Here is an 81,883-nt window from a genome sequence, read left to right as displayed (position 1 = left end):
GGGCTGCGCCACCAAGCCTGCGCCCATCCAGGACGAGTCGTTGCGCAGCATCGCCAAAGAGGCATACCTGTACGCCTACCCGATGCTCTACAACTACAAGACCATGTACGTTCAGGCGATCCATCCGGGCGGCAAGGAATACGTGGGCGGCTTCGGCAAGTTCCGCCACTATTCGCAACCCTATACGCCGGAAAACCGTGAGATCGTCACGCCGAACAACGACACCCCGTATTCCTGGGCGTGGCTGGACCTGCGCACGGAGCCGTGGGTGCTGAGCCTGCCCGCCACCCCGAAGGACCGCTACAACGTCTTCCAGATGGTGGACCTGTACACCTACAACTTCGCCTACGCCGGGGTGCGCGCCACAGGCTTTGGCGCCGGCAATTACCTGATTGCCGGGCCGCGCTGGGATGGGAGCAAACCGAAGGGCATCACCAAGGTGCTGCAGTCCGAGACGGACTTCATCGGGATCCTGGGGCGCACCAGTCTTAACGGACCCGCGGATGTGAAGAACGTGCAGGCCTTGCAGGCCAAGTACCGCTTGCGTCCGCTGAGCGAATTCCTGCGCCATCCGCCGCCTGCCGCCGCGCCCGGCGATGTGGACTGGCTGCCCTGGGACGAGCAGCGCGCAACCTCGGTGGATTTCATCGCCTACCTGAACCAGTTGCTGGCGTTCACGCAACCGCAGCCGGCGGCCGAACAGGACATGATGCGGCGTTTCGCGCTGATCGGCATCGAGCCGGGCAAGCCTTTCGATGCCGCCAAGCTGGACCCGACGACGCGCAACGCGATCGAGCAGGGCGTGGCCGACGGCAAGGCGGCGCTGCTGCAAGCCGAGAAGCAGACGCGCTCTTCCGTCGGGTTGTTCGGATCACGCGCGCAACTGGGCAACGACTATACGAAGCGGGCCGTGGCGGCCGCCATGGGCATCTATGGCAATTCTTCCGAAGAGGCGGTGTATCTCGGGTACGAGGAAGACTCGCAAGGGCGTCCGCTGGAGGGCAGCAAATCCTACGTGATCCGGTTTGAACCCGGGCAATTGCCTCCCGTCGATTTTTTCTGGTCGATGACCATGTATGACTTGCCTGGCCGCCACCTGGTCGATAATCCGATCAAGCGCTATGCGATTGGCGATCGCACCCGCGGGCTCAAGCGCGGCAAGGACGGTTCACTGACGCTGTACGTGCAGCACGCCAGCCCGGGCCAGGACAAGGAATCGAATTGGCTGCCGGCCCCGGAAGGGCGGTTCAACATCGTGGCGCGGTTCTATGGTCCGAAGCCCGCGATTCTGGACGGTACGTGGAAACTGCCCAAGGCCGATCTGGCTCCTTGAGGCACAAGGGAAGGGGAAGCGATGATGTCGAACTGCCCGCGCCGGACTGCTTGGCGCAATGCAATCACGCCATGGGTCACGCTGGCCGCGCTTGCCGCGCCGCCCGTGTCCATGGCCACCGAAGGCGCCCTGGGCCGCCAAGTCACGGGCACCAATGTGCAGCCCAACGCGGGCATCGTCTCGCCCGAACCGATCTGGGCCGTGAATTTCGCGCAGATTTATCTGGACGGCCAGATCGGCGGAAGCCGTGAAGTGCCGGTGGGCGGGCGCACGTCGCTGGGGCTGGACGGCAAGGTGGCGTTCACGCTGGCCACGGTGCTGAAAACCTGGGACACCGGGCCGGGGCGCTGGAACTTCGCGTCCAGCTTCACCTTGCCCTATGTCTGGACCAAGGTGGATTCCAAGTTGACCGGGCCGGGCGGTCGAACGGTTGGGCAAAGCGATACCGCATCGAACCTGTTCGACCTCTATTTTTCGCCCATCATCGCCGGCTACCACTTCTCCGAAACCTCGCACATGGCGCTTAGCCTGAACATCTGGGCGCCGACTGGCAAGTACAACGCGAACGACATGGCCAATCCCAGCCTGAACAACTGGACGTTCATTCCCCAGGCCGCCTACACCAAGATCTTTCCGGAATCGGGCTTCCAGTTCGATACGGTGGCCGCAGTGCAGTTCTATACCCGCAACAGCGCCACGGATTACCGCAACGCACCCGTCTTCAGCCTGGATGTGATGGGCCGCAAGACGTTCAGCAATGGCGTCAGCGCGGGCTTGATCCTGGGCACCCAGCAGCAACTGGGCAGCGACAAAGGGCCGACGGCCGACCGGCTCAACGGCTTCAAGGGGCGTGACTGGGCACTGGGTCCGATCGTGACTTACGACACGAAACTGGCGGACAAACGTTCGCTGTCGCTGAGCCTGCGGTGGGTGCCCACGATCAGCAGCACCAACCGGCTCGACAGCACCAGCACGGTCATGGGGACCGCCACGCTGGTGTTCTGATTCCGGAATCCGTTCGTCAGCGTGGGGCGGTGGGCGGCCGGGTGGTCAACTGCATACGCGGCGCCAGGGCGCTACGCCGCGCGGCGGGCAATAGCCCGCGCAGGGCGTGGCGATCGACACGCCGCTCTGGCAGCGCAACTCCGGGGCCTTGTCGCCATAAGGCACGGTGCCCTGGCAGTCGCAACTGGCCAATCCCGCGCCCGAGGGCAACTTCTTGATGAGGGGCGCAGGCGCTGCGGCAGAGGCAGCGGCATCCTCGTTGCCATCGTCGCTTTCGACGACCGCCCGCACTTTCGCCGCCGGCATGTTGCACGCCTTGGCGATGGCCTTCACCGATTTTCCTTCGTCCGACATCGCCAGTATCTTCTTGTCGCTGCAAGCGGCCTGCGCGCCGAGGGGCAACGCGCTGAACAACGCGATCAGCACAATGGCGGGAATCACTGCCCGATACAGGGTCATCGCGTCTCCAGCATCTTGATGCGGTGTTTGGGGGTACGCCGTTCGCCTGATGGCGCGGGCTTTTGCGGCCTAGCGTAGTGCCCCGATTTCCGCAGTGTCAATGCGACACGCTTAAATAATCCGGCCGACGGCGGATTAGTTTTCGCCGTCGCGCCGGATGTGCCCCAACGGCCCGGTAAGCCTGCAGGGAGCAGGAATTACCAGGGGGGCCGCCACTTATCCAGCCAATGACGGATGCGCGGCAATGGCGGCTTCGGCGCGGTGACGCGCCGCTTGCAGCGCGGCCTCGCCACGCGCAGTGCCTTCCACCGAGAAGAACGTCACGGTCTGCAGGCCGATCGTGCCCAGCACATGCTTCAGGTACGGCGTCAGGAAGTCGGGCTGGCGTGCGGCGCCATTGGAGAACTCGCCGCCGGACGAAATGGCGACATACACGGGCCGGTCCGGCAGGTTGCCGATCTTGCCTTCGGCGGTGATGCGGAAGGTGCTGCGCACGCGCACGACATGGTCGATCCAGACTTTCAGCGACGACGGCACGGTGAAGTTGTGCATCGGCGTGGCGATGACGATATGCGTTGCCGACTGCAAGGCCTGGATCAATTGGCCCGACTGCAGCAGCGCGCCGCGTCCCAGGATGTCGTCGGCCGGGTCCGCGGGCGCGCTGAGCGCCGCGGCGTAGTCCTGATCCACAGGGGGCAGGGCCGTGGCGTCGATCTCGACGACAGCGGGCGCCTGGGGGCCGGCGGCTGCGATCAGCCTGTCAATGATGCGTAGCGACAAGCGGTGGCTTTCGGAGCTGCGGCCGCGCGGGCTGCAGGTGATATGAAGAATGCTCATGCGGCAGGGGTGTCCAGAAGTTTGCTGAAACGGATGGCGCTGGTCAACAGGCCTTGGCGGAAGTAGAAGCGCTGGGCCAGGGCGTTGGACAAGCCCGTGTCCAATACGAATTTGGCGCAACCCGCGTCGCGGGCCATGCCGTCCAGCGCCTGCAGCAAGCGGGCGCCCCAGCGGCCGCCGCGTCGCGTGCTGTCCACCACCAGGTCATCCACGTACATGAAGCGGCCATAGATCAGATTCTCTTGATAGCGGTAGCCCGCCAGCGCCACGACCTGGCCGGCGTCGACCGCCGCCAGCAGCCGGTAGCTGTCGCCGCGCATGCGGGTGATGCGAGCAACGAAGTCGTCGGCATCGGAAAGATGCGGTCGCAGCTCGCGCATCAGCGGCAGGCAGGCGCGCAGCGCTTCGTCGGTATCGATGTGTTGTAGAGCGGAATCTGTCATGGGGAATCACGCGGGTTCAGAAAGGACAAGGCGTCATCGTAGAAAGACCATGACATAATTTGAAGGGCCATAAAATGAACTTTGGACTATGCCATGACTGACCGACGCCCCAAGGACGCATTGCCACCTCTCATCCCCAGCAGCGCGGATCCGCTCTACCGCCAGGTGTACGAGCGGTTCCGCAGCGCAATCGCGCAAGGCACGCTGGCGCCGGGTGACCGCATCCCGTCGGCCCGTGCCCTGGCCAAGGAAATGGGCGTGGCGCGTGGCACGATCGAAGTGGCGTATTCGCTGCTGGTGGCAGAAGGCTACATCCAGACGCGGGGGCAGGCCGGCACCATCGTCACCCCGGATCTCCAGCCTCAGGCGCCGCCCGCCGCCGTCGCGCCGCCGCCGGAAACACCCGACGACGAGCACGGCTGGCATCGCCCGTCCGTCATCCTGCCGTTTCAGATGGGGGTGCCGGCGCTGGACGAGTTTCCCCGCAAGCTGTGGGCCCGGTTGGGCGCCCGGCAATTGCGCAGCCTGCAAGCGCCTGAGCTGTCCTACCCGCCGTCCAACGGGCTGATGGCATTGCGCACCGCCGTGGCCGCCTACCTGCAAGTGGCGCGCGGCATTCATTGCCAGCCGTACCAGGTGTTCATTACCTCGGGCTACAACCATACGATGCAACTGGTCATGCAGGCGCTGCTGACGCCGGGCGACCGCGTCTGGGTGGAAGACCCGGGGTATCCGCCCACGCGCGCCTTGTTGGCGCAGGCCCGCCTGCAGGCGGAGCCCATCCCGGTGGACCAGGACGGCTTGATGGTCAGCGAGGGCATCGCGCGATGCCCCGAGGCAAGGGCGGCCGTGGTCACGCCGGCGCATCAAAGTCCGCTGTCCATGTCGCTGTCGCTGCCGCGCCGGCAAGCGCTGCTGGAATGGGCCGAACGCCAGCAAGCGTGGATCGTGGAAGATGATTACGACGGTGAATACCGCTATGTCAGCCGGCCCTTGCCCGCATTGAAGAGCCTGGATGCGCAGGGTCGGGTGCTGTATGCCGGGTCGTTCAGCAAGGTGCTGTTTCCCGGGATGCGCCTGGCGTATCTGGTCGTGCCGGCCGCGCAGGTGGCGGCTTTCGACCGCATCTGCCGGCTGCTGTCGGGCACGGCGCCGGGGCTGACGCAGTCCATCCTGACGGCGTTCATGGTCGAGGGGCATTTCGGCCGGCACATCCAGCGCATGCGGCGGCTGTACAGCGAACGGCGCAATGCCACGGCGGCGGGTTTAAGCGCCGCGTTGGGGGACCATATGCACATCGAACCGCAACCGGGCGGCATGCACCTGGTGGCGCGCATGCAAGGGCGGCGGACGGATCTGCCGCTGGCGGCGCGGATGCTCGACGAGGGCTTGTATGCGCATCCGTTGTCGCGCTGGTCGTCCCTGCCGGACCCGCAATCGGGCCTGTTGCTCAGTTTCACGAACATCCCGTCCGAGGCGCAAGCCCACGAACTGGGCCTGCGGATCAAGGCGTTGATGTAGGCCTTAGTTCAGTCCGGCCTTGTCCAGGCCGAAAGCGGCATCGGCCGAACCCGGCACCGTCCGGAACGCCACGTTCAGGCGGTTCCAGCCATTGATGGCCACCACGCGGAACGTCAGGTCCGAGATCTCAGCTTCCGAGAAGTGCTCGCGCGCCTGTTCGTATACGTCGTTCGGCACGCCGTGCGCGGGCAGGGTGGTCACCGCTTCGGTCCAGGCCAGCGCGGCGCGTTCGCGCGCCGAGAAGAGCGGCGATTCGCGCCAGATGGCGACGTGGTGCAGGCGCAATTCACGTTCACCGCGAAGCTTGGCCTGCTTGACGTGCATGTCCAGGCAAAAGCCGCAGCCATTGATCTGCGACGCCCGGATATCGATCAGGTCGCCGAATTCCTCGACTACCGGCACTTTTTTCATCGCCGCGCTGAAGTCCATGTACTTCTTGGACAGTTCCGCCGACACCTGGAAGTAATTCAATCGCTGGCTCATTTGCCTACCTTTCTGAAGCGGTGTTTTCGAATTGGGATAACGAAAACGCATCATGCGTCAGGTTGGACCAGGCAAAAAGTGCCATAACTGGAGTTTTGTTATGGGCCATCCTGGCGCACGGCTGATCCCGCGCGTGGCCAGCGCAGCACGAACCGCGCGCCGCCGAGCGGGCTGTCCTGGATCTCGACCGTGCCGCCATGGTTCGCCGCCACGCGCTTGACGATGGCCAGCCCCAGGCCGGCGCCGCCCGTGCCGCGGTCCCGGCTTTCGTCCAGCCGGATGAAGGGTTCGAACACGCGTTCCCGGTCCGCCTCAGCGATGCCGCCGCCGTCGTCGTCCACCCGCAGTTCGTAGCCGTCTGCCGTCTCTTTCAGTTCGATCTCGACGCGCTGGCTTGCGTAGCGCACCGCGTTCTGCACCAGGTTCAGCAAGGCGCGGCTCATGTAGCGTGGATGCAGATCGACATGCGCGGGATAGCCGGCGCGCACGTGGCACTGGATGCCCCGGGCATCTGCCTGGTGGGCGACCAGCGCCAGCGCTTCGCCCAGCCAATCGCACACATCCACGGTCTCCAACCGCAGCGCATCGTCGGTGGGGCGTTCCAGCCGCGCATAGACGAGCAACTCGGCCACCATGGCTTCCAGCTCCGAGATGTCGGTACGCATATCTTGCAGGATCTGGCCGCGGCGGGGCAGGTATTGGTCATGGCCCAGCATGTCGACCTCGAACGACAGGCGGGCCAACGGTGTGCGCAGCTCGTGCGAGACGGCATTGGTCAGGCTGCGCTGGTTGTCGATCAGCGCGGCGATGCGCTCGGCCATGTGGTTGAAGCTTTCCCCCACGTAGCGGATGCCCGAAATGCGGGACAGCCGCACGCGCACGCTCATGTCGCCCTGGCCCATCCGCAGCGTCGCCTTGCGCAAGGCGTCCAGGTCGCGCCAGATGGGCAGGGCCCACCCCAGCAGCAGGATTACGGCCAGCACCAGGCTCAGCGCCGCCCAGGCGGACCAGGTGATCCACCGCTCCATCGCCGGTTCCAGCGGCAGGCGCACATCCAGCCACTGCACGGGTTCGCCGGGCAAGCGGGTCAGGTAGGTGTTGTAGTCGTCCCGCATGATGAGGCCGGTACGGTCCAGCTGCTGTTGCTCTTCCGGGGTGAGGGTGACCCGGCTGTCGGGCAGCAGCGTCAGGGTCAGCCCGTAGTGCGGCAGCAGCTCGTCCAGGATGTAAGCGGCGCGGGCCTCAGGGGCGACGGGATCCAGGTCCTTGTGCAGCGCGTAGATCTGGCCGCGCACGGCGCGGTAGGACAGGTCGGCGCTAAGCGAGTCCAGCAGATATCCGAAGCTCAGGTTCACCAGCTGAGTCGCCACGCCGTAGCCGATCGTGGCAATGATGACGATGCGCAGCGCGAACTTAAGCATCAGCGGCCTTTCCTGGGGCGCCGCAGGCAAGTGCACGGCGCGCAGCGGGCAGTGGGAAGGAAGGCGGGAATCATGCGGCGACAGCTGGGTGATCGCGCATCCTAGCGGGGTGCAGGAACCGAATTCGTCGAGATTTGTGTGTCAATTGTGAAGATTCGTGCACTGATTCCCTGCGGGACGATGGATGCGGCGGCGAGGAGGCGGCCGTCAGACCCGATTGAAACTGGCGCGCGCCCCGGCTATAAGCATGAAGAAGGGGCGGAGATCTGGCGCCCCGCCCGCCATCGATCGCCCAGCACCATGCCGCACCCGCCCCCCCACGACGAGCACGTCGCCAGCAGGCCCGCCACGCACGAGCGCGTGGATACCGGCCGAAGTTCCTGTCTTGAGGTGTTCCTGGTTTTCTTGCGCCTGGGGCTGACCTCGTTTGGCGGCCCGGTCGCGCACCTGGCTTATTTCCGCACCGAATTCGTCGACAAGCGCCGTTGGCTGGACGATTACGCCTATTCGGATCTGGTGGCGCTGTGCCAATTCCTGCCGGGGCCGGCAAGCAGCCAGGTCGGCATGGCGATCGGCCTGCGGCGCGCGGGCTGGCCCGGCATGGCTGCGGCCTGGCTGGCGTTCACGCTGCCGACCGCGCTGGCGCTGATCGGGTTCGCGCTGGGGCTGGCGCATTTCGGCTGGCTGTCGCAGTCGGGCGCGATACACGGCTTGAAGGTGGCGGCAGTCGCGATCATCGCGCAGGCTGTCTGGGGCATGGGCCGCAGCCTTTGCCCGGACCGCCCGCGGGCCGGATTGGCGGTGACGGCCGCCTTGATTACCGCCGCGTTGCCGACCGCCTGGGGGCAGGTGGGCGCCGTCCTGCTGGGCGCCGTCGTGGGTGGCGCGATGCTGCAAGTGCCGCCCCGGCCCATTCTTGCCAATCGCGCGCAAGGCACGTCACGCCGCGCAGGCTATATCGCTTTGGCGCTGTTTGTCGTGTTGCTGGCGGGGCTGCCCGCGTGGGCGGCCGTGTCCGATTCCCCGTTGGCGGCCCAGGTCGCCGGCTTCTACCGGGCCGGCGCACTGGTGTTCGGCGGCGGCCACGTGGTGCTGCCCTTGCTGGAGGCCACGGCGGTATCCAGCGGCATGGTGTCCAGCGCCGACTTCCTGGCGGGCTATGGGGCCGCGCAAGCCATGCCCGGACCGGTGTTCGCATTCGCCGCCTTCCTGGGCGCGATGTCGTCGGGCCCCTTGTCGAGTTGGCTGGGCGGGCTGGCATTTTTGGCCGTCATCTTCCTGCCGGGCGCGTTGCTGGTAGCCGGCGCCTTGCCGTTCTGGGAAAGCCTGCGCCGGCGGCCAGGCGTGCGCAATATGGCCGCAGGCGTGAATGCCGCCGTGGTGGGCATTCTTCTGGCAGCGCTCTACGACCCGGTCTGGACAAGCGCGATCCTGAACAAGGCGGATTTCGCGCTGGCGCTATTGCTCTTCGCACTGCTGGTCTATGCGCGCTGGTCGCCGGTCTGGGTGGTGCTTGCAGCCGCCGCGGGCGGCTGGGCCCTGGCCTGGCTGGGCTAGGACTGCCAGCGGGGAGGCCGCTTCTGCAGGAAGGCGTCGATGCCTTCGCAGGCGTCCGCCTCCATCATGTTGCGTGCCATCACGTCGCCGGCATAGTCGTACGCGTCGGCCAGCGCCATCTGCCTCTGCTTGTAGAACATCCGCTTGCCATAGCGGACGGCGGTCGGGCTTTTCGCCAGGATGTCGCCGGCCAGCGCACGCACCCGCGCATCCAGTTCCGCCTCGGGCACGGCGTCGTTGATCAGGCCCCAATCCACGGCCTGGGCCGCGTCGATGAAGCGGGCGGTCATCAGCATTTCGAAGGCGCGCTTGGCCGACACGTTGCGGCTGAGCGCCACCGCGGGCGTTGCGCAGAACAGGCCGACGTTGATGCCCGATACGGCAAACCGCGCATTGTCGGCGGCGACCGCCAGATCGCAGCTGGCGACCAGTTGGCAGCCTGCCGCGGTGGCGATGCCCTGGACCTTTGCGATGACGGGAACGGGCAAGGCCTGAAGGCCTTGCATGACGTTGCCGCATTTGCGGAACAGCGCCCGGTAGTAATCCAGCGACGGCTGGCTGCGCATTTCGCGCAGGTCGTGGCCGGCGCAGAAGGCGCGGCCCGCGGACTCCAGCACCACGCAGCGCACGTCGGCATCGCGCGCCAGGGAATCGATCTCCTCCTGCAGCGCGCCTAGCAGTGCTTCGGACAAGGCGTTGAACTGCGAGGGCCGGTTCATGCGCAGCGTCACCACGCCGTTGTCCGTGCTGCGTTCAAGCAGGGGCGGTTGCGCCGATGTATCCAGTGCCATGTCGTCTCCAGGTCTCCAGGTGGAATATCGGAGACAGGATACCGCCAACCGTACCGCGCGTCGGGTTCAGGCCGCCAGGCGGCGGGCCATGCCCGGCGACAGGCACAGCAGCGGCACGACGATCACCGCGCCGATCAAGGCCATGGCGGCCTGCGGCGCCATGCCGCTGTCCAGCAGCAGGGTCGCGATGACGGCCGAGCCGCTCATCTGGAACAGGCCATACACAGCGGCCGCCGTGCCGGCGCGTTCGGCGAACGGCTCCAGCGCCAGGCTCAGTCCCGAGCCCAATGCCAGCGAAAAGCCCACCGTCAGCACGGCGACAGGCAGCATGAAGAGCCAGGCGGACAACGGCGCCCAGGCCCAGGCGGCGGCATGCATGGCCGAGGCCAGCAGCAGCGCCGCCATGCCGACCCGCACCATGGTGTGGCGGCCATAACGCGCGATGAACGTCGGAGCCAGGAAGAAGGCCGCGATGTTGATCGCGGCGTTGCCGCCGAACCAGGCGGAAAAGCCCAGCTCGGTATATCCCAGCTGCTGCACCAGCACCACCGGCGCCGCCGAGACGAACACGAGGATCATCGCCATGCCCGCCATGCCGAACGTCGCGAAGTACAGGAACCGGCCGCTGGCCACGATAGGCAAATAGCGGCGCAGGCTGTAGAGCGCGCCGCGGGGCAGCGTGGGCGCCGCGCGGGTCTCCTCGAAGCGCCTGGCCAGCAGCACGGCCAACGCCAGCGCGAACACCACCATGAACACGAAGGTGCTGCGCCAGCCGGCATGCACGGCCAGAGCGCCGCCCAGCATGGGCGCCAGGGCGGGCACGGAACACAGCGCGCCGTTCAGGTAGCTATAGACGCGTGCGCCTACCGCGGGGCTGAAGCGGTCGCGCACCGCGGCAAACGCCACCAACGACGCCGAGCACGCCCCCAGGCCCTGGATGATGCGGGCGGTATAGAACACCTCAAGCGATGTGGCCGCCGCGCCCAATGCCGAGCCGGCCAGGTAGGCCAGCGCGCCGCCCAGGGCGACAGGCCGGCGACCGTAGCGGTCGGCCAAGGGGCCGATCAGCATCTGACCCACCCCGACGGCAAAGATGAAGAGCGTGATGCTGGCTTGCAGCGCGCTGACCGGCTGGCCGAAACCGTCGGCCATGGCGGGCAGGGAAGGCAGGTAGATGTCGATGCCCATCGGCGTGAGCGTGACCAGTCCCATCAAGAGACCGATCAGCCAGCGTTGGCTTCGGGAAGATGCAGCAGACTTCATGGCAGGCTCTGGGCGCATTGCACGCCCGGGAAAACCCGACATTATCCATGAATGCGGGGCCCGGCCGAAGCCAGGACCCCGCAGGGCGGGCGCAGTAGAATAATCGCCATGAACACGCCCGCCTTTCGTCCCCGTATCGTCATCCTCTACTGCACGCAGTGCCAGTGGCTGCTGCGCGCCGGCTGGATGGCGCAAGAACTGCTGTCCACCTTTTCGACCGACTTGGGTGAAGTGGTCCTGCAACCCGGCACCGGCGGCATCTTCCAGATCACCTACAACGGCGATCTGATCTGGGACCGCAAGAGCGACGGCGGATTCCCGGAAGCGAAGGTGCTCAAGCAGCGCGTGCGCGACCGCCTGGATCCGGGACGCCCGCTAGGCCATATCGACGGTCATACCGCCGGCCCGCTGGCAGCGCCTCCGGACGCCTGACGGTTACGCGGCGGATTTCGATTCCTGCAGCGCCGCGCGACCCTTGTTGCGTTGGCGCACCGCCGATACGATCAGCAGCGCGATCAGCGCGACGCAAGCCAGGATGAAGCCCAGGCTGATCGGGCGCGTCACGAAGATCGACAGCTCACCGCGCGACAGCAGCAGGGCGCGGCGGAAGTTCTCTTCCACCATCGGCCCGAGCACGAAGCCCAGCAGCAACGGCGCGGGTTCAAACCGCAACCGGATCAACGCATAGCCCGCCGCGCCGAACACCGTCACCATGCCCACGTCGAACAGGTTGTTGTTCGTGCTGTAGACCCCCACGCACACGAAGAACAGCGCGGCCGGGAACAGGTAGCGGAACGGGACGGTCAGCAGCCGCACCCACATGCCGATCAGCGGCAGGTTCAGCAGCAACAGCAGCACGTTGCCGACCCAGAAGCTGGCGATCAGCCCCCAGAACATGTCGGCGTGTTCGATCATCATCTGCGGACCCGGCTGGATGCCATGGATGATCAGCGCGCCCAGCATCAGGGCCATCACCGGGTCGCCCGGGATGCCCAGGCTCATCGTCGGGATGAAGCTCGTCTGCGTCGACGCGCTGGTGGCGGCTTCCGGACCCGCGATCCCTTCAATAGCGCCGCGGCCGAATCGGCGCGGCTCGCGCGCCACTTTCTTTTCCACCGCGTAGGAGATGAACGACGCGATGGTCGGACCCGTGCCGGGCAGGATGCCGAACGCGGCGCCGATGGCCGTGCCGCGCACCAGGGCGCCACGCGACTGCTTGATGTCGCCGGCTTCGGGCCGCATCGACTTCATGCTGATCTTGCCGGTGGTGATCTTGCTGTCGCCGCCGATGCGGTTGATGTTCTTCAGGAAGTCCGCCACGCCGAACAGGCCCATGGCCAACGCCACGATCTGCAAACCGTCGGACAGCTCAAGGATGCCGAAGTGAAAGCGCATCGTGCCGGTGTTGACGTCGGTGCCGACCACGCCCAGCAACAGCCCCACGACCACCATCGCCACGCCTTTGATCGCTGAACCCTTCGCCAAGGTGGCGCCGGCCAGCAGGCCCAGCATCATCATGGAGAAATACTCGGCCGGGCCGAACTTGAAGGCGACGTCCACCAGCATCGGCGAGAACAGGATCATCGCCAGGATGCCGACCGACGCGCCGCAGAACGACGAGAACATCAGCATGAACAGCGCGGACCCGGCCTTGCCGTTGCGCGCCAGCGGATTGCCGTCAAGGCAGGCCACGGCATGCGAGGCGGTGCCCGGCAGGTTCAGCATGATGGAGGTGATGCCCCCGCCATACTGCGAACCGTAATAGATGCCGGACAGCATCACCAGCGCCGCCGTCGGCGTCATGGTGTAAGTCAACGGCAGCAGGATGGAAATGGCGGCCAGCACGCCCATGCCCGGCAGCACGCCGATCAGGTTGCCCATGAACACGCCGAACACGGCCCACATCAGGTTGTCCAGCGCGAAAGCGACCGAAAACCCGTGCATCAGATTATTGAAGATTTCCATCGATCAGCCCCAGCGGAACAACGGAAACTGCAACTGCAGCGCCCACGAGAACACGGCCACGCCCAGGATCGTCACGCCGAGCGCAAGCAGGGCGGCGGTGCGCCAGGTGTGCTGGCGGTCGCCCATCGCGGAAATGAAGACCAGGACGAAGGTAGCCGGCACCAGGCCGCCGAACTTGCCGACGAGGATGAAGGCCAGCAAACCGCCGATGATGCAGCCCCAGCCGCGCCATTCGGGCGGCGGGATCTCTTCGGCGTCTTCCTCGGCCGTGACAGGGGATGTGGCCATCTTGGCGATGATCAATCCCAGCATCACCAGCAAAGCGCCCAGGATCGCCGGGAACATGCCCGGCCCCATGCGCGCAAGGCTGCCAAGCGTATATGTGGATGCCTGCGCGATAGCGCCCAGGCCCAGCACGATCATCGTGCCGGCGGCCCACGCCTCGCGCCGGACGGCGCTGCGTTTCGATTGCATTTGGTCTAGTCCTCCCGTTTGTTGTGCTTTTGTCTGACTGACGTCTGAAAAAAAGCTGACATTGCAATGAATGCGGGAGTCTAAAAATCCAAACTTCCGTTCACCTTTCAGGCACGCGGAGAATCGGGGCGAGGACGATATTTATGCGGAAAATCGCGGGAAATCCCTAGGTTGCGCGCGCCGTGGACGGCGGACGGAAGCGCATTGCCATCCCGAACAGCACGAGGCAGATCAACGTCATCAGGATCCACGCGGGTGTCAGGTCGGCCAGGCGTTGCCGGATGAGGCCAGCGGCGAACGGAAAGAGCGCAGCGATCAGGTAGCCCACGCCTTGCACGAACGAGGCCAGCCGGCCTGCCTGCGCCGGTGTCGCGGCGTGATCCATGGCCACGATCAGCGACAGGGGAAAGAGCGCGCCGATGCCCAGCCCCGCCAACACGGCCGCAGGCCAAGCCAGCGCGGCGGGTGCCGCGATCAGGCCGATCAGACCGAGGAACAACGCGCCGATCGCGACGAACAGCGCCGGACGGCGGTCAGGCAAGCGGCCGATGCATAGCGACACCAGGAGGCCCGCGACGATTTCGGCGGCGGTCACGGCGCCCAGCAACTGGCCCGCCGACACCGGCGTCCAGCCCAGCGCGGTGTAGTAGGGCGGCAGCCAGGCCAGCACCAGCGTGTAGGCGCCCGTGCCCAGGCCAAAGAACACCGCCAGCAACCACGCGCGTCGACGCGGCGTGCGCAACGGGCCGGCCGCAGCCTGGGCAACTGGCGGGTTCGGCGATGCCCGGTTGACCAGCAGCCAGACGAGCAGCGCGATGGCGGCGGGTATTGCCCAGACCGCCAGCGCCTGCAGCCAGCCGGCGCGTTGCGCCAGCACGGGCGAGGCCACGCTGGCCACGGCCGCGCCGCCCATGATGGCGGTGGAATAGAAGCCCATGATCGCGCTGCTGCCTGCCGCGAAACGGGTCTTGATGTAGATGGGCAGCAAGGCCTGCGTCACGGCGATCCCCAGGCCGGCGACGATGCCGCTTGCCAGCATCAGGCTGGTATTGCCGGCCCACCAGCGGCCCGCGGTGGCGGCCGTGACCAGCGCCAGGCCCACGGCAACGCCGAACGGTTCGCCGACCAGGCGGCGCAGCGGCGCCACGCTCAAGGCGCCCAGGCCCATCACGAACACGGGCAGGGCAGTCAGCAGGCCGGCGACGGTGTCGGACATGCGGGTGGCGGCTTGCACCCAATCGAGCAAAGGGGGAACGGAAGCCAGGACGGGACGCAGGTTCAAGCCGACGAGAAGGATGGCGGCGATGCGCCAGGCGGTGAGGCGGGGGAAAGACACGGTTGCTCCAAACCCGGAACAGGCGGGCGCATGCGGCGCGTTCCGGTAAACTATCTTGGCATCAAGATATTTGTATTTTATCTTTACGTCAAGATAAATGGGAGGGGTGGCCGTGGATAGAGCAAGCCGGGCGGTAGAGCAATGGAACCGCGAACGTCCCGAGCTGGATGTGTCGACGATGCGCGTGCTGGGCCGGTTGGGCGAGTGCGCGCTGGTGATCACGCGCGACCGGATCAACCCGCTGTTTGCGCAGTTCGGCCTGCAGCCGGGCGAGTTCGACGTGCTGGCGACGCTGCGTCGCAGCGGCAAGCCTTACGCCTTGACCCCGACGGCGCTTTACGAAGATGCCATGATCTCGTCAGGCAGCATGACCCATCGCATCGACCGGCTGGAGAAGGCCGGGCTGGTGGTGCGCACGCCCAACCCGGACGATGGGCGGGCGACGTTGGTGATGTTGACCCAGCCGGGGCTGACACTGATCGACGAAGCCGTGGTGGCGCATCTGCGCAACCAGGCGGAAGTGCTGTCGCCGCTGAGCGCCACCGAGCAGGAGCAGTTGAGCCGCCTGCTCGGCAAGCTATTGAAGGCCTACGAATAAGCGGGCGCGCGCGTCAGCATTCCAGGCGGGCTACAAGCCGAGGTCGGACAGGCCCGGATGATCGTCAGGCCGGCGGCCCAGCGGCCACCGGAACTTGCGGTCGGCTTCCTTGATGGGCAGGTCGTTGATGCATGCGTAACGGTTCACCATCAGGCCGTCTTCGCCGAATTCCCAGTTCTCGTTGCCGTAGGACCGGAACCAATTGCCCGAATCGTCGTGCCATTCGTAGGCGTAGCGCACGGCGATGCGGTTGCCTGTATAGGCCCACAGTTCCTTGATCAGCCGGTAGTCCAGTTCTTTGGCCCACTTGCGCGCCAGGAAGGCGCGAGCCTCATCGCGGTTCTTCACGAATTCGGCGCGGTTGCGCCAATGCGTGTCCAGGCTATAGGCCAGCGCGACCTTGTCGGGGTCGCGGCTGTTCCAGCCGTCTTCGGCCAATCGGACCTTCTGCACGGCGCTTTGGTGCGTGAAGGGGGGCAGGGGCGGGCGGACTTCAGGGGTCGATGCCATGGGATGGGCCTCGTCGGTGGGGGGAAGGGATCAGGCGCCAGCGGGCAGCAGTGCCGCAGCGGCGCGTTCGGCGCTGCCGGTAATCGACAGGTCGCCCGTCACCAGCGCGACCGCGATCGCGCCGTCGATCAGCACCAGGAATTGGCGCGCGGTTTCGTCCGGGTCGGGCAGCCCTGCGGCTTGCGTCAGCGTCAGCACATGGGCCAGCAACCGGGCCTTGTGCAGGCGGGAGACTTCGCGGATGGGATTCGCCGGGTCGCCGATTTCGCCGGCGGCGTTGATGAACGCGCAACCGCGGAACCCTTCCGAGGCGAACCATTCGCGCAAGGCATCGAAGATGGAGAGCAAGCGCGCGCGGGGTGTGGCCGCTTGCGTCGTGGCCGCGATGAACCACTGCATCCAGCGCTCATCGCGCGCTTGCAGGGCCGCCGCCACCAGCGCGTCCTTGGTAGGGTAGTGCTTGTAAAGGCTTTTGCGCGCCACGCCGGAGGTCTTCACGATCAGATCCATCCCGGTGGCATGGATGCCGCCTTGATAGATAAGGCTTTCGGTGGCGCGCAGCAATCGTTCCTGCGTTTGGCCAAGCGTATCGGAAGGGGTGTCGGTTGTCGTCGATGTCATGAAAACGGGTCGGGAGAATGATCGTTCTGCATTGCGGTGGGTGAATGGTAGAACGATCATTCTCCACAGTCAACCGAATTATTCCCATACACCATAACTGGCCTTAGTGGCATGATTTGCTTGCTTTTTCTGTCAAAATTATGCTAATATCTTTTAATTCGCACGAACAATAACAACACTGCTGTGGCTGCAACGACAAAAGCAGCACATATATGCTGAAGCAATATGCCAAAGCAATACGCCGAAGCAGCACAGAACCACAGCAAAGAAGCGAACCCCGGCGCTGCCTATTTCCGAATGCCTCCCCCGCGTCCCGACACGGCATTCCTGGCACGCTTGAATCCGGCAGGTACTTGCTTACGCGGGGGAAGCCTGGCGCCTTGCACAGGAGAACGTTCATGTCGCATCAACTCATTGGTAAAAAGTGGCGCTTCGAGGTTCCGCCCTTGAACTGGAAGGCCCCTGACGCGAACACGGAATCGGAAATCGACGCGGCTCCCGCAGACACCGATGCCTCGGAAGACTCCGATAAACCCCGGCTGTCCGCCTGATCTTCTCCCTGACTCTCGTCGTTCGGCCCGCATTCGCGGGCTGATTCAATCCTGATCGACCAGCTCCGAACGGCGCGCCTCGTGTGCGCCGTTTGAGCTTGTCCGTTTGCCCGACGACTTATCCCGTATTTGCCGCGCGCGCCGCTTGCACTTTGCGTGCACGCGGCGCGTCGCCTGCGCGCAGATTGCTGGCGGGCGATGCGCAGTCAAGCGCGGCGTGTGCGGCGGGCTGTCACGTTCTGCAGATAGCGAGTATTTGGAATGCCTGAAAACACGTCGAGCCCTCAACCGGTCAGGCCCTTCATCTATGCCACGACGACGACGCGGTCGCTGATGTTCTCGCATGGTGAAGTGCAAAGCCGCATGTGGACCAAAGATCCTTCAGCGCTGAACCTGGAGTACACGCGCATCATGATGGGGTTCCTGCTGTTCGATCCGGCACCGCGCCGCATCGCCATGATCGGCCTGGGAGGAGGGTCGATGGCCAAGTTCTGCTACCGGCACCTGCCATCTACCCGCATCGATGTGTTCGAGATCAATCCGCACGTCATCGCGCTGCGGGATTCCTTCCTGGTGCCGCGGGACGACTCCCGGTTCACCGTGCTGCAGGGCGACGGCGCCAAGTTGATCGGCGAATACCGGGACGAATATGACGCGGTGCTGGTCGATGGCTACGACATCAACGGCCTGCCCACGCAATTGACGACGGACGAGTTCTATGAGGCGTGCTTGAACGCATTGGCGCCAGGCGGGATGATGGTGTGCAACTTCCATGCCTCGCACCCCCAATATGGCAGCTACGTTGGCCGCATCAAACAACGCTTTTCCGGCTCGGTGATCGAAGTCAATGACGCGGCTTGCGCGAACAGCATCGTGTTCGCATGCCGGGGCGACACGCTCAAGGGCGGCGCAGGCTTGCCCAAGCGCAGGCCTGACGCGATGAGCACCGAAATGTGGATGCGGCTGGCGCCGACGTACTGGCCCATGCTGGCGTAGGGCTGATCAACCCAGCATGCGGTGCAACACCTGGTTGCGGCCATTCAGTTTGGCTTGATAGAGCAGTTCGTCCGCCACGTGGAACAGCTTGCCGGCGTCCGCGGCGTGCTCCCATTGCGCGCAGGCGACGCCGAAACTGGCCGTCAACGTGAACACCGAGCCGTCTTCGGCGGTGACGGGTTCGGCCGACATGGCGCATCGCATGCGTTCGGCCAGCTCAACGGCTTCGGCGGCGTTGCCGGTATGGCACAGCACCGCGAACTCTTCGCCGCCTACGCGCGCGACCGTGTCGGATTGGCGCCAGATCTTGCGGCACAGCTCGGCCACCGACTTCAGCGCAATGTCACCGCTGGCGTGTCCGTAGGTGTCGTTGATGTTCTTGAAATTGTCGATATCGAACAGGATGAACGCCAGCACCGGACCTTCATCCTGCCATTGGGCGCGGGTAACTTCAAAGCGCGTCTCGAAGGCGCGCCGGTTCAACAGGCCGGTCAGATAGTCGGTTTCGGCCAGGTTGGCCAGGTCGACGATCAGCCTGTCGCGCTCGGCCTCGAGCCGTGTCTTGATCGCGGCGTTCTCTTTCAGCACCCGCAATGCGCTGAAAACCTCGTCGACCTCGCCGTGGTAGTTGCCGGCAGGGATCGCCGCGGGCGGCGTGCCGTTGGCGATGGCGCTGATGATGCGCGTGGCCAGGCCGAAGGGGCGGATCACCCGCCGCCGGAACTGCACCAGCACCAGGGCCAGCGCGGCGACCAGCAAGGCCGTGGCGGCCAACGTCAGCAGCAGCAGCCGCGAGGCTTGCGCCCCATGGGCTTCGATGCTTTGGCCGATGTCCTCCAGCAGGGCGTCGCGGAACTGGACGATGGAGCCCATCAACGGCACGTAGGTCGCGGCGAGTTCTCCGGTGGAAACCTGGAGGCCTTGGGAAGGGACGGTGGCGTTCTGCCGCACTTGATCCAGGTACTGCAGGCCTTCGCCGAAGTAGCGCTGTTGCAATTGCGCGTAGATCGGCAATGTCGCCAGCTCGGGACGAGTCGCGATGCGCGAGTTGATCAGGGTCCAGAGTTCGTCGATACGGCCCAGCACGCGCTCGATGCGGAACTGCTCCACCTGGGTCAAGGTCCGATGCCTGGCCAGCGCGGGCGTGTAGATCGACCCCAGCAGGCCCGCCTGCTCGCGCAGTTCGCTGGACAGCAAGGCCAGGGACAGCACGCTGGGCGCATCCGCTTCGTTGCGCATCGCCACGCCGACGCTAAGGCCCATGCTGGCCTGCCATTGCGGGATGAGCCTGACCATGGCGCTGACGACGGCCCACACGTCGTCGCCGGTCAGCCGATCGCGCGGGGTGGTGATCACCAGGTCGGCATGGATACGAGCCAGGGACAGCGCGTGGCGGATGCGCTGGATCTCGGCACGTGCGTCGAGTTTTTCAGGGTTGAGCGGCGCCGCATACAGCGCCAGCAGTTGATCTATCTGGGCGTTCGTCCTGCCACGGGCCGCGCGCAACGCGGCCAGATTGGATTCCGGTACGGGAAGATCGGCGCCCAGCGCCGCGTTCATCGGCCCGCGCTCGGCCGAAGCAAGCTCCATGACCTTGACGGTGGCACGGATCACGGCGAATGCGTCCCGTGCTTCAGACGAAGACGTATAGGTCTTCCAGTTCTGCCATAGCACCGTGCCGGTCAGGACGGTGACCAGCAACAACACGCCCACTGCCAGTAGCAAAAAATACCGTTCCAGGGACTTCGGAGCGAACGCGCGGCGCAGCATGCTGATGGACCAGGGAAACATAAAGCCGTTGCAGCGCAGAATACTGTAATTGCCTCTGCGCAGGGGCGGACTTTGGCCTGGACGCGCGTAAACCGCGCAAGCGAAGAAATACTATTTCACGTAAATACAAAGCATTGCACGACAATCGCAAATTTGGCGGCTTGTGCCGCGTGGCGCAAGCCGCGGTCAGGCCGCGTGGACGACAACGCGGTTGCGGCCTTGCTGCTTGGCGGCATACAGCGCTTCATCCGCGGCCTGGAACACCTGCCCGACATCCGGCCCAGAAGCTGGCCACTGTGCGACGCCGGCCGATACGGTAATGCCATTCACGCCGTGCAGTTGGCGCGCGGCAAGGTGCGTGCGCAACCGTTCGGCGATCTGGCTGGCCTCTTTGATGCCGACGTTGGGCAGCAGGATCAGGAATTCTTCGCCGCCGTTGCGGCACAGGATGTCCGACGGCCGCGAACAGTCGCGCATCAGTTGGGCCATGCCGCGGATCACCTCATCGCCCGCCGTGTGGCCGTAGGTGTCGTTCACGCGCTTGAAGTGGTCGATATCCAGCGCCACTACCGCGAACGGCGTGCCCGACGCCTGCAAGTGCTCCACCGCATCCTGCGTGCCGCGCCGGTTGCGCAAGCCCGTCAAGGGGTCGGTGATGCTGGCCAGGTTCAGCTTGCCGATCTTTTCCTGCAAGGCGGTAAAGCTCCAGATCACCGCGCGCTTGAGCCGCTCGGCTTCGAAGTACCAGGCCTTGACTGACTGCACGCGCTGCATCGCCACCGCCACGTCCTGGTGCTCGACGTTGGTGGCCAGTTCAGACAAGGGGCGCGAGATCAGGCGGGCGCACCACCAGATGGCCAGCAGGAACGCCAGCGCCAAGGGCGCCGCGTAGCCGATCAACGCCCAGATCAGGCCATGTATGGGCTGCAGCGTGACCTCGGCGGGCCGCTGCGCGATGACGCCCCAGCCGCTGATCGGTTCGGCCGCATACCCTGCGAGCATGTCCACGCCTTTGGTGTTGACGACGCGCTGCGCGCCCGCGTGGCCTTGGGTGACCGCCGCCACCACGGGGTTGCGCATGACGTTCTCGCCCACGCGGGTGGCATCGGCGTGATAGATCAGCTGGCCGTCGCTATCGACCACGAACAGATAAGAGCCGTCCTCATAATGGTGCTTGCCCAGCAGCTGTTGCAACGCGCTTTCGTTGCGCAGATAGATCGTGCCCGCGATATAGCCCTGGTAGCGGCCATCGTTGGAATAGATGGGATGCGACAGGTTGATGAGCATGTTGCCGGCCATCGACACATAGGGCTTGCTGATGACCGGCTGCCGGGCTTGCAGCGCCGCGCGGCTGCCCGGACTGTCGACGCGGGTGCCCAGGAAATTCCGGAAATTCTGCGTGGTGGCCAGGATGACGCCGTCTCGGCTGACGATGCCCACGGAGTTGAAGCTGTCGGTCTGCTCCTGCACGCGCGTCACTTCGGTGGCCAGGATGTCCGGCGCATCGACCTGCGCCGCCAGGTGGCGGGCGCTATAGGCCAGCTGCTGTTGCGCGGCCTTCAGGAAGTTGCCGGTGCTTTCGGCCAATTTGGCCGCGTACACGCGGTTTGACTCCAGCGTATTGATGATGAGCTGATCGCGTTGCACGCGATAGCTGGCGTAGAGGGCGTTGGCCGTGGCGGCGAGGGCGCTGAATACGGTCAGGGCAAGCACTAGCCCGCGTAAGTTGATTCGCATTGGGATCCAGGCGGACTAGGGGCCAGGGCAGGCGCGGCGTCGGGGTCGCAGGGGTAAGGGTGGGGCGCTGGGCCGGCGGGCAGAGCCCCGGGCAAGCACCGCTGATTGTAAACATGACAAGGATCATGCGGCGTCGCCACCCCAACTATTACGGCAGCGGCGGCAGGGATCTATAGGTCGCCGGCCTCGGGCTCGTCAAGCAGACGCGCCGCGGGCGACCGCGCAGCGGCACCGGCGCGGAAGTAGCCCATGACGGTCGCCACGCTGGCGTGGCCGGTCATGGCCATCGTGTCGCCCAACGGCACGTTGCGTCGGCCGGCCTCGGTGACAAAGCCCGAGCGCAGGCTGTGCGCCGAGAAGTCGCCTTCCAGGCCTGCCAGCCTGCAGCGTTCCTGCACGATATCCCGCACGGCGGCGGCGGCCAGGGGCTCGCCGATGACATCGCCTCGGCGAACGCGGCGAAAGATCGGGCCCTGGCGGATGCCGCTGGCGGCAAGCCATGCGTCCAACGCCTGCGCGGCGGAGCCCACGATGGGCTTCTGATCGTCCGCACGCTGTGCGCCCGATTGATTGGTCTTGGAATGCGCCAAGGTGTAGAGGAAGCCTTCGCTGGTACGCACCGTGTTCTCGATGGTCGCGCGTACCACTTCCGAACGGCGCCGGCCGCCGCTTGCCCACGCGAACAGCAGCAGGGCCCGGTCGCGCACGCCGCGCAGCGTGTCGTCGCACGTGTCCAGCATGGCCTGCAAGGGTTCACGGGTCAGCGCCTCTTTCTTGGCCGGCGTCATGCCGCGCCGGGCGTAGGCGCGGCGGGTCTTGGCCAGCAATTCCCGGACCGGAGCGGCGCGGCAAGGGTTGGGGTGGCCGAGCAGTTCATGCGCCTTGGAGAGCACGGACAGGCGTTGCAGCAAGGTGTTCAAGCTGGGCGCGCCCAATTTTCCTTTTGCCTTCAGGCGCACCAGTTCCTGGTCCAGCGCCAGCGGCAACTCCCATTTCAATCCGTGGTCGGTTGAGCGCTGGGCGTGGTCCACCACGAACTGGATGACGGCCGCCTCAGGCAAGGGCAGGGCGAAGGGTTGGCCGTAACGTAGCTCGAACCAGGCGGTCCAGTACCGGATGGCGGCGCGATAGCTGGCCGCGGTGTTGGCCGAGCTGCCCTCCCGCATCAGGCTGCGGACCGCGGCGTCGGCCTGGGTATCCAGCGCATGCGGGTCCAGCAACGGCAGCGAGGCAAGCAGGGTCAGCTGCATCGGGAAAGAGGTGGGGAGCGTGTCATCGGCGCCGTCATTTTAGGGCAAAGGGCCGGCGTCTGAACGGTGCCTCTGTTCCGCCTCGATCAACGCATCCAGGATCGGGCAGGAGGGATGCTGCGGGTCGGCATCGGCGTCCACCAAGCGGCGCAGGACGTGTTCCGGGCCTTGGCCGCCGCGCCACAGGGACAGCAATTGGGCAGTCTCGTTCATGCCGAAGCCCAGCACGTGTGTCCGCCTGACGAAGCGCAGCACGGCGATGTCGTCGTGCGTGTAGCGACACCGGGAGGTGCTCGCGCGAGCGGCGCCGGCAAGCAGGCCCCGCGCTTCGCAATGGCGTACCAGCCGTTGCGAAACGTCGGCGCGCGCCGACACGTCTTCGATATCCCATTGAGGTTCATTTACGTCGGGCGTTCGCCGGCGCCTCGGCGACGGCGCTTGCAGGGTGGGGGTGCGGTCGTTCATGTGGGCTCCTTGTCCGTAGAGATGAGCGGACAGCTTCCTGCCTTCCATCGGGTCAAGGTCAAGCGCGCGTCCGTTGCCTCGATACCCCGCTTTTTCGGGTTGCTTCTGATGGCTTTGTTATGTATTACATAAAACATATGTATGCTGTATGATATCTAACAGTTAATTAGAATAACTCACGATAAGGTTCCATTATCGGGAGTAATTAAACGTCTTCACCGCAGCAAATCACGGAGTAAGCGGAACATGGCCACAGGAATCACCGAAACCGACGTCTGGACCGCCGCCGATGCGCTGCTGCTGGAGGGCGCACGGCCCACCATCGAACGGGTGCGCCAGAAGATCGGCCGAGGGTCGCCCAACACGGTCAGCCCGCATCTGGAGACCTGGTTTCGGGCGTTGGGCGCGCGTATCAAGGATCCGGGCGCATTCGCCGCAGCGCCTGCCGTTCCGGACCCGATCGCGCAGGCGGCCGCCCATTTCTGGGAAACCGCGCTGGCCGAAGCCCGCGCCGAACAGGCCGAAACCTATCGGCGGCGATGGGCGGAGCTGGCGGAGGAAGGGGAGCGGCTGGCCGCCGATGCCGAGCAGCTGCAGCAACGCGAGATCCAACTGGCGAATCGCGAACTCGACTTGCAGGAGGGGCTGAAAGTCGCCACGGCCCAACTCGCGGCGACGGAAGACCGCTTGCAGGCGGCGGAGCGGCAGGTGCGCCAACGCGACGATCAGCTCAAGCAGAACCAGCAACAATTGGAAGACGCACGCAGCGCCGTGCAAACGCTGTTGACCGAGGCCGAAAAGATGCGCAGCCTGCACGCCCAAGCGCTGGAGGCGACGGAAACGCGCCATGCCGCGCATGAGCGGCGTTGGCTCAACGAGCTGGACGGCGAACGCAGCGCCGTGAAGAAGCTTCAGGCACGACTGGACGAGGCCCAGGTCGCCGGTCAGCGGCAGGCGGCCCAATTGCAAGCGGCCGTGGCCGAGGCGCAAGAGGGCAAGCGCGTGGCCGAGCAGGGTGCCCAGGCGTTGCGCAGCGAGGTCTCGGTCGTGCAGCAACGGCTGCTTGCCGCGGACCGGGCGGCCAGCGATGCGCTGGCGGCGGCGCGCCAACGCGAGGCGGCGTTGGCGTCGCGCCTGGATGCCGCGGACGCGCAATCGGCGTCGCTGCTGACGCAACTGAGTCAGAAGGACGGGCAACTGGCTGATCTGACCCGCCACCTGATGGCGTTGGCCAGCGAGAAAGCCGCCGCCCTTGCGTCCGAAGGGCCTGCCGTGGCGGCTGCCCCGGAGGATTCGCGATCAGACTAGGCGAAAGGGTTGCCGGCCGGCGAAGCGCCGGCAACGGGGTGCCACTGCGCACTGCGCTTTAACGCCCGGGGTAAACGCCCTGGAAAGGCGTATTGTCCGGCTCCCCGAAATTGTCCGCGTGATAGTTGGCCTGGTCTTTCATGGTGCTGTTAGCGCGCGGCGGGCTGGAGCTGTATGAGCTGGGCGCGGTGCAGCCGGCTAAGGCAAGGGCCAGCAATACGCCCGCTGTGGTCAATAGCTTCATGGCATACCTCCTTAAGAGATAGACGCCGTCCGAAAGGTGGCAACCGGAGAGTCCGGCGCCATCGCCATCCGAATCCGGCGGCATCGGCCAGCGGAGCAAGCGGCGTGCCCGGTCGGCATGACGGCAAGATACAAGTCCACGCGGATTTCGGATAAATTCCAGACAATCGCATCTACGCGCTTCCGTGGGCAGCCGCCCCTGGGCCGCGATGCGTCATTGCGCAAGGCGTCCGGCCTTGCCAGGAGCAGCGGGTGAATACACGTCCTACAGTCGATCTTGCCCGAGTCCTGCTTGTCATCGTGATCCTGTCAGCCTTGATGGTGGGCAGCCTTTACATCCTGCGGCCGTTCCTGCCCGGGTTGATCTGGGCGACGACGATCGTGGTGGCGACCTGGCCGGTGCTGCTGGCCATCCAGCAGCGTTTGGGCGGCCGCCGCTGGGCGGCGACGGCGATGATGCTGCTGATCCTGCTGTTCGTGATCGTGCTGCCGCTCTACCAGGTGATCTCCACCTTGGCCGAACATGGCGGGGCGATCACGGCGGCCGTCAAGAGCCTGCCCGAGTACGCGCTGCTGGCACCGCCGGGATGGGTACGCGCCATTCCGCTGGCGGGCCCGCGCATCGCGCAGGAATGGCAGACGCTGTCGGACGCCGGCGCGGGCGGACTGCTGGCCCGGCTGGAACCGTATCTGACCATTGCGGCGCACTGGCTGCTCAGCCACGCGGCGATCGTCGGCGTGTTCGTCATGCACATGCTGATCACCATCGTCATCGCGGGGATCCTGTATAGCCAGGGCGAGATGGCGTCGGACTTCGTCAAGCGCTTCGCGAACCGGCTGGCCGGCGCGCGCGGCGTGGCGGCAGTGCGCCTGGCGGGCGCCGCGGTCCGCGCGGTTGCCCTGGGCATCGTGGTGACGGCCGTGGTGCAGTCCGTGTTGGGTGGCGTCGGATTGTGGATCGCGGGCGTGCCGGCTGCCGGCATCCTGACTGCCTTGATGGTGATGCTGTGCCTGGCGCAGCTGGGGCCGTTCTTGCCGATGCTGGGCGGCGTGATCTGGCTGTTCCAGAACGATATGAAAGTGGCCGCCATCCTGTTGCTGGTCTGGGCGGTCCTGGTGGCCATGCTGGACAACCTGTTGCGTCCGATGCTGATCAAGCGCGGCGTGAATCTGTCATTGCTGCTGATTCTGTCCGGCGTGCTGGGCGGCATGTTCGCCTTCGGCATCGTTGGCCTGTTCATCGGTCCGGTGATCCTGGCGGTGACGTCGACCTTGGTGAAGGCCTGGATCGAAGAGGTGCCGCCGCCCGCCGAACCTCTGGAGATTCCGGATGCGGCGGGCGCCTCGCTGCCCGGAGCGCCTGCCGAAAAGGCGTAACATCTGCCTGACGCCGCGGGCCACCGCCCGCTTTTTTGCAACACCCCGGCAATACTTAATGACGATGCACCCGCTTGTGCTGGCTGACAGCACGCCCGAATCCCTTTCCACCCAGGCCACGCCCGCATCCAAGGCGGTGGCGCGATGAGCGAAAGCGTAAGGCTGGCCAAGCGCTTGGCCACGGAACAATCCTGCTCGCGCGGCGATGCCGAACGTTATATAGAAGGCGGCTGGGTTGCGGTGGACGGCAAAACGGTGGAAGAACCCGGATTCCGTGTCGCCCCCGGCCAGACGGTCAGCCTATTGCCTGGCGCGAAGCTGGAAGACATGCGGCCCGTGACCGTGCTGGTGCACAAGCCCGAGGGGCTGTACGCCGACAATGAACCGGGTTCGGCGCTGGACCTGATCGTGCCCAAGAACCTGATGCCGGGCGACCGTTCCGGCCAGCGCTACTTGAAGCGCATGTTCAACGGCCTGAAACTCGTCACGCCGCTGGAACGCGCGGCCAGCGGTCTTGTCGTCTACACGCAGGAATACGCGATCTCGCGCAAACTGGTGGAAGAGGGCAAGCTGGTGGAGCAGGAATACGTGGCGCAGGTCAGCGGCCAGCTCAGCGAGGGCGACCTGGCCCGGTTGCAACGCGGCCTGGCGTATGAAGGGCGCGCGGCTACCCCCATGAAGGTCAGCTGGCAGAACGAAACCCATCTGCGCTTTGCACTGAAGACGCCTTTGCCTGGCTTCATCGAATTCGTTTGCGATACCGCCGGCTTGCAGCTGCAAGCCTTGCGCCGCATCCGCATCGGCCGTTTGCCGATGGCGGGGCTGGCCGTGGGCCAATGGCGCTACCGCCTGGACTACGAACGGTTTTGACGACGCATCGATGCCACTGACGAAGACCATGAACCTGCCTGGCGAGCCTGCGCCGCACCAGAATCCGGGCCGCCGCGGCTTCCTGAAGCAGACCGGGGCGCTGTGCTTGACGGCACTGGCGCTGAGCGGCTGCGCAAGTCGGACCCCCAGCGGCCGGACATCGGGCGCCAGTCAGGCTACAGCGTCCAGCACGCCGCCGGCCGCGCACGGCAAGGGCGCGGCACCGGTTCCCGCATTGCGCCCCGGCGCGCGGGTCGCCATCGTGGCGCCGGCCTCCGCAGCGCCAGGCGCCAGCGACGATGCGGCGCAATGGCTGGAGGCTCGCGGCTTTACCGCCCAAGTCATGCCAGCCAGCCGCAGCCGCCTGGACACGCCGTATGACTACCTGGCCGGCAGCGATGCCGACCGGCTGGCGGATCTGCACGACGCTTTTGCCGCACCGGATGTCGGCGCGGTGTGGTGCCTGCAAGGAGGCTTCGGGTCGTGGCGCCTGCTGGACCAGCTGGATTACGCGCTGCTGCGCAAGCATGCCAAGCCTTTCATCGGCTACAGCGACATCACCGCGCTGCACCTGGCCTTGCAGCGTCATGCCGGTTTTGTCACGTTCCACGGGCCGATGCTGGGGCAGGATTTGCTGGCCGGCAAACGCGAGCCCACGGAATCCAGCCTGCTGGCGATGGTCACCGGTCAGATCGGCAACGGCGCATGGATCGCGCCCCCGCAGGACGCGTTGGCCACTGAACTGGTGCCGGGCGTGGCCAGCGGGCGGCTGATCGGCGGCAACCTGGCGCTGATCGCCGCGCTGACCGGCACGCGCAATGAAATCGATACGCGCGACGCGATCCTGTTCATCGAAGACGTCAACGAAGCCGTGCCGCGCGTCGACCGGCTGCTGGGCCAGTTGGCGGCCGCCGGCAAGTTCGATGGCGTAAAGGGCTTGCTGGTGGGCAATTTCACCCGTCTGGGCGTGCAGATGGATGACGCGCAGGCCCAAGGCCTGTTGTATCCGTTGATCCTGGACCAGTTCCGGTCGCGCGGGATTCCGATATTGGCGGGTTGGCCCAGCGGGCACGGCGACCCGAACCTGACGCTGCCGCTGGGCGCGCGGGTCACGCTGGACACGGGGCGGGGCGCGCTGCGGCTGGATCAAGCCGTGGTGGTTTAATTGCGTGGCTCTGCTCTATTAATAGCCCATAATTGGTATTAATGCTCTATTAATAGAGCATATCAGAAACACGTTGTGCCTCATTAATCATGCAATAGCGCGATTTCCGCACTATTATCAAGGCATGAAAAAGAAGATCGAACCCAGTTTCGATGCCGCCGATGCGCTCGCCCGGCTGGGGGCAAACCTGCGTACGGCGCGCCTGCGACGCGCCGAGTCGGAAAGCGCGCTGGCCGCCCGCCTGGGCGTATCGCGCGCGACCGTCGCCCGGCTGGAACGCGGCGACGGCGGGGTATCCCTGGCGCTGGCGGTGGAAGCGCTGCTGCAATACGGCTTTGGCGACCAGCTGTTCTCGCTTGCCGATCCCGACCAGGACGGCGTGGGCAAGCGATTGGACGCGTTGCGACGGCCCAGCCGGGGCGGCGGGGCGCTGTCCGCGCACCGCGTCGATCCCACCAAACTCTAGGCGGCGAGGCCGGGCATGGCGCGCACCCGCAAGCACAAGTCCGTGGAAAGCCAGCTTTTTGTCTATGTGGACATCCGCGGCGAAGCGGTCCTGGCCGGCCTGCTGACGCTGGACGACTCGGACGAAAACCACTTTTTCGCCGAATTCACCTATGTGCAGTCCTATGTGAATGATCCGCGCGCCTTCGCGCTGGACCCGCTGAATCTGCCCCTGATCGATGCCAGAACGGCCTTCCGCACGGAAAGCCGCTACGAGACGCTGGGCGCGATCTTCGACGCGGCGCCTGACGCCTGGGGCCGCAACGTGATGCGCGTGGACAAGGCCGGCGCCCGGGTGACGGAAGACGAAGTCCTGCTGCGCGGGCGCGGCATGGGCGTGGGGGCGCTGTTCTTCAGCGCCCGCCAGCTGACGCCCAATATGCGCAAGACCTATCGCTTGCCCGAGATCAGCCAGTTGGACTCGTTGGCGGGCTTGTTGACGGATATCGACCAAGGCGTGAAGCCGAAAGGCCTGTACCGCGACATCCTGGGCAGTTCGTGGGATATCGGCGGGGCGCGCCCCAAGACCATCGTGCGCGACGAGCAGGGGGAAATGTGGATCGCCAAGTTTCCGCGCCGGGGCGATTCCTATGACCGGCAACGCGTCGAGTTCGCCAATCTGGAGATGGCGCGCGCAATCGGGCTGACCGTGCCCGAGGTCCATCTGACGCAAACCCATCTGGGCGCCGTGCTGCTGACCCGCCGCTTCGACCGGGAGCGGCTGCCGGCCGAGCGCGGGGGGGAACCCGTGGTGGCCCGCCGGCATTTCCTGAGCGGCGCCTCGCTGATCAGCCCGTCGGCGCAGATCGGCAAGCGCGAACTGGACGGCGCGCGCGGCAAGGCCACGTATTCATACGCCCGCTTGGCGGACGTGGTGCGCCGCGTCTCGTCGAACCCGGTGCAGGACCTGAAGGAACTGTACGCCCGCATGATCCTGAACGTCGCCGTGCACAACACCGACGACCATCTGAAGAACGTCGGCTTCCTGAAGGACGAGGGCGCGGGGACGTACCGGCTCTCACCCTTGTTCGATGTGGTCACGCAGGAAGGGTCAGCCAAGCATTACCTGCACATCGGCGCGGCGGGGCGCGACAGCACGTTCGAGAACTGCCTGACCGAATACCGGCGCTTTGGCCTGCGTTCTGAAGCCGCGGCGCAATCCATCCTGGACCGGGTGCGGGAAGTCGTGGCCGAACGCGCCGGCTTCTACGGCCGCGCCGGCATGACCCGCGCGGAAATCACGCAGGTGGAAGCGACGTTGACGGCGTGGCGGCACGGTATATTGCCGGTATGAAAAAGCTGGATATTCCTGCCCTGGAAATCTTCGTCGCGGCCGTCGAAGAAAAGAGCCTGTCGAAAGCGGCCGAACGGGAAAACCTGGTGACATCCGCCGCCAGCAAACGGGTGGCGGAATTGGAGCGTCACCTGGACCGCACGCTATTGCATCGCCATGGTCGCGGGGTCGAGCCTACGCCCGCCGGCGCCTTGCTCTACCAGCGCGCCAAGGCCATTTTGCGCAGCGTGCAGCTGACCGAGCAGGCGATCAACGGTTATTCCGTCAATGGCCAGGCCAAGATCCGGCTGGCCAGCAACCCGTCGACCATCCTGCAATTCCTGCCGGGTGTGATGGGCAGGTTCCTGGCGGGCCGCAGCGACGTCAGCGTGGACCTGCTGGAAGGCCACAGCTACGACATTCCGCGTCTGGTCGCCGAAGCGTCGGTGGATATCGGCATCTACCACGCCGATCATCCCGTGCCGGGCGTCGCATCGTTCCCGTTCCGCCGCGATCGCGTGGGGCTGGTCGTGCCGGTCGGCCATCCCTTGGCAGACCGGACGGAACTATTCCTGGAAGACGCGCTGGACTATGACCTGCTGGGCTATTTTCCCCGGCATTCGCTGGACCAGTTCCTGGCGTATGCGGGGCAGACGCTGTCGCGGCCGCCCAACGTCAAGCTGCAGGTGTCCAACTTCGAGACGCGGTGCCGGATGATCCGCGAAGGCCTGGGCATTGGCGTGGTGCCGGAAGGCATCGCGCGCCACTATCTCGCGTCGATGGGCCTGGTGTTGCTGCGGCTGCGGGATGAATGGGCGGAACGCCAGTTCTATGTCTGCGTGCGCGATACGGCGCAACTGGCGCGCCCGGTCGATGAACTGCTGAAGGCGTTGACGGCACCCGACACGCCGGCGTCGTGACGGCGCGAGCGTGTCGAGGCGGCTAGCCGGCCAGGCGCGCTTCGGCCGCCTGGGCCAGCACCGGCCGCAGATAGGCAAGGAAGCGGTCGGGATCTTCGCTCATGGGAAAGTGGCCCATGCCTTGCATGATCTGCCAATGCGCGCCGGCGATCCGCCCGGCCAGGAACTCGGTGTCTTGCGGCGTGCACGAATAGTCGTATTCGCCGGTCAGCAGCCACAAGGGGCAACGGCGCGTATCGATTTGGGCCACGCGGTCCCGGATATCGCCATCGGCCGTATAGAAATGCAGGTCGCCCTTGAACACGCCTGGGCCGCTTTGCATGTAGTGCCACAGCGTTTCCCACCGATGTTCATCGGGGCTGCCGGGGCCCACCAGGCCGGACACGATGCCGGCGCAGACTTCGCCGCCGTGCACGTCGGGCCGGTTCAGCCATTCCAGGTCGTAATAGGGATCCACGTGGGCGCCCGACTGCAGTCCGATGGCGCCGCCGAAGCGGTGCGCGTGTTCCAGCGCAAGATGCAGCACGATGCGTCCACCGATCGAGCACCCCATCACCAGCGGCTGGTCCAGCGCCAGCGCGTCGGCCACGGCGATGATCGCTTGCGCATAATCCTCGGACGTCAGCCGGTAGGTTTCCTGCTGCCAGCCTTCGGGCGGTGACGATTTGCCGTGCCAGGGCAGGTCGAATGCGATCACCCGGAAGGACTCGAGGATCCGCGGGTCGTTCATCACGGCCCGGTACTGCCGGGTATCGGCGCCGGCGGTGTGCAGGCACAGCAGCGGGATGCCGCTGCCGGCCTCCTCGACATAGACGCGGTGCGCGCGGCCGCCCAACGTCAACTGCAGGTAGCGCCCGATGATGGGTTCGAAGACGGCGGTTTGCGGATTCACGAGGACGCTCCTTCGGCGCGCGGGCAGGCCAGCACGTCCTTGAAATACAGCAGGTTGGACATCAGGGGATACAGGTCGCCTTCGGCGCGCAGGCGTCGGAATTTCACCAGCGCCATCAGATCGTGGAACCCTGGCGGGGGCAGGGGACGCCAGAACTGCGCCCAATCTTCGGCCGAGGCGCGCAAGGCGAATTGCCAGCGCGGCATCACGAAAGGGCCTTTCCGCACGGACTGGATCCGGCCCGCAGCCACCGTGACCAGGTAGGCGTCGGCGCCGCGCTCCAGCAGGAACACCGTGTTCAGATGGCGGCCCCGCCAGACCAGGCGCTCTTGACGGTTCACGGCGTCGGCCAGCCGGTTCAGGATGAAATCGTCTTCTTGCATCGGGTTTTCCTCGTCACAAAGGGGGCATATCCAGCCGGTAGATGCCTGCCTCGCCATCGGCGGGCGGATACTGCCGGGCGACGGCCGGATCGTGGCCCGGCACGATATGCGCGTCGGATTCCACCAGCGCGCGAATGCGCCGATAGCCTTCCAGCATGTCGCCCAGGTGAAAGATAGCGGGAAACGGGTTGTCGTCGGTGAGGTTGCGGGCATAGTGCAGGGCGTCCGAGGCCAGCACGATCCAGCCGCGCGCGGTATGCACCCGCACCACCTGCAGGCCCTGTGTATGGCCGCCTATGTGATGCAGTTCCAGCCCGGGCGCGAGCTCGGCGTCGCCGTCGTGGAAACGGACGCGGCCCGCGTAGACCTGCCGCAGCACCGACTGCACGTCGTCCACCGAAAAGAAATGCCGCATGGCCGCAAAGCACATGTAGCGGCCGGTGGCGTACTGCATTTCGGTGTCTTGAAGATGGACCTGCGCCCGCGGATAGGCCTCGACGTTGCCGGCATGGTCATAATGCAGATGCGTCAGGATCACGTGGTCGATATCGGCCGGCGCCAGGCCCAGCCGGGCCAGCGCGGCCTCGGGATGCAGCGTGAAGGCCCGGTCGCGGGCGCGCGCCGAGCACGCGCTGAAACCGGTGTCGACCAGTACATTGCCGGCAGGGCCCCGCAGCAGCCAGCAGTAGAAATCCAGCGGCATGGGGCCGTCGTGCACGTCGGCGCGGGACAGGAAGTTATCGACGGCGCGCCGGGTCACGCTGGCGTAGCGGATGGCGTACGCCTCGTAGACCGGCAGCGCGGCGCCGTCTGCGGACGCGGTGGTCATTGCTTGACCAGCTTGCATTGGCTTTCGGCCAAGGGCATGAAGGCCTGGTCGCCCGGCACCGTCTTGACGATCTTGTAATAGTCCCACGCCGCCTGGGAATCCTTGGGCGCCTTCACCTCGACTACATAGGTGTCGTGGATCAGCTTGCCGTCTTCGCGCAGGCGCGCGTTGCGCGCAAAGGCGTCATGGATCGGCATGCTGCGCAGCGTCTTCATCACGGTATCCACATTGTCCGTCCCCGACTTTTCCACGGCCCGCAGGTAGTTCAGTACGGCGGAGTACTGGCCGGCCTGCAGGGCGGTGGGCATCTTGTTGGCGGCTTTGAAGAAGCGCTGCGAGAAGGCGCGCGTCTCGTCGTCCATGTTCCAGTAGAAGGTTTCGGCGAACGTCATGCCCTGGGCGGCCTCCAGGCCCACGCCGTGCACGTCCGTGATGCTCATCAGCATGGCGACCAGCTTCTGGCGGTCGGCCAGGCCGAACTCGCGCGCCTGCTTGATCTCGTTCTGCAAGTCGGCGCCCGCGCTGGCGAAGCCCACCGCATCCGCTTTGCTGGCTTGCGCCGACAGCAGGAAGGACGCGAAGTCCGTTCCCGGGAAGGGATAGCGGACCGAGCCGGCCACCGTGCCGCCGCCTTCCTTCACGAAACGCATGCCGTCGCTTTCCAGCGAATGGCCGAACGCATAGTCGGCCGTGACGAAATACCACTTCTTCGCGCCGGCTTCGACGAGCGGCAGCGTGCCCACCTTGGCCAGCGCATACGTGTCATAGACCCACTGGACGTTGTTGGGCGAGCAGTCTTCACCCGTGATGCGGGTGGCGCCGGCTCCGGTCACCATCGTCATTCGGCCCTTCTCGCGGGCGATGTTCATCACGGCCAGGGCGACGGCGCTGTTGCCCAGCTCGGTCACCACGTCGACCTTTTCGCGGTCCATCCATTCCCGGGCCCGGCCGGCGGCCACGTCGGTCTTGTTCAGATGGTCGGCCGACAGCATCTCGATCGGCTTGCCCAGTACCTGGCCGCCGAAATCTTCGATGGCCAGTTTGGTGGCCAGCACCGAACCCGGCCCCACGTTGCCGGAATAGGCGCCCGACATGTCCGTGAGCACACCGATGCGCACGACGCCGTCCGAAATGCCTGCCGGCACCTGGGCTTGCGCGGGCGCCTGCGCCAGTCCGGCGCCCGCAGCCAGGACGAGCAGGGTGGTGATCTTCTTATTCATGGTCTTCTCCTTTGGATGGGGTGGCTACATCTGGCTGACGTACTTGACCTGCATGAACTCCTGCAGGCCTTCGACGCCGCCTTCCTTGCCCAGTCCGCTGTCCTTGAAACCGCCGAAGGGGGTCTCGGGCAGGGAAGCCTGGCAGTGGTTGATGCAGACGACGCCGCTTTCGATGCGTTCGGACGCCAGCCGCGCCGTCGCGGCGTCTCGCGTGAACACATACGAGGCCAGGCCGAACGGCAGGCGGTTGGCCAGCGCCAGCGCTTCGTCCGTCTCTTTGAACGGCTGGACCAGCGCCAATGGGCCGAACGGTTCGGTGTTGGCGGCCAGGCAGTCGGGGCCGGCGTCGCGCAGCACGGTCGGCGCCCAGAACCAGCCCGCCAGGTCCAGACGGGTGCCGCCGGCGGCAAGCTGCGCGCCATGCTTGACCGCGTCGGCCACCATGGTTTCCATGGCGGCCAGGCGCCGGGGGTTCGCCAAAGGCCCCATCTGCACGCCGGCCTCCAGCCCGTTGCCGACGCGCCAGCCGCGGGCCCGTTCGGCCAGGCGGTGCACGAACCGTTCGTAGACGCCTTGCTGCACGAACATGCGGGTGGGCGACGTGCAGATCTGGCCAGAATTGCGCAACTTGGCGGCCAGCAAGGCGTCGGCGGCAGCTTCCGGATCGGCGTCGTCAAACACCAGCACCGGCGCGTGTCCGCCCAGCTCCAGCGTGGCCCGCTTCAAGCCCGCGGCGGCCATCACCGCCAGTTCGCGGCCGATGGACGTCGACCCGGTGAAGGTCACCATGCGGATCACGGGCGAAGCGATCAGCCGCTTGGAGATCTCGCCGGGGTCGCCAAACAGCATGTTCAACACGCCGGCGGGCAGGCCGGCATCGGCCAGCGCGCGGCCGATCTCCAGCGCGATCGCAGGTGTTTCCTCGGACGGCTTGATCACGATGGAGCAGCCGGCCGCCAATGCGCCCGCGATCTTGCGCGATGGCGTGATGGCCGGCGCATTCCAGCCCGAGAAGGCGGCGACCGGGCCAACCGGCTCCGGGACAGCCATCTGGCGGATGCCGCTGACACGCCCGGGGATCAGCCGGCCATACGTGCGCCGGGCTTCTTCGGCCGCCCATTCGAACATTTCAGCCGCGGTCGCCACTTCCTTTTCGGTTTCGGCCAGCGGCTTGCCAAGCTCCCGCGTGATCAGCCACGCCAGCAGCGGCGTACGTTCCCGCATCAGGCTGGCAGCGCGGCGCAGGATGGCGGCGCGTTCCAGCGCCGGCGTATCGCGCCAGCCGGGAAAGCTGCGGCGGGCAGCCTCCAGCGCCTCGTCGATGTCTTCGGGCGTCGCGACCGGCACGCGCCCCAGCACGGCCAGGGTGGCGGGGTCGATCACGTCCAGGCCCGGGCGGTTGCCGGCGGGCACGGCGCGGCCGCCGATCAGCAGGTTCAGTTCGGGATAGTCCATTTAGTCCGCCTTTGCGATGTGGCTGGTCTGCATGACTTGCGCCCAGCGGTCGGTTTGCGTGCTGATGTGCCGCGCGAAGTCTTCAGGACTGCCCGTCATGGGGTATTGGCCCAGTTTCAGCAACGCGTCGCGCGCGGCTTCCGTGCCCATTACCTTGTTGATGGCGGCATTCAGGCGCTGCGTCACGGCGGGCGGCACGCCGGCGGGCGCCAGCACGCCGTTCCAAGGCTCGGCGGTGAATCCGGGGATGCCGGCCGATTCCGCCACCGTCGGCACTCCCGGCGCCACGGACGACGGCTGGGCGGCCGCGATGCCCAGCGCGCGCATCTTGCCCGCCTGCACCTGCGGCATGGCGGCGATTGCGCTCAGGAATGCCATATCCACCCGGCCGGCCACCAGGTCGGCGATGGCTGCCGAATCGCCCTTGTACGGGATGTGGGTGATGTCCACCTGGGAGGCGCTCTTGAACCATTCGCCGGCCAGGTGGTTGACGGCGCCGCTGCCGGCGGACGCGAAGGTCAATGCGCCGGGCTTCTGGCGCGCGCCGGCGATCAGCTCCTGGACGGTCTTGAACGGCGAATCGGCCGGCACGACCAGCAGGTACGGGTAGCTGGCCACCAGCCCGACGGGCTGGAAGTCCTTGAGCACCTGATAGTCGACCTTCTGTTTGTAGACGGGTTCGATGGACAGCGTGCCGCTGCTGCCGAGCATCAGCGTGTAGCCGTCGGCGGCGGCGCGCTTGACGGCTTGCACCGCCACGACGCCGTTGGCGCCCGGGCGGTTTTCCACCACGATGGTCTGGCCGAGTTCGGTTTCCAGCCCGCGGGCCAGATAGCGTCCGACGGCGTCGGTCGGGCCGCCGGCGGTGAACCCGATCACCAGCGTGATCGGCTTGACGGGGTAATCCGCGGCGGTGGCATTCAAGCTGAAGGCGGCGGCGAGCACGGGCAGCGCCCACCTGGAGAGCATGGAGGTCATGGTTGTCTCGAATAGGGAAAGGTGCGGCGCTGGAAGCGCCGCCGGCAGGAGGACAGGATTCAGGCGTAGCCGCGTTCGATCAGCTTGACCATCACCGGGTAGTACTCCTTGACGTAGCCCGCGGCGCGCGTGCGCTCCAGCAGGTCGTGCGTCAGCTTGGCGGCGCGGGCGTCGACATCGCCCTGGTTCGCCAGTTCAAGCGCCAGCAGGATGTCCTTGATCGCGTACTCGGTGGGAAAGGTCTTTTCCGGGAACGATTCCGCGGCAAGCGCCTTTTGGCCCGGATTGCGCAGCACGAAGCTGTCGGCCGATCCCTTGCTTAGCGCATCCAGCAGCAGCGTGCCGTCCACGCCCGCGCTGCGGCCGATCGTGATGGCTTCGGCCAGCGCATGCACCGTCATGAACACCACCATGTTGTTCATGATCTTCACGACCTGGCCATTGCCGACGCCGCCGCACAGCAGCACGTCCGTGCCCATGCACGACAGGTAGGGCAGGACCGTCTCGTAGTCCTCGCGGGTGGCGCCTACCGTGATCATCAGCGTGCCCAGCCGGGCGGCTTCGCGCATGCGCGCCACCGGCGCGTCGATCAGCAGGATGCCGTGGCCGCGCAGCACTTCGGCCAGGCGGCGGGTGCGGCCGACGTCGCTGGTGCTCATGTCGACCACGATGCGCACGCGGCCGGCAGCCTCCACCAGGCCGCCCGGTCCGGTGCACACCTGTTCGACCTGCACGATGCTGGGTAGCGACAGGAACACGATTTCGGCGGTCTGCGCCACTTCGATGATCGACGCGCAGGCGTGGCCGCCCAATACGCCGATGCGGGCCACCGGCTCGGGACTGATATCGGCCACATACACCGGGTGCCCGGATTTGCGGACCAGATTGGCGCACATGGGTTCGCCCATCACGCCCAGACCGATGAAACCCAGCGGGGTCTTTGTCTCACTCATTACTTCCTCCTTGGAATGGCGACTGTTTTTCTTGCTATTGCCATGCAGCTTACGGAAGGCCCCCGCCGGGCGGTATGAAAAATTGGCAAAGCAACTATCTCCAAATCCGTCCCCCCTGGAACAAGAACGCTCGTTTTCCTTTTTATCAATCCTGGCCGGGGGCAGGCCGCCTAGAGTGGACGGCAGATATCAGCGACGCGGCCGCCGCGCCGCAATAACAAGAGGAGAGACAAGCATGCTGCTGGAGACGATCGCCGCGTATGGCGCGCAGGACACGCTGGCCCGGCTGCCGGACGAGGTCATCCACCACGCCAAGCGCGCGTTCCTGGATTGGCTGTCGGCGCTGTATCCCGGCACGCGCACGGCGCCTTGCCTGCAACTGCTGGGCGCGCACGGCGCCGAACTGGGCTCTGGCGCTTCCAGCTTGCCCGGCTGCGCCACGACCGCCTTCGCCGCCACGGCGGCGTGGATCAACGGCAGCGTGTCGCATGCCGTGGAATTCGACGACATCTTCCGCGACGCGATCTATCACCCCGGCTGCCCGACCATCGCCGCCGCCCTGGCGCTGGCCGAAGAGGGCGACGCCAGCGGCCAGGCCTTGCTGAACGCCATCGTGGTGGGTTACGAGATCTCGACCCGCATCGGCGCCGCGGTGCAACCCTCCCATTACCGCTACTTCCATACCACCGGCACCGTGGGCTGCTTCGGCAGCGCTGCCGCAGCGGCGGCCTTGTGCGCCCCGGGCGACGCGCAGACGATGCTGCATGCGCTGGCCACCGCCGGCACCCTGGCCAGCGGCCTGCAGCAGGCCTTCCGGTCCGACGCGATGAGCAAGGCCTTGCACGCCGGCCATGCCGCCGAAGTCGGCGTGCGGGCCGGGCAGGGCGCCGCGCACGGCATTACCGGCGTGCCCGACATCCTGGAAGGCAAGGTCGGCTTCGGCGCGGCCTTGGCGCAGGATCCGGACTGGGCCGTGGCCGTAGACGACCTGGGCCAGCGCTACAACATCCTGTCCATCACCCAGAAAAATCACGGCTGCTGCGGCCATACCTTCGCCGCCATCGACGCCGCGCTGGCGCTGCGCCAGCAAGGGCTGCGTGCGGACGACGTCGCCGCGCTGCGGGTGGACGCCTATCAGACGGCCCTGGACGTGACGGGCAACTTTTCGCCCGCCACCGCTTTCGAGGCCAAGTTCAGCCTGCCGTACGTGGTGGCGCACGCACTTGTCCATGGTTCGGTCCGCCTGGACGCCTTCGGCCCCGGCCGGCTGCGCGACCCGCAGGTGCGCCAGTTGATGCAACGGCTTGAGCTGCGGGCAGATCCCACCTTCACCGCGGGCTTTCCCCGCATGCGCGCCGCGCGGCTGACGGTCACGACCACCGACGGCCAAGTGCTTGAACACCATTCCCCGTTCCGCAAGGGCGACCCCGAGTCGCCGCTATCGGATGCGGACCTGGCCGACAAGTTCGACGAGCTGGCGGGGCCCGTCCTGGGCCGCGAACGCGCCCGCGCATTGCGCGAGGACGTCTGGCGCCTGGACACGATGCCGGTGCGCGCGCTGCGCCTGGCCGCCGACATGCCCCGACTTTGATCCCCCATCCCATCCGGAACCCATGACATCCGCCGCATCCATGTCCTCTTTTTCTTCCTCGTCTTCGTTCGCCGACGCATTGCTGTCCCCCCGCTCGGTCGCCCTGGTGGGCGCCTCGGGCGACGTACGCAAGAACACCGCGCGTCCTTTGCGGTTCATGCGCAAGCATGGCTACAGCGGGACCGTCTATCCCATCAATGCCGCCCGAGCCGAGATCCTGGGCGAACGGGCGTATCCGTCGCTGCGGGACCTGCCCGGGCCCGTCGACCACGTTTTCGTGATGATTCCCGGCAACGAAGTGGCCGCGCTACTGCCCGCTTGTGCCGAGGCCGGCGCCCGGGTCGTGACCGTCTATTCCGACGGGTTCGGTGAAACCGGGCCGGACGGCCAGGCGCGCCAGGCCGCCCTGGTGGCGCAGGCGCGCGGGTTGGGCCTGCGCCTGCTGGGGCCGAACAGCATCGGCCTGGCCGACCTGCACACCGGCGGCATCCTGTCCGTGAACGCCGCCTTCGAGGCCGACACCTTGCTGCCGGGCGACATCAGCATGGTGTCGCAAAGCGGATCGATGATGGGATCCTTGCTGTCGCGCGCCGCGGCGCGCGGGTTCGGTTTCGCCAAGTCGGTATCGGTGGGCAACGAAAGCGATATTTCCGTGGGCGAAGTGGTCGAGGCGCTGGTCGACGACCCGCACACCAAAGTCATCCTGCTGTTCCTGGAGACCTTGCGTGACGCGCCGACGCTGGCCCGGGCGCTGACGCGCGCCCGGGTCCAGGGCAAGCCAGTCGTCGCCTACAAGCTGGGCCGTTCCGAGCAAGGCGACGCGCTGGCGCAGTCGCATACGGGCGCCATGGCCGGCAACGACGTGGCGGTCGACGCCTTCCTGAGCGCGCATGGAGTCATGCGGGTCAGGCATCTGGAAACCTTGTTCGAGATTGCGCCGCTGGCGTCACGCTATCGCCGGCCATGCCGCGCTTCGACCCGCGTGCCGGATGGGCCGGCCGCCCGGGTGGCGGTGATCACCACCACCGGCGGCGGCGCCGCCACCGTGGTCGACAACCTGGGGCTGCATGGCCTGGCCGCCGTGGCGCCGCCCGCTGAGTTCGTCCGGATGATCGCGCAATCCGGCCTGAACATCCGCGAAACCCCCGTCATCGACCTGACCCTGGCGGCCAGCAGCGCGCAATACAAGATGCTGCTTGAACACCTGCTGCGCGCCGATTGGTGCGATGCCGTCCTGAGCGTGGTGGGGTCTTCGGCGCAGTTCCATCCCGGCCTGGCGGTCAAGCCGCTGCTGGAGGCCGACAAGCCGGACGGCAAACCCCTGGCGGTCTTCCTGGCGCCCGAGGCCCCGGAATCGCTGGCCTTGCTGCGCGCGGGCGGGATTGCCGCCTTTCGCACGCCGGAGGCCTGCGCCGATGCGCTGTCCGTGTTCTTCACCGACGCCGGCCAGCCGCCTGAGGCGGGCTCGCCCGTGGCATGGCCTGACGGCCTGCCGCGACGGGGCATGCTCAGTGAATACGCGTCCGGAACGCTGTTCCGCAGCCTGGGCGTACCGGTGGCAACCGGCCAATTGCTGGCGCCGGACGCGCTGCATCACACCGTGCCGTATCCGCTGGTGGCCAAGGTCTGCTCGCCGGACCTGGCCCACAAAACCGAATTGGGCGCGGTCCGTGTCGGCGTCGCGGACGGACAGGCGCTGGCGCTTGCCGCGGACCAGATGCTGGATGCGGTGCGCCGCCGGGCGCCGCAGGCGCAAATCGACGGCATCCTGGTCCAACCTATGGAAAGCCGGCTGATCGAGCTGATCCTGGGCTATCGGCACGACCCGCTGGTGGGCCCCACCGTGTTGCTGGGCGCAGGCGGCATCGCCGCCGAGCTGTCGCCGGACTTCGCGCTGCGCCTGGCGCCGGTGTCCCTGGAGGAAGCCCGCCGGATGATCGTCCAAGTGCGCCAGACCCGGCTGATCCGGGGGTTCCGTGGCTTGCCCGAAGGCGATTGCGAGGGCTTGGCCCGCACCATCGCGGCGTTCTCGACGCTGGCCTGCCTGGCGGGTGTGCAGGTGGAGGAAGCCGAAATCAACCCCTTGTTCGTCCGCGCCGACGGCGTGGTCGCCGTCGACGGCCTGGTCCGCCTGGCCTGACCCCTACCCATTTTTCCACTCTTGCATCGGGAACTACCTAGATGGACTTCAAGCTGACACCGGAACAACAGGATTTCCAAACCGCGGTGCGGCGTTTCGCCGACCGCGAACTGCGCGACGGCGCCGTCGAACGCGCCCATTCCGACGACTACCCCTGGGACGTCGCCCGCAGCATGGCCGGACAGGGCCTGCTGGGCATCACCGTGGCTGAACAGGACGGCGGCGTTGGCGGTTCGCTGATGGACGCCGTCATCGCCATCGAGACCGTGGCATCCGTCTGCCCCCGTAGCGCCGACGTGGTGCAGGCGGGCAACTTCGGCGCCATCCGCGTGCTGGCCGAATACGGCAGCGCGCGGCAAAAGCAGAAGTACCTGACCGCATTGCTCGCCGGCGAAGGCCTGATTTCGGTTGGCATGACCGAGCCCGATGCCGGCTCGGCGGTGACTGAACTGAAAACCAGCGCCACCCGGGCCGATGGCGGCTGGCGCATCAACGGCACCAAGATCTTCACGACCCACGGCCCGCACGCCAGCGTGATCCTGACCTATGTGCGCTTCGGTCCGGGAACGGGCGGCATCGGGTCGGTGCTGATCGACACCAAGGCCGACGGCGTGAAACTGGGCAAACGGTCCGCGTTCATGTCCGGCGAGGAATGGGTCGAGATCTTCTTCGACAACGTGTTCGTGGCCGACGACATGGTCGTCCTGGGCGAGGGCGGCTTCAAGAAGCAGATTGCCGGTTTCAACGTGGAACGCATCGGGAACACGGCGCGGTCGCTCGCACTGGGCCGCTATGCCTACGAAGAAGCGCGCAACTGGGCGATGCAGCGCAAGCAGTTCGGCCGGCTGTTGTGTGAATTCCAGGGGCTGCAATGGAAATTCGCGGATATGCGGATCAAGCTGGATGCCGCCCAGTTGCTGCTGTACCGGGCGGCGATCGGCGCGGACACCGGATTCCCGTCGGCGACCGACACGGCGATAGCCAAGGCCTACTGCAATCAGGTGGGTTTCGACGTGGCCAATGACGCCTTGCAGGTGCTGGGAGGGCTGGGCTACAGCCGGGAATCGCTGGTCGAGTACTGCGTGCGCCGGTGCCGCGGGTGGATGATCGCGGGGGGATCCATCGAGATCCTGAAGAACCGCATCGCCGAAGGCATCTTCGAACGCAGCTTTTCGCAGCGTCCGCCGCGCTGAAGGTCACTGCGCGTGGGCCTTCGCCAGGTCGAAAGCCCGGCCATGGCGCACCATGCCGGCGTGGAAGTCCTTGCTGAGCGCGGCCAGGGTGACGGCGCCGAACCGCTCCATCAGCAAGGCTTCGGCGTCTTCGAAGGCGCCGGTCAGCGCCTTGTTCACGGCCGCCTCGACCAGGCAGCCTGGCGAATCGCTGCGGTTGCCCATGGCGAAGATCTCGGGCGACCCGAGCGCTTCGTAGATGTCGCGCAGCGTCACCCGATTGAAATCGCACGAGATCGTCCAGCCGCCGCCATGGCCTTTCTCGGAATGCACCAGCCCCTGGTCGCGCAGCCCGCCCATGATGCGGCGGATGACGACGGGGTTGGTCTGCATGACGTGGCCCAGGTCTTCCGAGGTCATGGGGCCGGGCGCCTCGGCCATATGCAGCAGGACATGCAGCACGCCGGAAAGTTTGCTGTCTCTTCTCATGCAACGCATGCTATTGCATGAGACGCGCCGGGGTCAAACGGCGTCACCCCGCGGGGACGGTCAACTGCGCCTGGCCGACCAGCTGCCTTTGCCGGCCGCCGTGCCGCTCATCGTCTTGCCGTTGACTTCGCCGGTATAGCGCACGCCGTTGGCGCTGAACGAAATCGCGTTGCCATTCAGGCGGGCGTCCGATATGTCGGCCGATCCCAGCTTGCCCGACAGCATCTGGTACTGCTGCGTCAAGTGCAGCGTCTGGCCGTCGACCTCCCATTTTCCCTCCACCTTGGCGGGCACGATCCAGAGCAGCGCGGTGCAGTAGGTGGAGCAGTCCTTGGTGACGGTTTCGGCCGCGTCGGGTTCCCAGTCGCCCATGCGGAACGTGTTGGACACCACCCGGGTGCCAGGCGGCAACTGCAGCAGGGTGGGCCGCAGTTTTTCGTTGATGGTCGACAGCAGGAACATGGTGATCACGTCTGCCTTGGACAGGTCGGTCTGGAACAGGTCGGCCGCCACAAAGGTGGCGCGGTCCGCGACCCCGGCCCGTTGCGCGTTGCGGCGCGACAGTTCCACCAGGTCGGGGTTGTATTCGATGCCTTGCGCGGTCAGGCCGCGCTGCGCGGCGGTGATCACGGTGCGGCCATCGCCGGAACCCAGGTCCATCAGCCGGTCTTTCGGCGTGACCTTGGCCATGTCCAGCATCTTGTCCACCAGCGTCTGCGGCGTGGGCACCCAGATCACGTCCTTGCCGTCCTGGCCGACGTCCGGCACGTATTCCTCTTGGGTCGCAGGCGTTGCAGCGGGCTGGGCGGTGGCGATGGACGCATAGGCCACGGACAGAGCCATGGCGGTAGCCACCAGGATGGCCCGGCGCCGGGGCAGGCGCGGAAGGCGGCTGGCGACAGGGGGGTGAGTCGAGGGTTGCATAGTGGGCTCTCCTTGTAGGTCAACAACTGCAAACGAACCGCGGGCGTGGCGTGCGCCCGCCAGGAAAAACACGCGCTAGCCCGGCAACCGGGCAGGTTTGAGCAAGCGCAGCATGGGGATGCCGGCCGCCAGGACGGCCAATCCGATCAAGGCGCCGGCGCCCGCATAGACCGCGCTCGAATAGACCAGGCCGGCGCAGGTCAGGCCCAGCAGCAGCGGGGGCAGGGGATAGAGCGGTACGCGGAACGGCCGGGGCTGCTCGGGATCCAGCTGGCGCAGGCGCCACACCGATGCCGCCACCAGCAGCATGAAGATCCAGAAGACCGGCGCGGTATACGCCACCAGCGTCTGCACGCTGTTCTGGCTGAAGGCGCCCAAGGCCACCAGCACCAGGGTGATCGCGCCTTGGGCCAGCAGGGCGGCGACCGGCGTTTCTTTGCGGGCGCTCCAGCCCGCCAGCGCGTGCAGCCGCGGCACGTCGCGGCCCAAGGCGTAATAGACGCGGGCGCCGGTGATGATGGTGCCGTTGATGGTGCTGAGCGCGGTCGCGCAAATAGTCAGGCTGAGCAGCGCGGCGGCGTAGGGGCCGGCCGCCAGCTGCATGACATCGGCGCCCAGCGCGGGGGTGTCGCGCAGGCCTTGCAGGCCGAAGATCTCCAGCAGCGCCAGGTTCGTCAGCACGTAGGCGCCCGTCACGATGGCCGTGCCGATCAGCAGCACCCGGCTCATGTTGCGGCCGGGATTGCGCAGTTCGCCGCTGAGGTAAGCGGCTTCGTTCCATCCGCCATAGGTCAGCAGCACGAACACCATGCCCATGCCCATCAGGCCCGCCGGGCTGCCGGCAAGGGGCGAGGGCGTGGCGGCCGCGGCAGCGTCGCCCGACGCGGTCAGGCTGGCGAGCAGTACCGCCCCCAACGCGGCGAGGGTCAGTACGGTGAACACCCATTGCAGCCGTTTGGAATAGCGCGTGCCCACGATATTCAGCGCGGTCAGGGCCGCTACCGAGATCGCGGCGTGCGCCGCCGGACCGTAGGCGCCCAGCGGCATCAGGCGCTGGGCGTAGTCGCCGTAGATGTAGGCGACGACCGCGATCGCGCCGGTCTGGATCACCGTACAGCGGGCCCAGGCAAACATCAGGCCCACGCGCGGGCCCCAGGCCCGGGTCAGGTACAGGTATTCGCCGCCGGCGCCGGGATAGGCCGAGCCCAGTTCCGCATAGCACAGCGCGCCGACCAGCATCACCAGGCCGCCCGCGCACCACAGTGCGATGTACATGGCCTCGGAGCCCGCATGTTGCGCGACCAGCGGCGGAAACCCGAAGATGCCGATGCCGATCACCACGCCGACCAGCACGACGATGGCGTCCATGACCGATAACCCCGGTTTCGCCTCGTCAAGCATACGGGGCGAAATCGCGGCGGCGCGCGGACGGATCAGTGTCATGGGAGCTCTCGGAGGGGCGGCGGGAGACAGGTACGGCGCGTGCCGGAGAAGGCGCCTGACGATAACCTGAACAATTAGCGACCGTTACGAGTGCAATAAAGTTTCTGCGGGTTTTCCCCGAAAAGACGATGTATTCGTGCAAAAGCGCCGAATAGCATCGTCTATTTGACTTTAATTTAGCTATGTATCATGTTGAATTAATTGAATTAAACGGCTTTATTAAAGTGAATTAGTTAAAGTAACTTCTTAATATTGGAGCGCTGTCATTTTCTAACGTTGACCGTCATGGACCGCGACGGCGTCCTTCGTCAGCCCCCCTAATCGGGAATGCACTCGGCCACCCGTGCCCATCACCAGCGCGAACAGGATTTCGCCGGCACGCGGCGCATCCTGGATGCCGATTTCGATGCTGTTGAAGTGGCTGCGCACGTAAGACGCATGGATGTAATGCACGGGCACCATGACGCGGTATCCGGCAACCGCCACGGCCTTCACCGCGGGCACCATCGCCTTGGGTTCGCCCAGCACCGTTCGCATCGCCCAGCCGCCGGCCTCGTGCCAGACGGCGCCATGCTCCATCTCGCCATCCAGGCCGACGATCGCGGCCTTGCTGTAGACCTCGATGTTGTCCTTGCCCAGCGTGTCGACCAGTTCGGTGGCCAGCAACGTGCCCAGCGTGCGCAACTCGGCCATGAACGGCATCAGGTCCGGTTCGTACCGGCCTGCGTAGGGGTTCTTGATGACGGCGCACGAGGCGGCCAGTTTCAGCGGCCGGGCGGGGGCCGGGCCGTTTTCGTGGAAGGTGGTTTCAACGATCAGGCAACGCTTGCGGATTTCAATCAACGACATGGGAAGTTCCGTTAGGTAGAGGGAATGAAAGGCGTCATTGCGGCGGAATGCCGGTTTCCTTGACGATCGCGGCCCATTTGTCGATCTCGGCCACCACGAAGGCGCCGAACTCGGCGGGGCTTTGCGTCTTTACGGTCAGCCCCTGGCGGGCGTAGGTTTCCTGCAGTTCCTGGTTGGCCAGAGCGATATCCAGGGAGCGGGCCAGCCGGTCGGCCACGGGCTGGGGCAAGCCTGCGGGCCCCATCAGTCCGAACCAGACCGTCAGGTTGAAGCCCGGGGCGCCGGATTCGTTCAAGGTAGGGATGTCGGGCGCCAGCGGGAAACGGTCGGGCGTGCTGACGCCGTACGTCTTGACCTTGCCGGCACGGGCTTGCTGCAAGCCGTTGGCCAGGTCGGTGAACGTCAGGTCGACGGTGCCGCCGATGACGTCGGTCAGCGCTTGCGGGCCGCCGCGGTACGGGACGGCGGTGACGGTGATGTCGCCCATGGCGGCGAGCTTGGCGCCGAACACCTGCGCGCTGCCCGATCCGTAGGCGTAGGTGAGCTTGCCGGGGTGCTGGCGGCCATAGGCGAACAGTTCGCCCACGTTGGCGCCTGCCGTCTTGGGCGCGCCCACCAGCAGATACGGCGTTTCCGCGACGGCGCCAATGGGCGCAAGGTCTTTCGCCGGGTTGTACGGCAGGTCCTTGAACAAGCTGACGCCGCTGGCGGCGGTAGAGACGCCCACCACCACCAGCGTATAGCCGTCGGGCTTGGCGCGCGCCACGTCGTGGGTGCCGATGATGCCGTTGGCACCGGGCTTGTTTTCCACGACGACGGGCTGGCCCAGGTCGGTGGCCATGTGCTTGCCCAGGCTGCGCGCCACCACGTCGGTGATGCTGCCGGGCGGGAAGGGCACGACCATCCGGATCGGGTGGTCGGGAAAAGCGGGGGCCGCCGGCGCTGGGGCGGCGGCAGTCAGCCCCAGCGCCAGGGCGATGGAGGTGGCGGTTCTGTGCATGGTGTTGTCTCCCTGATGGCGGATAGGCCTTTGTTATCGGTGTCGTGCCGCGCGCTTAACCGGCGCCGTGCCGCGTTTCCAGATAGCGGTAGATCTCCGTGTTGTCCGCGGCAGCGGGCAGGGCTTGCAGCGCCTGTTGCCACAGACCGGTGCATAGCGACAGTTGCGGCGCCGGCACGCCCGACAGTTGCTGCAGGCTGTCCGCGGTGCGCAGGTCCTTGGCCATCAGCGCCAGGGCGAAACCGCCATTGAACGTGCGCGGCACGATGAACTGGGCCAGCTTGGTTTCAGTGGCGACGTTGCGCCCGCTGGACGCGTTCAGCACTTGGGTGAAGATCGCCGGGTCCAGATCCATCCCCTGGGCGATCAGCATCGCTTCACTGGCCGCCAGCAGGCCCGCGGCGTAGACATAGTTGTTCAGCGCTTTCATGGCGTGCGCCGAGCCCACCGCACCGGTGTGGATCAGGGTCGCCCCCATGCGGGACAGAATCGGCCGCACCCGTTCCAGGTCGTCGGCCAGTCCGCCCGCCATGATCGCCAGCGTGCCGTTGGCGGCTTTGGCGACCGCGCCGGATACCGGGGCATCGATCAGCGTGATGTCCGCCTCATGCAGTAGCGGCGCCAGCCGCAGGGTGTCGGCCGGGTTGGACGAGCCCATGTCGATCAACGTCGCCCCGCGCGGCAGCAATGCTGCCAGGCCGGGCGAATCGGGCCCGCCTTCAATGACCGCGTTGGTGACCGCGCTATTGGGCAACATCGTAATGACCACCTCGCAGTCCGCCAGGTCGGCCAGACCGGCAGCCGGCCGCAGCGTGAGGTTCCAGGCGGGATGGGCCTTCAGGCGATCGAACCGCTGCGGGTCTCGGTCGTAGGCGCGGATGCAGAAGGCTTCCGCGCCGGCCAGGTTCTCAAGCATCGGCAGGCCCATCATGCCCAGGCCGATGAATCCCAGTTTCAACGTCATGCAATCCCTTTATCGAAACGGCCGGATCGGCGTCCGGCGACGACTCTGGATGCTACCGATGGGGCAGAATTTCCTCTTATGCTAAGTTGACCGGGGGATATAACAATTGATTATCGGAACAGAGCAATGCGGTTCAAGCTGAGGCAGATGGAGGTGTTCCGGGCGGTGATGCTGACCGGGTCGATGAACGGGGCGGCCAAGCTGCTGTTCGTGTCGCAACCGGCGGTCAGCCGGCTGATCGCGCATACCGAGCAAAGCCTGGGCCTGCAATTGTTCGCCCGTGACAAGGGCAAGCTCACCCCCACGCCCGAGGCGCACCGGCTGTTCGAGGAAGTGGGGCCGCTGTTTGAAGAGGCGCTGCGTATCGATGAATTCGCGCGGGATCTGGCCGCAAGGCCGGAAGGGGCGCTGACCTTGTGCTCCAGCCCCAGCCTGGGACTGAACTTCCTGCCGCCGGTCATGGCGCGGTATCTGGAACGCTATCCGAACGTCCGGCTGAAATACCACACCACGCTGCTTGCGGACATGGGGCACGAGCTCTTGGGGCGCAAGGCCGAGCTGGCCGTGTCGGTACTGCCCATCGACCACCCCAATCTGATCGTCGAACCGTTCGCCACCGGGCAGATGGTCTGCATCCTGCCGACGGGGCATCCGCTGGCGGCCCAAGCGGAAGTGGGGCTGGCCGAACTGGCCGCGTACCGGCTGGTCCTGTACAGCCGCAACATCCCTTTCGGCCAATTGGTGGCGGCGGCGTTCCAGCGGGCAGGCGTCGCCTGGACCGCGTCGGTCGACATCGTGCGGGCCGAACTGGCTTGCGCACTGGTGCGGGCGGGCGCAGGGGTGGCGATCGTGGACCAGTTCTCGGTGGGGCAGGACGGGTGGCCGGGGCTCGTCGTGCGGCCGCTGCGCGAATCGATCCCGTTGGCGTTGAGCCTGGTGCGGTCCCGCTTCGATGCGCCCAGCCGCCACGCGCAGCGGTTCGTGCGGGTGTTAAAGGAATATGCCGGAACCCGGGCGGGGCTCGGCCCCGACCCCGGAGGGTCGGGCGGCGTTGACCCGGGGATTGCCTAGCCGGCCAGTTGCCTGCAGAGTTCGGCCGCGTATTCCTGGCCGCCGCGCATCCGCAGGTACTCGGCATGGCGCTGCCGATACACGGGGTTGAACGTGTCCAGGCGCTGGCGTCCGCGGAACAGGTCTTCCATGCCGGCGCGCTTCCAGATCATCGTGTCCGCGCGGACTTCCGCGCGGGTCTTCATGCCTTTGCTCTGCATGCTGCGGTAGCTGGCCAGCTTTTCGGGCGGGGCGTCGCAGGTCGCCAGCACGGCCGCGGGTGGCACGGCGGGCGCCAGGGGTTGCGCCTGGGCGGTCGCACCGGTAGCGGCAAGCGCCAACGCAAGGAACAGCGGGCGAGAGATCGTCGTCATGGCATTCACCGGTTGGCGTTGGCAAGGCCGCGCTCAAGCTCAAGCGCCTGTTGATACTCGGGGCCCGTGCGCATGCGCACGTAGTCGGCATAACGTGTGCGGTAGTCCAGCCCGAAAACATCGGGCTCCAGTTCGCCGCGGTGCAGGTCGGCCAGGCCAGCCTGGGTCCAGAGCCTGAGGTCGGCGCGGACTTCTGCGCGGGTCTTGGACGACGGCTGGTAGACCTGGGCCGGATAATCCTGTTCGCCGTAAGTGACGAGGCCGGCGGCTTTGGCCTGCTGCAATTCGGTGGCGACCTGTGCCCGGGTCTTGGGCTCGGCCAGCGCGGCGGGGGCCGCGGCAGCGAAAGACACGGCAAGGGCCAGCAGCATCGATAGGCGTTGAGTCGGACGGTTCATTGTTTCTCCATGGAACGGGTTGGGCGTACCAACAAGTCTAGGGAGAGGCCTCCGACAGGAAGCGGACCGCCAGATTAGTTTTCTGTAATGTCGCGCGCGGCGTCGTTGACGCGCGGCTTCGACACGCTGAAGCCGATGACCGTCGACCGTCCTTCTGACCGCACGAAGCTGCTTCCGCCGTGCATGCGGGCGATGGCTGCCACGATGGCCAAGCCCAGTCCGTGATGGTCGCCGTCGAACCCGCGGGCCTCATCCGTCCGGTAGAAGCGATGGAACAGGCGCGGCAGATGCTCCGCCGGTATGGGTTCACCGGCATTGCGCACGGCGATCTGCACCTCGTGCGCGCCGCGTTCGGATACGCTGATGTCGATCACGCTGCCCTGGTCGGCATAGCGGACCGCATTCGACACCAGATTCGACACCGCCCGCTGGAACAGCCGGCGGTCGATGGCGGCGGTGGCCCCGCCGAACACGCGAATCAGCAGCCCGGCCTCCAGGGCTTCCGCCTCGTGGTATTGACCGACTTCCTCGACCACGCCGGCCAGATCGCCCTCCCAGGTGGCGCGAGCCTGCGCGCCGCGGTCGGCTTGGGACAGGAACAGCATGTCGTTGACGATGCTGGACAGCCGGTGCAGCTCCTCCAGATTGGAGCCCAGGATCTCGCGCAGGGCGTCCTGTGATGGCCGGGTCTTCAGCGCCAGTTCCGTTTCGCCGATCAGGGTCGCAAGCGGCGTGCGCATCTCGTGCGCCACGTCGGCGTTGAAGCCCTCCATCTGCACATAGGCGCGCTCAAGCCGTTGCAGCACGGCGTTGAACTGGCGCACCAGCGGTCGGACTTCGTCGGCCTGGCCGCTTTCGTCCAGCCGTTCGCCGATGCGATCTGGCGACAACTGGGCGGCTTGGGTAGCCAGGGCGTCCAGTGGCGCCAGGCCCCGGCGTACCAGCATCGTGGCGACCATGGCGGCCACGATGGCGCCGACCAGCGCGCAGCCGAACAGCGTCCAGGCCAGGGCGCGGCGCAACCGGATGTCGGGCGTGATGTCCAGCACCAGTTCGGCGCTCATGGAATCTCCCGGCGTGCTGGGGTGGGGCAGCGAAAAGGTGATGCGACGGTCGTGGTCGACGTCGTTGTCGCCGCTGATCGGGCTGCCGTAGGCGACCTTCTCGCCGTCGATCTCCAGTTCCAGCGAGAAATCCGGACGTCCGTAGAAGAAATCATCAAGCTTGTGGCGCAGCCGCGCCGAGTCGCCGCTGCCGCGGTTCTCTTCGACCAAGTGGCGGATCACCTCGACTTTCTGCTGAAGCAACGCGTCCTGGCGGTAGCTGAGGTTGAGATTGGTGGCGTAATAGACCGCCATGCACACCAGGCCGAGCGCAATGAAAGTCTGGATAGCGAGCCAGCGCGACAGCCAGCGGCGCAGCGATCGGGGGCGGCGGACGGCGGGCATCAGTCTTCGCGGATCTCAAGCACGTAGCCCATGCCGCGCACGGTATGCACAAGCTTCTTCTCGAACGGGTCGTCGATCTTGCCGCGCAGCCGTCGCACCGCGACTTCGACCACATTGGTGTTGCTGTTGAAATTGATGTCCCACACCTGTTCAGCCAGTTCCAGGCGGGACAGGACTTCGCCCTGTTTGCGCATCAGCAGCGCCAGCAGGGTGAATTCCTTGGCGGTCAGGTCCAGGCGCACGCCATCGCGGCTGGCGCGGCGGCGCAGCAGATCCAGCTCCAGCCCGTCGACCCGCAACAGGTTCTGGCTGCGGATCTCCGTAAGCTGGTGCCCGCTGCGCCGGCCCAGCGCCAGCACCCGGGCCAGCAACTCAGACAGCGCGAAGGGCTTGACCAGGTAGTCGTCGGCGCCGTCGCGCAGCCCCTTGACCCGGTCTTCGATCTTGTCGCGCGCGGTCAGCATCAGCACCGGCGTGCGAGAGAAGGCCCGGATGTCGCGCAGCACGGAGAACCCGTCCATGCCGGGCAGCATCACATCCAGCAAGATCAAGTCGTACAGGCCTTCGCGGGCCAGATGCAGGCCGTTGACGCCGTCGTGCGCGACGTCGACGACATAGTTGTGTTCGGTCAGTGCCCGCCGCAGATATTCGGCCAGCTTTTTCTCGTCTTCGATTACCAGGACTTTCATGGGGGCCAGGAAGAAGGGGGCAAAGGCGGCAGCGCCATGCCGCAATGGCCCGTCGGTACGGGCCGGCGGGGCGAGCCGCCCCGCAAGGGGCGTCCGTGGCGATTTTACGGCGCAATCGCATTGGAAGAGCGGGCGGCCGCCGCCGGGGCAGCGGCCGCGCCGGATGGGCGGCCTTGGAGGCCGGCCCGGGAATCAACCCGGAATCACCTCGGAATCAACCCGGCGTATAGATGTCGGCCAGGCGGGCGCGCTCGGCCGGCGTGACGGCTTCGACTTCGGCCAAAGCGTCGGCGCGGGTGCGGGACGTGCCCTGCTTGGCCCAGGCGGGCTTGGGCAGGTTGCGGTAGGTCAGGAACCATTGGCGTTTGTCGGCTTTTGCCTCGGCCAGTTCGGCCTCGACCTGATCACGGGATTTGCCGCCGGCCGCGTGTTCGGGGGCGATGGTGTAGCCGATCTCGGTGTCCGTCTGGTGCCAGACGCTGTTCGCACTGGCCAGGGCAGGCACGCTGATCAGGGCGGTCAAAGCGAGGGTGGCGGCGATACGGGTCTTCATCAGGAATCTCCTCGGTGCGTGCGTCGGACTGGCGGCGGTTGCCTGGCCAGCGCCTACACGCTGTTTGTGAAACGGTGGAGACACTTTACGAATTCAAGTTCGTCAATTCGCATACACCCTGATTACGAATTCGTAATGCCGCGAACCTTACGGAAATGTCATGTCGCGGTCGAGATTTTGACGAGGGCGCCTGGATACAGTGCCGGCACACCCATCCTCTTGATCCCCGCCTGGCATCGCCGCAGGCTGTCTTCGTTGGTTGACCCATGCGTTTATCCGTCTTACCGCTTGCCGTCGCGGCCTTGGCCGCAGCGTTCGCCTTGCCTGCCCGCACCGCGGCGCAGCCCCTGACCCTGGAACGCGCCATGTCCGCCGCGTTCGACAACAACCCGGGTTTTGCCGCCGCGCGCAACGAGGCCGCGGCCAGCGAGGGCCAGCTGACGCAGGCCGGCCTGCTGCCCAATCCGTCATTGGAGGTCAGCGTGGACGACACCCAGAAAGCCACGCGCACCACGACCACGATGCTGAGCGTGCCGATCGAAACCGGCGGCAAGCGCGGCGCGCGCATCACGGCAGCCGGCCTGTCGCGGGATATCGCGCAGCGCGACCTGTCGGCGGCGCGCGCCAGTCTGCGGTCCGCGGTGATCGCCGCCTTTTTCGAGGCGGCCGTGGCGCAGGAGGCCGTGCGCGTCGCTCGCGGCAATACGGATATCGCCAATAGCGCATTGCGCCTGGCCGAGCGGCGCGTGGCTGCGGGCAAGGCGCCGCCGCTGGAAAGCAGCAAGGCCCAGGTGGAGCTGGCCAATGCGCGCATCGAGGCCCGCGCGGCAGACGCGGCGCTGGAAGCCGCCCGCCGCAAGCTGGGCTTGCTATGGGGCAACGCCCAGCCCGACTTCGACCGCGTCGACGGCAAACTGGACGCCTTGCCCCAGCGGGGTTCGCTGGACGATCTGAGCGCGGCGCTGAGTGATGCGCCCTTGATGCAAGGCGGCCGGCTGGCCGTGGACCTCGGCCGGGCGCAGCTGGAAGTCGAGAAGAGCAAGCGCTATCCGGACATCACGCTCAGCGCCGGCGTGGCCCGCGACAACGAGGCCGGCCGCAACAAGGCCCAACTGGGCGTATCGATCCCGCTACCGCTGTTCGACCGGAACCAGGGCAACGTCTATGCGGCCACGATGCAGGCCTACAAGGCGCAAGACACCTATCGCGAACTGGCGGCGCGCCTGACGGGCGACTTGCTGCAGGCCGTGTCCCAGTTCGACCTGGCGGTGGGGGCCGCCCGCGAATACCGGGGCGCCGTGCTGCCTGGGGCCGCCCAGGCCTATGACGCCGCCCGCAAAGGTTTCGAAGCCGGCAAGTTCGGCTTCCTGGAAGTGCTGGACGCCCAGCGCACGCTGTCCCAGGGAAATATCGCCTACCTGACGGCGCTGGCCTCGGCCTACCAGGCCTCCGCGGAAATCGACCGCATTCTTGGACGTTGAAAAGAACCCCAAACATGGCAAAGCATCGAACTGAATCCGTCCGCGCACGCAACGCGCTGGCCATCGCCGTCTTGTCCGGCTTGTTGTTTGGCCCGGCGGGTGCCGCGTGGGCGGATGCGCCGGCCAAACCGGGCCAGTCTGCGCCACCCGCCACAGGCGCGGGCCACGGGCACGCCGAAGGGGAGGCCGACCACGACGAAACCGGGAACGAAGAAGAAGGGAAGGTGACGCTGTCTGCCGAACAGATCGCCGTAGCGGGCATCAAGGTCGCCGTCGCCGCGCCGGCCTCGGTGGCCCGCTCCGCGGCGTTCCCGGGCGAAATCAAGTTCAACGCCGACCGCACCGCCCACGTCGTGCCCCGCATGGCGGGCGTGGTCGAAAGCGTGTCGGCCGACCTCGGCCAGCAAGTCCGCAAGGGCGATCTGCTGGCCACGGTTTCCAGCGCGGCCTTGTCGGAACTGCGCAGCGAATGGCTGGCGGCCGTGAAGCGGCGCGACCTGGCGGCGCAGAACCATCAACGCGAACGCCGGCTCTGGCAAGAGAAGGTGTCGGCCGAGCAGGACTACCAACAGGCCCGCACCGCGCTCGAAGAAGCGCGGATCGCCGTCCAGAACGCCGAGCAGAAATTGCGCACGGCGGGCGCATCGCCTCAGTCCAGGGACCTGGGCATTCTGGAAATCCGGGCGCCGTTCGACGGCGTCATCGTGGAAAAACACATCGCGCTGGGCGAGGCGCTGGCGGACACCGCCAGCATCTTCACGCTGTCGGACATGCGCACGGTCTGGGCGGAATTCGTGATTGCGCCGAAGGACCTGCAGGACGTGCGCGTGGGCGAGCGGGCCCGCGTCGCCTCGGCGGCATTCGCCGACACCGCGGACGGCAAAGTGTCGTACATCGGCTCGCTGCTGGGACAGCAGACACGCACTGCGACCGCCCGCGTCACGCTGGACAACCCGGACATGGCCTGGCGCCCGGGCCTGTTCGTGTCCGTCAACGTCGTGGTCCAGACCTCCGACGCGGCGGTGGCCGTCGCCGCCGAGGCCGTGCAGACGATCGAAGACCGGCCGGCGGTGTTCGTCGAGGTGCCCGGCGGCTTCCAGGCTCAGCCGGTAACGCTCGGCAAGCAGTCTGAGGATCAGGTCGAGGTGCTGGCCGGCCTGGAGGCCGGCACCCGCTACGTCACCCGCAACGCCTTCGTCCTGAAGTCCGAGCTGGGCAAAGCCAGCGCCGATCACGCGCACTGAGCCGGAGCCAAGCATGTTTGAACGCCTTATCCGTTTCGCCATCGAACAGCGCTGGCTGGTGCTGTTCGTCACCCTGGGCATGGCCGCCATCGGCGTCTACAACTATTCCAAGCTGGCCATCGACGCCGTGCCCGACATCACGAACGTGCAGGTGCAGGTCAACGTGGGCGCGCCGGGCTATTCACCGCTTGAGACCGAGCAGCGCATCACCTATCCGATCGAAACGGTCATGGCAGGCCTGCCCGGCCTGCAGCAGACCCGCTCGACCTCGCGCTACGGCCTGTCGCAGGTCACCGTCATTTTCAAGGACGGCACCGACATCTATTTTGCCCGGCAACTGGTCAACCAGCGGCTGCAGGAAGCCCGGGAAAGCCTGCCGGAGGGCGTGACGCCGACCATGGGGCCGATTTCGTCCGGACTGGGCGAGATCTATCTATGGACCGTGGAAGCCGACCCGTCCGCGCGCAAGGAGGACGGCACGCCCTATACGCCGACCGACCTGCGCGAAATCCAGGATTGGGTCATCAAGCCGCAATTGCGCAACCTGGCCGGCGTGACCGAAATCAACTCCATCGGCGGCTACGCCAAGGAATACCAGGTGGCGCCCAGCACGGAGCGGCTGGCGTCCTACGGCTTGACGCTGACGGATGTGATGACGGCGCTGGACCGCAACAACGCCAACGTGGGCGCGGGCTACATCGAGCGCAATGGCGAGCAATACCTGATCCGCGCGCCGGGTCAGGTCCGTTCAATCGACGACATCAAGGACATCGTCCTGACCTCGGTGCAGGGCCAGGCCATCCGCATCCGTGACATCGCCGACGTCGGGATCGGGCGCGAACTGCGCACGGGCGCGGCCACCGACAACGGCGAAGAGGTGGTGCTGGGCACGGTGTTCATGCTGATCGGCGAAAACAGCCGCAGCGTTTCGCAAGCCGTGTCCGCGCGGCTGGACACCATCAACAAGTCGCTGCCGCAGGGCGTGAAGGCGGTGACCGTCTACGACCGCACGAACCTGATCGACAAGGCCATCGCCACGGTCAAGAAGAACCTGCTGGAGGGCGCGGCGCTGGTCATCGTCATCCTGTTCGTCTTCCTGGGCAATATCCGGGCGGCGCTGATCACGGCGATGATCATCCCCTTGTCGATGCTGTTCACCTTCACCGGCATGGTTGCCTACAAGGTCAGCGCCAACCTGATGAGCCTGGGCGCGCTGGACTTCGGCATCATCGTGGACGGGGCGGTGGTGATCGTGGAGAACTGCGTGCGGCGCCTCGCCCACGCCCAGGAGCACCACCGGCGGCCGCTGACGCGCGCCGAACGCTTCCACGAGGTGTTCGCGGCGGCGCGCGAGGCCCGCAGGCCCCTGTTGTTCGGCCAACTGATCATCATGGTGGTCTATTTGCCGATCTTCGCGCTGAGCGGGGTGGAAGGGCGGATGTTCCACCCGATGGCGCTGACGGTGGTGCTGGCCTTGCTGGGCGCGATGATCCTGTCGGTGACCTTCGTGCCAGCGGCGGTGGCGCTGTTCATGGGCAACAAGGTGTCCGAAAAGGAAAACCGGCTGATGCGGTGGGCCAAGCGCCGGTACGAGCCGCTGCTGGAAGGGGCGCTGCGCCGCACGCCGCTGGTGCTGGCCGGCGCCACGCTGTTCGTGGTGTTGTGCGGCGTGCTGGCCTCGCGCCTGGGCAGCGAATTCATCCCGAACCTGAACGAAGGCGACATGGCGATCCAGGCGCTGCGCATTCCCGGCACCAGCCTAACGCAGTCGGTCGAGATGCAAAAGCAGATCGAAAAGCGCCTGAAGGACAAGTTCCCGGAGATCGAACGCGTGTTCGCCCGCACCGGCACGGCGGAAATCGCCTCCGACGCCATGCCGCCCAGCATCTCAGACGGCTACATCATGTTGAAACCCGTGGACCAGTGGCCCACGCCGCGCAAGACGCACGCCGAGCTGCTGGCGGGCATCCAGGCGGAAGCCGCCCAGGTGCCGGGCAACAACTACGAGTTCTCGCAACCCATCCAGCTGCGCTTCAATGAGCTGATCTCGGGGGTACGCAGCGACGTGGCGGTGAAGGTCTTCGGCGATGACAACGCCGTGCTGAACAAGACGGCGGCGGAAATCGCGGCGGTGTTGCAGAAGGTGCCCGGGGCGTCCGAGGTCAAGGTCGAGCAGACCACGGGCTTGCCCATGCTTACCGTCAACATCGACCGGGCGCGCGCGGCCCGCTACGGACTGAGCCTGGGCGACGTGCAAGACACCATCGCCATCGCCGTCGGCGGGCGCGAGGCGGGCACCTTCTTCCAGGGCGACCGGCGCTTCGACATCGTGGTGCGCCTGCCCGAATCCGTGCGCGAGAACCTGGAGGCGCTACGCAAGCTGCCGGTCGCGCTGCCGCGGGCCGAGGGGCAGGCGCAGACCGCGTACATCCCCTTGAGCGAGGTGGCGTCGTTCGACCTGGCGCCGGGCCCGAACCAGATCTCGCGCGAAGACGGCAAGCGCCGCATCGTGGTCAGCGCCAACGTGCGCGGCCGGGACCTGGGGTCCTTCGTGGCGGACGCCTCCGCGGCCATCGGCGAACAGGTCAAGGTGCCTTCGGGATACTGGACCTCATGGGGCGGCACGTTCGAACAGTTGCAGTCGGCGGCCAAGCGGCTGCAGATTGTGGTGCCCGCGGCGCTGCTGCTGGTGTTTGCGCTGCTGTTCGCCATGTTCGGCAACGTCAGAGACGGGCTGGTGGTATTCACCGGCATTCCGTTCGCGTTGACAGGCGGCGTGCTGGCGTTATGGATGCGGGGCATTCCGCTGTCCATCACGGCGGCTGTCGGCTTCATCGCGCTATGCGGCGTGGCCGTGCTGAACGGGCTGGTGATGCTGTCGTTCATCAGTTCGCTGCGCGATGAAGGCAAGAGCCTCGACCAGGCGGTGCGCCTCGGCGCGCTGACCCGCTTGCGGCCGGTGCTGATGACCGCGCTGGTCGCCTCGCTGGGTTTCGTGCCCATGGCGATCGCGACCGGCACCGGGGCCGAGGTCCAGCGGCCGCTGGCGACCGTCGTGATCGGCGGCATCATTTCGTCCACCATTCTGACGCTGCTGGTGTTGCCCGCCCTTTATCGGCTGGTGCACCGGCGTGACCCCGAGGAAGAGGAGCTCGCCCATGCGAAAACTTGATCCCGCGGCGCGTCTGCCGTCGCTATCGGTCGTCATTCCCTTTCTGAACGAACGCGAGGTGTTGCCCCTGTGCCTGGCGCGCGTGCGCCGCGTGCTGGACGGCTTGGGCCTGCCGTACCAGATCGTCTTCGTCGACGACGGCAGCCGCGACGGCAGCGCCGAATACCTGCAAGGCATGCTGGCGACCGAAACGTCCTTGAAGCTGGTCCGGCTGAGCCGCAATTTCGGCAAGGAAGCAGCCATGACGGCCGGCATCGTCCATGCCGAGGGCGAGGCGGTCATCCTGCTGGACGCCGACCTCCAGGACCCGCCCGAACTGATACCCGAAATGGTGCAGGCCTGGCAGCAAGGCGCGGACGTCGTCTGCATGCGCCGGCGCAGCCGGGCAGGGGAGAGCTGGCTGAAACGCGCCTCTGCCTACGCGTTCTATCGCCTCTTGAACCGCCTTAGCCGCGCCGCGATTCCTGCCGACACGGGCGATTTCCGGCTGATGAGCCGTCGCGCGGTGCGGGCGCTGCTGAAGCTGCCGGAACGCTGCCGCTATATGAAAGGCCTGTATGCGTGGATAGGCATGCCGACCCGCATCATCGACTACGACCGCGCCCCGCGCGCGGCCGGCACGACCAAATGGAACTACTTCGCCTTGTTCCGCCTGGCGATGGAGGGCATCACGTCGTTTTCGACGGCGCCCTTGCGCTGGGCGACCGGCGTGGGCGCGGTTGCCGCGCTGCTGGGCGGCCTGCTGGGCGTGGCCGTCATCTTCAAGACCTTGATGTATGGCGACGACGTCGCGGGCTATCCGTCGCTGATGGCGACGATCACGTTCATGAGCGGCGTGCAGCTTCTGACCATCGGCCTGTTGGGCGAATACGTGGGCAAGACCTACCTGGAAGCCAAGCAACGGCCGGTGTACCTGGTGCGCGACGTGCGCAGCAGCCGCGCAACGCCGGTGACCGAGCTGCAGTCCAGTTCCCCGCTAGACGTGCGCGACTATGCGATCGACCGCTAAAGCCGCTTTTGCCGGCCTGTCCGTCATCCTGGTCATCCGGTTGGCGGCCATGGCGGTAATGCCCTTCGCAGACACGTCGGAACCTCGCTATGCCGAGATCGCCCGGATCATGGCCGCATCCGGAGACTGGATCACGCCCTGGTTCGCGCCGGGCGAACCCTTTTGGGGCAAACCGCCATTGGCCTTCTGGGCCCAGGCCGCCTCCGGCGCCTGGTTCGGCATGACCGAAATGAGCCTGCGCCTGCCGTCGTGGCTGGCGATGCTGGGCATGCTGGCCATCCTGCATGAACTGGGCCGCCGGCTGTATTCGCTGGGGGCCGCGAGGTGGGCGGTGCTGGTGTTCAGCACCATGCTGCTACCGTTGGTCGCGGCGGGCGCGGTGCTGACCGACCCGTTCCTGGCGCTGGGCATCACGCTGGGCATGGCGTCGTTCCGCCTGGCGCCCGACGCCTCGTCATGGTTTTGGCGTTATGGGCTATTCATCGGGCTGACCATCGGATTCCTGTCCAAAGGACCGCTGGCGCTTGTCTTGATGACGGGCGCGATCCTGCCGTGGCTGATCTGGCACGGCAATGGGCGGCGGTATCTGGGCGCCTTGCCGTGGGCCCGCGGAATCGCCTTGACCCTGGCGCTGACGCTGCCGTGGTATCTGCTTGCGGAGTGGAAGACGCCGGGTTTCCTGGAATACTTCATCGTGGGCGAACACGTGTTGCGTTTCATCGACCCGGGCTGGGCCGGCGACCGTTACGGGTCCGCGCACAGCCGGCCTTATGGCGCGATCTGGCTGGATTGGGTGTTGGCGACGCTGCCCTGGAGTCCGCTGGGCTTGTGGCTGCTGCTACGGGAGCGACGCGGCGAATTCGCCGCGCGGATCCGGATGTTCGGCCGTTCGCCGACCGCGTCCTATCTGTTCGCATGGGCGGTCGCGACCCCCGCGTTCTTTACCCTGTCGGGCAACATCCTCTGGACGTATGTGCTGCCCGCGCTGCCGCCGGTGGCGCTGGGCATCGGCGTCGGCCTGAGCCGGCTCGACGCGGTTCGGCTGCGCCGCGTCGCGCTCGGGTGCCTGATCCTGGTGCCCACGGCGGCGGTGGTGCTGGGCGCCTTGTCTATCGCGCAGCCCAACCGCTTCAAGACGGAGAAACAGTTGATCGCCCGCGCGGCGGCCGAGATGCAGCCGGGCGAACGGCTCTATTTCGTCGACAGCCGGCCGTTTTCGGCCCGCTTCTATTCGGGTGGCAGTGTCGGCATCGTGTCCCGGAAACGGCTGGGCGACATATTGCCGGGACGAGGCGGCCGGGTATTGCTGGCGGTCGAGAAGGGCGACCTGGCGGACATCCGCGACCGTATCACGGGTGTGATTGCTCCGCTCTACACCAGCCGACGATACGTCCTGCTAAGCGTTTCCATCGTGGAAAAACGTTAACGTGACAACGGCTTGCGTTAGATTGACAACTATTTTGGCGCCTATTTACTTGCAAATGGATCCTATTTATACTCCCGCCCGGAGTCGCCCCCCGATGGGTCGGCTTTCGCGTCATTGACTCTTGCTGCTCCTAGGTCGCACTGAGGATGACCGCCAATCATGGTGACGCCTCAACAGGGCGCTTGGAGAAGAGCAAGATGGCTAAGGCCAGAATTCAGAACGCGCGGGCAGGGTTCCCGCTGAACCGCCGTGCCGCGGCGATCGCCGCCGCGCTGGCCGGCTTGTCCAGCATGGCGCACGCCCAGACGGCGCCTTCCGCGCCCGCCGCGGCCACCGGACAAGCCGGGGAACTGGCTGCCGTGACCGTGACCGGCGACTGGTTGGGCACCCCGACCGAAGAAAAAGTGCTGTCCCACCCGGGCGCCCGCACCGTCGTCGAACAACAGCAGATCCAGGAAAGCGGGTCCAGCAGCGTGCGCGACGTGCTGCGGCAGATTCCCGGCGTCCAGGTGCAGGACAGCAACGGCACCGGCGGCAGCGACGTGTCGCTGAACGTCGGCGTGCGCGGCCTGACCTCGCGCCTGTCGCCCCGGTCCACGATCCTGATGGACGGCGTGCCGATGGCCTACGCGCCTTACGGCCAGCCGCAGCTGTCGCTGGCGCCCGTGTCGCTGGGCAACCTGGAATCGGTCGACGTGGTGCGCGGTGCGGGCTCGGTCCGCTATGGCCCGCAGAACGTGGGCGGCATCATCAACTTCGTGACGCGCGCGATCCCGCAGGACTTCACGACCAGCCTGAACGTCGGCAGCGAAATCTACAGCCACGGCGGCAACGTCAAGACCACGCCCAGCCTGTTCGTGGGCGGCACCACTGACAAGGGGCTGGGCGGCGCGCTGCTGTATTCGGGCACGCATGGCGACGGCTATCGGTCCAGCAACGATTCGACCGACATCGACGACGTGATCCTGAAGGGCGCCTACCGCTTTTCGGCGACCGACGACGTGGCCGTGTCGCTGCACCATTTCGAAGGCAAGGGCCGGATGCCCGGCGGCCTGACCACCGCGCAGTACTCGGAAGACCCGTTCCAGTCGACCCGCCAGTACGACCAGTTCACGGGCCGCCGCACGGACGGTTCGCTGAAGTACACGCACAATGACGGCGTCAACAACTTCGAAGTGCTGACGTACTACGTGGATTCGTACCGCGGCAGCTATATCGAGCAGGGCGGCACCGGCGCCACCGCCAACCAGTTCCGCCTGACCAGCGCGCCGCGCAGCTATCACTATTTCGGCTTCGAACCGCGTTATTCGCGCCTGTTCGATTCGGGTTCGTTCGTGCAGGAAGTCACCGTCGGCTACCGCTACCTGAAGGAAAGCAGCTCGGAAGTGGCCGGGCGCACCGCCTACTACAACCCGGCCGCCGGCGGCGATGCGTTCGACCTGAACATGCCCACCTACCAGACGAGCGACGGCGGCACCACCGCCCACGCCTTCTACATCGACGACCGCATCGACATCGGCAAGTGGACGATCACGCCCGGCGTGCGCTTCGAAAGCATCAGCACCTACAACAACGTCACCAACTTCAACACGGCGACCGGCGCCGTCACCAGCGCCTTGTCGCCGTCGATCGATTCGCGCGTGACCTTGCCGACGATGTCGGTGCTGTACCGCGTGGACGACAAGTGGTCGCTGTTCGCCAACGCCGGCAAGTCATTCGGCCCGCAGCAATACAGCCAGCTGGCGTCCACCACCGAAGGCCTGCACCCGGAAACCGCCAAGACCTATGAGATCGGCACGCACTTCGCGGGCCAGGCCTGGAGCGGCGAACTGACCCTGTTCAACATCGATTTCGACAAGGAATTGCAGCTGACGCGGTCGATCGTGGGCGAGGGCATGTGGACCGACTTGGGCGCCACCCGCCATCGCGGCGTGGAATCCGCCTTGCGCTACGACATGGGCGACCTCAGCGACGCCTTGCGCGGCCTGTCCGTCTACGCCACCTATACGTATACGCAAGCCATCGCCAAGGCTGGCGCCTTCGAAGGCCGCGACCTGCCGCTGTACTCGCGCCAGGTGGCGTCCGTCGGCGCCCGGTATGCCGTGCAGCGCTGGACCTTCAATGCCGACGTCTTCGCGCAATCCAAGCAGCGTTCGCCGGGTTCGCCGGACGCCGGCGCGGGCTATGTCACCGAGGAAGACGCCAGCGGACGTCTGGGCGACATCCCCGGCTTCGCCACGGTGGCGTTGCGGGCAGGCTATGATTTCGGCCGCGACATGAACAACCTGAAACTCGCCGTGGGCGTAAAAAACCTGTTCGACCGCCGCTACTTCACGCGCTCCACCGACAACAACGGCGGCAAGTTCGTGGGCCAGCCGCGCACGATCTACATGCAGGCCTCGATGGCCTTCTAAGCACCGTGAGCAATGCATTGACCGGATCGTTCTTGTGAAAGGCCTGCGCGGCGTGTGGCTGCGGGTGCACCGCTGGCTGGCGCTCAGCGCCGGCTGGGTCCTGATCTTTTCAGGCCTGTCCGGCGCGGCGCTCGTCGTCACGCCGGCCCTGGACCGCTGGGCGAATCCGCAGCTGTTCCAGGCCCGTTCGGAGTTGGCGCCCGGCCAGGCGGGCGTCACGCTGGAATCCGTGCTGCGGTCGGCCAGGCAGGAATTCGGCGACGGCGCGAACCTGGTGTTCCGGCCCGCCCGCGCCCCGGGCGAAACGCTGGAAGTGCGGGTGCGCGGCGGATGGCGCGGCACGCTCTACCTGGACCCGGCCACCGGGGCCGAACAGGGCCGGCGCGGTGAAACCGAGGGCGCGGCCAATGTGCTGTTCAAGCTGCACAGCGCGCTGTACCTGGACAGCACCGGCAAGGCCATCCTGGCCTGGGTGGCGCTGGCCTACCTGCTCCTGCTGATCACCGGGCTGATCCTGTGGTGGCCGCGCCATTGGGCGAAAGGCTGGAACATCGCGCTGGACCGTGGCCTGTTGCGGTCGCTGTTCGACCTGCACCGGGTGGGCGGCGCGACGCTGGGCCTGCTGATCGCGGTATCGGTCGCCACCGGCGCCTACATGGCGTGGCGTCCGCTGGGCGCCGCCGTAACGTGGCTAAGCGGCGCGACCCCGGTCAAAGCGCCGAAATTGCCGGCCATGGCCGCCAACGCCATTGCCGGACAGCCGCTGACGCTGGATCAATTGGCGGCGAAAGCCGTCGCGCAATTCCCGGAACCAGCGCCCATCGGCTACATCGTCGTGCCGCCGCACGCCGGCGCCCCGACGCGTTTCCGCATGATGCTGGACGATGATCCGCATCCCAACGGCATGACTTCGGTCTGGATCGACCCGCGCACGGCCGACGTCCTGGCGGTGCAGCGCTGGAACACGCTGGACCCGGGCGCGCGGGCGACAGCCGTGGTCTACCCGCTGCACACGGGCGAACTGGGCGGCGTGGCGCTGGAAACCGCAGTCGCCATCGGCGGGCTGACGTTGGGCGGCCTGGGCATCAGCGGCGTGTGGCTCTGGTGGCGCCGCCGCGCCGTCAAGCTGGCGACGGCCAAGGCGCGCAACCGCTGACGTGGCGCCCGGCGGGGCGCGGGAATACTATTTGCTGATCACTTCCCGGTCTAGAGGAGTCGATCATGGCAACAAGAACCATCTGGAAAGGGGCCATCTCCTTCGGCCTCGTGCACATCCCCGTCGGGCTGCATACCGCCACCACGGAGTCCGGCGTGGACTTCGACTGGCTGGACAAGCGCTCCATGGACCCGGTCGGGTACAAGCGCATCAACAAGCGCACCGGCAAGGAAATCGACAAGGACAATATCGTCAAGGGCGTGGAGTATGAAGACGGCCAGTACGTCATCATTTCTCCGGAGGAGATCGCCGACGCCTATCCGCGCACGACGCAAACCATTGAAATACAACAGTTCGTCGACGCGGCGGACGTGTCCTTCGTCTACCTTGAGCGGCCTTACTACGTCGCGCCGATCAACAAGGGCCAGAAGGTGTATGCCTTGCTGCGCGACACCTTGGCCAAGACCGGCAAGATCGGCATCGCCAAGGTAGTCATCCAGACCAAGCAGCATCTGGCCGCGCTGATCCCGTCCGGGGACGCGCTGGTATTGAACCTGATGCGATGGGGCGACGACGTCAAGCCGCAAGACGAGCTGGACCTGCCCAAGTCCGGCGCCCGCGGCATGACGCCGAGCGCCAGCGAATTGAAGATGGCCAAGATGCTGGTCGAAGACATGTCCGGCAAGTGGGACCCCGAGCAATACAAGGACGAATTCAAGGCGGCGGTCATGGGGCTGGTGGCCAAGAAGGTCAAGGCCGGCAAGACCGAGACCGTCCTTGAACGGCAAGAGGAAACGCCCGCCTATGCGGACAACGTGATCGATCTGACCGAATTGCTGCAGCGCAGCCTGAAGGGCGGCAAGAAGACGGCGCCCGCCGCCGCGAAGAAGGCGGCGGCCCGCAAGACGCCGGCCAAGAAGGCGTCCGCCAAAGCGGTGAAGGGGGCCAAGGCCACCAAGGCGGCGCGGCCCCGCAAGGCGGCGTGACATGGCCGACAGCCTGAAGACGTATCGCAAGAAGCGCGACTTCAAGGTCACCCCCGAACCCGCCGAGGGCGGCGAGGCAAACGAAGCGGCCCGCGCCTTCGTCATCCAGAAGCATTGGGCCAGCCGGCTGCATTATGACTTCCGGCTGGAACTGGATGGCGCGATGAAGAGCTGGGCGGTGCCCAAGGGCCCCAGCTACGATCCCGCCGTCAAGCGCATGGCCGTGCAGGTCGAAGACCATCCCATTGCCTACAACCAGTTCGAAGGCCAGATTCCCGAAGGCCAGTACGGCGCCGGAAAGGTCATCATCTGGGACGAGGGCCGCTGGATGCCGGTCGGCGACGCGCGCAAGGGCTACCGCGACGGCCACCTGAAGTTCGACCTGCAGGGTGTGAAAATGCAAGGCCGCTGGGCGCTGGTGCGCATGAAGGGCAAGGAGTCCGACAAACAACCGGCCTGGCTGCTCATCAAGGACCGCGACGACTTTGCGCGTCGCGAACGCGAGTTCAGCGTCGTCGACGAAATGCCCGACAGCGTGGTGCCCTTGCGCAAGAAGAGGCCGGCGAAGACCGCGGCACGGTCGGCGCCAAGACGGCACGACGGAGCGTCCGCAGGGGACGAGGCGGCGTTGCCCGGCCGGGCGGCCGACCTGCCGGCGTCGCTGAAGCCCCAGCTGGCCACACTGGCGGACGGCACGCCGCCGGGCTCGGAAGACTGGCTCTATGAATTGAAGTTCGACGGCTACCGGCTGCTGGCGCGCCTGGACGGCGACACCGTCACGCTGCATACGCGCAACGGGCACGATTGGAGCGCGAAGCTGCCGCATCTGGTCGACGCCTTCGGACGGCTGCCTGCGAAATGCGCCTGGGTGGACGGCGAGGCCGTGGTGTTGGACAAGCAAGGCGTGCCCAATTTCCAGGCGTTGCAGAACGCCTTCGATGGGGAAGCCACCGGGGACATCGTGTTCTACGCCTTTGACCTGCCGTTCATTGGCGGGCGGGACCTGCGCCAGGAACCGCTGCGCGTGCGCCGGGCGCTGCTGGCTCAATTGATGGCCGCCAGCCACGATGACTCTCTGCGATTCAGTGAAGCGTTCGACCAGACGCCTGCCGATCTGGTCGCGTCCGCGTGCAAGATGGGGCTGGAAGGCATCATCGCCAAGCGCCAGTCCGCCCCTTACGTGTCGCGTCGCAGTGATAACTGGCTGAAGATCAAATGCGGCCGCCGCCAGGAGTTCGTCATCGTCGGCTATACCGCGCCGCAAGGCGCGCGCGAGGGCCTGGGCGCGCTGCTGCTGGCTGTGCACGAGGACGACGGCGCGCTGCGCTACGCCGGCAAGGTCGGCACCGGCTTCGACCGCCAAGGCCTGCTGTCGCTGCAGCAAAAGCTCGCCCGCATCGAGACCCCCGACAAGCCCGTGACGGGCGGCGAGGGCAGGGGCGTGCATTGGGTCAAGCCGGAACTGATCGCTGAAGTGGCGTTCGGCGACTGGACAAGCGGCGGACATATCCGCCACGCCGTGTTCCAGGGCTTGCGGACGGACAAGCCGGCGCGCGAGATCACCCGGGAAAAGGCGGCCGCAGTCTCGCGCGCGCCCACTGCGACGACGCAGGCCAAGCCCGCGGGCAAGATCGGCAAGCTGACGCATCCCGAACGGGTCATCGACCCGTCGACCGGGCTGACCAAGCTGGACCTGGCGCGCTACTACGGTCTGGTCGCGCCCTTGCTGCTGGAACATCTGAAATCCCGTCCGGTCTCGTTCCTGCGCGCGCCGGGCGGCATCCAGGGACAGCTGTTCTTCCAGAAGCACCTGGAAGCCGCCATGCCCGGGGTCAAGTCCTTGCCGCCCAAGCTGGATCCCGGCCACCCGCCGCTGCTGGAAGTACCCACTGCCGAAGCGGTGCTGTCTGCCGTGCAGATGAACGTGGTGGAGTTCCACACCTGGAACGCCGTGAAGACCGCCATCGGCAAGCCCGACCGCATGCTGTTCGACCTGGACCCGGGTGAAGGCGTGGCATGGCCTGCCGTGCAGCAGGCGGCCCAGCTGGTGCGCACCATGCTTGACGAGATCGGCCTGACGCCCTGGTTGAAGACCAGCGGGGGCAAGGGCTTGCACGTGGTGGTGCCGCTGCGCCGGCAGTACGACTGGGACACCATCAAGGCGTTTTCACACGCAATCGTCGCGCATCTGGCGGCGACGCTGCCGAAGCAGTTCGTGGCCAAGAGCGGGCCGAAGAACCGGGTCGGCAAGATCTTTGTCGACTATCTGCGCAACGGCTTCGGGGCCACGACGGTGGCGGCCTGGTCCGCCCGGGCCCGGCCGGGGCTGGGCGTGTCGGTGCCGGTGGCGTGGGACGAGTTGGCGAAACTCAGCGGCGGCGCGCACTGGACCATCGCCAATATCCACACGCGTTTGGACGCCGGCAACACGCCTTGGGATGGGTATGCGCCGCAAGCGCCAGGGCGGGCCATGGCCGCGATCGATTTCCGGCCTGGAAGTGACTAGGTGTCGCCCAGCAAACGGCTGATGGCTTGCGCCTCTTGGCGCACCGCCTGCCCGACGCGGCCATCCGCGGACGGATCGAAGCCGCCGGTCGCGCCCAGCGCGGTCAGCACGGCGCAGGGCCGGCCCGCATAGTTGTAGATCGGAGCCGATATGGCGCTGATGCCGCGCAAGTTCGTGTCGCGCACCACGGCGCAGCCCGCCGCCTGCACGGACCGCTGCAGCGCGCCGATCGGATCATCGGCATGCAGCAGCGCCCGCTGTTCGGCCGTGGCGGCCGCCAGTTCGGCTTCGGCCAGCGCCCGCACGGCGTTCTCGTCCAGCGTCGCCAGCAGGACCTGGCCGGTGGCGGACCACAGCATCGACAGTACCGACCCGACGCGCACGTTCACCGTGACCGGCAGCCCCGGTTCTTCAAATCGGACGATTGTGGGGCCCTTGTTGCCCATCACGGCCACGAAGCAGGTCACTTCCAGGGCCTCGCGCAGCCGGATGAGCGACGCTTCGGCCAGGCGGATGGGATCGGCCTGTCGCATGGCGGCAAGGCCCAGCAACAAGGTCTCCAGTCCCAGAAAGTATTGCTGGGTGGCCGCGTCCTGGCCGACCAGGCCGCCCTCCATCAGGCTGACGAGATAACGGTGCACCTTGGCGGGGCTTTCTTCGATCCGCGCGGCAATCACGCTTAAACCCGCGCGGCCGCCAAGTTCGCCCAGCGCTTTAAGGACGGCCATGCTGGTTTCGGCCGCCTGCACGCGCTGGCGGCGTTCGCGGGGACGAGGAAGGTCGGAAGTGGCGGTCATTGCGGCAGGGAGGAGGGGGACAGGCGAAGGGTAAACCGGGTTTATCGAATTACGCAATGCGTATATGATTTACGCATAAAACAGATTACACCTGGAGCGCAGACATGTCCCAACCCGCCCAACCCCCGTCCGGCTGTCCCATGCATGGGGCCGCCGCCAGCGGCTGTCCCGTGCACGTCAGTGAGCGCGCCGCCGAGTTCGACCCGTTCGGCGACGGCTACCAGCAGGATCCCCCTGAATACGTGCGATGGGCGCGCGAGCAGGAACCGGTCTTCTACAGCCCGAAACTGGGTTATTGGGTGGTGACCCGTTACGACGACATCAAGGCGATCTTCCGGGACAACATCACATTCAGCCCGTCCATCGCGCTTGAGAAAATCACCCCGACTGGCCCGGAAGCCAACGCCGTGCTGGCGTCCTACGGCTATGCGATGAACCGCACGCTGGTCAACGAGGACGAGCCGGCCCACATGCCGCGGCGGCGCGTCCTGATGGAGCCGTTCACGCCCGACGCGCTGAAGCACCACGAACCGATGGTGCGGCGCCTGACGCGCGAATACGTCGACCGCTTCATCGACGACGGCCGCGCCGACCTGGTCGACCAGCTACTTTGGGAAGTTCCGCTGACGGTGGCCCTGCATTTCCTGGGCGTCCCGGAAGAAGACATGGACCTGCTGCGCCGCTATTCCATCGCGCACACGGTCAATACCTGGGGCCGTCCCAAGCCCGAGGAACAAGTGGCCGTGGCGCACGCGGTCGGCAATTTCTGGCAATTGGCCGGCAAGATCCTGGACAAGATGCGCCAAGACCCCGACCAGCCCGGCTGGATGCAGTACGGCCTGCGCAAACAGCGCGACTACCCGGACGTCGTCACCGATTCCTATCTGCATTCGATGATGATGGCGGGCATCGTCGCAGCGCACGAAACGACGGCCAACGCTTCAGCCAACGCGCTGAAGCTGCTGCTGCAACACCCCGACGCGTGGCGCGACCTTTGCGAGGATCCCTCTTTGATCCCCAACGCGGTGGAAGAATGCCTGCGGCACAACGGGTCGGTCGCGGCCTGGCGCCGGCTGGCCACCTGCGACACCACGATTGCCGGCATCCCGATCCCGGCGGGCGCCAAGCTCCTGATCGTCAGCTCGTCCGCCAACCATGACGAACGCCAGTTCGCCGATGCGGACCTGTTCGACATCCGGCGCGACAACGCCAGCGACCAGCTCACCTTCGGCTATGGTTCGCATCAATGCATGGGCAAGAACCTGGCGCGCATGGAAATGCAGATTTTCCTGGAGGAACTCACGCGCCGTCTGCCGCACCTGCGCCTGGCTGCCCAGCAGTTCACCTACGTGCCCAACACCTCGTTCCGCGGCCCCGAGCACCTATGGGTGGAATGGGACCCGGCGCAGAACCCCGAGCGCCGCCGACCGGAGCTGTTGGCGCAACGGCAACCCGTGCGCATCGGCGAACCCTCGGCCCACGCCAGCGCGCGCACGCTTGTGGTCGAACGCGTGGAACCCGCCGCGCAAGGCATCGTCATGCTGACGCTGGCCTCGCCCGACGGCAAGGCGCTGCCGCGCTGGGCGCCGGGCGCGCATATCGACATCGAATGCGGGGACACCGGCCTGTCCCGGCAATATTCGCTTTGCGGCGACCCGACGGATGCCGGCCGCCTGCGCATCGCCGTCCTGCGCGAAACCGATGGGCGCGGCGGTTCGGCTTGGGTGCATGACAACGTCAAACCCGGCCAGCGCCTGCGCGTCCGAGGTCCGCGCAACCATTTCCGGCTGGACGAAAGCGCAGCCAAGGTCATCTTCATTGCGGGCGGCATCGGCATCACGCCGATCAGCGCCATGGCCCGGCGGGCACAGGCGCTTGGCATCGATTACGCGCTGCATTACAGCGGCCGCACACGGGCCGGCATGGCCATGCTGGCGGAACTGGCCGCCCTGCATGGCGACCGGCTTCACGTGCATGTCAGCGCAGAGGGCAGCCGCAACGATTTCGGCGCGCTGCTGGCGCAGCCGGACGCGAACACCCAGCTCTACGCCTGCGGGCCGGAGCGCCTGCTCGATGCGTTGCAACAAGCCTGCGCGCACTGGCCGCAGGACGCATTGCGGGTCGAGCATTTCCATTCGACGCTGGGCACGCTTGATCCCGACCGCGAACATGCGTTCGAGGCCGAACTGAAAGACTCGGGGCTGGTGGTGACCGTGCGCGCCGACCAGACACTGCTGGCCGCGTTGCGCGCCGCCAATATCGACGTGCAAAGCGATTGCGAAGAAGGCCTGTGCGGGTCCTGCGAGGTCAGCGTGCTGGCCGGAGACATCGACCATCGCGATGTGGTGCTGACCCGCGCCGAGCGCGAGGCCAACCGCAAGATGATGAGCTGCTGTTCGCGCGCCTGCGGCCAGCGCATCGTGCTGGAACTGTAAACGGACGAGCGGGCGCGCAGGCGGGGTGAACGGGGCGGCTAGCGGGCGTCCGCCAGGGCACGCTGCACGGCCGGCCGCGCGGCGACACGGGCGAGGTAGGCGGTCAGCTTCGGAAACTGCGTCAGGTCGACCCCGTCGCCTTCGAGCCAGCTGCCGATGGTGAACAAGTAGCCATCGGCCACGCTGTAGTCCTCGCCAGCGACCCACGGGCCGACGATCTGGCCTTCCAGGTACGCGGCGCAAGCCGTCATCGTCTGCGGGACCTTTGCGCGCATCGCCTCGTGCGCGGCGGGATCGTCGGCCCATCGCGCGCCGCGCCGCTTGTGCGCGTGCGCCACGTGCGCCGTTGCCGCCAGATAGCTTGTCAGCTCTTGCAGCCGGGCAAACGCAAAGGGATCGTCCAGCGGCGCCAGCCGGGCTTGCGGAAAACGCTGCGCCACAAACGCGAGGAGAGCAGGCGTCTCGGTCAGCACGCCATGTTCGGTGGCCAGCGCCGGCACGCGCCCCTTGGGGTTCACGCGCAGGTACTCGGGGCTTTGCTGCTGCCCCGCGGCAAAATCCAGCTTGACCAGGTCAAAATCGGCGCCGGCTTCGTGCAGCGCAATGTGGGTCGCCAGCGCGCAGGTGCCAGGGGCGGAATAAAAGGTCCAACGGGCCATCGTCATCCTCTATCGGTATGGGGCAAGAAGTCGTCGGGTCGCCTTGCGTGGGGACCCGAACCCCGACCACGATAGCAAACTCTGGTACGGTTGGCGCAGCGCTGGGCGCGCAAGCCGGCAGCGGCTTAGGGAATAGGCGCCCGCATGACCAGGGCCGTGATGGTATGGCCCTGCCAGAAGACGCCGTGTATCCGGGGCAGCAGGGCGCGCAATTGCGCCGGACCCGTCCCATTGAACGTCACGAGCACCGCAGGCCGGGACAGGTCGCCAGCAATCCGCTCGATATGGTCGAAAGACGGGAATCCATACTTGACCAGAAACGCCCTGACGTCTTCGTCGGACGTGTCGTCTGCCACATGGTTGATCAGCAGTTCTGCCATCACGGCTCTCCCTTTCGGCGCTAGAACTTCTGCGGGACTTGCCTGACCGCGTGGTCCGGCTCGCGGTAGCCTTGGGGCTTTTGCCGCTTAGGCAGTTTTATCGTCTTCCTGGGCAAGGCCTTATACGGAATGCTCTGGAGGAGATGGCTGATGATGTTGAGCCGCACGCGCCTTTTATTGTTCGAGTCGGCGACGAACCAGGGCGCATAGTCCGTGTCGGTCGCGGTGAACATGTCGTCGCGCGCGCGGGAATAGTCATACCAGTGGCTGTACGAATCCAGGTCCAGCTTCGAGAGCTTCCAGATCTTGCGCCCATCGTGGATGCGTGCCTGGAGGCGGCGGGTTTGTTCCGCTTCGCTGACTTCAAGCCAGTACTTCAGCAGGAGGACGCCTGATTCAATGATGGCCCGTTCGACCAGCGGCACCGCCTTCAAGAAAGACTTGACCTGATCCTTCGTGCAAAAGCCCATCACGCGTTCCACGCCCGCGCGGTTGTACCAGCTGCGGTCGAAGATCACGATCTCGCCGGCTGCGGGCAGGTGGGGGAGATAGCGTTGGACATACATCTGCGTCTTTTCGCGCTCGGTGGGCGTCGGCAGGGCGACCACGCGGAACACGCGTGGACTGACGCGCTCGGTAATGGCCTTGATCGTGCCGCCTTTTCCGGCCCCATCGCGTCCTTCGAACAGGATGCAAACCTTGGCGCCGGTGTGGACCACCCACTGCTGGAGTTTGACCAGTTCGACGTGCAGCCGCGCCAGTTCCTGGTCATACGCCTTGGCCGACAACCGGTTCTTTTCTTGTCCGCCATTTTCCGCTTCGCCTTTCTTTGCCATCACTGTTCTCCTAAATTTGCGTTCGCGAACCTAAGGGACGTTCGATGCCAGCCGGCGTTTGGGGCGCCCGCTTGGCATTGTGGGCCGGGACGCCACGACGCGTCCATGATGATTCCGGCGAAAACGCGTCAGCCAGGCTGCGCGTGCAGATCGAAACGGTGTCGTGTCTCGGAGGGGGTCTCGAGGAACAGCGCGCGGTAGCGTGCCGCCGCGTAGGTGGAATACGGGTAGCCGTGCAGCTGGAAGCAATCCGCCACGGTCGTGCGGCGGTTCGCGCTGTGGGCCAGATCCAGATAGACGTCATGAAGTTTGCGCAGGCAAAGGTAGTGTCCCGGCCCCATGCCGAAACAGGCCTGGCAGAAATCCCGCAGGCTGCGTTCGCTGATCCGCATGCGCTTGCACAAGTCGTTCACATCCACGGTCCGGCCTTGTTCGCGCACGGCCGCCAAGGCGGTTTCGCACAGCTGCGGCATTGGCGACCCGGGGCGACCCTTGCCCCGGCCGTGCGGGACGCGTGAGGCGACAAGGTCGGACAAGCGCTGCTCGATCACCCGGCGGCCAATCGCCGGTGGACAGGCCGGGGCCATCGACATGAGGGCCGCCTCTCGCAGGGCGGCCAATTGCAGATAGTCTGTTTGCACTATGTTGGTCACGCGCGCCCATTGCCGCAGCGTCTGCGCGACCAAACCGCTACCCGAAAACAGCGCCGAACCGGCCGGCACCGCGATGGAGATCCATTCGTTGGGTCCCGCGGCCCGAAAGACGAATCCCTTGCCGGGCGCCACGATCCCCAAGGATCCCCGGTCAAAGGGAACCCCATTCAACCAGGTCTGGCTGGGCGACGGTTGGGACAAGAGCAGCGTCAAGCGGGACGGCCAGCCCACGCTCTCGCACAGGTTCGGCACGGCCGCAATGCCGTGCTGGACGTCAATCCCATCCACATCCCGCTGGCCGGCTCTCCAACCGCCGTCTCGGGATCCCAGTAGAAACACCCGGGCCCCGGTGTCGAAGATAGCGTCGGCGTACGCTTCGAACGAGTCGAAATGGTGAAGGTCCATCTGGCCCTCCGCAGGTGGGACCTGACGACATATTGCCGAAATTAGCATGGACTTACCGTTCAGTCACTGGTGAAAATGCACTTCACGTTCTCTTGCATGGCATACCGAAGCGAAGACCACCCTGACGAAGTGTCGAGTCGTCAGCCTCCCAGTGGGAAGATGGGGTTCTCTATGTTTCTTGCCAAATCCAGGCCTGGACTCGCCATTGCGTCAGCCATGGCGGCGGCGCTTTTGCCTGCTACCGGACAAGCCGCCGGGGGGCACCTCGAAGATGCCATTGCCGATGTGCTTGTGTGGGTGGTGCTTGTGCTTGTCCCCGTGCTTGCCATCTGGATCTTCTGGAAGCTGCACGTCTTGCCGGAAGTCATCGCCGAGAAACGGCATCATCCCCAAGCCGAGGCCATCAAATCGCTCTGCCTGCTGTCGCTGGCGTTCGGGGGAATGCTATGGCCCTTCGCGTGGCTGTGGGCGCATACGAAACCGATCGGTTACCGGCTGGCCTACGGCCGCGACAAGCACGATGATTTCTACCAGGAGATGGGCGCCAAGGAAGACGTCACGGCGACCGGCGACCGCGCGGCGGATGCCGGCGCTGCCCATCACGAAGCACGGCCAGGTCCTGAACCCACGGCTTGACGAGGGGTCGACATGCTGGAACTCATTTGCGTCGTCTATGGGCTGCTGGTCTGGCTCGTCTTCATCAAGTTCAAGCTGCTTCCGTGGAACATCCAATCCCAGGTGGGCGTCGTCGCCGTGGGCGCGGCCGGCTTGGCCGCGCTTGTCCTGACGATCAACGTGGTCACGCCGTCTTCGACGGAATTGCGGGTCATCAACTACGTCGTCGAGATCGTGCCCAGGGTGACCGGGCGCGTGGTGGAGATTGCCGTGGAAGGGAACCGGCCGATCAAAAAGGGCGACGTGCTGCTGCGCCTTGACGCCGAACCCTATCAGCTGAAGGTCAGGCAACTGGAAGCCAAGCTGGTGGATGCCCAGGCCAACCAGCAGTCCCTGGACCGGGATCTTGCGTCGGCGCAAGCGATGACGGCGGCCGCCTTGGCGCAAGTCGACCTGGCCCGCATGCGGTTGCGCCAAAGCACCGCCTTGGCGGCCCGCGGCGCAGGCAGCCAATACGACGTGCAGAGCTTCCAAAGCGAATTGAAGGTCCGGCTTGCAAACTGGGAGGCGTCGCGGGAAGCGGAACGCAAGGTCCGGCTGAGCGTGGGCGCGGTGTTCGACGGGGACCAGGTCGCCGTCGCGCAGGTCAAGGCCGAGCTGGACACCGCGAAGTGGGAACTTGCGCAGACCACGCTTTATGCGCCCGCCGATGGCTACGCGATCAACCTGCAAGCCCGAGTCGGCTCGTATGCGGCGGCGATACCGCTACGCCCCATCATGTCGTTCGTGGAAACCACGCAGCAGGTGATCGCCTTCTTCGACCAGAATCAACTGACCAAAGTCAAACCCGGCAACGAGGTGGAGGTGTCGCTGCGCACCGTGCCGGGGCACGTCTTCAAGGGCAAGGTGAATTCGATCGTCTGGGCGACGTCCCCAGGGCAGCTCCAGGCGTCCGGGCTGCTTCCCGGCACGACCAGCGAGGGCGACCACGCCGCCGCGCCCATGCAGTACGCGGTGCGCATCGACCTGGAGACGCCGCAGGACATGGCCTTGGCCATGGGCGCGGCCGGCAAGGCGGCCATCTACACCGACAGCCTAGGGGCGCTGCACATGGTGCGCAAAGTGATCTTCCGCGTCTCCGCCAAGCTTGATTATCTGGTTCTCAAGCTTCACTGATGGGGCCGACATGGCAGCGCGCCGCATGATCGCCCCCCGCGTCCTCGCAACGGTGTGCAGCGCCACCGCCTTGATGGCGGGCTGCGCCAATCTGGAGCCGCCCGCAAGCGATGCCTTGTACCAGGAGGCGATGGCGGGCACGCAAGTGCCGGCCCACTGGGCCGCCAGCGTAGAGGCCGCCGCGTTCGCGCCTCAGTGGGCCGGCTTTCCCGAACACGGCACGCTGCAATCGCTGATCGATGAAGCACTGGCCAACAACATGGACCTGCGGGTTGCCGCCAGCCGGATGCAACAGGCGGCGCACCAGGCCAGGTTGGCGGGCGCCGACTTGCTGCCGACCATCGGCCTGGGCGCGCGGGCGGCGACGGACCCGACGCCCGGCAGCGCCTTTTCGGCCAACGGCTATGCCGTGCTGATGAATTGGGAGATCGACCTGTGGGGCAGGGCGCGGGCGGAAAAGAAAGCCGGCGAGGCCGGATACCGTTCGTCGGAAGCCGACTACGCCTATGCCCGCCAATCGATCGGCGCATTGACGGCCCGAAGCTGGCTGGCAGCCCTGGAAGCCAGCGGCCAACTCGCCCTGGCGCACGAATTGGAAAGCACCACCGGCGAACAGCTCAAGCTGATCCAGTACCGCCGCCGCATCGGAAAGGTCAGCGAACTGGACGTCGCGCAATGGTCGGAGCAGGTCGCCGCCGCCGCGGATGTGGTCGCCCAGCGGGAACAGGCCCGGGCACAAGCCTTGCGCGCGCTGGAGCTGATACTGGGCCGTTACCCTGCCGGCGCGGCGCAAGCCGACGAGCCGATTCCGGACGCGCCCGCTCCGCTGGCCCCAGGAATGCCGCTGGACCTGCTGGAGCGCAGGCCCGACCTGGTCGCGGCGCGCGAGCGGCTGGTGTCGGCGTACTTCGGCGCAGAGGAAGCGAAAGCGGCCCGCTTGCCGGCGATAGCGATATTCGCCGGGGCGGGACGCTTCACGAAGGATTACTCCGGTTTGGCGACCAGCATGCAAAGTTGGGTCTTCCCGGTCGGGGCGTCCCTGGCGTGGCCCCTGTTCGACGCAGGACGCCGGCAGATCACGCTGGAATTGCGCACGGAGCAGCAACGGGAAGCCTTGGCGCTGTACGCCCGCGCGATCCTCTCCGCGATGACGGAAGTCGAGAACGGCCTGACGGGCGAACAGCAGCTGGCGCTGCGCGAACGGGCGATCCAGCGCCAGTATGCCGAAAGCAGCCGGGCCCTGGAACTGGCGCGGGTTCAACGGCAGATTGGCCAGTTCGACGATTTCGACGTGCTGCAGCGCAAGCGCGATCTCCTGCGGGTGCAGAGCGACCTGATGCACGTGCGCGCGCAGCGGCTGGTCCAGCGCGTGAACCTGCACCTTGCGCTGGGCGGCCGCTTCGCGTCGGCAGCGCCCACGGAGGGTGCCGCCGGCGCTTCATCCTCTGGGGCGTCCCAGCCGCTTACCGTTGCGGCGCCGACTCGTTGACGCCGCACCATTGCGCGATGAATAGGGCAATGGCTTTGGTAATCAGCCGAAGCGACTCGATGTGGACGCGTTCGTCAAAGCCGTGGATGTCGAGCGATTTGGGACCGTAGACCAACGTGGGCATGTTGCCGTAGATCACGAATACACGCGCATCCAGGTACCCCGGCGTGGTGAAGCTTTCCAGGTCGCTCTTGAAGGCCTGCTTGTGGCATTCGCGCAGCGTGTTCTCGGCGTCGCTGCCTTCCTCCAGCACATAGCCTTCGGCATAGAAACCGGTGTAGGTCACCTCGGGCGGCGTGCCGCCGAACCTCGGGTCGGTGGCGGCGTCGCGCAGGCAGGCGTCGATCTGCTCGCGTGCCTCATCGGCGGTGGTACCCGGGTAGATCGCCGCGCGCACATCGAATTCGCACCAGGGCGGAACCGTCGACGGCCAATCTCCGCCCTCGATCTTGCCGATGTTGAAGTTGATGGGGTGGTCCAGGTGTTCGAAGTGGCGGTGGCAGTGGTGCTGGCCGTTCCATTTGACCTCCAGGCCGCGCAGTGCCTGGATCGCCGCATAGGCGGCGTCGATGGCGTTGAAGCCGTTGGCCATTTCGCGGGTATGCGTGGGGTGGCCTTGCACCCGGACCTTGAACCACAGCACGCCGACATTGGCGCGCACCAGCATGTTCTCTTCGGGTTCCGGAATGATGACGGCGTCGGCCTGATAGCCGCGCAGCAACGCCGCCAACGCGCCGTTGCCGGTGCATTCCTCTTCGACGACCGACTGGAAGTAGATCGGCGCGGCAGGCGCGTAGCCAGCGGCGCGCACCGCGTCGTAGGCATACAGGTTGGCGGCCAGGCCGGCTTTCATGTCCGCCGCCCCGCGGCCGTACATCCAGCCGTCGATGATCGCCGGATCCCACGGCGAGCGGCTCCACATGTCGACCGGGCCCGTCGGCACCACGTCGATGTGCCCATTGAGGATGAGTGAGCGGCCGGCCTGGTGTTCAGGCCGATAGGTGCCGACGACGTTGAAGGCGTTTTCGTAGGAGACCGTGACGGGACCGAAGCCGGGATGGGACGCGATGTCCTTGACGTCGATGCGCCAGCGGTCCATTGCGAAACCGCGCCGGCGCATGGCTTCATACAGGAAATCCTGGGCGGTATGCTCCTGCTCGCGCAGCGACGGGAACCGGACCAGGTCCTGGGTGAACGCAAGCTGCGCATCGAATTGCGCGTCGACCGCCTGGAGGATGCGCTGGGTCTGCGCCTCGGTGAGCGGCTGGGGAGTGGGGGATTGCGTCATGCGGATTCCTTCAAAGAGGGAGGGATCGGGGGCTTGCGGCCGACACGGAGGCGCGCGGCGCGTTCAGGGCCAGGCGGCGCTTGTGGCCGGCCAGCGCCCAGAGCGAGAAGAGCGTGATGGCCGACAAGGTCGAATAGAAGATCGCCAGGGGCAGCCATTGCCCGGGATAGTGGTACGTCAGCCAGGTGCCGACCAGCGGCGTCATGCCGCCGGCCACCGCGCCGCACAGCTGGTACGACAACGAAATGCCGGAATACCGCACGTGCGTGGCGAACGCCGAGCTGATGTATCCGGCCATCGCCGAATAGATCGCGGCCATGAACACCAGCACGATGGAGATGCCCGCGATGATGCTGAACGCGGTGCCTTGGCTGACCAGCATGAACATCGGGTAGGGCGCCAGCACCGAGCACGCCGCGGCGGTGATCAGCACGCGGCTGGGACCGAACGCGTCCGCCAGCCACGCCGCCAGCGGTTGGACCAGGAACTGGATGATGGCGACGACGAACAGGCAGTCCAGGATCAGCGTGCGCGGCAGGCCCAGCGTCTGCGTCGTGTACGACAGCATGAAGGTGTTGGTGAAGTAGATGCCGCCGATCGCCACCGTGCAGACGCCCATGCACAGCAAGACGGTGCGCCAGGCGGTGCGCAGCACTTCCTTGGCGGGAATCTCCGCACGCTCCTGGCGTTCGAGCACCTTCGCGAAGTCGGGCGATTCATTGACCCCCACGCGGATGAAGTAGCCCACCGCCAGCAGGACGGCGCTGATCAGGAACGGCACCCGCCAGCCCCAGCTGACGAAATCGGCTTCGTCCAGCGTCGTCAACAGGCGGAAGGCCAGCAGCGACAGGATCAATCCCGCCGGGCTGCCCAACTGCGCGAACGACGCGGCGAACGTGCGCCGGGCCTGCGTCGCGTGCTCGCCCGCCATCAGCACGGCGCCGCCCCATTCGCCGCCAACCGCCAGGCCTTGCGCCAGGCGCAGCAGCAAGAGCAGGGCGGGGGCCCACAGGCCTGCGGTGGCGTAGCTGGGCAGCAGGCCGATGCCGACCGTGGCCACGCCCATGATGACCAACGTGGCCATCAGGGCGTTCTTGCGCCCGACGCGGTCACCGAGGTGTCCGAAGATGACGCCGCCCAGCGGACGCGCCAGGAAACCGGCGGCGAACGTGCCGAAGGACGCCATGGTGCTGATGAAGGGGTCTGCGGTGGGAAAGAACACCTTGCCAAAGACCAATGCGGCGGCCGTGGCGTAGATGTAGAAGTCATACCACTCGATGGTGGTTCCGACGAATGCGGCGGTTGCGGCCCGTACGGGCTGACGCGCCGTAGAAGGATTGGCGGGAGCGGCCATGTTTTCCTCTTGGCTGAATATCGTTGTTCGAAGGCGCGTTTATCGCTCCGAGCTCGACATAACGTCAATTTATGCTTTCTAATAATCGACTTAAGCCATCTTGATGTCTGGCGAAAACAGGGGGCTCCAGCCTGTTTCCGCGGGGCAAGGCCAAACATCGGTTAACGACGCCCGACCCTCATGACACCTGCCACGCTACTCGACACCCGCGCCGGCGATCGGCTGGACTGGAACCTGCTCCGTACGTTTCTGGTCATCGTTCAAGAACGGAGCATCAGCGGTGCCGCCACCAAATTGCACCTGACGCAATCGGCGGTCAGCCAGGCCTTAAAGCGCCTGGAAGATCAATTGGGGCGGCGGCTGATCGAGCGGCACAACATGGCCTTCACGGTCACGAACGCCGGAGAGGAAGCCTGCCGGGCAGCCGAGGCCATCTACGGCAGCGTGTCTCAGTTGCTGGCGGATGTCTCGCAGACGAAGGTGGAAGCCACCGGACGAATCCACCTGCTTGTGGCAAGCCGGATTCATTCAACCGTGTACGACGAGTTCTGGGCGGATTTCCATCGCGCGTTCCCGCGGATCGACGTGCAGATGGACGTGATGCCAAGCAGCGACATCGTGACGCTGATGCAGCAGCGGGCCGCCACGGCGGGTATCGCGTTAAGCCGCCGGATGCCCAAGCGGCTGGAGAGCAAGGTCTTCCTGCAACAGCGGTATGCGCTGTTCTGCGGCCGCAACCACGCCTTGTTCGGCAAGCCCGACATCCGCATCGAGGACTTGCTGGGCGAGAATTTCGTGTCGTTCGCCAGCGACGCCCTGGGCGACAGCCTTTCCCCGCTGACCATCTTCCGCGACCAGCGCGGCTTTTCAGGCCGCATCGTGGCGTCCTCGACGCAGCATGACGAGGTCAAGCGCCTGCTGATCGCGGGGTTCGGCATCGGCTGCCTGCCGGAGCACAGCGTCCAGACGGACCTGGAACAAGGGCGGCTGTGGCGTCTGCCGCCCGGGGAAGGGGTCTGCTCGGTCGAGCTGCATCTGCTGTGGCACCGCGACGCGCAGCTGACGCCCGCCGAGACGGCGTTCCTGAAGCATTTCCGGGACTACATCGACGGCTTTTCCATGGCGGAGCGCCTGGCTTCCCATGAATTGGCCGTGCAATAGGCCAGAGCCCCGGGCTGGAACTACAGGCGCTGCCCGCCCGTCGCGTCGATGCTTTGGCCGGTGATCCAGCGGCCCTCGTGCGATGCCAGGAACGCGACGATGTCCGCGATGTCTTCCGGCAGCCCCACGCGGCCCAGCGCGATCGTCTTGGCAATGACCTGGCTGATCTCGGGATCGCGCGCGCGCTGGTTGAGGTCGGTGCTGGTGGCGCCCGGCAGGACCGCGTTGACCGTGATGCCGCGTGCGCCCAGTTCGGCGGCCAGCAGCAGGCTAAGCGCTTCCAGCCCCGCTTTCGCAGGCGCATAGACGCTCATCTCGGGATAGGCGGCCCGGGTGCCCATCGATGAAATGTTGATGATGCGGCCGTTGTCGCGCAGGAACGGCAGGCAGTGCTGGATAAG

At 66.3% G+C, this 81,883-nt stretch carries 76 protein-coding genes; 33 read left to right on the top strand and 43 right to left on the bottom strand.

Annotated features, from left to right (window positions below):
• Positions 1-1,333, top strand: a 1,333-nt coding sequence (locus tag ACO6D5_RS10500) for a DUF1254 domain-containing protein (protein WP_485825338.1), incomplete at its 5' end; no start/stop codon positions are given.
• Positions 1,334-1,354: 21 nt separating this feature from the next.
• The gene (locus ACO6D5_RS10495; protein WP_485825337.1) at positions 1,355-2,338 is read left to right on the top strand and encodes a SphA family protein; all 984 of its coding nucleotides are present in this window, start codon (positions 1,355-1,357) and stop codon (positions 2,336-2,338) included.
• Positions 2,339-2,383: 45 nt separating this feature from the next.
• Here the strand turns inward: ACO6D5_RS10495 and ACO6D5_RS10490 are convergent, their stop codons facing one another.
• The 3 genes from ACO6D5_RS10490 to ACO6D5_RS10480 all read right to left on the bottom strand — a co-directional run bounded on the left by ACO6D5_RS10490 (position 2,384) and on the right by ACO6D5_RS10480 (position 4,077).
• A complete protein-coding gene (locus ACO6D5_RS10490) occupies positions 2,384-2,797 on the bottom strand; it encodes a hypothetical protein (protein WP_315847160.1) in 414 nt (137 codons plus the stop codon).
• A 216-nt stretch (positions 2,798-3,013) separates the two neighbouring features.
• Complete coding sequence (locus ACO6D5_RS10485; protein WP_315847159.1) at positions 3,014-3,634, bottom strand: FMN-dependent NADH-azoreductase; 621 nt, start codon at positions 3,632-3,634, stop codon at positions 3,014-3,016.
• Positions 3,631-4,077 (bottom strand): GNAT family N-acetyltransferase, encoded by a 447-nt coding sequence (locus tag ACO6D5_RS10480; RefSeq protein ID WP_006222091.1) that lies wholly within the window; start codon positions 4,075-4,077, stop codon positions 3,631-3,633. The genes ACO6D5_RS10485 and ACO6D5_RS10480 overlap by 4 nt, the downstream gene beginning before the upstream one ends.
• Positions 4,078-4,170: 93 nt before the next feature.
• Between ACO6D5_RS10480 and pdxR the strand changes: the two genes are divergently transcribed.
• Positions 4,171-5,598 carry a MocR-like pyridoxine biosynthesis transcription factor PdxR gene (gene pdxR / locus ACO6D5_RS10475; RefSeq protein ID WP_485825336.1) on the top strand — a complete coding sequence of 476 codons (1,428 nt, stop codon included), beginning with the start codon at positions 4,171-4,173 and terminating at the stop codon, positions 5,596-5,598.
• A 3-nt stretch (positions 5,599-5,601) separates the two neighbouring features.
• Here pdxR and ACO6D5_RS10470 read toward each other — a convergent pair whose 3' ends face one another.
• Both ACO6D5_RS10470 and ACO6D5_RS10465 read right to left on the bottom strand, forming a co-directional pair.
• Positions 5,602-6,081: a carboxymuconolactone decarboxylase family protein gene (locus ACO6D5_RS10470; RefSeq protein WP_485825335.1), complete on the bottom strand. Its 480-nt coding sequence runs from the start codon at positions 6,079-6,081 to the stop codon at positions 5,602-5,604.
• Between the two features lie 98 nt (positions 6,082-6,179).
• Positions 6,180-7,502 (bottom strand): ATP-binding protein, encoded by a 1,323-nt coding sequence (locus ACO6D5_RS10465; RefSeq protein ID WP_485825334.1) that lies wholly within the window; start codon positions 7,500-7,502, stop codon positions 6,180-6,182.
• A gap of 300 nt (positions 7,503-7,802) precedes the next feature.
• Here ACO6D5_RS10465 and chrA point away from each other — a divergent pair, with 300 nt between their 5' ends.
• Complete coding sequence (chrA, locus tag ACO6D5_RS10460) at positions 7,803-9,059, top strand: chromate efflux transporter (RefSeq protein WP_485825333.1); 1,257 nt, start codon at positions 7,803-7,805, stop codon at positions 9,057-9,059.
• Here chrA and ACO6D5_RS10455 read toward each other — a convergent pair.
• Together ACO6D5_RS10455 and ACO6D5_RS10450 are read right to left on the bottom strand one after the other, a co-directional pair.
• Positions 9,056-9,844, bottom strand: coding sequence for an enoyl-CoA hydratase (locus tag ACO6D5_RS10455; protein ID WP_485825340.1), 789 nt, complete (start codon positions 9,842-9,844; stop codon positions 9,056-9,058). The two genes, chrA and ACO6D5_RS10455, sit on opposite strands and share 4 nt — an antisense overlap.
• Positions 9,845-9,916: 72 nt before the next feature.
• On the bottom strand, positions 9,917-11,113 hold the full coding sequence (locus ACO6D5_RS10450; RefSeq protein WP_315845448.1) for a Bcr/CflA family efflux MFS transporter: 1,197 nt from the start codon (positions 11,111-11,113) through the stop codon (positions 9,917-9,919).
• Positions 11,114-11,221: 108 nt separating this feature from the next.
• Between ACO6D5_RS10450 and ACO6D5_RS10445 the strand changes: the two genes are divergently transcribed.
• Positions 11,222-11,545, top strand: a complete 324-nt coding sequence (locus ACO6D5_RS10445; RefSeq protein WP_006222084.1) for an Rdx family protein — start codon at positions 11,222-11,224, stop codon at positions 11,543-11,545.
• A gap of 3 nt (positions 11,546-11,548) precedes the next feature.
• Here the strand turns inward: ACO6D5_RS10445 and ACO6D5_RS10440 are convergent, their stop codons facing one another.
• The 3 genes from ACO6D5_RS10440 to ACO6D5_RS10430 all read right to left on the bottom strand — a co-directional run bounded on the left by ACO6D5_RS10440 (position 11,549) and on the right by ACO6D5_RS10430 (position 14,888).
• Positions 11,549-13,078, bottom strand: a complete 1,530-nt coding sequence (locus ACO6D5_RS10440; protein WP_006222083.1) for a tripartite tricarboxylate transporter permease — start codon at positions 13,076-13,078, stop codon at positions 11,549-11,551.
• Positions 13,079-13,081: 3 nt separating this feature from the next.
• The gene (locus tag ACO6D5_RS10435) at positions 13,082-13,552 is read right to left on the bottom strand and encodes a tripartite tricarboxylate transporter TctB family protein (RefSeq protein ID WP_315845449.1); all 471 of its coding nucleotides are present in this window, start codon (positions 13,550-13,552) and stop codon (positions 13,082-13,084) included.
• Between the two features lie 166 nt (positions 13,553-13,718).
• Positions 13,719-14,888, bottom strand: a complete 1,170-nt coding sequence (locus ACO6D5_RS10430; RefSeq protein WP_485825332.1) for an MFS transporter — start codon at positions 14,886-14,888, stop codon at positions 13,719-13,721.
• 112 nt (positions 14,889-15,000) lie between these two features.
• Between ACO6D5_RS10430 and ACO6D5_RS10425 the strand changes: the two genes are divergently transcribed.
• Positions 15,001-15,486, top strand: a complete 486-nt coding sequence (locus tag ACO6D5_RS10425) for a MarR family winged helix-turn-helix transcriptional regulator (protein WP_485825331.1) — start codon at positions 15,001-15,003, stop codon at positions 15,484-15,486.
• 30 nt (positions 15,487-15,516) lie between these two features.
• On the opposite strand, the gene ACO6D5_RS10420 is transcribed toward ACO6D5_RS10425, so the two are convergent.
• Both ACO6D5_RS10420 and ACO6D5_RS10415 read right to left on the bottom strand, forming a co-directional pair.
• Positions 15,517-15,996, bottom strand: coding sequence for a nuclear transport factor 2 family protein (locus ACO6D5_RS10420; protein ID WP_315845452.1), 480 nt, complete (start codon positions 15,994-15,996; stop codon positions 15,517-15,519).
• Positions 15,997-16,026: 30 nt separating this feature from the next.
• The gene (locus tag ACO6D5_RS10415; protein ID WP_485825330.1) at positions 16,027-16,617 is read right to left on the bottom strand and encodes a TetR/AcrR family transcriptional regulator; all 591 of its coding nucleotides are present in this window, start codon (positions 16,615-16,617) and stop codon (positions 16,027-16,029) included.
• Between the two features lie 398 nt (positions 16,618-17,015).
• Here ACO6D5_RS10415 and ACO6D5_RS10410 point away from each other — a divergent pair, with 398 nt between their 5' ends.
• Together ACO6D5_RS10410 and ACO6D5_RS10405 are read left to right on the top strand one after the other, a co-directional pair.
• On the top strand, positions 17,016-17,168 hold the full coding sequence (locus tag ACO6D5_RS10410; RefSeq protein WP_315845454.1) for a hypothetical protein: 153 nt from the start codon (positions 17,016-17,018) through the stop codon (positions 17,166-17,168).
• 261 nt (positions 17,169-17,429) lie between these two features.
• Positions 17,430-18,164, top strand: a complete 735-nt coding sequence (locus ACO6D5_RS10405; protein WP_485825329.1) for a fused MFS/spermidine synthase — start codon at positions 17,430-17,432, stop codon at positions 18,162-18,164.
• 6 nt (positions 18,165-18,170) lie between these two features.
• Here the strand turns inward: ACO6D5_RS10405 and ACO6D5_RS10400 are convergent, their stop codons facing one another.
• From ACO6D5_RS10400 to ACO6D5_RS10385, 4 genes are all read right to left on the bottom strand, one after another.
• The gene (locus ACO6D5_RS10400) at positions 18,171-19,955 is read right to left on the bottom strand and encodes a GGDEF domain-containing protein (protein ID WP_485825328.1); all 1,785 of its coding nucleotides are present in this window, start codon (positions 19,953-19,955) and stop codon (positions 18,171-18,173) included.
• A gap of 165 nt (positions 19,956-20,120) precedes the next feature.
• On the bottom strand, positions 20,121-21,671 hold the full coding sequence (locus ACO6D5_RS10395) for a sensor domain-containing diguanylate cyclase (protein WP_485825327.1): 1,551 nt from the start codon (positions 21,669-21,671) through the stop codon (positions 20,121-20,123).
• Between the two features lie 170 nt (positions 21,672-21,841).
• On the bottom strand, positions 21,842-22,921 hold the full coding sequence (locus ACO6D5_RS10390; RefSeq protein ID WP_485825326.1) for a site-specific integrase: 1,080 nt from the start codon (positions 22,919-22,921) through the stop codon (positions 21,842-21,844).
• Positions 22,922-22,960: 39 nt separating this feature from the next.
• Positions 22,961-23,386 (bottom strand): MerR family transcriptional regulator, encoded by a 426-nt coding sequence (locus ACO6D5_RS10385; protein ID WP_485825325.1) that lies wholly within the window; start codon positions 23,384-23,386, stop codon positions 22,961-22,963.
• Between the two features lie 246 nt (positions 23,387-23,632).
• On the opposite strand from ACO6D5_RS10385, the gene ACO6D5_RS10380 reads away from it, so the two are divergent.
• Entirely contained in the window at positions 23,633-24,694 is a 1,062-nt protein-coding gene (locus tag ACO6D5_RS10380) for a DNA-binding protein (protein ID WP_485825324.1), read from the top strand.
• A gap of 58 nt (positions 24,695-24,752) precedes the next feature.
• Here the strand turns inward: ACO6D5_RS10380 and ACO6D5_RS10375 are convergent, their stop codons facing one another.
• Positions 24,753-24,938, bottom strand: coding sequence for a hypothetical protein (locus ACO6D5_RS10375; protein WP_315845461.1), 186 nt, complete (start codon positions 24,936-24,938; stop codon positions 24,753-24,755).
• Between the two features lie 251 nt (positions 24,939-25,189).
• Between ACO6D5_RS10375 and ydiK the strand changes: the two genes are divergently transcribed.
• The 6 genes from ydiK to ACO6D5_RS10345 all read left to right on the top strand — a co-directional run bounded on the left by ydiK (position 25,190) and on the right by ACO6D5_RS10345 (position 31,046).
• Positions 25,190-26,314 (top strand): AI-2E family transporter YdiK, encoded by a 1,125-nt coding sequence (gene ydiK / locus ACO6D5_RS10370; RefSeq protein ID WP_485825323.1) that lies wholly within the window; start codon positions 25,190-25,192, stop codon positions 26,312-26,314.
• Positions 26,315-26,458: 144 nt separating this feature from the next.
• On the top strand, positions 26,459-27,184 hold the full coding sequence (locus ACO6D5_RS10365; RefSeq protein WP_315845463.1) for an RNA pseudouridine synthase: 726 nt from the start codon (positions 26,459-26,461) through the stop codon (positions 27,182-27,184).
• Positions 27,185-27,194: 10 nt separating this feature from the next.
• Positions 27,195-28,349, top strand: a complete 1,155-nt coding sequence (locus tag ACO6D5_RS10360; protein ID WP_315845464.1) for an LD-carboxypeptidase — start codon at positions 27,195-27,197, stop codon at positions 28,347-28,349.
• Between the two features lie 124 nt (positions 28,350-28,473).
• Positions 28,474-28,815, top strand: coding sequence for a helix-turn-helix transcriptional regulator (locus ACO6D5_RS10355; RefSeq protein WP_315845465.1), 342 nt, complete (start codon positions 28,474-28,476; stop codon positions 28,813-28,815).
• 15 nt (positions 28,816-28,830) lie between these two features.
• On the top strand, positions 28,831-30,147 hold the full coding sequence (locus tag ACO6D5_RS10350) for a type II toxin-antitoxin system HipA family toxin (RefSeq protein WP_485825322.1): 1,317 nt from the start codon (positions 28,831-28,833) through the stop codon (positions 30,145-30,147).
• Positions 30,144-31,046 carry a LysR family transcriptional regulator gene (locus ACO6D5_RS10345; RefSeq protein ID WP_485825321.1) on the top strand — a complete coding sequence of 301 codons (903 nt, stop codon included), beginning with the start codon at positions 30,144-30,146 and terminating at the stop codon, positions 31,044-31,046. The genes ACO6D5_RS10350 and ACO6D5_RS10345 overlap by 4 nt, the downstream gene beginning before the upstream one ends.
• Before the next feature lie 22 nt (positions 31,047-31,068).
• On the opposite strand, the gene ACO6D5_RS10340 is transcribed toward ACO6D5_RS10345, so the two are convergent.
• The 7 genes from ACO6D5_RS10340 to ACO6D5_RS10310 are packed head-to-tail and all read right to left on the bottom strand — an operon-like array spanning position 31,069 to position 37,756.
• Positions 31,069-31,938, bottom strand: a complete 870-nt coding sequence (locus tag ACO6D5_RS10340; protein WP_485825320.1) for an alpha/beta fold hydrolase — start codon at positions 31,936-31,938, stop codon at positions 31,069-31,071.
• The gene (locus ACO6D5_RS10335) at positions 31,935-32,321 is read right to left on the bottom strand and encodes a hypothetical protein (protein ID WP_485825319.1); all 387 of its coding nucleotides are present in this window, start codon (positions 32,319-32,321) and stop codon (positions 31,935-31,937) included. Before ACO6D5_RS10335 ends, ACO6D5_RS10340 begins: the two co-directional genes overlap by 4 nt.
• A 13-nt stretch (positions 32,322-32,334) precedes the next feature.
• Positions 32,335-33,150, bottom strand: coding sequence for an N-acyl homoserine lactonase family protein (locus ACO6D5_RS10330; RefSeq protein ID WP_485825318.1), 816 nt, complete (start codon positions 33,148-33,150; stop codon positions 32,335-32,337).
• A complete protein-coding gene (locus tag ACO6D5_RS10325) occupies positions 33,147-34,370 on the bottom strand; it encodes an ABC transporter substrate-binding protein (RefSeq protein ID WP_485825317.1) in 1,224 nt (407 codons plus the stop codon). Before ACO6D5_RS10325 ends, ACO6D5_RS10330 begins: the two co-directional genes overlap by 4 nt.
• 24 nt (positions 34,371-34,394) lie before the next feature.
• Complete coding sequence (locus tag ACO6D5_RS10320) at positions 34,395-35,825, bottom strand: NAD-dependent succinate-semialdehyde dehydrogenase (RefSeq protein ID WP_485825316.1); 1,431 nt, start codon at positions 35,823-35,825, stop codon at positions 34,395-34,397.
• The gene (locus tag ACO6D5_RS10315; protein ID WP_485825315.1) at positions 35,826-36,803 is read right to left on the bottom strand and encodes a Bug family tripartite tricarboxylate transporter substrate binding protein; all 978 of its coding nucleotides are present in this window, start codon (positions 36,801-36,803) and stop codon (positions 35,826-35,828) included. It abuts the gene before it with no gap.
• Between the two features lie 59 nt (positions 36,804-36,862).
• Complete coding sequence (locus ACO6D5_RS10310) at positions 36,863-37,756, bottom strand: NAD(P)-dependent oxidoreductase (RefSeq protein ID WP_485825314.1); 894 nt, start codon at positions 37,754-37,756, stop codon at positions 36,863-36,865.
• Between the two features lie 235 nt (positions 37,757-37,991).
• Between ACO6D5_RS10310 and ACO6D5_RS10305 the strand changes: the two genes are divergently transcribed.
• The 3 genes from ACO6D5_RS10305 to ACO6D5_RS10295 are packed head-to-tail and all read left to right on the top strand — an operon-like array spanning position 37,992 to position 42,680.
• Entirely contained in the window at positions 37,992-39,347 is a 1,356-nt protein-coding gene (locus ACO6D5_RS10305) for an MmgE/PrpD family protein (RefSeq protein WP_485825313.1), read from the top strand.
• A 40-nt stretch (positions 39,348-39,387) separates the two neighbouring features.
• Entirely contained in the window at positions 39,388-41,487 is a 2,100-nt protein-coding gene (locus tag ACO6D5_RS10300; RefSeq protein ID WP_485825312.1) for an acetate--CoA ligase family protein, read from the top strand.
• A 41-nt stretch (positions 41,488-41,528) separates the two neighbouring features.
• A complete protein-coding gene (locus ACO6D5_RS10295; protein ID WP_485825311.1) occupies positions 41,529-42,680 on the top strand; it encodes an acyl-CoA dehydrogenase family protein in 1,152 nt (383 codons plus the stop codon).
• A 3-nt stretch (positions 42,681-42,683) separates the two neighbouring features.
• Here ACO6D5_RS10295 and ACO6D5_RS10290 read toward each other — a convergent pair whose 3' ends face one another.
• The 6 genes from ACO6D5_RS10290 to ACO6D5_RS10265 all read right to left on the bottom strand — a co-directional run bounded on the left by ACO6D5_RS10290 (position 42,684) and on the right by ACO6D5_RS10265 (position 48,328).
• Entirely contained in the window at positions 42,684-43,148 is a 465-nt protein-coding gene (locus ACO6D5_RS10290; RefSeq protein WP_315845478.1) for an Rrf2 family transcriptional regulator, read from the bottom strand.
• Positions 43,149-43,208: 60 nt separating this feature from the next.
• A complete protein-coding gene (locus ACO6D5_RS10285) occupies positions 43,209-44,072 on the bottom strand; it encodes an SAM-dependent methyltransferase (protein ID WP_485825310.1) in 864 nt (287 codons plus the stop codon).
• 75 nt (positions 44,073-44,147) lie between these two features.
• Positions 44,148-45,473, bottom strand: a complete 1,326-nt coding sequence (locus tag ACO6D5_RS10280) for an APC family permease (protein WP_485825339.1) — start codon at positions 45,471-45,473, stop codon at positions 44,148-44,150.
• A gap of 312 nt (positions 45,474-45,785) precedes the next feature.
• Positions 45,786-46,364 (bottom strand): amino acid synthesis family protein, encoded by a 579-nt coding sequence (locus tag ACO6D5_RS10275; protein WP_315845480.1) that lies wholly within the window; start codon positions 46,362-46,364, stop codon positions 45,786-45,788.
• Positions 46,365-46,398: 34 nt separating this feature from the next.
• Positions 46,399-47,364 carry a Bug family tripartite tricarboxylate transporter substrate binding protein gene (locus ACO6D5_RS10270; RefSeq protein WP_485825309.1) on the bottom strand — a complete coding sequence of 322 codons (966 nt, stop codon included), beginning with the start codon at positions 47,362-47,364 and terminating at the stop codon, positions 46,399-46,401.
• A 55-nt stretch (positions 47,365-47,419) separates the two neighbouring features.
• Positions 47,420-48,328, bottom strand: coding sequence for an NAD(P)-dependent oxidoreductase (locus ACO6D5_RS10265; RefSeq protein WP_485825308.1), 909 nt, complete (start codon positions 48,326-48,328; stop codon positions 47,420-47,422).
• Between the two features lie 126 nt (positions 48,329-48,454).
• On the opposite strand from ACO6D5_RS10265, the gene ACO6D5_RS10260 reads away from it, so the two are divergent.
• Positions 48,455-49,399, top strand: coding sequence for a LysR family transcriptional regulator (locus ACO6D5_RS10260; protein WP_485825307.1), 945 nt, complete (start codon positions 48,455-48,457; stop codon positions 49,397-49,399).
• Here ACO6D5_RS10260 and ACO6D5_RS10255 read toward each other — a convergent pair.
• From ACO6D5_RS10255 to ACO6D5_RS10235, 5 genes are all read right to left on the bottom strand, one after another.
• Positions 49,396-49,752: a DUF4148 domain-containing protein gene (locus ACO6D5_RS10255; RefSeq protein WP_485825306.1), complete on the bottom strand. Its 357-nt coding sequence runs from the start codon at positions 49,750-49,752 to the stop codon at positions 49,396-49,398. The two genes, ACO6D5_RS10260 and ACO6D5_RS10255, sit on opposite strands and share 4 nt — an antisense overlap.
• Positions 49,753-49,757: 5 nt before the next feature.
• Positions 49,758-50,150 carry a DUF4148 domain-containing protein gene (locus ACO6D5_RS10250; protein ID WP_315845485.1) on the bottom strand — a complete coding sequence of 131 codons (393 nt, stop codon included), beginning with the start codon at positions 50,148-50,150 and terminating at the stop codon, positions 49,758-49,760.
• Between the two features lie 74 nt (positions 50,151-50,224).
• The gene (locus ACO6D5_RS10245) at positions 50,225-51,598 is read right to left on the bottom strand and encodes a heavy metal sensor histidine kinase (RefSeq protein WP_485825305.1); all 1,374 of its coding nucleotides are present in this window, start codon (positions 51,596-51,598) and stop codon (positions 50,225-50,227) included.
• Entirely contained in the window at positions 51,598-52,287 is a 690-nt protein-coding gene (locus ACO6D5_RS10240) for a heavy metal response regulator transcription factor (protein ID WP_485825304.1), read from the bottom strand. Before ACO6D5_RS10240 ends, ACO6D5_RS10245 begins: the two co-directional genes overlap by 1 nt.
• A 214-nt stretch (positions 52,288-52,501) precedes the next feature.
• Positions 52,502-52,840: a DUF4148 domain-containing protein gene (locus tag ACO6D5_RS10235; protein ID WP_485825303.1), complete on the bottom strand. Its 339-nt coding sequence runs from the start codon at positions 52,838-52,840 to the stop codon at positions 52,502-52,504.
• 266 nt (positions 52,841-53,106) lie between these two features.
• On the opposite strand from ACO6D5_RS10235, the gene ACO6D5_RS10230 reads away from it, so the two are divergent.
• The 9 genes from ACO6D5_RS10230 (at position 53,107) to ligD (ending at position 68,234) form a co-directional block, all read left to right on the top strand.
• On the top strand, positions 53,107-54,321 hold the full coding sequence (locus tag ACO6D5_RS10230; RefSeq protein WP_485825302.1) for a TolC family protein: 1,215 nt from the start codon (positions 53,107-53,109) through the stop codon (positions 54,319-54,321).
• Between the two features lie 14 nt (positions 54,322-54,335).
• Positions 54,336-55,565 (top strand): efflux RND transporter periplasmic adaptor subunit, encoded by a 1,230-nt coding sequence (locus tag ACO6D5_RS10225; RefSeq protein ID WP_485825301.1) that lies wholly within the window; start codon positions 54,336-54,338, stop codon positions 55,563-55,565.
• Positions 55,566-55,578: 13 nt separating this feature from the next.
• The gene (locus ACO6D5_RS10220; RefSeq protein ID WP_315845490.1) at positions 55,579-58,737 is read left to right on the top strand and encodes a CusA/CzcA family heavy metal efflux RND transporter; all 3,159 of its coding nucleotides are present in this window, start codon (positions 55,579-55,581) and stop codon (positions 58,735-58,737) included.
• Entirely contained in the window at positions 58,724-59,746 is a 1,023-nt protein-coding gene (locus tag ACO6D5_RS10215; RefSeq protein WP_485825300.1) for a glycosyltransferase family 2 protein, read from the top strand. Before ACO6D5_RS10220 ends, ACO6D5_RS10215 begins: the two co-directional genes overlap by 14 nt.
• A complete protein-coding gene (locus ACO6D5_RS10210) occupies positions 59,730-61,172 on the top strand; it encodes an ArnT family glycosyltransferase (RefSeq protein ID WP_485825299.1) in 1,443 nt (480 codons plus the stop codon). Before ACO6D5_RS10215 ends, ACO6D5_RS10210 begins: the two co-directional genes overlap by 17 nt.
• Positions 61,173-61,369: 197 nt before the next feature.
• Positions 61,370-63,586: a TonB-dependent receptor family protein gene (locus tag ACO6D5_RS10205; protein WP_485825298.1), complete on the top strand. Its 2,217-nt coding sequence runs from the start codon at positions 61,370-61,372 to the stop codon at positions 63,584-63,586.
• Positions 63,587-63,620: 34 nt separating this feature from the next.
• Entirely contained in the window at positions 63,621-64,742 is a 1,122-nt protein-coding gene (locus tag ACO6D5_RS10200; RefSeq protein ID WP_485825297.1) for a PepSY-associated TM helix domain-containing protein, read from the top strand.
• 65 nt (positions 64,743-64,807) lie between these two features.
• Positions 64,808-65,728, top strand: coding sequence for a non-homologous end joining protein Ku (ku, locus tag ACO6D5_RS10195; RefSeq protein ID WP_485825296.1), 921 nt, complete (start codon positions 64,808-64,810; stop codon positions 65,726-65,728).
• Position 65,729: 1 nt separating this feature from the next.
• Positions 65,730-68,234, top strand: a complete 2,505-nt coding sequence (gene ligD, locus ACO6D5_RS10190; RefSeq protein ID WP_485825295.1) for a DNA ligase D — start codon at positions 65,730-65,732, stop codon at positions 68,232-68,234.
• Here the strand turns inward: ligD and ACO6D5_RS10185 are convergent.
• Positions 68,231-69,031: an IclR family transcriptional regulator gene (locus ACO6D5_RS10185; RefSeq protein WP_485825294.1), complete on the bottom strand. Its 801-nt coding sequence runs from the start codon at positions 69,029-69,031 to the stop codon at positions 68,231-68,233. The two genes, ligD and ACO6D5_RS10185, sit on opposite strands and share 4 nt — an antisense overlap.
• A 104-nt stretch (positions 69,032-69,135) precedes the next feature.
• On the opposite strand from ACO6D5_RS10185, the gene ACO6D5_RS10180 reads away from it, so the two are divergent.
• Positions 69,136-71,466, top strand: coding sequence for a cytochrome P450 (locus tag ACO6D5_RS10180; protein WP_485825293.1), 2,331 nt, complete (start codon positions 69,136-69,138; stop codon positions 71,464-71,466).
• Between the two features lie 38 nt (positions 71,467-71,504).
• On the opposite strand, the gene ACO6D5_RS10175 is transcribed toward ACO6D5_RS10180, so the two are convergent.
• The 4 genes from ACO6D5_RS10175 to ACO6D5_RS10160 all read right to left on the bottom strand — a co-directional run bounded on the left by ACO6D5_RS10175 (position 71,505) and on the right by ACO6D5_RS10160 (position 74,447).
• Positions 71,505-72,125, bottom strand: a complete 621-nt coding sequence (locus tag ACO6D5_RS10175) for a glutathione S-transferase family protein (protein WP_485825292.1) — start codon at positions 72,123-72,125, stop codon at positions 71,505-71,507.
• Between the two features lie 125 nt (positions 72,126-72,250).
• Positions 72,251-72,505 (bottom strand): RNA-binding protein, encoded by a 255-nt coding sequence (locus ACO6D5_RS10170; RefSeq protein ID WP_315847177.1) that lies wholly within the window; start codon positions 72,503-72,505, stop codon positions 72,251-72,253.
• 20 nt (positions 72,506-72,525) lie between these two features.
• On the bottom strand, positions 72,526-73,341 hold the full coding sequence (gene ppk2, locus ACO6D5_RS10165; RefSeq protein WP_485825291.1) for a polyphosphate kinase 2: 816 nt from the start codon (positions 73,339-73,341) through the stop codon (positions 72,526-72,528).
• A 128-nt stretch (positions 73,342-73,469) separates the two neighbouring features.
• Positions 73,470-74,447: a helix-turn-helix domain-containing protein gene (locus tag ACO6D5_RS10160; RefSeq protein WP_485825290.1), complete on the bottom strand. Its 978-nt coding sequence runs from the start codon at positions 74,445-74,447 to the stop codon at positions 73,470-73,472.
• A gap of 123 nt (positions 74,448-74,570) precedes the next feature.
• On the opposite strand from ACO6D5_RS10160, the gene ACO6D5_RS10155 reads away from it, so the two are divergent.
• The 3 genes from ACO6D5_RS10155 to ACO6D5_RS10145 are packed head-to-tail and all read left to right on the top strand — an operon-like array spanning position 74,571 to position 77,679.
• Positions 74,571-75,035 carry a DUF3302 domain-containing protein gene (locus tag ACO6D5_RS10155; RefSeq protein ID WP_485825289.1) on the top strand — a complete coding sequence of 155 codons (465 nt, stop codon included), beginning with the start codon at positions 74,571-74,573 and terminating at the stop codon, positions 75,033-75,035.
• Positions 75,036-75,047: 12 nt separating this feature from the next.
• A complete protein-coding gene (locus ACO6D5_RS10150) occupies positions 75,048-76,190 on the top strand; it encodes an HlyD family secretion protein (RefSeq protein WP_485825288.1) in 1,143 nt (380 codons plus the stop codon).
• 25 nt (positions 76,191-76,215) lie between these two features.
• Positions 76,216-77,679, top strand: a complete 1,464-nt coding sequence (locus ACO6D5_RS10145) for a TolC family protein (RefSeq protein ID WP_485825287.1) — start codon at positions 76,216-76,218, stop codon at positions 77,677-77,679.
• Here the strand turns inward: ACO6D5_RS10145 and ACO6D5_RS10140 are convergent.
• Together ACO6D5_RS10140 and ACO6D5_RS10135 are read right to left on the bottom strand one after the other, a co-directional pair.
• A complete protein-coding gene (locus tag ACO6D5_RS10140; protein ID WP_485825286.1) occupies positions 77,654-78,967 on the bottom strand; it encodes an ArgE/DapE family deacylase in 1,314 nt (437 codons plus the stop codon). The genes ACO6D5_RS10145 and ACO6D5_RS10140 overlap by 26 nt on opposite strands.
• A gap of 10 nt (positions 78,968-78,977) precedes the next feature.
• Entirely contained in the window at positions 78,978-80,321 is a 1,344-nt protein-coding gene (locus ACO6D5_RS10135; protein ID WP_485825285.1) for an MFS transporter, read from the bottom strand.
• A gap of 180 nt (positions 80,322-80,501) precedes the next feature.
• Between ACO6D5_RS10135 and ACO6D5_RS10130 the strand changes: the two genes are divergently transcribed.
• The gene (locus tag ACO6D5_RS10130; protein ID WP_485825284.1) at positions 80,502-81,482 is read left to right on the top strand and encodes a LysR family transcriptional regulator; all 981 of its coding nucleotides are present in this window, start codon (positions 80,502-80,504) and stop codon (positions 81,480-81,482) included.
• Between the two features lie 20 nt (positions 81,483-81,502).
• Here ACO6D5_RS10130 and ACO6D5_RS10125 read toward each other — a convergent pair.
• On the bottom strand, positions 81,503-81,883 hold a 381-nt coding region (locus ACO6D5_RS10125; RefSeq protein ID WP_485825283.1), incomplete at its 5' end, for an SDR family oxidoreductase.

The sequence above is a fragment of the Achromobacter sp. genome (genome assembly GCF_057314935.1).
This window is presented reverse-complemented; position numbering and strand designations above follow the sequence as displayed.

Coding starts and splice junctions, on each gene's coding strand:
- ACO6D5_RS10485 (WP_315847159.1), bottom strand. CDS start 3,634: ATGAGCATTCTTCATATCACCTGCAGCCCGCGCGGCCGCAGCTCCGAA.
- ACO6D5_RS10150 (WP_485825288.1), top strand. CDS start 75,048: ATGCTGGAACTCATTTGCGTCGTCTATGGGCTGCTGGTCTGGCTCGTC.
- ACO6D5_RS10325 (WP_485825317.1), bottom strand. CDS start 34,370: ATGAATAAGAAGATCACCACCCTGCTCGTCCTGGCTGCGGGCGCCGGA.
- ACO6D5_RS10360 (WP_315845464.1), top strand. CDS start 27,195: ATGCCACTGACGAAGACCATGAACCTGCCTGGCGAGCCTGCGCCGCAC.
- ACO6D5_RS10490 (WP_315847160.1), bottom strand. CDS start 2,797: ATGACCCTGTATCGGGCAGTGATTCCCGCCATTGTGCTGATCGCGTTG.
- ACO6D5_RS10225 (WP_485825301.1), top strand. CDS start 54,336: ATGGCAAAGCATCGAACTGAATCCGTCCGCGCACGCAACGCGCTGGCC.
- ACO6D5_RS10210 (WP_485825299.1), top strand. CDS start 59,730: ATGCGATCGACCGCTAAAGCCGCTTTTGCCGGCCTGTCCGTCATCCTG.
- ACO6D5_RS10245 (WP_485825305.1), bottom strand. CDS start 51,598: ATGCCCGCCGTCCGCCGCCCCCGATCGCTGCGCCGCTGGCTGTCGCGC.
- ACO6D5_RS10450 (WP_315845448.1), bottom strand. CDS start 11,113: ATGAAGTCTGCTGCATCTTCCCGAAGCCAACGCTGGCTGATCGGTCTC.
- ACO6D5_RS10290 (WP_315845478.1), bottom strand. CDS start 43,148: ATGAGAAGAGACAGCAAACTTTCCGGCGTGCTGCATGTCCTGCTGCAT.
- ACO6D5_RS10310 (WP_485825314.1), bottom strand. CDS start 37,756: ATGAGTGAGACAAAGACCCCGCTGGGTTTCATCGGTCTGGGCGTGATG.
- ACO6D5_RS10470 (WP_485825335.1), bottom strand. CDS start 6,081: ATGAGCCAGCGATTGAATTACTTCCAGGTGTCGGCGGAACTGTCCAAG.
- ACO6D5_RS10285 (WP_485825310.1), bottom strand. CDS start 44,072: ATGCAACCCTCGACTCACCCCCCTGTCGCCAGCCGCCTTCCGCGCCTG.
- ACO6D5_RS10250 (WP_315845485.1), bottom strand. CDS start 50,150: ATGAACCGTCCGACTCAACGCCTATCGATGCTGCTGGCCCTTGCCGTG.
- ACO6D5_RS10135 (WP_485825285.1), bottom strand. CDS start 80,321: ATGGCCGCTCCCGCCAATCCTTCTACGGCGCGTCAGCCCGTACGGGCC.
- ku (WP_485825296.1), top strand. CDS start 64,808: ATGGCAACAAGAACCATCTGGAAAGGGGCCATCTCCTTCGGCCTCGTG.
- ACO6D5_RS10180 (WP_485825293.1), top strand. CDS start 69,136: ATGTCCCAACCCGCCCAACCCCCGTCCGGCTGTCCCATGCATGGGGCC.
- ACO6D5_RS10350 (WP_485825322.1), top strand. CDS start 28,831: ATGGCGCGCACCCGCAAGCACAAGTCCGTGGAAAGCCAGCTTTTTGTC.
- ACO6D5_RS10375 (WP_315845461.1), bottom strand. CDS start 24,938: ATGAAGCTATTGACCACAGCGGGCGTATTGCTGGCCCTTGCCTTAGCC.
- ACO6D5_RS10480 (WP_006222091.1), bottom strand. CDS start 4,077: ATGACAGATTCCGCTCTACAACACATCGATACCGACGAAGCGCTGCGC.
- ACO6D5_RS10380 (WP_485825324.1), top strand. CDS start 23,633: ATGGCCACAGGAATCACCGAAACCGACGTCTGGACCGCCGCCGATGCG.
- ligD (WP_485825295.1), top strand. CDS start 65,730: ATGGCCGACAGCCTGAAGACGTATCGCAAGAAGCGCGACTTCAAGGTC.
- ACO6D5_RS10365 (WP_315845463.1), top strand. CDS start 26,459: ATGAGCGAAAGCGTAAGGCTGGCCAAGCGCTTGGCCACGGAACAATCC.
- ACO6D5_RS10270 (WP_485825309.1), bottom strand. CDS start 47,364: ATGCACAGAACCGCCACCTCCATCGCCCTGGCGCTGGGGCTGACTGCC.
- ACO6D5_RS10445 (WP_006222084.1), top strand. CDS start 11,222: ATGAACACGCCCGCCTTTCGTCCCCGTATCGTCATCCTCTACTGCACG.
- ACO6D5_RS10300 (WP_485825312.1), top strand. CDS start 39,388: ATGTCCTCTTTTTCTTCCTCGTCTTCGTTCGCCGACGCATTGCTGTCC.
- ACO6D5_RS10305 (WP_485825313.1), top strand. CDS start 37,992: ATGCTGCTGGAGACGATCGCCGCGTATGGCGCGCAGGACACGCTGGCC.
- ACO6D5_RS10420 (WP_315845452.1), bottom strand. CDS start 15,996: ATGGCATCGACCCCTGAAGTCCGCCCGCCCCTGCCCCCCTTCACGCAC.
- ACO6D5_RS10435 (WP_315845449.1), bottom strand. CDS start 13,552: ATGCAATCGAAACGCAGCGCCGTCCGGCGCGAGGCGTGGGCCGCCGGC.
- ACO6D5_RS10215 (WP_485825300.1), top strand. CDS start 58,724: ATGCGAAAACTTGATCCCGCGGCGCGTCTGCCGTCGCTATCGGTCGTC.
- ACO6D5_RS10495 (WP_485825337.1), top strand. CDS start 1,355: ATGATGTCGAACTGCCCGCGCCGGACTGCTTGGCGCAATGCAATCACG.
- ACO6D5_RS10440 (WP_006222083.1), bottom strand. CDS start 13,078: ATGGAAATCTTCAATAATCTGATGCACGGGTTTTCGGTCGCTTTCGCG.
- chrA (WP_485825333.1), top strand. CDS start 7,803: ATGCCGCACCCGCCCCCCCACGACGAGCACGTCGCCAGCAGGCCCGCC.
- ACO6D5_RS10185 (WP_485825294.1), bottom strand. CDS start 69,031: ATGACCGCCACTTCCGACCTTCCTCGTCCCCGCGAACGCCGCCAGCGC.
- ACO6D5_RS10355 (WP_315845465.1), top strand. CDS start 28,474: ATGAAAAAGAAGATCGAACCCAGTTTCGATGCCGCCGATGCGCTCGCC.
- pdxR (WP_485825336.1), top strand. CDS start 4,171: ATGACTGACCGACGCCCCAAGGACGCATTGCCACCTCTCATCCCCAGC.
- ACO6D5_RS10230 (WP_485825302.1), top strand. CDS start 53,107: ATGCGTTTATCCGTCTTACCGCTTGCCGTCGCGGCCTTGGCCGCAGCG.
- ACO6D5_RS10390 (WP_485825326.1), bottom strand. CDS start 22,921: ATGCAGCTGACCCTGCTTGCCTCGCTGCCGTTGCTGGACCCGCATGCG.
- ACO6D5_RS10405 (WP_485825329.1), top strand. CDS start 17,430: ATGCCTGAAAACACGTCGAGCCCTCAACCGGTCAGGCCCTTCATCTAT.
- ACO6D5_RS10220 (WP_315845490.1), top strand. CDS start 55,579: ATGTTTGAACGCCTTATCCGTTTCGCCATCGAACAGCGCTGGCTGGTG.
- ACO6D5_RS10400 (WP_485825328.1), bottom strand. CDS start 19,955: ATGTTTCCCTGGTCCATCAGCATGCTGCGCCGCGCGTTCGCTCCGAAG.
- ACO6D5_RS10295 (WP_485825311.1), top strand. CDS start 41,529: ATGGACTTCAAGCTGACACCGGAACAACAGGATTTCCAAACCGCGGTG.
- ACO6D5_RS10410 (WP_315845454.1), top strand. CDS start 17,016: ATGTCGCATCAACTCATTGGTAAAAAGTGGCGCTTCGAGGTTCCGCCC.
- ACO6D5_RS10205 (WP_485825298.1), top strand. CDS start 61,370: ATGGCTAAGGCCAGAATTCAGAACGCGCGGGCAGGGTTCCCGCTGAAC.
- ACO6D5_RS10130 (WP_485825284.1), top strand. CDS start 80,502: ATGACACCTGCCACGCTACTCGACACCCGCGCCGGCGATCGGCTGGAC.
- ACO6D5_RS10385 (WP_485825325.1), bottom strand. CDS start 23,386: ATGAACGACCGCACCCCCACCCTGCAAGCGCCGTCGCCGAGGCGCCGG.
- ACO6D5_RS10255 (WP_485825306.1), bottom strand. CDS start 49,752: ATGACGACGATCTCTCGCCCGCTGTTCCTTGCGTTGGCGCTTGCCGCT.
- ACO6D5_RS10465 (WP_485825334.1), bottom strand. CDS start 7,502: ATGCTTAAGTTCGCGCTGCGCATCGTCATCATTGCCACGATCGGCTAC.
- ACO6D5_RS10240 (WP_485825304.1), bottom strand. CDS start 52,287: ATGAAAGTCCTGGTAATCGAAGACGAGAAAAAGCTGGCCGAATATCTG.
- ppk2 (WP_485825291.1), bottom strand. CDS start 73,341: ATGGCAAAGAAAGGCGAAGCGGAAAATGGCGGACAAGAAAAGAACCGG.
- ACO6D5_RS10320 (WP_485825316.1), bottom strand. CDS start 35,825: ATGGACTATCCCGAACTGAACCTGCTGATCGGCGGCCGCGCCGTGCCC.
- ACO6D5_RS10260 (WP_485825307.1), top strand. CDS start 48,455: ATGCGGTTCAAGCTGAGGCAGATGGAGGTGTTCCGGGCGGTGATGCTG.
- ACO6D5_RS10315 (WP_485825315.1), bottom strand. CDS start 36,803: ATGACCTCCATGCTCTCCAGGTGGGCGCTGCCCGTGCTCGCCGCCGCC.
- ACO6D5_RS10415 (WP_485825330.1), bottom strand. CDS start 16,617: ATGACATCGACGACAACCGACACCCCTTCCGATACGCTTGGCCAAACG.
- ACO6D5_RS10280 (WP_485825339.1), bottom strand. CDS start 45,473: ATGCTTGACGAGGCGAAACCGGGGTTATCGGTCATGGACGCCATCGTC.
- ACO6D5_RS10145 (WP_485825287.1), top strand. CDS start 76,216: ATGATCGCCCCCCGCGTCCTCGCAACGGTGTGCAGCGCCACCGCCTTG.
- ACO6D5_RS10170 (WP_315847177.1), bottom strand. CDS start 72,505: ATGGCAGAACTGCTGATCAACCATGTGGCAGACGACACGTCCGACGAA.
- ACO6D5_RS10140 (WP_485825286.1), bottom strand. CDS start 78,967: ATGACGCAATCCCCCACTCCCCAGCCGCTCACCGAGGCGCAGACCCAG.
- ACO6D5_RS10345 (WP_485825321.1), top strand. CDS start 30,144: ATGAAAAAGCTGGATATTCCTGCCCTGGAAATCTTCGTCGCGGCCGTC.
- ACO6D5_RS10330 (WP_485825318.1), bottom strand. CDS start 33,150: ATGACCACCGCGTCCGCAGACGGCGCCGCGCTGCCGGTCTACGAGGCG.
- ACO6D5_RS10335 (WP_485825319.1), bottom strand. CDS start 32,321: ATGCAAGAAGACGATTTCATCCTGAACCGGCTGGCCGACGCCGTGAAC.
- ACO6D5_RS10155 (WP_485825289.1), top strand. CDS start 74,571: ATGTTTCTTGCCAAATCCAGGCCTGGACTCGCCATTGCGTCAGCCATG.
- ACO6D5_RS10160 (WP_485825290.1), bottom strand. CDS start 74,447: ATGCTAATTTCGGCAATATGTCGTCAGGTCCCACCTGCGGAGGGCCAG.
- ACO6D5_RS10395 (WP_485825327.1), bottom strand. CDS start 21,671: ATGCGAATCAACTTACGCGGGCTAGTGCTTGCCCTGACCGTATTCAGC.
- ACO6D5_RS10235 (WP_485825303.1), bottom strand. CDS start 52,840: ATGAAGACCCGTATCGCCGCCACCCTCGCTTTGACCGCCCTGATCAGC.
- ACO6D5_RS10175 (WP_485825292.1), bottom strand. CDS start 72,125: ATGGCCCGTTGGACCTTTTATTCCGCCCCTGGCACCTGCGCGCTGGCG.
- ACO6D5_RS10265 (WP_485825308.1), bottom strand. CDS start 48,328: ATGACGTTGAAACTGGGATTCATCGGCCTGGGCATGATGGGCCTGCCG.
- ACO6D5_RS10275 (WP_315845480.1), bottom strand. CDS start 46,364: ATGTCGTTGATTGAAATCCGCAAGCGTTGCCTGATCGTTGAAACCACC.